Below are 115343 nucleotides of genomic sequence, written 5' to 3' on the forward strand. Positions count from 1 at the left end.
CCTCAAGCAGCCGACCAAACACTTCGGCAGCGGCTTCCGGCACCGCCGCCTCTACCGCAGCCAACGCGCCAGCCATGGCCACCCCCGCCGAAACCAGACCATTACGCCGCAACTCGTTAGGCACACAACTTGAGCGCACGCGCCGGCAGGAGATTGCTGCCGCTGGTAAAAAACCGCTGACCCAGGGCCAGACGCCCATCTCGCCAGCGAGCGACGAGGCTTCAACTTCCGGGAGTACAGGCAAAGCCTCGAAAGAATTGACCAAGCCTCTGCCAAAACTGATGAACCATGAAACTTTTGAACTGGTGATGTCGCAACCCTACCGCGCCAAACCCAAGCAACGGATGAAGGTCAAGATGGAGTCGGTTCCGGAAGACTCCTCCAACACCCCGTCCGTACCGTTCAGAAGCAAGTCAGACCTTGATAATGCGCTCGCCCGGAGTACTCCGGAACCGAAGAAGGTTGCACAGCAGGTACCAGAGCCAAAACCGGTCGATACCGACGGCGATAAACCCGACGACGCCGGCCCGCAACATCAGACAACCCAGGCCAGTACTTCAGGGACATCGGCCAGTGGCGTCAGCGAGATCGAAGAGATCGGCGAAGACACTGGGCTGCACGGTTTCAGCGAGGAAGATCACTCGCCAACCGGAAAAACCCCGGAGCAGGATGAACAGGCGATCAAATCAGCACTCAAGGAAAGTCGCCGGGAAGTTGGGCGGTTGCAGGGAGGTGACGATCTCGGCCGTTCGATCAACGATCAACTGGCGCAGACGACCCGTGCACCATCGCTGACAAATGAGCCGGGGCCAAAGCTGTCACGCAGCAATGCCGGGCGCTTCAACCATGGCACCGAGCTGCTGGAACGTCAGAACAACCCGAAACGGCCCCTGAGCCTGGACCGCGACGGCCAACTCCAGGTGGGACGCATGGACCCGCCGGCGCTCGCTGACATCGTCCAGTCGAAGCTCAAGACCGCCAACAATTCGTTCGTCGCCCTGCACAGCGAGTCCGGGGCCGATAGCCACGAACATGTGCTACTGGACAACAAGGGCAACCTGCTCCACCTCAAGCAATCCGATACCGCGACCACCTTGCTGCGCAGTAGCCAGACGACCGACGCCCGACAGTTCCTCAAAGACTTCAGCGATGCCGCCCCGCAGCTGCGCAATCAGAACGGCAGCCTGGGCCTGTACGGACAAAACACCCAGATCGGCAAGGAGATATTGAGCGCACCCGGCAAGGCCCAATTCAGCCATTTGACCGGCGTGCACGAAGACCACAACGGCCAGCAACTGCGGCTGCATGACGACAAACTCTATCGCTTCGACCCGGCCACCAAGGGCTGGCAAGCGCACCCGGAGCTTGCCGAGCAAACGTTCAGCGCGCTGAGCACCCAAGGCAATGGCAAGACCTATGGCCTGACCGATAATGCGGTGGTCGACCTGAGCTCGGAAGGTCCTCGGCAATACCCGGCCAGTAACATCAAGGCCTTTTCCGTCAGCCGCGAGGGTGAAGCCGCCTTGCTCAACGTCAAGGACGATAAGCAAAGCCTCGGGCTGATCGATCTGAGCGCCAATCCGGCCACGGCGCTCACCGCGAGCATCGACTTGAAGCTCGCCGATGACGCGGACATCACCAGCATCGCCCTGACCAAAGACGCCCTGCTGCTCAGCGATACTCAAGGACGGCTTTACAGCGTCGATCGCCAGCAACTGAGCGATGGCCGCACCGAACTGTCGCTGACGCCGGAGCAGGCGATCACGCACCCGGACGTGAACCTGGGGGTGACCCACCATGCCGAAGCGTTGATCGGTGACGACCAGGGCCAGGTCCATGCAATGATCAAGGATCCGGCCGGCCACACCCATGCCCTCCCGGTCGATACCGCCAGCGGTTCGCTCAAGGCCGGCTGGAACCTGACCGACGCCATGGTGCTGAACAACACGCGCGGCCTGCCCAGCGTCACACCGACCCAGAGCAACACCTTCGACCTCGGCCGCCACGGCAAAGTCGGCCTGGAGAACCAGCAAGTCCAGCGCTGGGACGCGGCCACTCGCGCTTGGGGGCATACCGAGATCAAGGATGTCAGCCATCTGAGTATCGGCCTCGATAGCCGGGCCTACATGATTCAGGACGGTACGCTGAAAAAGCTCGAGGTGAGCCAGGCCCCGGCACCGCAATCCTTCGGCCGAGACTATGCGCTGTCCCAGGCGACCCAAACCACCCAAGTAAGCGCCGGCAGTGATATCGCCGGGCTGGAGGGGCGCACCATCACCGGTTTTGCCATGATCAACCCGGAGCACTTCGTGGCCCTGGACGACACCGGCAAACTCACCGCCCACCACGAAAAAGGCGCGATGACCGAGCTGAGCACCGAGGGCTTGAACGGGTCGATCAAGTCCCTGGCCCTGGACCAGAATTCAGACTTGTACGCCCTGAACGATAAAGGTGAAGCCTTCCAGCTGGACAAGGAAGACTGGCAGGCCTCCGAGGCGAAACCGCGTCCCGAAGCGCAATGGAAAAAAATTGCCACGCCGGACGACGAGCCGCTGGGCTCGCTGCGCACCGGTGATGACCAGCAATTGAACGCCACCCTGTTGCATGGCGACGATAAACCGTTGGCCCGGCAAAACAACCATGACTGGAAAGCGGTAGCCCCCTCGCAAGGCAAGGATGTCCTGAGCGAACTGCATGGGCGCATCAGTGACGGCGAAGTGCGCAAACGCATTCCCGGTACCGGCCTGATCGCCAAGTTCAGCACCACCGTGCTGGGCCGGGGAGGCATGGAATCGAAGAACCGCACCAGCTCGGGTGAGTTCATCACCGCCCACGTGTTCAAACCCACGCTGGAAATGCCGCGCTGGATGAAAGCCACGGGCGACAGCCTGGTACATACCGCCAAGGGCCGGGACGGTCTGAATGATGTTTACCAGGCCGAAGGCAAGGTGTTCAAACGCCTGGAGGCCATCGCTGACGCCAACACCCCGGTGCCGGCCAAGGGCGAAGACCTCAAGTCACGGATCGCCAGGCTCGACCTGGGCCCGGAAGGCAAGGGCCTGGTCGAGCAACTCGAGGGGTTTCGCAGTGAGCTGGAAAACCATGCGTACAAGAGCACCGTGCATCTGGGCCAGGAATATGGCCAGCTCAAAGCGGTGCCGTTCCGCCAGTTCGAAGGGCTGCTCAATCAGCATGGGGAATTCAATCCGCCGTCCAAACGAACGGCTCTGAGCATGGGCCTGTCCGATGTCGCGCGTAAGCTCAACATCAACAGTTCCGACCATAACCTGATGCAGGAACTGCAAGGCGCCCTGAAGAAAATCGCCCCTTCGGATGAGAATCGCACCGGCGAACTGCTGGGCAAGCTTGAAGAAAAGGGCATGAATATCTCTCACCAGAAGGAAGAGATCCCCTTGGGCCGTCGGCGCAATCCGGGCGACGACCTGGCACTGACCAAGGCACGGCTGGCGCTGGATGTGGTAGCTCTCAAGGATTTGTCCGACCTGGTGGGCAAGATCGAGAACGAACAAAAGCAGGCACAGGAACCACTACCGCAACAGGCGCAACATGAGCCACCACGGATGCGCACCGCGCAACTCATGGAGTACCGCGACGGGTTGCTGCAACTGCGCGATGTGCAGTACGAAGAACACCCGGTCAAGCAGGTCACCGACATGGGCTTCCGTGGGCATGCCAGCCTGGAATCGACCTATGACGGCATCAAGGCCTTCATCAACGGTTTCAGCAAAACCGACCATGCCATCAGCACCAACCTGCGCGCCGCCACCGGCAGCACCACCCAGAAGGAACTGGCCGGCACGCTCACGTCCGCGTTGAAACAGCTCGATTCCGATGATGAAATCAGTATTCAGCGCAGCTATGGCGCCAATCTCAGCACGCCCTTCATCGCCCCCGTCGGCAAACCCATGGGCCCCTTCCCCAGCGGCGGTTTTGGCGCCTCGCGCAGCTACACCCTGAATGCCGAGCGTGATGCGGAAGGTGTGAAGGTTTATATGATTCGTGAGGGCTCGCTCACAGGTTCGGGGGGGCTGGGCGCGGGCAGAAACCTGTTGCTCGACATGACGGGCAAGGAATCCAACAATACAAAATTGCCGACGGACTCCGACCGCAGTTTCCTGCCGGCCTTTCGTCTGGATGGTGAACTGAGCGCGACAGGCACCGGACGCGAACGCAATGCCCTGGTGTTCAACATCGCCGATGAAGACCTCGGCAAATTCGTCGACGGCATGATCTCCGGCAAGACCACCCCCATGGAACTGATGAAAAGCGGTTATGCCCATGAAGTGGAAAAAGGCCGGAACTTCAACTTCGATGTCGTCCTGAGCGCTACCGCCGATGGCCGCGCCGGGATCGGCCTCAGCGAAGACGGCAGCACGCCGCTGTCTTCGGCAGCGCGGTTGACCGGTGGCGCCAGCGTCAGCGTCAACCTGATGAACTACAGCGACTACTCGCTGAAGTCGACCTCCGACGACACTCGCGTGCGCCGCGAAGGCGGCATGAACCGCCCACGTTTTCTCAACAGCCTGACCGCCGGCACCCATTTTCGCGGTCAACTGGTGGGCGGTCAGGATATTCCACCGCCCACAGGCAGCACCGCCGAGGCCGGTACATTGGGAATCAACCTGCCGGCCGCTTACAGCAAATCGGTCACCGTGGAATCGAAAACCACCAAGCGCATGAAGTTCCAGTTCAGCGAGGCGCTGCCGTTGAAAGACTCGGACGTCGGCAAAATTTCCGACGGTTTGAAAAGCGCCTTCAAGGACAAAGCCACCGAAAAAGTCTTGGCGCAGCTCGGCGAACAGGCGAAAGCGCCGGCGACGGATCCGGACAAGGCCATCGACGCACATCTGGAGGGGCTAGAGACCTTGTTCGCGGACAAGACGCCACACAACGATGAGCAACATGCGGCCAAGCGTGCGTTGACCCGAGCCGGCCATCAGCATGCTGCAGCCAAGAGCCATCACAGTATTCTCGACAGTGCCCGTTTCGAAAGCTCCTACACCAATCTGTCGCGCCTGGATGAGAAAAGCCTGCTGACCCAACTGACCATGGGTTTGAATCCAAACCATGTGCAGAGCAATGCCGAGCGAATCGCCGGGTTCATGGAGCAGGATCCCAAACTCAAGGCACTGATCGGGAACCTGAAATCCTCCATGGGCACCCTCGCCCGTGTCCGCCTGGAGCTCAAGGACGGGCCAAGCGACAGCGTGGATATCGGTTCGAGGAACGGCACCCTGACCCATGGCGACCTGACCAAAATGCTCGATAACCGCGACAACATGCGGCTCAAGTCGATCACCGTCTATCACTCCGCCACCCAGCCGGACAGCTTCACCACCCCCACCCCACTGCTCAGCGCCAGCAGTGGAGCGGCCCTGACCATCACCAAGACCGTAGGCCAGGTCAATTTCACCTATGGCGAAGACGAGAGCGTGCCGAAGGCTTACACCCTGGCCGGCGACATCGCCAAGACCGATGCCGGCACCAAAGCGCTTCTGACCGAGTTGAAAGACTCTGGTCTGCAGCTCAAGAGTTAAACCGTTCGCCAGGCGTGTATTCCCACGAATACACGCCTGAGGCGATCACTGACAATCGCACCTCTCTCATTACTCGATTATCTGGAGTACCTCGCCGTGCGCCCCTCCTTTTATCCGCTGGACTCGTTCAAACCGCTGCTCGAACTGAAAAACAACTGGCAGATCATTCGCGACGAACTATCACGTCTGCAGGCACCTCTGCTCGACATCGACCGGACCGACAAGAGCCATGCTCAGGTCTTCACCGAACTCAACCAACATTTGCTTCAGGGCGGTGACTACGGCTGGCTCAAAGGCTGGGGGCAAGCCGGCGGGAATCGTGATTGGGTGCAATTTGCCCTGCAAGTGCAGAACCAGCCGATCGAGGCCGCCCGGGCGTTTTTTCCCGAGACGCTCAAGCTGCTCGGCGCTCTTGATGGCCTCAAGGTGTGCTCCCTGGCACGCTTGGCTGCTCACAGTTTCCTGAGCTGCCATCGGCATCCGGAAGTGTTCAGCGAGGGGTTGCTGCAGATGCACATCACGCTGAGCGCAGCGGATGAGCGCAATTACGCCTACCTCAACGTCAATGGTGAATTTCATCAGCATCGCATGGGCGAAGCTGTGATCTTTGATGGTTCGCTCGATCACTTCGTGGTCAATGCCTCGGAGGTCGAGCGCACCATTCTTTACCTTGAGTTCGATAAAGCCAGAATGGCCAGCCGCTGAACGCCGCAGGCACCGCAAAAAAACGTCAAGGCACGAAACCTGTGCGAGCCTGCTCACGATGGCAGAGTGTCAGGCACCATCGATATTGAATGTAAGGGCCTCATCGCGAGCAGGCTCGCTCCCACAAGGGAATTGGCGACATACACCAAATTTTGCGAACAACACCGACCACTGTGGGAGCGGGCTTGCCCGCGATGAGGCCGTGTCAGTCGCCATGCATGTTGGATGACACACCGCCATCGCGGGCCCCGCTCCCACAGGGATCTAACTCGAACATCAAATTGGTGGTCAACCGGGAACAAATTGTGGGAGCGAGCCTGCTCGCGATGGCAGAGTGTCTGGCGACATCGATATTGAATGTAAGGACCTCATCGCGAGCAGGCTCGCTCCCACAAGGGAATTGGCGATGTACACCAAATTTTGCGAACAACACCGACCACTGTGGGAGCGGGCTTGCCCGCGATGAGGCCGTGTCAGTCGCCATGCATGTTGGATGACACACCGTCATCGCGGGCAAGCCCGCTCCCACAGGATCTTCATCGTTCACATTTTTTGACATGCCGGCATTGGGACTACTTGTGCCTTTCTCGCCACAGCTGTCACCTTTCTTCTGCCCCTCTTTTTCCGTCTTCGCGGGATGTGCCGTCCAAACGAAAAAGCCCGGTCAAATGACCGGGCCTGATTCCAGCGGTATATCAGTGCATGCTGGGTCTTGTGTCGCCAGCCCGCAGGATCCTGTCGGCAAATAGCCGAACGATCCAGAAGGCTGTCACTGCGGCATCGCTTTGCAGGTCTTGAGCATTCGCATCACGCAAGAACAAGGTCTCCAGACCGTCGACATAGCGGTCGAACTGAAAGCGTCCGCTGTCTTGAGTCGGTTGATCGAGTGTTGCATGCAAACGCTCGAGCACCAGCTCGATCGCATATTCGAACGCCTTGCGTTGCTCCGGCGAAAGGTAGCCGTCACCCTGCACCAGACTCTTCCAGCTCACAGGCGCTTGATCCATTGCGTGCCCGTCAGCCATCACACGTCCTCCCGTTTGGTCGATTCAGGCAGTTTGCTGTAGGCGTTCTCGACATTCTGCAGGTCGATGTTATGGGTCTTCAGCTTCAGGTCTTCGCTGTCGCTTTTGACGAACGAGAACTTGCCGTTCTCGGCACTGATGTTATTCAGGTCGAGATTCCAGTTACCTTGCTGGCCACCATTGGTGCGCATGAAGGTGCCGAAATCCTTGACCTTGAAGTTATCGACTTTCACGTTGGCATCGGCATTGAGCTGGAAGACTTTGTCATTCGCGCCCTGGGCCGTGCTGTTGGTAATGTTCAGGTTGGTGGTCTTGGCACCGCCGTCCTTCACGGTCAACGCATCTTCGCCAACATTGGTCCAGTGCACGTTATCGACGTTGACCGCCTTCTCGCTCCCGGCCTTGACGTGAACACCGTCCGCGCCGTTTTCACCGATCACGACGTTCTTCAGGGTGGCGCCCTCGGCCAGTTCGAACAGCGGTTTTTGCCCCTCGCCTTGACCGCCATCACCCAGGGCCGAGCCTGCGGTGAAGGTCTTGCCGCCACCATCAAAGGTTTCACCAGGACCGACCTTGATGGTCTCGTTGACCACGGTCGGATTGCTCGATGCGGTCGGGAAATCGATGTTCGAAGCCCCGCCCGTGCTTGAAGTCGCATTGGAGGACGGCGCCAGACCTTTCGAGTCAGTGCCCGTCGGCGCCAATGCACCGCCGCCACCACCTGCAGCTCCGGTGACCGTAGGCGCGACACCCTCGGAACCACCGGCCTCTGGAGCAGCACCGCCCCCTCCTCCGCCACCGGAAACTGGCGATGGGCTGCCGCCCGCCGAGACCGGCGAAGTGCCCCCGCCGGACGATGCATCACCGCCTTTCGCCGCGTCGCCGAAGGTTTCCGGGTGGCTGTCCATAAACTGACTGATCAACTCCAGCAGCTCTTTCAGGTTGCTATCCTGGTTGACCTGGCCACCGCCGTCGGCGGTCGGCGATACCGAGTTTTTCAAGGAGCCGTCGCCAAGACTCTTCATCAAGTTGTTAACCAGCTCTTCAGTGCTCTGGCTGTCACCTGAGCCACTGGTGCCACCCACGCCCGTGCCACCACCCAACTCGTTGGTGCCGCCCAGCGCGTTCAGTTTATTGCCGCCGGCACCCGCACCACCCAGGGCGTCGCTGCCCTTGCCCTGGTTCGAGCCTTCGGCATTATCGCCACCCAGGACCGTCTCGAAGAGTGCCAGCAGAACCTGCTTGAGCAGCTCTTTGTCCCCTGCTTCGTCACCGCCCTGAGTCGCGCCCTTATCGGACGTGCCACCCTGACCGCTGCCCTGGACATCGCTGTTGCCGCTCTTCAGCTTTTCCAGCAGATCGCTGATGGCATTCGAGCCATCGCCACTGCCCGCACTGCCTGTGCCCTGTTGCCCTGAAGACGAGTTGAGCAGCATCTCAGACAGCAGGCCTGCCAGGTCCTCCAGGGCTGAAGCACCGGACTGGCTGCCATTGGCGCCAGTCTGCCCCAGCCCGGTGTCACCCTGAGTGCCGATACCATTGGAACCGGAAGCACTTTGGCCAAGGTTTATTGTGATATTTAAGTCCGCCATATTTTTAGCCTCATTGATCAATAACAAGAAGTGACACTCGCCAACGCTTCCGCGTATTGCGGAGGCGCTTTAGACTTTCGGCGCGTCGCCCAAACCGGAAGTCCCGCCATTGCCCTGGCCTGGCGTGCCGAACGTTTCCGGATAGGTGTCCATGAGCTGGCCGACCATTCCCAACGTCTCCTGCGAGGTGCCGTCCTTGCTGACCTGACCACCCCCATCGGTAGTCGGCGCTACCGACTTCGACAACGAGCTGTCACCGAGGCTTTTCATCAAGGTGTTGAGCAACTCTTCAACGCCTTGGCCACCACCTGCTCCACCCGCCCCACCCGGGCTAGCGCCACCGGCACCACTTGCGCCGCCCGCGGCATCGACGCCCTTGCCCTGGCCGGTGCTGTCACCACTCTCACCGCCCTGCAATTGCTTCAGGAGCGCCTGGAGAAGCTGTTTGAGCAACTCCTGAGTTGATGCGTCTTCACCGCCCTTGGTTTGCGCATCCTTGTTGGACGCGTCGCTCTGACCGCTGTCCTGGGCGCCTTGAGTGCCGCTCTTCAACTGATCCAGCAATTTGCTGAGGGCATCCGAGCCCGCACCACTGCCGCTACCAGCGCCACCTGCGCCTTGTTGCCCCGAACCGTCGGACGACTTGAGCAGCAGTTCGGACAGTGCACCCGCCAGCTCCTCCAGCGATGAACCAGCGGATTGACCGCCTCCCAGGCCTGTCTGCCCAAGCCCCGTGTCGCCCGCGCCGCCAAGACCGCCCAGGCCGGAAGAGCCCAATGAACTTTGCGAAATACTTGAATCTGCCATGGTCTGTAGCCTCGCTTGAAAGTGAATGGGATAGTTACGGACTGTAACCATCCCTCGCTAAGTGGCGCGCAATAACAGCCAGTTCCCTGTTACTTGTATTACGCCAACAGTCGCCCAAGCGAAGTACGGGTTTCCCGGACCTGTGCAATAAAACCGGTCACCCAATGACAGAAGTGGTCTTCATTCAAATACTCGAGCTCGCGCTGAGTGCACAGACGCACCTCACCCTGATCCAGCGCGAGCCAGCAACCGCGCAAGGCCGAGACGTCGAAGTTAAAATCAAGCAAGCGCTGAAAATTATCAGCGCGTTTTTGAACACTTCCGAGCCGACAGTGAAGTACGATATTTTCACTGTGTTCCGGAAACTCAATAACAGCCACTTGATTATCGTCGTTATCATAAAGTGCACATACTCCCTGCTGTAAAGCCAAGGGGAGCCCCAACCGTTCACCCATTCGGTCGAGAAAGCGCTGGATAGTTTTATTGGAGTCCGCCATTTTTAATCCTCTCATGTGAGCATCTGCCAGGCACTCGCCTGGCTCACTTCATGAGTGGAAAAACAATGGCATGCGGTTCCTTGTGGAACCGAGCCTGACTCAGTGCTTCAGACCTGCCAGTTCCAGAACCTGAGTCAAAATCTGTTCCAGCGTATCGCTGGAGCGCAACTCGTCGGGCAGCGCATGCCAGATCACGAACGTATGCTGGCCATCAAGACAAATGTAATAACCGTCGAAGGATTCTATGTCCTCAAAACGACGCTTCAACGTATCGGAAAAAAGATTCGGTCGCTGCGCACTGCGCTGAATATTCAAGGCAATGCCCCAACCGACGCCCTCCTCGCGAAAGACCAGTTCAATACCCGGAGCCCATTGCCAGACACTGGCTCGTCCCTCACCGACATGGGTCATGAAGTCCTGTTGATCGGTACTGCGGATAATCACTTCATTCATGCAGCGGCACCCTACTGTAATCACTTTGTCCGTTGCGTAAAGCCGGTGACCACCAAACACTCAACTGCTGCTCATTAGACACAGGTCTTGCGCAATCAGATGAATTGCAGTTCGTTGTACCCGTGGCGGAACACCCACTCAAAAGCAACTGACTCCCAATCAATAAAAAAGAAAAATAATTAACGTTCATACTTATATCCCTTACCTTCATCGCTCCCTGCCGCCTGCAATAGTAAGACTAATGATTGAAGCCTCCATCAGACAGGCAGCAACAGAGAATCATGATTAATTAATTAACTCAATATTGTTCTCTGCTCAAAGCGGTAATAGTGACATTCTCGATGGTTTTGCCGGCACTCCAGTAATGGCAATGGGACGCAAGGCGATAAACACTTCAGCGGACTCGCCAGGCTGCAACAACGTATCCGGCCAGACCGTCACCGCAAGCGTCTGCGGGCCTGCACAGGATTGTTCTTCGAACTGCAGAGGCCGCTTGCCGGTGTTGCGCACCACACCCACTGCAACACTGTAGTCGATACCCGCGAACCACTGCCCCTTTTCGGGTCTGAACGCCAAAGGCTGGTCCCCGACCTTGCACAGATCCCGTACTGCCACGCCGGAAGATAGAGCGTTGACTCCGGCAGGAATACGCCCCTTGACCAACTCACCCATGGCAGTGCCCAGCACATCACGCAACATTGCGTCCTTGCCCGGCGATGTTGTGTGCGCCAGGGCCGCAGCCAACTGTGGCTTGTTCTCCGCCGCCAGGTAACGCGCCGGGTCCACTTGATCGCCAATCAGACGCGGGGTCAGGATGAACAGCCGCTCGCGTCGTGAATTTTCCCGGCGTTTGGACGAAAACAATGGCCCCACCAGCGGCAGATCGCTGAGAAGCGGAATCCGGTCTTCATGATCGCCGCTTTCATCGACATGGAACCCACCAATGACCAGCGAACGATTCTCGCTGATAACTGCCTGGGTACTGACACTGCTGCGTTTGATCCCTGGCGTAGTGCTGTCGGCGCTCTGTTCGATCTGGCCATCTTCGATATCGATGATCAACTGGAAACGGTTCTGCGCGCCATTGGGTATGGTTCGCGGGATCACCTGCAAACTGGTGCCGGCGGTGACGGGTTGAATGTTCGCCACCCGCTCGCCGGTGGCAGTGATGTACACGGTCCGACTGAAATCGATCACCGCCGGCTGGTTTTCCAGGGTCAGCACTGAAGGATTGGCAATCACCGACGCGACGCCCTGACCTTCCAGCGCCTGTATGTCGGCAAAGAAACGCTTGAAGTCACTGATAAACAGGGTCGACATACCGCCCGTCAGCAATGAACTGCCGAAACCGACTGACCCTGCCTGTGCGCTCCAGCGCGACTCCAGCTGCGATAACTGAGTGCGATCGATATCCAGAATGACCGCATCGATCTCCACCAGATTACGCGAAACATCCAGCTGCTCGATCAGCTTCTCATAGACATCGCGCTTCTGCGGATCGTCATAAATCAACAGCGCATTGTTGCGCGAGTCAGCCACCACTTTTTTGTTCGACTTACTCGCCGAAACGCCGACGGATCGCGGCTTGACCGGTTCCCGCTCGCCCGCCAGGCTCTGGATTTTCCCGCGGGCCATGTCTGCCAGGCCCTGGTAGGCCTGAATGCTGTCTTGAAAACCCACCGGCGAAACGGGTATTCGTCGACTGTCGAGCAAACCGTTCAGCATATTGGCCACGCCTGGAATCACCAGGCTCTGGTCGCGATAACGAACCTCCCGATCGTCCACCGAGGCATAACGCAAAGGGAACATCATGACCTGCTGCTTCTCTTCGGGCTTGACCTTCTCTTTGCTGAAGCCGCGGATAAACTCGATGTAACTCGAGGGGCCGCTGACCAGCACCACGCCTTCGTCGGGCAGCTCGCCCCAGCCGAAGCGTTTATCCAGCAAACCAATGTCCGTCAGGGCCTGTTTCAAGTCGGGCGCGGCATCGGCGGAAATTTCCAGGCGCTGAGAAACCTGTTCGGCCTGAGGGCTCACGTACAGTTTGCCGTTATACAGAAACCACTGGAACTGATGCTCCAGCGCCAACCGGTTGAGAAACTCTTCGGCGTTGGCTGAACGTATCTTCGCGTTCACCACACCGTTAACCCCATGCAGGCTCAACTTGACGCCGAACGACTCGGCGAAGTCGGCAAGCACCGTCGACAAGGGCGTTTCAATCGCTTCATAGGCGTAGGCCGACTGGCGCCAATCCTCCGGGACGCCAGCCAACGCCGGTAGTGCCAGGGCACCCAGCAGGGGTAACCAGCAAAGTCGCTTAAACATAAGGTCTCCCCATCAAGGTAGGTCGCTCGGGCCGTCGAGGGGTTGGCGCACTGGCTTCAGTGAGCAACGACTGCCAGACATCGCGCTGATTGGCCAGTGACTCCAGTGCACGGATGATTGCCGAACTGTCATCGCTCATCAGACGCAGTAAAAGGCAGAGACGACGTTCCTGCGGATCGAGCGCCAGTGCACCGGCAAAGCGTCCAAGGCTGGGGCCGCAAAGACGCAGCGCAGCTTCAAGCGAAGCATCGTCGCCACGCCAGACTGTGCTGAGCATCGCGCAACACAGCACCCCGCCCCCACGGCGCTGCAACGACATCCGGGCACCATCGACCGCCAGGCTCAGCTCATGCTCGCCACTGTCCAGCCAACGCTCGACCGTCAGCTTGAGCTCAGCGGATTTCATTGATAATGGCCTTGGCCAGGTTGTGCTTGACCACAACCTCCTGATTCGCCGCCCAGGAGGCGGTGGATGTCTGACGCATCGCGGTGTTGAAGGCGTGCCAGTCATCCGGGGAAAGGCCATCCATCTCTACGGCAGATTTGTCCAACTGTTGTTGCGTGCGCTCGAAATTGCTATCGAGACGGTGTCGGATTGCTTCCAAAGAAAACATGGTGATACTCCTGGTCCTTGACTCTCTGATGAGTGGTACGGCACGCACTTCGGTTCCGTCGAACGTTCGAGCAATCAGCCGAAACTCAAGCGCAGCTCTCGAGACGCTCTTGCTCCGGCAGAATCCAGCGCTGCAGGGCCTGCCAACTCAGATTGAAGTCACCGCTGCCGGTGCGCAGGCTCAAACCCTGCGCGGGCAGTTGCGAGTCGGCGCGCACTGTCCAGTTCGAATGGCCAAGCACACGCAAGCGCTCGGCAAGCACTTGCGCAAGGTCCGGATGACAATGCAGCACACTGGCTTCGTCAGCAGGCTGGGCAGCCTTCAGATGGCGCAGCAAGGAATCGATACGAGTCGGCTCCGGGACTTCGCCCAGTAACGTGCGCAATGCCTCGTCGAGCAACTGCCGAGCCGTTTCATTCAGCCCCTCCCACATCTGCTCGCGCTGCGTTTGCCAGTCGTCGAACAGCGCCTGAGCCTGCCCCCAGACTTGCGCCTGGGCTTGCTCGGCGGCATCGTCGCGCAACGCCTGCGCTTGTGTGAGCGCGGCGTCGAGAATGCTTTGCGCCTGTTCTCGGGCAACCTCCAGGACCTGCGCGGCGAGCAAACAGTCTTCTATCGTTTCGCGACGCAACAGTGGCTCGCCGATCAGTTGGCGATCACCGGCCAGTGTGAGTTTGCGAACGGCCAGCATGTCGAAATCCCCTTACTCCGTGACGTTAAAGACATGCCAACTGACCGCCTCCCACACGGCATCCAGCCTGGGCGACGGCATCGCTGGCAGCGTGATCCGCTCGACCGCCTCGACGGCAGGACGAGGAAATCCCAGGCGCAGTTTTCTCCAAGTGGGCTCTGCGACCCAGGCCTTGAGTAACAACAGCCCCGCCTCCTCGGGCGGGTACTGGCGCCACCCTTCGGGCATCCAATAGCCCGGCTGCAAAGCCTTGGCCATGCGTCGGCACCAAGTGTGCCCGGCTTCATCCAGGTCCGGGCCAGACGCTCCCCCGCTGCAGATGGCAATCGCCAGATCGAGGGCCCGTTGTCGGCTCTCTGGCGCAAGCTGGAGCAAGCGCAATAAAGCCGGACGCGGTTTCTGTGCCGGCAGCGCAATAACCTCCAGCCTGTGGCTCAGCCATGAATAGCGAATCTTGCCAACCGTCGCGGCCAGCTCGGGATCCAGCCCGATACGCGCTTGCAGTTGCCAGCTGGGATGGGCGCTCGACCATCCATAGGCCCACCAGCGCAACCAGTAGAGCGACTGCTCGGCACTTGTTGCGACGTTCATCGAGGGTCGCTCAAGGGTTCTTTGCCAGACTTGAGTCGAGCAACAATGGTTTGACGCCAGCCGGGGTTCAGCGCGAATAGCCCGATCAGAAACAGCAACAGCCCCACCGCGCTGAGCAGCGCAATCAATTGCCAGAATTCAAGCCGATCGCGTGCAATGACAAACGACCCGAAACTGACCATGTCCGGCTGCGCATGATAGGTTTCAGCAGGCACGAAAATGACCGAGAGTTTCTTTTCATCGGCTCCCGCCATACCCGGAATGCTGCTGGCGACCATGCTGCGAATGCGCGGTACAACACTGTCCGGATCAAAATCCTCGCGGTGTTTGATAAAGACCGCCGCCGAGGCAGGTTGTACCGGCTCTCCCGGCGCAATGCGCTCAGGCAACACGACATGCACCCGCGCGACCACCACGCCATCGATCTGTGAAAGCGTGCGCTCCAGCTCCTGCGACAGCGCATAGATGTAGCGTGCCCGTTCTTCCAGCGGCGAGGAGATAACCCCTTCCTTGCGAAAAATATCGCCCAGGCTCGAATGCGAGTCGCGCGGTAAACCCACGGCACTGAGCACCCGGACGGCGCGCGAGATATCTTGCGCAGAGACCAGAACCGCCACGCTGGTCTTGTCTACGCGCTTTTGTGCATCGATTTGCTTGTTCGACAACTCGGCGAGTACTTCATTGGCATCCTGTTCGGAAAGGCCACGATGCAATTCCATGCGGTCGCCACAGGCAGCCATAGACATCGACAACAGCAGGACGCTTGCCAGTCTCACTACTCTAAGACGCATATTCATGCCTATTGCAGACTGGTGAGTTTTTCCACGCTCTGTGCGGCTTTGCTAACGATTTTTGCGCTGAGCAAACTCTCCAGATAAAACGAGGACAACGAGCGGTTGGCCTTCATCGCGTCTTGCGGGTCAATGGACCTCGACGCCCGATCCAGATCCCGTGCGGCCCGATCGCTGAAACGCTGTAGCGACAGCGAGGCCTGCGAGGCCGGGATAGCCACCTGATCAGCGCTTGCCGGTTTCTCGACGGGCCGGTGCAAGGTGGCGTTGAACCAAGCGATGTCTGCCTTGGCAGGAGCATCGTCTGGCGTTAGTGCAGAACCGGATACATCTGCATGACTACCTGTTATGCGTGTAATCGCCATCACGCTCCTCCTGCCAAGGCATGGGTGTTGCCCTCAACCGCGGGCGTTGGTGGAAGACTGCTGGACCAGCACTGAAAGTACGTTGCCGGCCGCAATGCTGGCGTCGGTCTGCAATGTATTGCCAGCGCCACCGTTCAAGAAGTTCTGCCCGGCATTCGGCATGTCTGCCGCCAGGGAGTTACCTTGAGCGTTGTCTTTGACCTGCCCCTTGATCATGTCGATGGCCTTCTGGAATTGCTCGCCTTCGGCACGGGACATGTAGGTATCGCCCTCGGACAGCTCGCCCATCCAGTCCTTCGACTTGCCGTCCGGCTTGCCGAATTCTTCCGGGTGCATATCCATGAAACGGGCCACTTCCTTGAGCACATCCTTGTCCTCAGGGTTGAACGCCACCTCTCCACGCTTGTCGCGAGCAGGATCGCCAGTCGGCTTGAGCAGATTGTCGAGCGTCTCTTCACCCAGATCGCCGAGCAAGGCCGACAACAAGTCGTTGGTGTCCAACGAGCCTGAGGAGTTCTGCGTACCGTTGCTGCCGAAACCGCCGGAGTCGTTGCCCACGCCACCGCCGAGAATCTCTTGAATCAGACTCTCCAGCCCTTTGGTAAAGGCTTTCTTTTCGTCGCCACTGAGGTAATCATCCTCACCCAGCTCATCCTTCCAGCCGTTCACATTGCCATTGGCATCGTCGGGCTTTCCGAACTTTTCCGGGTTCTTGTCCATATGTTCCGCGACCATGGCGACCAGCGGATTTTTCTGATCGAACTTCGCGCCGCTGCCTTTCTTTTCAAGTAACACGTCACTCAGCAAAGAAGCGATGCTACTGGCCGTATCGCTACTCTTACTGTCGAACTCGGCAACATTATTGAAGCCACTGGGCGTGGTACCAAGCGAAGAAGAAATCATATGCTCTACTCCTTGAAAGTGATGACCCATACAGCCCTGCCCATTGACACGGGCAGGGCTGTCGTCAACTTAGTAGTTGATGGCCTTACCGGTTTGCTGCATCGCGTTCTGGGCTTTAGTTGCCGAGTCCTGATAGGCACTGGAAATGCCGTTCACGGTATCGGTCATCATTTTGTTGGATTGCGCTTCAGCATTCATTGTGGTGGTCGCAGCAGAAGTTGCGTCCATCTTAGTCATTGCAGCCATCGAAGCGCCAAGGGAAGCACCACCAGCCATAGTTATTACTCCTGATCATTGAAGGTTTTTTTGAACATCGACATGACATTCGCTTAATGAGTGGAGGTGCGTAGAAAATGGTTCCAAAGTTTCTCAGAGACAAAAATACCGATAATCCGCCAGGGCACTTTCCTCCCTCATCAGCCATCGAACAGGTCATCTGGTCGGGCCAACGATCAGTGCGTGCCAGGGTGATTCCCGTCTGCACGCCTTATTCATCCCGTCAGAAAAAGCATTTCTAACGATTGTCATATCCCATGGGGGGTTCCAGAACTCCTCTAATGGGAGTTTGATAAACACCAGGTTTTAGAACCAAAACAGTGCATGAACGATTTTCGATGCTGTGCCGGCAATCGCTCAGAAACCCACTACACCCCCATCCACTCGCTTGCAGAGGTGATGTCCAACGCTTTCATGCGGTGGTAAAGGGTACGCTTGGGAATCCCCAGTTCACTGACCACCGCCTCGATGCACTTGGCGTGGCGAAAAAGCGAGTCCTGAATGAGAGCTTTCTCGAACGAACGCAACTGAGGCCTCAGCAATACTGTGCTTTCACCGCTGGCATGATGCTCTCCCTGCAAGGGCGAAACCCCCAAAACGAAGCGTTCAGCAGCGCCCTTGAGCTCTCGGATATTACCCGGCCAATGATGGCTGAGCAGTTGCTTGCGCAAATCGGCCGGGGCTTCAAGCATGGGCTTGGTATGCTTGGATGCCGCATCCTCGGCAAAGCGTTCGAACAAGGGCAATATCAAGTCGGGTCGAGAGCGCAGAGTGGGAAGTTTGATAGTGATGACATTCAAGCGAAAATACAGGTCGCGACGGAATTTACCCTGCTCGACCAGCGTTTTCAGTGGCGTTTGCGTTGCTACAAGAACGCGCAGATCCAAGGGCACGAAACGCGTCGACCCTAATCGCTCTATACCCCGCATCTCCAACACCCTGAGCAGTTTTGCCTGTAATAGCGGCGGCATACTGTCGATTTCATCGAGAAACAATGTGCCCTTGTCAGACGCCTCGATGTAACCGGATCGAGATTTATGCGCCCCTGTAAAAGCCCCTGCCATCACCCCGAACAACTCGCTTTCCGCCAGTTGCTCGGGCACCGCGGCACAGTTCAGAGCGACAAACGGCCCTGATCGTCCGGAGAGTTGATGGGCACGGCGCGCCAACGTGTCTTTCCCGGTACCGGTTTCTCCTTCAAGAATCATATCCACTTTGAGTGGAGCGGCCGTTCGGATGAATGACTGTAACGCTCCCCAAATGTCTAGTACTTCATGCACCTGTTGTGGATGGTTATTTTCCATATCGCCCCCCGCCATCCTTTTCATTAACCATGACAAAAACTCCTATGCCGCCTGGGCTTTTTTTATACGATCGTGTGCTTTAACTGCCGCAAACCCAGTCCATTTATCTTTCTCGGGTGTGCAGCAGGGGAACATGATAAGCAAACTTCAATCTATACCCCAACCCTTCACGACAGATACAGTTACGTACGCTAACCTACCGCAACAATCGCCACCTCATTAATTCTCGTAAAATCAGCGTCGTACCCAACTCAACCCCCGGCTCGAATAAATACGTCAATAAATCAGATTCTCTTCCCGGCGTCTTGATATCCGCAAAAAAAGACAAACGTCTCAAGAAGTAAAATGGACGTCGCGCTTGAATGAGTGAATAAGCGTTAATTTTTGTCAGCATTTTTTTTAAATGACCATGCGTCTTCCCCCTCGCCGTCCATTCAGATCGAGCCACGTTTTTTTGACCTGACGAACAGCATTGTTCGTCAGGAACAAGCCAGGCACTTATAATCGATCACCCTACCGCCAAAATCATCGGCACTCATCATGAACATTACCTATTGAGTGGTTGTGTTTATTCAATAACCAGAACAGGCAAACTCTCTCTATGCTCGGGCATCGCGCGATGCGCACGAGGGGGATATGTTCCGAAACGGGAGTAAGTTGATATCTGATCGACCGGTCAGTTAATCCGTAATGCGAAGAGTACGGCGCGGCTGAAATTGCTTGACTGACCGACCCTATGAATCAGAACGCCGAAGCAAGGGCTGTGCCGATTTCCTTTGATGTGTGGTCTTTTAGAGGATGAAGGCTCTGGTGTGGAGGCTCAAGCGAAGCAACAACGTTTTGGCCAGCCATCTCTCTGACGGGCCGTTACAACGCCATCTGCTCAAATGATAACGTTATGTCCGATATCGGCTGCCAGGATTGATCATATCGATCAGTCACGGGCCCGTTGCAGGCCCGCAAAGTACCCGCCGCGCCAATCTGACGGGTGAGTTCTGATGGCGCTCAGCCGAACGCATTCAAGACAGGCATCCCTCCTCCTCTGGCTCCTGCAACCCCATGAACCGCCGCACTCTATGAGCCTCAGGCTCCTCGCGAATCGCCTGTGGCGAGGCATCCAGCTGTATGTGGCCGTTGTCCATGAAGATCACCCGGTCGCAAATCGACAGGGCAAAGTCCATCTCATGGGTGACGATTAGCAGGGTCATGCCTTCCCGGGCCAGATTGCTGATGACCGTAAGCACCTCGCCAACCAGCTCCGGATCCAGCGCCGAGGTGGGTTCGTCGAATAGCAGGATGTCCGGGTCCATGGCCATGGCCCGGGCAATAGCCACGCGCTGTTGCTGGCCCCCGGACAGTTGATGCGGATATTTGTGGACGTGTGCCAACAGGCCGACCTTGTCGAGTAGCTGGCAGGCGCGTTGTTCGCTCAGTGCGCGGCCGACGCCATGATAACGGGGAGCGAGGCTGATGTTGTCCAGCAGTGTCCGGTGCGGGAACAGGTTGAAGTTCTGGAACACCATACCGATGCGCCGTACGCCCTGACGAACCCGACGGCCATCCGGTTTGTCGCCGGCATTGATGAAGCTTTCCCCGAACAACAGGATTTCGCCTTGATCGATGTGCTCCAGGCCATTGATCGTACGAATCAGCGAGGTCTTGCCGGAGCCCGACGGGCCGATGATAGAAATCACCTGACCACTTTGTACCTTCAGGTCGATGCCCTTGAGCACATGATGATCGCCGTAGCGTTTGTGCACGCCCTGCAGCTGCAAGGCCGGGGCGGCGCCTTTGGCCGGGGGTTTGAACGTGCTCGTTGCGACAGGCGCCAGACTGTCACGCAGCACTTTTGCCGAGGCGCTATCGAGGGTTTGCGGTGTCCGCAGGTTGAGGTCCAGGTAGCGCTCCAGACGCTGCAGGGCGAAGCCGAACACTGTGACGATCAGCACGTAGTACACGCCCACGGCCGCCAGGGTTTCCATCACCAGGAAGTTCTGGGCATACAGGCGCTGACCCACCGTCAGCAGCTCAGTCAGTGAAATCACCGAGATCAACGAGGTCAGTTTGACCACCGTAATGTATTCATTGATCAACGTCGGCAGTGAGATGCGAAACGCCTGGGGAATCACAATCAACCGTTGCAGGCCGAACAGGCCGATACCCAGGGCACGGCCGGCTTCCTTCTGGCCTTTGGCGACCGAGATCAGTCCGCCACGATGAATTTCGGCCATGTAGGCGGCCTCAGTGACCACCAGCGCCAACAGGCCGGAATAGAACGGTACCGACAGGATCGGCCCGGCACCGGGCAGCAACTGCGGCAGGTTGTAGATGAAGACCACCAGCACCAGCAGCGGAATGCTGCGAAAGAACCAGATGTAGAGTGACGCCGGCATGCGCAGCCAGGGCAAGCTGGACAACTTGGCTGATGCCAGAACGAAGCCCAGCACCATCCCCAGGAACCAGGCCAGGGCACTCAGTTCGATGACGGTCAGGCTCGCCGCCCAGAAGTCAGTCTTGGAGAACAGCGAAATAAAGTAAGACCAGTCGAATTGCATAGACACCTCGTGCGAGCCGCGCCCTCGACCGAGGGCGCGGTTTCAGCCATTACTCGGAGATCGGTTCCAGATCATATTTTTTGAGAATGGCGGCGTACTCACCGTTGGCTTTACTGTCGGCCAGGGCTTTGACCAGCGCCTGATAGGTAGCGTCGGCGTCTTTCTTCACGTAGATGCCCAAGGTCTGCGGATACACCAGCTTCTGCGAACTGACCACGACCCGCCCGTTGGTGCGCTGGGCGATCATGTGCGCGGCACCGGCGATTTCCACCTGCGCCTGAATGTTCTTCGAGAGCAGCGCCTGCGTCACTTCGGGAGCCGAGGGGTACTCGTTGACGGTGATGGCGCCTTTGTTGTTCGGTACGCAGTAGTCGCTGGACAACTGGGTGAATTTGGCCACCCAGGTGGTGCCCTGCTCCAGACCGATCTTCAGGCCGCACAAGTCCTCGGGAACCTGCGGGGTCAACTCACTGCCCTTGGGCACCATGATCGCGGCGCCGGTGTTGGCATAGGCGATGGTGCGGGCCTGGAGCTGGCGTTCGGGAGTGATGTACATACCGGAAATGATCGCGTCGTAATGCCCGGCGTTGAGGCCGTTGATCAGATTGGGAAACTTGGTGTCGACGAAGTTGGCCTTGACGCTCATCGCCTTGGCCAGGGAGTGGGCCAACTCAGGGTCGGAGCCAACCACATTCTTGTCAGCGTCGTAGGACTCGAACGGCGGGTAGGTTATTTCCATACCGACCTTCAACACACCCGGGGTCGCGGTGCTGGCGAAGGTGGTACTGGCGCAGAACAGGCCGGCGGCGAGCAGACTCAGTTTGCTCAGGGCGTAGTGGCTTTTCATCGTGGGAAGCTCCGTTGGTTGTTTTTTTAGGAATGAGTGGTGGTGTTCTTCAGGCGGCCGAAGCTCGATGGCTTTCGAGCCCGGGACGGCAGCTCAAGCTCGCCGTTCGCTACGCGCTTGCGCAGGTACTGGTAGGTCTGCAGCGCTTGGCTCCACATGTGCTCGCCAATCGCCAGTGCCTCGTAATCCCCGGCATCCCTGGCGAAAGCCGGCAGCGGTTTGATCAGCGTGTGATAGTCGCAGGCGTAGAACAGCGGGAAGCTGTAGCGCTCCTGAGCAACCTTGCGCACCCGGTGGGCGGTGGCGACAAAGGCACCTGCGGTCATGACTTCCAGCATGTCGCCAATGTTCACCACGAACGCCCCGGGCATTGGCGGTGCATCGATCCACTGATCCTGATCGTTAAGCACCTCCAACCCCGGCTGATCGGCGTGCAGGATGGTGAAGCATTCGTAGTCGGTATGTGCGCCGATGCCCGGAGCGTCGACGACATCGGCGTCGAAGGGATAATGGATCAGCCGCAACTTGGAGGGCGGACGAGTCACCAGCGCATCGAAATAGCCCTCCTTCAGCCCCAGGGCCAACGCGAAGCCATCAAACAGCCGGCGGCCAAGGGCAAACACCGCCTGATAGTAGTTTTGTACCGCGCCCTGAAAGCCCGGCACGTCGGGCCAGTGATTCGGCCCCAGCAGCGGCGTACGGTTGAGGAACAGCGGGTCATCCACTGACACTTCGAAGCCGATATCGAAGGCCTCTTTATGATCCGGCTTGCCCTTGGAATACACCTCCTCACCTTCGGGCACGAAACCCTTATGGCTTTGCGAGGCGCCGATGTAGTGGCGCATCTTGGCTTCCAGCGGCTGTGCAAAATAATCCCTGGCCGCCTGGCGCAGGCCCTCGATCAGCGCCGGATCGATGCCATGCCCGGTGATGTACAGAAAACCCACATCGCTGGCGGCGCGGCCCAGTTGCTCGGCCACGGCCAGGCGGTGCTCCAGTTCGATACTGAAGAGTCCCGCGATGTTCACCATCGGGATGCTGTTGAAGTTGGCCTGGGTTGATGAGGTATTACTCATGGCGGGTTCCTTCACGGGTGAAACGGTCGAAGTGTTCGCGCTCGGTCCGGGCCATCCACTGGTTCAAGGTCCAGAGGTCGGCCACCGGCATATTGGTGAAGGGCAAGTGATGCAGATAACCGTCGGCACCGAACTCCGGCGTCAGGGTGCTGACCGAATAGCCGCGCTGAAGCTGAGAGGCCCAGACGGCCTCCCAGTGGCGCTGATGAAACGCCAGTTCACGGGCATATTCCGGGGCGGCGGGATGGGGGACTTGCGGGCCCTGGTCATAGCCGACCCGGGCCTGAAGGTGATGCACACGCTCGACGAAGGTCGAAAGATCGTCGGCCGGGTCGTCCAGCAATCGCTCACAGCAGACCACCCAATGACTGATGTCACTGGTGAAACGCAGTCCCGGCAGTTGGCGGATCAGTTCCAGGGTTACCCAAGGGCTGTATAGGGAACGGGCGCGGTGAGTCTCGAAACTGCAGAACACCCCATGCCTGGCGGCCAATTCCATCGCCTGGCCAAAGAACTCGACCTGCAATGCCTGCGGCCAGCGGTCGTTGCCGGCCAGCAGATTGACGAACCGTGGGGTCAGCTCCGAGGCCCAGCCCAGCTTGCGATCAATGTCGGCCAAGTGTTGGGCGGGTGTGGCGTTCTGGTCGGGCAATACATCGTAAGCACTGAACAGCGTGCAGATATAGGGAACCCGATTGCTACGCAGGAAAGCGCCGAACTCGCCACGCTCATTGGCCTGCAGCGGCAGGCGCGCTTCGATGCCATCGAAGCCGGCGGCGAGCAATTCATCCAGGGCCTGTGCCTTGCTGGCGGTATAGCCCCACAACGTGCGGAAAATCTCTAGCTTCATGCATTCCTCTCGGCTGCGTCGGGCCACTAGCGGATTGGGCTGGTGGCATTACTGGGCAGTCGAAAGGGGATGCTGCGGGCTGCTGCTCTGATGGCTGCGGTCCCGTGCGACGAATCCTAAGGCTACGGCGACAAACGATTGAATAGGCTGCAGCAAATAGTTAGTTCAGAAATTCATGAACTAACGCCGGCGGGTTTCCTCATGGGAACAGTGATCCGCAACACCTCGTCCCTTCACCGTAGATTCGCTACTATGTTTGCCCCCGCTTTCCTTGTCTGCGGTTTTTTTCATTCTGGAGCCCGAATGCCTAGTCAAAAGGACATCGCCGCCGAAAGCGGCGCACCGATGATCCCTGAACAGCGCCGTGAATTGATGCTGCGCCAGTTGCGCAAGCATCAGGTGCTGAGCGTTCATCAATTGATGGAAATGTTCGACTGTTCGCACATGACCATTCGCCGCGATATCGCGCTGCTGGAACAGGAAGGCCGTGCTTACTCGGTCACCGGTGGCGTGCGAATCGCCAGCCAGCTCCATAGCGAGCCCAGCCATCAGATCAAGGCGGTGGTCGAGTTGCCGCAGAAGCAGGCGATGGCCAAGCTGGCCGCGCGGCTACTGCATGCCGATATGACGGTTTATCTGGATGCGGGGACGAGTACGCTGGAGATCGTCCCGTACATCAAGGCGCTGTCGGGTATGACCGTGGTGACCAACGATTTCGGGATTGTCCAGGCGCTGATCGATGCGCCTCAGGTCACGGTGATTCACACTGGCGGGCAGCTGGATCATTCCAATCAATCGTGCGTGGGCGGTCTGGCGGTGGCCACCTTGCGCCAGGTCGTCACTGATGTCGCCTTCATCTCCACCAGCTCCTGGGACTTACGTCGCGGCCTCACCACGCCTTCGGCGCTGAAGGTGGAGGTCAAGCAAGTCGCGATGCAATCAGCCTCGCAAGTGGTGCTGGTGGCGAGCAGTTCGAAGTACGGCACGTTCAGCATGTACAGGATCGCCGGGCTCGAACAGTTCGACATCATCCTCAGCGACGACGCGCTGACCCCTGCCGCGGCCGATAGCATCCGCAAGCAGGGTGTCGAACTGCTGTTGCCCGGCGATAACAACGTGTAAGGCGTTAGCGCGCCTTCCAGTCCCGCAGCCACTGCAAGCCGGCCGACGTGTTACCACGCGGCCGGTATTCGCACCCTACCCAGCCGTCATAACCCAACTGGTCGATCAACTCGAACAGATAGGGATAATTGACTTCTCCCAGGTCCGGCTCATGTCGATCCGGCACGCCGGCGATCTGGATATGGCCGATGCCGTCGAAGTCCCGACGCAGTTTAGTGGCCAAGTCCCCTTCGACGATCTGGCAGTGGTAGCAGTCGAACTGAACCTTCAGGTTAGTGGCGCCCACTTCCTTGCAGATGGCTTGGGCCTGATCCTGGCGATTGAGGAAAAAGCCTGGCATGTCCCGCGTATTGATCGGTTCCAGCAGCACCGTGATGCCAGCCTTGGCGGCCTGCGCGGTGGCGTAAGCCAGGTTCCCCAGGTACACGCCGTGATGCCGTAGGCGATCAGTTTCCGACGGCAGCAGCCCGGCCATCACATGGATGCGCGAGTTGCCCAGCACCGCGGCGTATTCCAGCGCGCGATCGAAACCGCTACGAAATTCACTCTCCCGCCCCGGCAACGACACCGTGCCGCGCTCGCCCGCCGCCCAATCGCCGGGCGGTGCGTTGAACAGTGCCTGCACCAGGCCGTTGTCGCTCAAGCGCTGTTTGAGTTCCTGAGCGCTGTAGTCGTAGGGAAACAGGTATTCCACGGCTTCGAAACCATCGGCGGCAGCGGCGGCGAAGCGGTCCAGGAACTCATGTTCCGGATAGAGCATGCTGAGGTTTGCGGCAAAACGAGGCATGGTAGCTCCTATCTATGTTTTTGTAGGAGCCAGGCTTGCCGGCGAAGGCGATCTCAAGGACGCTTTCGCCGGCAAGCCGTGCTCCTGCAGGTGTTCGATCGGGTCGACAATTTTCGTTAGACAAACGGCCAGATCAACAAGGTAATACCGAAACCCAACGTACCGAGCAAGGTGGTCAACACCGTCCAGGTGCGCAAGCCATCGGCCACGTTCAGCCCGGACAGTTTGGTGAAGATCCAGTAACCGGCATCATTGATATGGGACATGGCCAACCCGCCACCGCCCATGGCCAGGCACAACAGTGCCATGTGATTCGCCGTGAGATCGAGGGTAGCGATCAGCGGGCTGATGATGCCGGCGGTGGTCACCAGCGCCACCGTGGTCGAACCCTGAACCGCACGCAACAGCATGGTCAGCAGAAAGCCCAGCGCGAGTACCGGCAGACCGGTGGTGCGCAGCATATCGGAGACCACGGCGCCGATTCCGGTATCCACCAACACCTTGCCGAACACACCGCCGGCACCGGCAATCAGGATCACCATGGCTACGCCAGGCAAGGCAGAACCGATCACGTCAGACACCTGAGTACGACTCCAGCCCCGACGCGAACCCAGCAACCAGGCACACAGCAAGGTATCGATCAGCAGCGCCACCAGTGGCGCGCCGAGCACGGTCATGATGCCGCGCAGGATCGAGTCGGCAGGCAGCAACGAGGTGGACAGCGTCCCCAGCAGGATCAGAATGATCGGCAACACAATCAGGCCGACGATCAGACCAAAACCCGGTGCGGGTGCCGGCGGCAACTTGGAAACGATGCTGCTGGTGGCTTCTTCCAGGCCCATGTGCGACACGGCAACCGCCGCTCGTTCAGGGCTCTTGTCATTGCCATTGGACCAGGCGGCCAGGTCCTCGTTGGTGACATGCGGGCCGTAGACCTCGGCACGAATATCGTCAGTCATCGGGTACACCCGACGGGTCATGCGCCCGGCCACGCGGTAGCCGACATAGCAAAGGAACGCAGTGATTGGCAGACCGAACATCAGCACGCGACCGAGGTCGGCGCCCAACTGGCTGGCGGCCGCTACCGCACCCGGATGGGGTGGCAGGAAAGCATGTACGGTCAGCAACGCAGCGCACATCGGCAGCGCGAACACCAACAACGGTTTACGCGCACTGCGAGCGACGCCATAGGCCAGCGGCATCAGGATGATCACGCCGACTTCGAAGAACACCGGCACCCCGACCATAAACCCGGCAATCGTCAGCGCCAGTGGCGTGCGGCGATTGCCGAATCGGGTAATCAATGTTTTGGCCAGCGCCTCGGCACCGCCGGAGAGTTCGATGATCCGCCCGATCATCGCGCCCAGGGCAATGATGATCGCGATATGGCCCAGGGTCTTGCCCATGCCGCCTTCAATGGTGGCGACCAGATCAGCCGGTTTAACCCCGGCCACCAGCGCGACCAGAATGCTCACCAGCATCAAGGCCACGAAAGGCTGGAACTTGTACTTGAGCACCAGAAACAACAACAGAGCGATCCCTAGCCCCGCGGTAACCATCAGGATTAACGGGCTCATTTCACAAGCCCTCCACGCCGGGTGAACGAAAGGGTTTTTCTGAAACTGCTGCAGTGAAGGTGAGTCATGCCTGGATGTCCTCTTGTTATTGTATTTTTCAGGCAAGCCGGGGTCGTGGGAAGTCGCTGCGCGTCTCCCGGACAGGGCCTGCTTTATCGGTCTATCGTGTTCTATCGTGTTAAAAAATCAGAGCACTACCAGTGCGCGCCGAAGGTCACTCGCAGTTCGTCCAGTGCTGCCTGATCGAGTGGCTCGGGCTTGGGATTGCTCATCAGCCACAGCCGTGCGGTTTCCTCAAGTTCTTCCAGGGCGTAGCTGGCCCTGGACACCGAACTTTCCCAAACTACCGGCCCCAGCCGTTCGAGCATCACGCCGCGAACGCTGTTGGCCAGTTGCGCAACCTGTTCGGCCACTTTCGGCGAGCCGGGACGCTGGTAGCTGATCAACGGGATAGGCCCGACTTTCATCACCTGATACGGCGTCAGTGGCGGCAGGATGTTGTCCGGCTGCCAGACACCCGCCAGCGTCAACGCCACCAGATGGGTGGAATGGGTATGCACCACGCCACCGACGCCCGGGTTGCGGTCGTAGACTTGGCGATGCAGCGCCAATGTTTTCGAAGGCTTGTCACCAGAGACCCATTCGCCCGCCAGATTGACCTTGGCGATGGTCGCCGGGTCGAGGCGGCCGAGGCAGACGTCAGTCGGTGTGATCAACCAACCGTCGTCCAACCGCGCGCTGATGTTGCCGGCGCTGCCGACGGTGTAACCGCGCTCATAAAGGCTGCGGCCAACCTGGCAGATTTCTTCGCGCAGGGCGTTTTCGTCGCTCATTGAGCACCCCCGGCCAGTTGCTTCAAGGCTTTGCTGAAAAAATCCCGACCACCGAAGTTGCCCGATTTGAGCGCCAGGGCCAGAGGCTCATCCGTGCTGCTGACCGTCGCTGGCACACCCGGATCGATCTGCGCGCCGATCTGCAGCAATTGCACACCCAGCGCCTGAACCACAGCGCCCGAGGTTTCACCGCCAGCGATCACGAAGCGTCGTACGCCGCTCTGGCGCAGGCCCTGAGCGATCTCACCCAACGCATTCTCCACCAAGGTGCCGGCCCGTTCGACGCCGAGTTGCTGTTGCACCGCCTTCACTTCGTCCGGGGTGCTGGTGGCGTAGATCAATACGGTCTGTTCGTTATCACGGGCGAAGGCCAAAGCCTGGGCAACCACCGGTTCCCCGGCAGCCAGGGCCAACGGATCAATCCGCAGCGCCGGCCGACCGGCTTCGAGCCAGGCCGCCACTTGCCCATTGGTAGCAATCGATGCGCTGCCAGCCAACACCACTTCACCGCCCGATACTGCCGGGAGTTTCGAGGCGTCGAGATCGCGCAATTTGCCGGCGCGACGGAAGTTTTCCGGCAAGCCCAAGGCCAGCCCCGAACCGCCGGTCAGCAGCGGCAAGTCGGCGCAGGCGGTACCGAGGGTGTACAGATCGTGATCTGACAAGGCATCGGCAATCGCCATGCCGACACCTTGAGCCCGTAGCTCTTTGATCCGCTCACGCACCTGCTCGGCCCCTTGGGCAATGGTGTCGTAGCGCAACAGGCCGACGTTCAGGCTGGTCTGCGATTGCAGCACCCGAACCAGGTTGGCGTCGGTCATCGGCGTCAACGGGTGATGTTGCATGCCCGACTCGCTGAGCAACTGATCCTGCACAAACAAGTGGCCACGAAAGATCGTCCGGCCATTTTCGGGGAACGCCGGGCACGCCAGGGTGAAGTCGCTACCCAGTGCCGCCAGCAACGCTTCGCTGACCTGACCGATATTGCCGGCAGCGGTGGAGTCGAACGTCGAGCAATACTTGAAAAAGATCTGCTCGCAGCCTTGCTCACGCAGCCAGGCCAGCGCGGCGAGGGACTGTTCGACCGCTTCGGCGACGGGAATGGTGCGCGACTTCAGCGCGATGACAATCGCATCGGCATCGAGCCCGGCAGCCACTTCACTGCTCGGAATGCCGATGCTTTGCACGGTGCGCATACCGCCGCGCACCAGCATGTTGGCAAGGTCCGTGGCACCGGTGAAATCGTCGGCGATGCAGCCCAGCAATGGGCGTGCGGTGGTTGTGTTCATTGGGCGTTCCTCAAACCGGCTCAGTCTTGGCAGTCGGCAACTCGATGCCGGGGAAAATCTTGATCACCGCCGAGTCGTCCTCACGACCGAAACCTGCACTGGAAGCCTGCATGAACATCTGGTGGGCGGTGGCCGACAACGGCAGCGGAAATTTGCTGGCCCGTGCGGTATCCAGCACCAGGCCCAGGTCCTTGACGAAAATATCCACCGCGGACAACGGCGTGTAATCGGCCTTGAGAATGTGCGGCACGCGGTTTTCGAACATCCAGGAATTACCGGCGCTGTGGGTGATCACTTCGTAAAGCGCATCGGCGTCGACCCCTTCACGCAGGCCCAGCGCCATCGCTTCGGCGGACGCAGCGATGTGCACCCCGGCGAGCAACTGGTTGATGATCTTGACCTTCGAGCCCAGGCCATGAGTGTCACCCAGGCGATAGACCTTGCCGGCCATGCCCGCGAGGACCGCTTCGGCCTTGGCATAAGCATCGGCCGGGCCAGAGGTCATCATGGTCATTTCACCGGCAGCCGCCTTGGCCGCGCCACCGGAAATCGGCGCATCCAGATACAGCAATCCCTGCGCGGTCAGGCGCTGGCCCAGATCGACGGCGTAGGTCGGCGCCACGGTGGCGCAACCGATCACCAAGCTGCCAGGGCGCAACGTAGCGACGGCACCACCCTCGCCAAACAACACGGTTTCGGTCTGCTCGGCATTCACCACCACGGTAATGATCACGTCGCACTCAGCGGCCATGTGCGCGGGTGAAGCACACGCCACACCGCCCTCGCCGGCAAACTGTTCAGTCACCGTGGCACGCACATCACAGGCATGCACATTGAAGCCGCTGCGCAACAGTGAGCGGGCAATGCCCAGGCCCATCGCGCCCAGACCGACAACACCGACATTCTTGTTATTCATGGGGTACTCCTGAGTTTCCGGCTTATGAGGAAAACAGCGGCCTATTCCACGCCGGCAAGGCGCAGGCGGCGGGCCGCGTTGTAGATATGGGCACGGGCGGCATGCCCGGCGGCGAGCGGATCGCGCAGCCGAATGGCCGCCACGATCGCTTGGTGTTCTTCGTGTACCTGACGGGAGAAATCCGCCCTGCCCGCTTCGTTGGTGCGGGTGATGCGGGTGGCGGCCTCCAGGTACTGACTGACGAATTCCAGGGTCTTGAGAAAGTAGGGATTGCCCGTGGCTTGAGCGATGGCACGGTGAAAAGCCACATCGGCGCGAACACCGTCCAGCCCCTCATCCACCTCTTCATCGATGTGTGCCAACGCCTCGTCAATCTGCACCAGATCGGCCTCGCTGCGATTGAGCGCCGCCTCGCAAGCGATTTCCGCCTCGATGGCACGTCGCAGCGCCAACAGGTGAAAAACACTGCCGGGCAGATTGGCTTCGGTGTAATCGATACGCAGCGGGCGGATATTGGCGTTGGCGGTGACGAAGATGCCGCGCCCTTGTTGAGGCTGCAGCACGCCTTCGTTCTTGAGACGGGAAATGGCTTCGCGGACCACGGTGCGACTGACACCGAAGGCTTCCGAGAGCATGGCTTCACTGGGCAGTTTGCTGCCGGTGGCGAACACACCGTTCTCAATCTTGTCCAGCAGCTGCTGAGCGACGCTGTCACTTAGCACGTGAGTCGGGACCTTGTCGAACATCGTAGCCATCCTGTTTTTGTCTTGTTATCAGGTTGTCATACAGGTTGAGCAGATAATCCTCCAATGAACGGATTATGTGAAGTCTTTTTTAAAATAACATTTTTTAACATCGGCGAGACGTTCAAGCCCGTAGCAGCTGCCGAGCCCGCGAGGCTGCGTTCGGCTGCGCAGCAGTCGTGAATCCGGCTGCTGCGGTCTGTCTGATGCGCCGCGAGTACTGATTTGACGACTGCTTCGCAGCCGAACGCAGCCTCGCAGGCTCGGCAGCTGCTACGGATCGTGGGGGGAAGTCAAATTGACATCAGGCGACCTTGCAAAAACACCATGACCGTCTAAGTTCAAAACTAGCTTCACAGGCGCAATCAACCGTCCATAAACCAGCCCCTCAGGCGAGAGAGTCTATTGACCTAGAACACACCAGACGCTGCTTTTGATAACTGACACGGAATCAGTCAAAAATAACAAGAGGGATGCTTGATGAAGCGCAGCCGTGGGTATCGTGCGTTCTCGCAAAGAGGGCCAGCCGGGCATTTTTGGCTGTCATTGTTTTGCTTCTCCGGCCTGGTGATCGCCAGCTTCCTGTTGTTCGAACAACAGCTCCAGGACTTCCTGGCTCATCTCAACCTGTACTTGCCGTCGACGCCCACCCAGAAACTTAACCTGGCGCTGTTGCTGATCGCCCTGCTGGCGCTGGACGTGGTGCTGCCGGTGCCTTCGAGCATGGTCGCGCTGCTGGCCGTGGCGATGCTCGGCAGTCTCGGCGGCTATCTGGTGATTTTCATTGGCCTGTGCCTGGGAGCCGGGCTGGGTTATGCGCTGGGCGCCGGCTATTTTCGTCTGTTGTCCGGCCGCCTGGGCCTGCATCAGCGCCAGCCGGGGCAGCTGGCGTATCGGTTGGGCACGCTGTCGTTGATCTGCCTGCGCGGTGTGCCGGTACTGGCGGAAACATCAGTGGTCGCCGCCGGCATGCAGCGTTATCCGCTGCGCGCGTTTCTACTGGTCACCACCCTGGCCAATGCCGGCCTGGCACTGGCCTACAGCGCCATCGGCACCTTCCTCGTCGAGCAAAACGCACTGCTGGTGACCCTCCTCGCCAGCATGGTGTTGCCCGCGCTGTTTATCGCCGGGTACAGCCTGTTCAAGACCTTGCGCAAACAAGTCGCGGAGCAACCGCTGCACGGGCGTTTCGAGGTCAGTTATGACTACCCGGTGGTGTTCACCGATCACCTGTTCGATCCGCTCAATGCCTGCCTGCACCGCCAGCTCACTGCACGACTCACCCCACAGCACCGGGGGCCAGTGACGGTGCTGGTATTCGCTGATGAGCAATTGTTGCAAAGCGCTCCACAACTGCTGGAACAAATCGATGCCTACTTTGCCGCCCATGCGGCGGATCTGCATTTGCTGGCCGCGCCGATTACGGTTCCGGCCGGCGAGCTGAGCAAGGATTCACAGGTGTTGCAGCAGCTGTACACCGACATGCTGCAACATGGGCTGGACCGGCATTGCTATGTTCTGGCCCTGGGGGGTGGCGCGGTGCTGGATGCGGTGGGCTACGCCAGCGCCACCTTCCATCGCGGCATTCGCCTGATTCGTATCCCAAGTACCGTGCTGGCCCAGAACGACGCCGGCATCGGTGTGAAAAACGGCATCAATGCCTTCGGCCAGAAAAACCTGCTGGGGGCCTTCTACCCCGCCACTGCGGTGATCAACGACTTCCAGCTGCTGACCAGCCTGACCCGTCGCGACCAGATCGCCGGGCTGGCCGAGGCGGTAAAGGTGGCGCTGATCAAGGACCAGGCGTTTTTCCAATGGATGGAGCAACAGGCCGACGCCCTCGCCCACTTCGATCACCCGGCCAGCCGCTATGCCATCCGCCGCTGCGCCGAACTGCACCTGGCGCACATCACCGATGCTGGCGACCCCTTCGAACGCGGTAATGGGCGGCCACTGGATTACGGGCACTGGGCCGCGCACAAACTGGAAAATCTCAGCCACCACCGGCTGCGCCATGGTGAAGCCGTGGCAGTGGGCATGGCCCTGGATGGACTCTATGCCAATGCCTTGGGACTGTTGAGCGATGCCGATACTGAACGTGTTCTGGGCCTGTTGCTCAAGCTCGGCTTCAACCTGTGCCCACCGGAACTGACCTTGAAAGATGCTCAGGGGCGCTCACAGGTTTTGCTCGGGCTGGAGGAGTTCCGCCAGCATTTGGGCGGGCAACTTTCCATCCCCATGCTCAGCCGGATCGGCGAGTCGGTGGACTTGCATGAAATCGATACCGCGCGGATGGAGCAGGCGCTGCAACGACTGTCCACCCGCAGCAGTCCGGCGCTCACCCTAAGCGAAGGCTGCGCGCAATGAGCCAGACACCGCTGAACCTGAAGACCTGGATGACCCTGGGCCGGGTATCCAACCTACCCACGGTGTGGACCAACACCCTGGCCGCCGCCCTGCTGGCCAGCAGCGCCGGTGCCCTGGCGCCGCCGTCGTCGCTGGTGTGGATTCTGCTGCTGGCCGCACTGTCGCTGTTGTATCTGGCCGGCATGTTGTTGAACGACCTGCTCGACGCCGACTGGGACCAACAACACGATAACCCCCGCCCCATCACCCTGGGTCTGGTCAGCCGCCAGCAAGTGGGCTTGGCCACTGCGCTGTTGCTGATATTGGCCGTCGCCTCGGTGCTGGGCCTGAGCCAGCTGATCGACCAGCCGCAGTGGCTGCTGGGCAGCGCCACTCTGCTGGTGGGCTGCATCCTCGGCTACAACCTGCTGCACAAGAAATACGCCCACAGCGTCTGGCTGATGGGTGCCTGTCGCTCAGCGCTCTACCTCACGGCGGCGGCCAGCCTGGCGGTGCCACCGGAGCCGATCTGGCTGTGCGCCATTTTGCTCGGCGTCTACATCAGTGGCCTGACTTACCTGGCCCGCCAGGAACACCGCAATCAATTGCTCAGCCGCTTCCCACTGATCCTGATGCTGAGCCCGCTGGCGTTGGCAATCTATTCCGACAACGTCTGGTTTTGGCCGGTGCTGCTGCTCTGGCTTGGCTGGCTGGGCTGGCACTACTGGCACCACCTGGCCAACCCGCAGCAACGGCAAGTCCGCGCCTTTATCGGCGCTGGCCTGGCGGCCCTGCCGCTGTTCGATGCCCTGGTGCTGGCTGTGGCCAACCAGCCACTGGGCAGTTTGTTATGTGTCCTGGTGTTTTTCCTGCTTCCACACTTCCAGCGCTGGATCAAACCGACATGAACATGGACGTCACAGCGCCGCCATTGGCGGCCCTCGACATGCGCCACGATTGCCTCGCCGAACAACGCCTGGCCTTCACCCGACAGCTCGATGACACCGAGCTGCAGTGGTGGCGCCAGGCACAGGCACTGCTTGACCAACGCCCGGACGCCAACACTGCTGCGCTCTTGAGCAGCCAGTGCAAACGCAGCCTCAAGGAGCCTGCATTGCCCAACAACTCTGGCTGGAGCAACGTCCAGCTCGCGCGAGCGTTGTTGCTGGCTCAAGTGCTGGAACAACAACCCCTCGCCGGACAACTGCCCTTGCTGCGTCAGTTGTTTCTGTGGGGCGACGATCAGGAAAAGATCGCCACCTTGAAGGCCCTCGACTGGCTCGATAGCCGTGGGCTGTGCGTGGAGCTGGCATTGCAGGCCGGGCGTACCAGCAACAGCCAGGTGTTTGCCGCCCTCGCCCTCGACACCCTCTACCCGTCGCGTCACTACAGCGAACGGGCATTCCACCAACTGGTGCTGAAGGCACTGGGCATGGGGCTCGACGTACGACGCCTGATCGGCCTGACGCAACGACACAGCGTCACCCTCAACCAGTTGGCCCTCGACCTGCTGGACGAACAGCTCGCCGCCGAACGAACGGTGTCCGCCGGGCTGCCCCGGGTGATTGCCTTCAACCTGCTCAGTCCGGCGCAACACCAGCGCCTGATGGGCCTGAATCAGCAGCAACGCCTGCCGCCGGAATGGTGTGACTACCTGGCCGGCACCTCACCGAACTGATGCTCAACCACCCCCTCCCCTTGACGAGGATTCACCATGCTCAAGTACTTCGACCCGCATATTCATATGGTCAGCCGCACCACCGATGACTACCAGAACATGGCCGCCGCCGGCATCACCGGGGTGATCGAACCGGCCTTCTGGCAGGGCCAGGCCAGGACCAGTGTCGGCAGTTTCATCGACTACTTCGACACCCTGTTGGGCTGGGAGCGCTTTCGCGCCAGCATGTTCGGCATCCATCACTTCTGCACCATCGGCCTCAACCCCAAGGAGGCCAATGACCTGTCAGTGGCCAACGAGGTGTTGGAAATTCTGCCGCGCTACCTGGTGAAAGACGGTGTGGTGGCGGTCGGCGAAATCGGCTACGACGACATCACTCCCGAGGAAGACCGCTTTCTCGCCGCGCAATTGGAGCTGGCCAAGCAATTCAATTTGCCGGTGCTGGTGCACACCCCGCACCGCGACAAGATCGGTGGCACCAAACGCACCCTGGCGGTGATCCGTGAAGTGGGGATTGCCGAGCATCTGGTGATCATCGACCACCTCAATGAACTGACCCTGCCGCTGGTGCTGGACAGCGACTGCTGGCGCGGCCATTCGATCTACCCCAACACCAAGATGTCGGAGCAGCGCATGGTCGCCCTGTTGAAGGAATACGGCACTGAGAAAATGGTGGTCAACAGCGCCGCCGACTGGGGCATCAGCGACCCGCTCAAGGTACCCAAAACCGGCCAGGCGATGCTGGCCGCCGGCTTCAGCGAGGCCCAGGTCGAACAGGTGCTGTTCCACAACCCGGTGGACTTTTTTGCCCAAAGCGGCCAACTGGACAAAGCCCTGGTCAGCACCCCGCTGCCGATTGATCAGCGTCGGCAGTGGCAGGACAATTCCGCGCTGCGCGGGCAGGAACCGGTGATCAAATGAGTGCCGGCACGGGTTGGGCTGCCGCGCAGGTCGGTTATTGCAGCAACGTGCACCCGACCCGTGACCTGGCTGGGCTACGGTCATCCATCGAACAACATTTTCAGGGCGTGCGAACCCTGCGTGGGCTGAACGAGCAGGACAGTGGACTGTGGATCAGCGCCCTCGCCGCGTCCGAATTACAGGAGGCATCGGCGCGCAAGGACTTCCTGAGCTTGCTACAACACAGCGGCCTACGCCTGACCTCGCTGAACGGCTTTCCCTACGGCCAGTTTCATCAGGGCGCGGTGAAAGCCGAGGTCTATCTGCCGAGTTGGGCCGATCCGGAACGGCTGGCATACAGCCTGAATCTGGCCAGGATCCTCGCGGATGCCTTGCCGGCGGACTGTGACCAGGGAGTGATTTCTACTGTGCCGCTGGGCTATGCCGCCAGCTGGAGTCCGCAGTTACAGCAGCGTGCCGAGCATCAGTTGCGCCAGCTCACTGCCTCACTGGCGAGGCTGCATCGGGAGACGGGCAAGAAGATCGTGTTCTGCCTGGAGATGGAGCCGGACTGCGTATTGGAAAATACCGACCAAGCCATCGCCTTCTTCCGCCACTGCCAAGCCATGGACCAACACCATGAATATTTGGCGCTGTGTTTTGATGTCTGCCACCAGGCCGTGATGTTTGAAGACTGTTATCAGTCGCTGCACAGGCTGCGCGAGGCCCGGGTGCCCGTGGGCAAGATTCAGCTGTCCAACGCGCTGATTTGTCGCCTGCCCCAAGACGATAACCGACGCGAACGCGTGCTCAAGACCTTGAGCGACTTTGCCGAAACCACCTACCTGCATCAAGTGAAAGCCCGTGATACGCAAGAGCGATTATTGAGCTGGGCGGACCTTCCCGCCGCCCTCGATGATTGCGCAAAGCGCCCGGGGCAATACCCCGAGTTGAGGATTCATTTCCACATTCCGCTGTTCAGCGAACACTTGCTGCTGCCCGAGCTCAGCGGCAGTCAGATCGCCCTGTCGCAGACCTTCGATTTTCTGGCAGACCATGCAGATTTTCGTCCCGTGCTGGAAGTGGAAACCTACAGTTGGGGCGTCTTGCCCGCCTCGCTTCGGCCCACTACCGAGCACGCCCAACTCGAGGGAATCGCCGCCGAACTGCACTGGGTCGAAAACCAATTGCGGCAGCGCCAATTGCTGCAACCCCAAGCACGGGAGGCGTACGCCGATGCCCTCTGATCAACCGCGTCAACCGCTGCTGCTGATCAACGTGGTGGGGCTGACGCCGTCCCTGCTGGGAGCGGCGACGCCCCACATCAATGCCCTGTTGAAGACGGCAAAAATGGCCAGCCTGCAACCGGTGTTTCCGGCCGTCACCTCTACGGTGCAGGCCTCGATCCTCACCGGTCTGCCGCCGTCGGAGCATGGCATCGTCGGCAATGGCTGGTACTTTCGCGATCAGGCCGAAGTACGCTTCTGGTTGCAACCCAATGCACTGATCCAGGGTGAAAAAGTCTGGCAGCAGCTCAAACGTGAGATCCCCGGGTTTCGCTGCAGCCAGTTGTTCTGGTGGTACAACATGTATGCGGACGTGGATGCCGCCATTACCCCACGCCCTCACTACCCGGCCGATGGCCGCAAAATGTTCGGCCTGTATTCGGCACCGGCAGCGTTGCACGAGCATATCGAGCAGCAGATCGGCGAATTCCCCTTTCCGAGCTTCTGGGGCCCCGCGGCCGGCATCGCGTCGAGCCGCTGGATCGTCGACTGCGCCATCGCCGAATTCCAGCTCGACCGACCCGACCTGCAATTGGTCTATCTGCCCCATCTCGACTACAGCCTGCAGCGTCTGGGCCCCGATCATCCGTCGATTGCCGACGAGGTGCGGGCCATCGACAGTGAGGTGGGTCGTCTGTTGGACTTTGCCCAGGAGCAAGGCGCGGCGGTGATGCTGCTGTCCGAATACGGGATCGAAGCCGTCCAGCAATCGGTGTCCATCAACCGCTTGTTGCGCTCGGAAGGCTTGTTGCAAGTGCGCCAATCGCTGACGTGGGAATTGCTCGACCCCGGCGCCAGCGCGGCCTTTGCCGTGGCCGATCATCAGATCGCGCATGTCTACGTGAAACAGGCGCAAGACATACCTCGGGTCAAAGCGCTGTTGCAGCGCCAACCCGGCATCGAGCAGGTGCTGGATAAAGCCGAACAACGGGCCTGGCAACTGGATCATCCCCGCAGTGGTGAGCTGGTGACTGTGGCAGCGCCGGGTTACTGGTTCGATTACTACTACTGGTTCGACGATCGCAAGGCACCCGACTTTGCCCGCACCGTGGACATCCATCGCAAGCCCGGCTACGACCCGCTGGAGCTGTTCATCGACCCGGCCATTCGCTTTCCCAAGTTGAAAGTGGCGCGCCGTCTGTTGCAGAAAAAACTCGGCTTTCGCTACTACATGGACCTGATTCCGCTGGACACCAGCCTGCTCCGTGGCAGCCATGGCCGCCTGCCCGACAGCGAGAAAACCGGGCCGCTGCTCATCACCAATTGCGATCTGCCGTTGCCGCAGCGTCTTGCGGCCACGGCGGTGAAGCAACTGCTCCTCGAACATTTCCTGGGGCACCCACACACCGACCCGGCCAATGCCAAGGAGCTTCCATGCGGCGAGCCATTTCTATAACAGTTCTGAGTGCCCTGGCCGGATTGGTTCAGGCACAGGACACTAACAACTTCAACTGCAACAACTTCCTGCGATTCGGAACGAGCGCCGACCAGACCCGGGCCGCGTTCGACAAGAGTCCCGAGACCATGGCCTGGAACTGGTTCGTTTGTTTGAACCAGTCCGACGCCCGGGGTTACAACCGTCAATGGGAGTCGTTCAAGCCTTCCGATCAGGTCTATCTGGCCAATGGTGCCAACCCTGGTTCATATGACAGCCGCATGAAACTACCGGGCGAGGTGATCAGGCAAGCCCAAGCCCTGGGGCTGAACTCGAATCGTCTGCTCCATAACCTCAACGCCACCCAGCAGGTCGACGGGCTGAGCCTGGAAATGGGCGGCACCGCCGTGCCTGACGCACAGCAAGGTCACGTCGTGCGCTTTCAACTGCTGATGTCCCAGGACACTTACGACTACATAGTGAAGAACAATGTCTATAACGTGAATGGTCAGGACGCCTTGTCGAGCAATCTGAACTTTCCGGCCTCCGCCTGGGAGTTGAAAGCCGCCTGGCTGTGGATCGGCGCGGACATGGCTTACAAGAAGAAGCTGGAAGGCGACGGCTACTACGTTGCCCAGGCCTATTACCCGCTGGGCACCGGATACAAGGTCGGTTACGCGGCGTTGAGCGGCTTGCATGTGGTCAACAAGCTGAACCCCAGTTGGGTCTGGACCACCTTCGAAAACGTCAACAACCCCAACTACACCGTGACCAAGGGCCATCCATCCAAACCGATGAAAAACCACACCGGGCCGACATCGGCTGCCATACCGGTCAATGCCCAGTTCCAGACCAATAACCCGTCGCTGTCGAAGTACGAGTTGATTGGCGTGGAATACAAACCCATTACCCAGGTCCTGGCGAACTCACAGTTGGAATCGGCGTTCCAGGACACTTCATCCTGCCTGGCCTGCCACAGCACCGCCGCCTACTCGAAGAGCGACGGTTACTTCAGTTTCGCCATCCCGACCCAAGGCGGTCTCACCTACCCCACTACACCACTGCCGGACAAGGCCTTCGACGGCTACAAAAAACTGGATTTTGTCTGGTCGCTGAAACATGCCCAGTGGCAACGCTAAGGAGAGCACGACATGAGCGTATTGAATTTCCCCCGCATCTACCTCAACGGCGAGATGTTCTGGAACCCGCCGACGGCCAATAACAACGACATGTTCCCGCTGTATGACGCGGTGAAGATGGACATCAACTGGCCGTTCATGAAGCACTTCGGCGTCGACCACCACAACGCCCCCGACAGACTCATGCCATGGATGCTCTCCACGCAGTACATGGCTCACATGCCGACCTACGTACAGCAGGTGCCGGGCAATATCAATCCAAAGCATGACCCGTACATGCCCGCCGAATGGGATCTGTTCGGCGACAACGGTTGCGGCCTGGTGAACTACGGGAAAACCACTTCGACTGTCATCGGCGGAGAACTGAAGGCCAATACTTACATCGACCAGGATCCGCTGGTCGGCATGCCATACCAGTTGCTCGGCAGCCCCCTGGGCAGCTCTACCCCGACCGCGGCGCGCTTCGTGGATATCAGCCCATGGCAGAACACGTTCACCGCATTGTATTTCGACAAACTGGTGCTGGGGGGTACGTCCTGCGGCCTGACCCTCAACCGCAAGTACCGGATGATGGACCGTTTCCTGAACTTCAGTTGGGGAGCCTTGGGTGGTCTGGTGAACGTCAGCACCACCTGGCAGACCTGCTTCCCCAAGGAGAACCTGGAATGGGTGATCGGCAGCTCGTCCCTGCTGACAAACCTGCAGCAGCAGATGGAGCAGCAAGGGGCGCAGGGCCTGATGTTCCGGTTTTCCGTCTACCTGACCTGCTACGACAAGAACGGTATATTCAACGATTACCCGCAGCGCCTCAACACCCGTTCCAACGACCCGAATGTCATGGCGAATGTGCGCGACCTGTACAGAAAAGGTTTGTACAACGTCAACGAAATTTTCTTCAACCCCGCCTACAGCTGCACCTCGGCAGTCCTGGGGCTGTGGTTCGCCAACGAATACCCCACCGCCCCCGCCGGGCTACGCCTGGTGCCCGACCAGGCGGTGTCGATGTTCCAGACAAACTTTCAGGATGAGAAAAAAGCCAAGTTGGGGGTGATCTCGGCACAGATTACCGGCGACACGTTGTCTCTGGACCTGGGCAACACGTTTCCGAGTTTTCCGATAGATGCCTCGGCCGATATCCCCGTTCCGGAAAAATTCCGCGCCGGCACCTTCCAGTTGGGCGCCGTGAAGGATGAACGATTCACCCCGGTGACCCTCTTGGACTTCTCGGACTACCGGCAAGCAGCCTTCAACCCACGCTCGGGTATCCTCGACATTCCCCTCGACACTTATAGCAAGGGGGTACTGCAATCCGGTCAGCTGGAATTGCGTCAGTTGGGCAAGAACGGCGCCTCCCCGACCGTTGCCGCCATCCAAGAGACATGGACCGCCGAGGTGATCGAGAGCGGCAGCTTCATCGACGTCGGTGAGCGCAAGACGCTGAACATCATGGTGCAGAACAATGGTCAGCCGGCAGCCAACACCACGCTGTATGTGGCGGAGTACGGCAATCCCTACATGGTGACCAGCAGCGACTATTACCTGGCGTTCAGTAACGCGGCCGACTTCACGCTGTTCTACGACAACCCGCCGGACCGTAGCAAGAACACGGCCTGGCTGCCGCAGTTTACCGACGCGCCTGCGGTCGCGCTCTATCGCAGCACCGGCAGCGGTCGCCGGCTGACCGACCTGGAGGACGTGCCCAAACCCGTGGGCAACCCAGTCCGTTATCAGGACTTTCTCAAGGTTTCCGGTACACCGGTGGCCGTCGACCTGCGCCCCTGTCTGGTCTTCGAGAAGCCCTTCACTGGTACCGGTACGCTGAAGGACAATAAGGCCATCATCCGTTACTCCTACGCCGTCATCACCACCAACGCCCAAGGCATCGCCCAGATAACCTGCCGGGCCGTGGCGCCGGGTTTCCCTACCTTGCGTTTCTTCGTGCAGGAGAATGACAACAAACCGGTCATCCCCTTCAGCTTCCCACTCTCCCAGGCCTTCGTCGACTTCCTCGCGCCAATACGGGTCCTGCCCCTGGACATGCAGTTGCAACAGGACTTCATCGACACCTGGAACGGCATATGCACCTCCACGCAAGCCCCGGAAGAAATATGGAACACGTTCATCTTTCCAAAGGTCCTGCAGTCGTTCTATTACCTCTACCCCATCATGAACAAGTACATGCCACTTGATTCGCGCACGCGCGTGCAGGGCGCCGTCGACCAGTTACTCATATTGATCAGCAAGCAGAACCAGGACGAAAGCACGCTCGCGATGCCCATCACCCGGGACATGTCCCAAAGCCGCCGCGCCGTACTGCAGCTGTGGGCCAAGCGCCTGGTGAAGCTCAACTTTCCACCCAAGAAGCTCTCCATGAGCGACTACGACAACCTTTGACGTTTCACGCAGGATTACCGGGTGGCGAGTCCGTCACCCGGCACTTCACAGGAGGTGTCCTATGAAAATCATCTTGAACCGGTTGTTGCTGTTGATCTTGCTGCTGAGCCCCCCGCTGTTCGCGCAACAGGACAGCGGCGCCGTCTACTTCACCATGGGGGTGCATAACACCGAGGGGTGCAACGAACAGAACGGCAACTGCATCGCCAAACGCGCACCGGGCGACCCTTCCGATCCGTTTTTTCCGGCGTTCTGGATCAGCGACTGGACCATGTACCGGGTGATGCACAACTACGAAAAAAACCCGCCGCCCTACAGCAATCCACCCACCACCCTCACCCCGGCGGACTACACCGTCTCCCGCGGTACCAGCTATTACGACACCGCCTATATCCCAGCGGATGGCGACGGCTTCGGCGCCATGATGGAGCACTACGAGAAGTACTGTCTGCCGATCTTCCCGATCAAGAACAACAACTACACCTGCTCCTTCGTGTCCCTGGGCAACAAGGCGTACTTCCTGACTTACCCGCAAGATCGCCCCAAGGACATGCCGGCCTGTTGCATGTTTTCGCCGATGAATCATCCGCCGCGCCAAGACTTCATCCAGCACCTGCCCTACAGCGCCGAGCGCAGCAAAAACCTCAATGGCAGCGTGCAGGCCTATGCACTGGACCTCGAATCACCGCAAGGTCCGATCCTGTTCGGCTACGCCTTTTTCAAACAACTGTCAGGACAACCGCCCTACCGGCATCCCCAGTCGTTCTTTTTCTCCGGTGACACCAGCGTCGCCAATGCGCCCATCGTCAGCCAGAACTACACCAACTTTCGCATCGCCAAACCGGACCCGGCCCAGACCTGGGCGCAGGTGGCCGCGATGTGCCCGGCGAATCCACCGCCCTGCCAATTGTTCGAGCCACCGGCCTCCCAGAGCAACGGCCAAAAGGCGCAGTGGAACAAGCTCATGCAGCGCAAACCCTGAACAATGACGAAGGATCGCCATGAAAACTTCACTCCGTCTCACCGTGATGCTAATGGGCCTGGCCAGCCTGCCGGGCCTGGCTCGGGAACAGCCCATGCCGTCGACGCTGGCCACCAGCCTCAGCTGCCAGCCTCCCAGCAGCGCACCGGCCGCCACGGCCAGTCAGGACCTGTTCGATCAATACAGCTGGCAGATGTTCATCGCCTTGAACTGGCCCGCACAGAACGGGCAACGAGGTGATCCCGACTGCAGCAAACAGCCTGGAGATCCCGGCTACACCGTCTGGCAGACCTACAAGACCGTGGAGGAAATCTTTTTGCCGAAAGGGGTCGATCCTGGCCCGTGGAATACCCAGCAAGCCGCCAAAAGCCTGGGCATCATCAACATTGCCGCGCTGAAGAACAGCTCTCAGGTGAATGCCGTCGACCAGGCCGTCGGCGGCTGGCTGATCGACCAGGCCGGTAACCCGACCTACTACGACATCTCGGCCAACGAGACCTCCTACAACTACATCGTCGCCAACAGTTTCTATAACGCTGATGTGGTTTCCAAAGCCAACAACATCAACTTCCCCTATGGGGTCATCGAGGTTAAATCGAGCTGGCGCATCCTCACCACCCGTGACAATGCCAGCCGCTACCTGACCATGCTCGCGCGCGTGGCCACGTTCGACGACCAAGGCCAGCGCACCGGTGTCACCGAGGCTTACCTGGGTTTGGTGGGCCTGCACATCATTACCAAGGCGAACGGTTACCCGCAGTGGATCTGGTCGACTTTCGAGCAGATCGACAACGTTCCGCCCAAGGTGCTGGTGAACGGCCAGTGGGTCGACCAGCCGACGTCCGGCACGGCCTATTCCTATTTCAACTCCACCGCCCCCGCCGCCACACTCAACCAGTCGCCCTGCGACTGGCAGACTCAGGGCGCGCATCTGGTCTGCGTGCCCAAACCCGGCACCACGTTCCAGACGCCGAACCCGTTGAACCGGTTCACCCCGATTGCCGAGGTCACCAATGGAGTCAACACCCAATACCGCACCGACCCGGACCTGCAAAGAAGCGTGTTGAAGTACTACCAGCTCATCACCACCCAGCGCCCGCTGATGCCGGACAACCCCAGTAATCCGCTGGGCCAGCCGACACCGGCGCTCTCGGCCAACGTGACCATGGAGAGCTACATCCAGCCCAACAGCAGTTGCATGAATTGCCACTCCATGGCGACACCGGTCAAGAGCCCCTACAAGTCCGATTACTCCTACCTGTTCAAATTCGCCAATGCGCCTGTCGGTAAAACCATCAAGGACGAGGAATAAATCATGAGCATCCTGAACGGACCACGACTGAATTTCTGGGGCGGCATCCGCACGGACGTCAGCCTGCCGAACAACTCCCCTACCATTCCCTACGACGGCAATGATGAATGGCCGCTCTTCGACCTGACCACCTCGACCCTGGCACCGGGTGCCCAGTCTTACACCGACGATCAACTGAACAACATGATCAACGCGCCTGACGGCGACTACTACACCGCTGGCGGCTGGAATCACTACGGGCAACATGTCGTCGACATGCAGAACGCCCTGATCAGTTCCCAGGGTAATCCGGGCGGCATCAGCACCACCGGTGACATGGTGGGCCAGCCGGTCTATCTGCTCGGCTCGGTGGACCCGGTGACCGGACAAGGGCCTGTGTCCGGTCCGATGATGGTGGACCTGGACCCCACCTCCTCAACGACCACCCAGATTTTCGTCGGCGGTCTGCAAATTGGCGGTAACAGCGACATCCAGTTGCTGATTCGCAGCAATACCGTGTGCAGCAGTTTCGACGTCGCGGGGCGTGTGCTGTTGCCCGCGAAAATGGACGCGCCGGGCTCCTTCCACGCCAGCGGCACGTTTCAACTGACCTTTCCCCTGAGCAGCATCGTCAGTTGGAACCAGAACAGCGCTGGCCTGCGATCGATCATCCAGGCACCCGGGGCGACAGGCATCGTGCTGCGTTTCGTCATGTTCGAAATGTGCCCCACGATGACCACCGAACAACTGGACGCCGATTACGCCGCCGGTCGATACACCCCCAATCCGAGCATCGGCCGGGTCATCGGTACGCTGGCCCCGGCTTTCGCCGACGAACCGCTGAACTGCCAGCCGGGCCGGCAACTGGTCAACCAGAGCACGGGGAATGCCGGCTATGCCGACCTCGGCAACAACAACGGTTACCTGAGCATCGACATGGTGAACGTCATTCCGAAGGAAACCTTCAGGGCTGTCAGGGACGACATCACCAGCCCTATCGGGCCCAACGCGAACTACGGCCCCGTCACCATCACCGCAGGCACCACCACACTGGCCACCCTGGAGCCGACCAACCGCTTTTTATTCGACTACTACGTGTATGGCGGCATCGTCGACCTGCCCCTGACCGCCAACCAGATACAGGCGGTGCGGACCGCCGCCCTGGCGATCAACGCGCCCGGCAAAGTCGCCGGGACCCCGTTGCAAGCCACCGAATCGACCTATCGGGTGTATGCCGACCAGCGCAACGTTTATCTGGAGGATTACCCCAATGGCCTGTCGCTCACCCTGCAGGTCAGGTATCTGGGCGGTCCGGTCCAAAGCACCACCGAAATCGACCTGCAGGCAGCGGCTCCTGCTGTGTACGATGAACCGCAATACTGGGACTTCCTCGATTTCCCAACCTCGCTGACCGTGAACGCCGGCCAGCTCGCCGTCAGTTTCCCCGTCACCGTCAAACCGGGCAGTGCCGCCCAGGCCGGTTTTGTCGCCCTGACCTGCACGGCCAATGGCCTTCCAAGCAGTGGCTACTTCACCAGCTTTCGCAAATACGCGCAGACCGACTTCGGCATCCCCGCGGGCACCACCATCACCTGGGAGCTGATGTACCCGAACGTCCTGCGTTTTCACTACCTGGCCTTCCCCGCCATGTCGCGCTACATCCCGCTCAATCAGCGCGACGCGATCATGGCCGCCAAGAACCCCATCCTCGCCCGAACCTCGGACGCCTACAAAGGCACCACGCTGTTCATGCCCGTGGTGCGCTCGATGTCGCCTTGCCAGCGGGCGCTGCTCCGGGCCTTTCTCACCGGTGAACCGTGGCAACCGCCGCAGTAGTCGTGCCCCTTGTCCATGGAGAGAAACCCTATGCCCGTTCCCGTTCATATCCCGGCGCAACCGACTGAAACGTTGCGCCCAAGCACGATCATCGCCGAGGGCCTGCTGAACCCTCGCGGCGTCTGTCTGCAAAGCGATGGCAGCCTGCTGCTGACCGAAGCCGGTTCGGGCCTGCCGGACCAGACCTTCAGCGGCCGTATCAGCCGACTGCGACCGGATCCGCACAGACCCGGCGCCTACCTGCCCCGCGAAACACTGGCGCAAGGTTTTCGCGCCATGAACATGCAGGCCCGCATGCTGCGCGATGAAATCATGGGGCTGTCGGACATCGCCTGCGGTGATGGACGCTGCCTGGTCAGCCAGACCGATTATGTCGAGGGTTCCAGACTGCTGGACCTGCAATACACCCCGCCCGAGCCGGTGTTTCACAGCCGTGGCAATCTGAATGCGCTGTGTTACCACCCGACTCGCCGCAGTTGGCTGGCGGTCAAACCCGATACCAATCAGTTGGTGGAGTTCACCAGCGGCCAGGACGAACGCGTGCTGGTTCAGCTACCCGAACTGGACCAGGGCCAGGAAGCCGTTCCCGTGACCCTGGTGTACGAACCGGCGACAGACGCCGTGCTGATCAGCCTGTTCTCCGGAGAACGACAAGGCGACCCGGCGCGCAAAGGCATCGACTTTGCCGATAAGGCAGGCCAGGTGATTCGGGCTTGGCCGGCCAGCGGGCAGATCGAAGTCCTGATTCGCGGCCTGCAACTGCCCACCGGACTGGCGCTGTGTCCGAAGGGCAACGTGTTGGTGCTGGAACTCTGCGACCGTCTGCAGCAACCCTTACCGCCGGATTGGAACGGCGAACCGCTCCATGGCGGCTTTACCCGTTTCACCGGTCGACTGCTGAGTTGCAACCTGCAAACAGCCCAGGTCGCCGTGCTCGCTCGCGGCCTGGATACCCCCTCCAACCTGTGCCTGTTGCAGGATGCGGTACTGGTGAGCGAAGGCATGGGATTGACCGGCCGGCCACTGCCCACGCCAGACAACAACGTCGTCCCGTTGAGCGGCAGACTGCGACGGGTGGAGCTCTGAAGAAGCTTAGGCGCAACCTGTGGGAGCGAGCCTGCTCGCGATGAGGCCTGCACCTTCAACATCCCGGTGACTGCCAGACCGCTATCGCGAGCAGGCTCGCTCCCACAAGGGATTAGTGTCGGGCACACATCCGTTGGTCAAAGCAGATACCTGTGGGAGCGGGCTTGCTCGCGATGAGGCCGGCACCTTCAACATCCCGGTAACTGCCAGACCGCTATCGCGAGCAGGCTCGCTCCCACAAGGGATTAGTGTCGGGCACACATCCGTTGGTCAAAGCAGATACCTGTGGGAGCGAGCCTGCTCGCGATGAGGCCGGCACCTTCAACATCCCGGTGACTGCCAGACCGCTATCGCGAACAGGCTCGCTCCTACAAGGGATTAGTGTCGGGCACACATCCGTTGGTCAAAGCAGATACCTGTGGGAGCGGGCTTGCTCGCGATGAGGCCGGCACCTTCAACATCCCGGTAACTGCCAGACCGCTATCGCGAGCAGGCTCGCTCCCACAAGGGATTAGTGTCGGGCACACATCCGTTGGTCAAAGCAGATACCTGTGGGAGCGGGCTTGCCCGCGATGAGGCCGGCACCTTCAACATCCCGGTGACTGCCAGACCGCTATCGCGAACAGGCTCGCTCCTACAAGGGATTAGTGTCGGGCACACATCCGTTGGTCAAAGCAGATACCTGTGGGAGCGGGCTTGCCCGCGATGGCGTCGGCCCACTGAACATTTCTGCATCTGATACTCCGCTATCGCGAGCAGGCTCGCTCCCACAATGGGTTGAGCTTGACTGACTGGCATCAGCATCCGCTCAGATCCGAAAACTGCCCACCAATTGCTTCAAGCGGGCCGCCTGCTGTTCCAGATCGGAGCAGGCCCGCAAGGTCGAATGGAGGTTTTCCACGCCGTCCCGGTTAAGGGTGTTGATCTCCCTGATGTCGGTATTGATCGACTCGACCACGGCAGTCTGTTGTTCCGTGGCGGTGGCGACCGATTGGTTCATGCCATCGATCTCACCGATGCGCAGTGTCACGCTATTCAAGCGCTCGCCGGCCAGGTTGGCGACCTCCACGCTTTCCAGGCTGTGGCGCTGGCTCTGACTCATGGTACTGACCGACTCGCGGGCGCCGACTTGCAGTTCCTCAATCATGGTCTGCACCTGTTGTGCCGATTCCTGGGTGCGATGGGCCAGGTTACGGACTTCATCGGCGACCACGGCAAAACCGCGCCCGGCCTCGCCGGCACGGGCAGCTTCGATGGCGGCGTTGAGTGCCAGCAGATTGGTCTGCTGGGAGATGCTGCTGATCACCTCAAGAATCTGCCCGATATTCACTGTTTTGCTATTGAGGGTTTCGATGTTGACGCTGGAGGTGCTGAGCATGTCGGACAACGTGTTCATCGCCTGGATAGTTCTTTCTGTATGGCAAGCAGGGTGATGAAGAAATTACCCAGACCGAGCTTGAGACCATCAACGGCGCGTTGTTGGCCGACCTCTATACGATCTGGGGTAATTCCAATCCCAAGGTGTTGAAGTCCAGGTAAGGATGGACGTGTAGGAGCTGACGAAGACTGCGATCTTTTGATTTTGGCGTCAGACGAATCGCTAAAGATCAAGAGATCGCAGCCTTCGGCAGCTCCTACGCGAGCAAGCTCCGATCAGGCGAAAATCAGAACCACGTTTCCATCTGTATGCCGTACTGCCATACGCCGCCGGCGTTGAAGTCCGACTTGCCGAAGTTATCTGTGGAACTGTATCTGTCCAGGTCCGAAGACCAGTTCATCAGGCTTGCAAACACGCGCAATTCGGGGCGTGTGAGCAGGTCTCCAACGTCGGGTTTGAAGGTTGGGGCAATGGTGAATTTCCAGAAGTTACCGTCGACCGCATTACGTTGCATGTAGCCCTTGGGGTCGAGGTCCATGGTTTGCCAGCTCATTTCGTAGGCCATCTCGAAATTGCTGTTGATTTCATTGGCCAATCGCACGTTCAGGGTCATCCAGCGGTAATCGTCACCCTTGACGTACCTGTCCTTGCTTTGTTCGGCCAACAAGCTGGGGCCGATGCGCCAGCCGGGTGCAATGGGTGTCTCGCCATAAAGCGCCAGACGCAGCGCCCGGGCGTCGTCGATCAGCTCGCCATCCGAACCGATGTTCTTGACCTCTGCCCCCAGACCTTGCCCGTAGAGCAGCGCCGTTTTGAAGAAGCCTTCCCTGCCGAAAAAGTTTTTCTGATGATTGGCGACCATGCTGTGCAAACCGGAATCCGCAGGCGTCAGGCCCGCTGCATTGCTGCGGGTGCCAAAGTCGTTTTTCTTTGAGCCAATGCCATTGAACATCCACTGCCACTGACCGTTATCGAAGAACTGGTTGGAGGTCAGGATGTAGCTTTCCACATCGGCATTGACACCGCCCTCACTGAAATCCCCGTAGTTGCGCCCGATCAAGGAGTAATTCGAGCGCCAGTCCTTGTTCATCTGCACATCGTAGATACCACCCCCGGTGCCCGCCAGAAAGACCACGTCCGAGTCCAGCCAGTGGATATCGAAATTGTCCCTGTCGAATCGCTTGCCTGCCCACAAAGTGGAGTTTTCGAACACTGAATTGCCCTTGAAGGCGGCGAGATGATCGAGTTCGGTAAATACCTGACGCACGTTCAGGTTGCTCTCTTCGGCCGTCCAGTCATTGGAGCTTTCCACACCGTCGGCGATGGACACGGTGAATTTGGATCGGGTGCCGTTCTGCGCATACATCTCTTTCGACAGGTCTATGCGCATGTAGGTGTCGTCTTCGTTACCGAGTCGCCCGACGGCACCACCGACTGAACCGGCCGGGGTTGTATAAGGGCCGCCACGACCACCACCCAACCCATCGTTGATCAGCAATCCGGAACGGGCGTAGCCCTTGAAGCTGAAACCGTCAGTCAGGTGTCCACTGCTGCCCTGCTTTTCCATGCTTTGCTGACGGGCTTCGAGTTTTGCCAGCCGGGTGTCCAGAGTGGGGGCTGCTGTGGCTGTCGCCGTGGATGCTGCCGGCTGCAAAGTGGGGGTGGCGAGTTTGATTTGCTGCAACTCCCTGGCGAGTGCCTGGGTTTGCTGTTCGGCTGCGGCGGCACGTTTTTCCGCCGCGCTGGCACGGGCTTCAAACGCAGCCATGCGCTCTTCCAGGGTCGCGGCCTGAGTGGTCGCCGCCGAGGTGCTGAGCACGCCTGCGAGTAGCCATCTTGATGCTTTCTGCATGTGGATTTCCTGTTTTGTTTTTATTTTTCTGTTCCCGTGACCGGCCTTTTTCCGTGAATTGTGAATTGTCAAAATTGACGAAAAAAAGGATGCCTCATCGCAAATACGCTGCTACATTTGGCGATGTTAACGTTAACTTTTCTAAAAACAAAAATAAAGAGGGCTTTATGAAACAGCTGAAATCTCTCCTTCCTGCCGCACTACTAACCCTCTGCGCCGGGCTTCCATCCCTCTCGAGCGCAGCCAATTTGACGATCTCGTGCGGTGCGGTGGGTGCGGAGTTACAACTCTGCAAGGAGGCTGTCGAGGCATGGTCGAAACAGACCGGCAACAACGTCGAGGTGGTTTCCACGCCTAACTCGGCGACCGAGCGGTTGTCGTTCTACCAACAGATCCTCAGTGCGCAGTCCGCCGACATCGACATCATTCAAATCGATATGGTGTGGCCGGGGATGCTGGCTAAACACCTGATGGATCTGCGCGAGGTACTTCCAGCCAACGCGACGCAAGGCTACTTCCAGGCACAGGTGGATAACGCCACGGTGAACGGGCGGCTGGTGACGATGCCTTGGTTCACCGACTCGGGCCTGTTGTATTACCGCAAGGACTTGCTCGAGAAGTACAACCAGCAGGTTCCCCAGACCTGGGAGGAAATGACCGCTACCGCCAGGAACATTCAACAGGCCGAGCGCACTGCCGGGAATCCCAATGCGTGGGGTTACATCTTTCAAGGGCGCGCCTACGAGGGCCTGACGTGCAATGCGCTGGAGTGGATCAGCAGCCAACCGGAAGGCGGACTGGTCAATTCACGAGGCGACATCGTGGTCAACAGTCAGGCTTCAAGAACGGCGTTGACCCTGGCCAAAAGCTGGGTCGGCGACATCTCCCCGCGTGGCGTACTCAATTACACCGAGGAGGAAGGCCGTGGCGTGTTCCAATCGGGCAATGCGCTGTTCATGCGTAACTGGCCGTATGTCTGGGCCCTGGTCCAAAGCCAGGACAGTGCCGTAAAAGACAAGGTCGGGGTTGCTCCCCTGCCCCGCGGCGGCGAGACCGGCAGCCATGCATCCACCCTCGGTGGCTGGGGTCTGGCGGTATCGCGTTACAGCGCCCATCCAAAACTTGCCGCCGAGCTGGTGAGCTACCTGACCAGTGCCCAAGAGCAAAAACATCGTGCCCTGATAGGCGCCTATAACCCGGTTATCGAGTCGCTGTATCAAGACCCCGAATTGCTCGCTGCAATGCCTTATTACGCTCAGCTGCACAGCATTCTCAACGATGGGGTGATGCGCCCCGCCTCCATCACTGCCGATCGCTATCCACGGGTCTCCAATGCGTTCTTCGATCGAGTGCATGGCGTGCTCGCGGGCGAGTTGCCTGTCGATCAGGCGCTGGCCGAACTGGAAAGCGAACTCACGCGCATCAAACGCCGGAACTGGTAAGCCACAAGGAAGGAAATCACCATGTCTGTCTCTTCTACCCATGTCCCCTGTGACGAGCTCTTGCTCACCAGGGAAACGCCCGTACAACGTCGCCGAGTGCGCGCTGCCTGGCTGTTTCTGACGCCGATGTTGCTGTGTCTGGCCCTGGTGGCGGCTTGGCCGTTATTGCGCACATTCTGGTTCAGCCTGACCGACGCCAACCTGGCGGACACCGGTGGCGGAACCTTCATAGGCTTTGGCAATTATCTGTTCCACAACGGTTCCACCTGGTCAGGCATCCTGGTCGATCCACAATGGTGGAACGCGGTGCGCAACACCTTGCATTTCACCGTGGTGTCGGTGGGCCTGGAAGTCGTACTGGGACTGCTGGTGGCGTTGCTGCTGAACATCAAGTTCACCGGCCGCTCGCTGGTGCGTGCGTTGATTCTGATTCCGTGGGCGATTCCGACCATTGTCTCGGCGAAGATCTGGTCATGGATGCTTAACGACCAGTTCGGCATCATCAATCACCTGATGCTGAGCCTCGGCCTGATTGACGCGCCCCTGGCCTGGACGGCAGATGCGGATTTGTCGATGTGGGCGGTGATCATCGTCGACGTCTGGAAGACCGTGCCTTTTGTCACGCTGCTGATGCTGGCGGCCTTGCAGATGTTGCCGAGCGATTGCTACGAAGCCGCCAGGGTCGATGGCATTCATCCGCTGAAGGTGTTCTGGCATGTCACGCTGCCCCTGCTGATGCCCGCACTGCTGGTGGCGGCGATCTTCCGCATCCTCGACTCGCTGCGGGTATTCGACGTCATCTATGTGCTGACCTCTAACTCATCGAGCACCATGAGTATGTCGGTGTATGCCCGCCAGCACCTGGTGGAGTTCCAGGACGTCGGTTACGGCAGCGCAGCCTCGACGCTGTTGTTTCTGGTGGTTGCGGTCATTGCCATGCTTTATCTCTACCTCGGACGCCGTCAACTGGAGGTCCGGTCATGAGCCTGCGCCTACTGAAAAAATCGCTGTTGCGTCTCGGATTCTGGTGCCTGATCGGGGTTCTGCTGCTGTATGCGGTCTTCCCTTTCTACTACGCCATTGTGACGTCGCTGAAGCCGTCCAGCGCCCTGTTCGAGGTGAGCTACTGGATCGATAACCCCGACTTCTCCAATTACGCGGCAGTACTCCATCAAGCCTCATTCCTGCGGGCTATTGGCAACTCGCTGGTGGTTGCGCTGTGCGTGGTGACACTGGCGCTGTTCCTCAGCCTGACCGCCGCCTATGCCTTGGGCCGGGTGAAGTTCCGTGGGCGTGGCACGGTCTTGATGATGGTCCTTGGCGTGTCGATGTTTCCCCAGGTCGCGGTGCTGTCGGGGCTGTTCGAGGTGATCCGCGCCCTCGGTCTGTACAACACCTCCTGGGCATTGATCCTGAGCTACACGATTTTCACCCTGCCCTTCACCGTCTGGGTGCTGACCACGTTCATGGGGCAGCTGCCCCATGAACTGGAAGAAGCGGCAATCATGGATGGCGCGTCGCCCTGGGTCACGCTGACCCGAGTGCTGTTGCCGCTGCTCTGGCCCGCACTGGTCACCACTGGCTTATTGGCCTTTATCGCCGCGTGGAACGAGTTCCTGTTTGCCCTGACCTTCACCCTCACCGACACCCAACGCACGGTGCCGGTCGCCATCGCCTTGATTTCCGGCGGCAGCCCTCATGAGTTGCCTTGGGGGTTGTTGATGGCCGCCTCGGTGCTGGTCACCGTCCCACTGGTGATTCTGGTGCTGATCTTCCAGCGCCGAATCGTTTCCGGTCTCACTGCCGGCGCGTTAAAGGGTTGATGCCCAACAAAGACAAGGAACAGCATCGTGATCAAATTGAAACTGGACAACGTGAACAAACAATTGGGCGGCGCGCGGATTCTTCGCGACGTCAGCCTGGAAATCGCGGCGGGTGAATTCGTGGTGTTCGTCGGCCCTTCGGGCTGCGGAAAGTCGACACTGCTACGACTGATCGCCGGACTGGATTCGATTTGCGGCGGCGACCTGCTGATCGACGGGCGTCGGGTCAACGACCTGGAGCCGCGCGAGCGTGGCGTCGGCATGGTGTTTCAGTCTTATGCGCTGTACCCGCACATGAGCGTCTACGACAACATCAGTTTTGGCCTCAAACTGGCCAAGACGGAAAAGACCAGCCTGCGCGAGCGCGTGCTGAAAACCGCGCAAATCCTGCAGTTGGACAAACTGCTGCAACGCAAGCCAAAGGAACTGTCCGGCGGGCAGCGCCAGCGTGTGGCCATGGGCAGAGCCATGGCGCGGGAACCGGACATTCTGTTGTTCGATGAGCCGCTGTCCAACCTGGATGCGTCCTTGCGGGTGCAGATGCGCAATGAAATCGCCCGGCTGCATGATCGGCTGGGCTCGACCATGATCTATGTCACCCACGATCAGGTTGAAGCGATGACCCTGGCCGACAAAATTGTCGTGCTCAATGGCGGTCGCGTCGAGCAGGTCGGCTCACCGCGCGAACTCTATGAACGCCCGGCCAGTCACTTTGTCGCCGGTTTTCTCGGTTCGCCCAGAATGAACTTTCTGGCGGCGCGCCTGCATGCGCCAGGTAAAACCAGCCTGGTTCATACCCCCGTATTGGGGATGAGTTCCCTGCCCTTCGACAGCTCGAACCTGGCGGCGGACGCTCAGTTGAGCCTGGGAATTCGCCCGGAACACGTATCGCTCAAGGCAGCGGATGGAACCGCCGGCGTCGTCGTCACCGGGGTCGAGTATCTGGGCAGCGAAACCTATGTGCACCTCGATACCGGTCAGGACGAACCACTGATCTGTCGTTGTGAAGTCAACGCCGGATGGCGAGTGGGCGATCAAGTCGAGTTGCAGCTGGACCCCGGCAACCTGCACCTGTTCGACGCCGACGGCACAGCCTTGAAACGCTACCCGCACGGCGTCCTGCTGCACTCGGTACGAGAAGCAGCCCTATGACCTTGGCTTTGAATTCCATGAACGATCCGATGTCCGCTACCCTTGAGCTTGCGCAGCAAGCGCTGAATGATGGCCTGTCTCGCGTCATCCGCGATTACCAACCCGGTTATCATCTTGCCCCTGCGGCGGGCTGGATGAACGACCCAAACGGGGTGGTGTACTTTCGTGGCGAATACCACGTTTTCTATCAGCACTACCCTTTCGAAGCGAAATGGGGCCCGATGTATTGGGGGCATGCCAAGAGTGCCGATCTGGTCCATTGGCAGCATCTGCCCATTGCGCTGGCGCCCGGCGATGACTTCGACCGTGACGGTTGTTTTTCCGGTAGCGCGGTGGTGTGTGGCGATACCCTGGCGCTGATCTATACCGGGCACACCTGGCTGGGGGAAGTGGGTGACGAACGCTCGATCCGTCAAGTCCAGTGCCTGGCCACCAGTACCGACGGCATCCGGTTCGTCAAGCATGGCGCCGTCATCGAGACCGCGCCGCAAGACACGATCATGCACTTTCGCGACCCCAAGGTCTGGCAGGAGGATGACTGTTGGTATCTGATTGCCGGCGCACGCCTGGGCGATAAACCGCTGCTGCCGCTGTACCGTTCCACCGATCTGCACACTTGGGAGTTCCTCGATTATGTGGCCAGCGGCAGCGAGGGCGATGGCTATATGTGGGAGTGCCCGGATCTGTTCCGGCTGAATGGGCGCGATGTGCTGCTGTACTCCCCTCAAGGCATGCAACCCCAGGGTTACGAGCGGCTCAACAAATACCAGACCGGTTATCGAGTGGGCCGCCTCGACAGCGAATGGCACTTCACCGGCGGGCCTTTTATCGAGCTGGATAACGGCCACGATTTCTATGCCGCGCAAACGCTACTGGCCGCTGATGGCCGGCGTCTTGTGTGGGCGTGGCTCGACATGTGGGAAAGCCCGATGCCGAGCCAGGCCCATCACTGGTGCGGCATGCTCGGTTTGCCACGCGAACTTGAACTGTGCGCCGATCGCCTTAGCGTGTATCCGGCACGGGAGCTCACCGCTCTGCGCCAGGCGCCATTGCCGGGCACGCTCTGGTGGGGTGAGTCGGGAACCCGGTGGGAGCCGGAAGTGAATGGCGATATGCTCGAAATCCATGTGCATCTGGATCTGCTCGGCTGCACCGACGGCCGCCTCGGAATCGCCTTGCGTTGCAGCGATGATGGTCATGAAGAAACCCTGCTTTACTACGATGCTGCGCTACAGCGCCTGGTGCTTGACCGCAGCCGCTCGGGTGCGCAAGTCAGCGGTCAGCGCAGCGTGGCGATAGACCCGACACAAGGGCAACTGGAACTGCGGGTGTTTCTCGATCGCTCGTCCATCGAGGTGTTCGACGAAAACGGGCGCTTCAGCCTCAGCAGTCGCCTCTATCCGCGGCCCGACAGCCTGGGCGTGAAGCTGCTGGCCAGCGGAAGTGGCGGACGTGTGTGCATTCCCAAGGCATGGCCTCTGGCCTCGGGATGGCTATGAGCAGCGTCATTCGAGTCGCGAGAAGCCCGGGCCCTGTGTCATGATTCTGCGTCAACCTGACCGGCCTCGCCTCGCATGACTTCAGTGAAAGACGTTGCACAACTGGCCGGCGTGTCCCTGATGACGGTTTCTCGAGCGCTCAACAACCCGGAAAAACTGAGCCCCGAGACCCTTCTGCGGGTGCGTCGCGCCATTGATGAACTGCAATTCGTACCGAGCCTGTCGGCGCGCAAGATGCGCGGCGACAACCTTCAGTCGCGAACCATCGGTGTGTTCGCGCTGGACACCGCGACCACACCGTTCGCGGTCGAGTTGCTGCTGTCCATCGAACAGACCGCGCAGCAGGCGGGCTGGAATGTGTTCATCCTCAACCTGTTGAGCAACCCGCCCACCGACCAGAACATCGACCTGATGTTGTCGCACCGTCCCGACGGGTTGATCTTCAGCGCCATGGGGTTTCGCCAGGTGTGCATTCCCGAGCGTTTGAAGAGCAAACCCCTGGTACTCGCCAATTGCCTGGCGGATGACAGTCGCCTGGTGAGTTATGTGCCAGACGACGAAACCGGGCAGTATCGAGCCGTACATCACGCGTTGAGCCAAGGCTATCGGCGCCCTCTGTGCATCAATCTGCCCAAACAGAGTCTGGCCTGGGAGCTGCGGCAAAAAGGCCTGCAGCGAGCCTGTCAGGCATTTGGCCTTGCGCCTGACGCACTCCTGCAATACGACCTTTCCGATCATGACGCCTATGGTGAAACCGCAGCCATCCTCGACCGGCACATTATTGAAGGTCGCCCGGAATTCGACATTCTGATTTGTGGCAACGACCGCATTGCCTTTTGTGCTTATCAGTTGTTGTTGGGCCGTGGCCTGAAAATTCCCGGCGACGTTGCGGTGCTCGGCTACGACAACATGATCGGTATCGCTGAACTGTTCATCCCGCCGCTGACCACCGTGCAATTGCCGTACTACGAGATCGGTCGCAATGCGGCCCGGCACTTGATCGAAGCCCTTGAGGTAGAGGGAGCCCAGCCGGTTGATTGCCCGTTGGTGGTCAGGGCGTCGCTATGAAGGCTTTGCTCAGATCCAGCGCGGATCGATCTCCCCGGTCCAGGCCAGCAGCGCCGCCAACAGAAAGAAGCTGCCGCAGGCCGATTCGACCTTCTGCTCCAGCGTCGCCGTGGTGCGATAGCAATGGCCGATAAAGCGCCCATCTTCGAAGTCGGCGCTGCGCACGATCGTAGCCAGACATGCACATTCACACCCTGAGCCTGCTCTCCGAACAGCTGAAATTGCTGAGCCCTGCGACCAGTCCTGAAAGCCTGCAGTTCAGCACCGTCGACATCGAGAAACTCGACCGCGCCCGGGACATCATGATCGAGCAGATGGACCAGCCGCTGACCATCCCCTACCTGTGCGCAGCAGTCGGGCTCAATGAGTTCAAACTCAAGGAAGGCCTGCATTACCGCTTCAACTCCACCCCGCACCGCATGCTTCACGAGATCCGCATGCGCAAGGCCTACGCCCTGCTCGAGAGCGGTTGCCAGGTGGCCCAGGCGGCTTATCAGGTGGGCTACAAATTCCCCAACAACTTCAGCGCGGCCTTTACCCGGTTTTTCGGCAAGCCACCCAAATCGGTCTTCGGCAAACGTCGCTGAGTAATCAGCGGCGTTCTTCGCTCGACGCGGCAAAAGCAAGCGGCCCCAGAACAGAGCACTGCGGCTCGGCAATTCCCGCGACTGGTGCGTTGATCGCCTTTTCTACCTTCGCAGCCCTATAGCCATCGAATGGAAAACCTCCCATTGCGTGAGCGACAGGCTGACAGGTGGTCGATGGCACGGCTGGCAAACAACTTGCTTAGGCCTGATCAGGCTTGAGCCATCAACGACGATGGCTTCGCAAACATCACGGACAACGGCGTCCGCTCCCCTGCGCATTGCGACAGGTGGGCGTGCGCCGTTTTTGCTTTCACCCCGGCATAAAAGGAAATCCTCATGCCTGCTCAAGGAATGCTCCCCCCGGGTCATGCCCTCGCGCCTGCGCACATCGGTCTCGGCACGTCACGCCCTGCCGGCATTGCACTGCGGTCATTGTTCGCCCCTGGCATGACCCTGCTCGAACGCAGCAGGATCGGCCTCTGGTTACCACTCGGGTTGGCCCTCGGCGCCTGCGGCCTTGCACTGGCCGAACAGCCAGCAAGCGCACTGACCCTGATACCTGGCGTCCTCTATCTGGGGTGCGCGTGGCATCTTCGTGAGCGTCATCAACGCCATCTACAGATATTCTGGGACACTGAACTTGCACACCTGCTGCGCAGCTCCCGGGATGCCGACCCAGCGACGCTATTGGTGGCCGCCAGCATGCAACTGCGCAACAACGAACGCTTGCGCAGCGAAGTACAGTTCGCCAGTCGTGCGCTGGAGCAAATGTCTCAACAGGCCCGCGACCAAGGTGAGGAACAGAGCCAACGAATCGCCATGATCGCCGCCGCCAGCGAGCAAATCGATCAGACCTTACACAGCATTGATGCCTTGGCCCAGGGCGCGCTGGCAGCCTTCGCCAACGCCCATACCATGAGCGAATCCGGTTGTCTGGAGGCGCGTTCAGTGGGTGACAGCATGCGCGCCATTCAGCACAGCCTGGGCAATACCGCACACGCCGTGGAAGCATTGCTGCAGCGCACTACCGCAGTAGAAAGCACCGTCAATAGCATTCAGGCACTGGCCAAACAGACCCAGTTGTTGGCACTCAATGCCTCCATCGAAGCGGCCCGCGCCGGCGAGCACGGTCGCGGTTTCGCAGTGGTCGCCGATGAGGTCCGCAGCCTGGCCCAAGCCACCGACCGGGCTACCCACGAAATCACCACAGCCGCGACGGCGATTGCCATGGCCGTGCGCCAGGTGGATGGCGAGGTCAAGGAACACCGTGACCTGCTGGCAGCCGGTAGCCAACAGAGCGAGCAACTCGCCGCCAACCTCGACGACCTGGCTCAACATAGTCAGATCAATTTGCAACACCTCGGCGCCATGCAGCATGCACTCAGCGAGCACCAGCAAGCCAATCATGCCCTCAGCGAACAGTTGCAACAGGTCAATGCCGCGGTGCAAGAGCAGAGCACGCAAACCCATGCGCTGCACGACCTGACCCATTATCTCAACCAGCTCACCGTCGGAAACCGCCCATGAACCTACAATTCGCCGCAGCATTCGATGGTGGGCAATCCCGACGAACCCGTCTGCCACAAAACGACGCGGGACTCAGACAGATGCTTTTGCTGGGGCTCGACCTGCTGCAAGGCCTGCAGCAGCATCGCGGTCTCGGCGGACAGACCACCCGCGAGGCACAACAGCGTTGCCAGGCACTGGGGCATTCGCTCGACCAACGCTGGAAAGAATGGCCGTATAGCGCACAGTGCCAGGCCTGGAACGCGTTACGCCGCGAGCCAGCGGATTTCGAGGGCCATTGCCGGTTGCTGCAAGACCTGCTCGGCGCCATCCAGAACCTCGAACTGCGGCGCTGCGCGCTTAATCTGCAGCCCCCGAGCATCGCCGAGCGCTGTTGGGAGCTGGAAGACCTGGGGCGGCTGCGCGGCCTGTCGGTGCGCGCCGCCGCCCATCAGAGTTGCCCACTGCAAATGCTTGTTCAATTGCAGTACCTGCACGAGCGCTTGCTCAGGCATGCCCCCCGCTCGCTGCACAACGCTCTCGAACGACTGCAACGCTGTCTTATCGGCACAACGACAGTGTCCATCTCCCCGGCGGAGTGCTACGCCCTGCTCACCCCATTGCTCGACGAACGCCTCGACGCCATCCGCCGGGATCTGGGCTGAGGCTTACCTCCATTCGACTTCGCGGCGTGAACTGCAACGCAACCCAAGGTGCACAGATTGTTATGTATTGGTTTTCAACTTGGTCCACAGACGAGTACTCAGCCGCGCGATGGCGGCGGGCAGATCCTCTACGGTAAACAATTTGTCCATCACATGGTTTGGCGGGTAAATCGCCAGGTCCTGCTTCACGGCCGGAACAACATACTCATCCGCCGCGATGTTGGGGTTCGCGTAGTGGACGCTGTTGCTGACTTTATCCGGCGACCCCGCTCAGCAAACAGTCGCCATCGGGCTGCATACGGGTGCCGGTCAAACGTTTCGCCGCTACAATGCGCACCTTGACCGTGACAAGCCAGACTAAAAAAATGTCCCTACCCAAACATCACCTGGAACTGCTCAGCCCCGCCCGCGACGTGGCCATTGCCCGCGAGGCCATCCTGCATGGCGCCGACGCCGTGTACATCGGCGGCCCGAGCTTCGGCGCCCGCCACAACGCCTGTAACGAGGTGAGCGATATCGCCCAATTGGTGGAATTTGCCCGTCGCTATCACGCCCGGGTCTTCACCACCATCAACACAATCCTGCACGACAACGAGCTGGAGCCGGCCCGCAAGCTGATCCACCAGTTGTACGACGCCGGCGTCGATGCGCTGATCGTCCAGGACCTGGGCGTGATGGAGCTGGATATCCCACCGATCGAGCTGCATGCCAGCACCCAGACCGACATCCGCACCCTGGCGCGGGCGCAGTTCCTCGACCAGGCTGGCTTCTCCCAACTGGTACTGGCCCGCGAGCTGAACCTCAAAGAGATCCGCGCCATCGCTGACGAAACCGATGCGGCGATCGAGTTCTTCATCCATGGCGCGCTGTGCGTGGCGTTCTCCGGCCAGTGCAACATCTCCCACGCGCAGACCGGCCGAAGCGCCAACCGTGGCGACTGCTCCCAGGCTTGCCGCCTGCCGTACACCCTCAAGGACGAAAAAGGCGGTGTTATCGCTTACGAAAAACACTTGCTGTCGATGAAGGACAACAACCAGAGCGCCAACATCCGCGCGCTGGTGGAAGCCGGCGTGCGCTCGTTCAAGATCGAGGGTCGCTACAAAGACATGGGCTATGTGAAGAACATCACCGCCTACTATCGCCAGCGCCTGGACGACGTCCTCGAAGACCGCCCGGACCTGGCCCGCGCGTCCAGCGGCCGCACCGCGCACTTTTTCCTGCCCGACCCGGAAAAGACCTTCCACCGTGGCAGCACCGACTACTTCGTCAGCGACCGCAAGATCGACATCGGCGCCTTCGACACACCGACCTTCACCGGCCTGCCGGTGGGCGTGGTGGAGAAAGTCGGCAAGCGCGATCTGCTGGTGGTCACCCACGAACCGCTGTCCAACGGCGACGGCCTCAATGTGCTGGTCAAGCGCGAGGTGGTGGGCTGGCGTACCAACATCGCCGAGCCGAAAGGCGAGTTCGAAGAGGACGGGGAAAAGCGCTACCGCTATCGTGTGGAGCCCAATGAGATGCCGAAGGGGTTGCACCAGTTGCGACCGAATCACCCACTGAGCCGCAACCTCGACCACAACTGGCAGCAGGCCCTGCTCAAGACTTCCGCCGAGCGCCGGGTGGGTCTTGCCTGGGTCGCTCGCCTGCGTGAGGATTGCCTGGAGCTGACGGCCACCAGCGAGGAAGGTGTCAGCGCCAGTGTCGCCCTGGACGGTCCATTCGGTCTGGCCAACAAGCCGGAACAGGCCCTGGAGCAACTGCACGACCTGCTCGGCCAACTGGGCACCACTCAGTACCACGCCACAGCGATTGAGCTGGATGCACCGCAGGCGTATTTCATCCCCAACTCGCAGCTCAAGGCCTTGCGCCGCGAAGTCATCGAAACGCTGACCGCTGCCCGCATCAAGGCCCACCCACGGGGTGGTCGCAAGGCCGAGACCGATCCGCCACCGGTGTACCCGGAATCGCACCTGTCGTTCCTGGCCAACGTCTACAACCAGAAAGCCCGCGACTTCTATCACCGTCACGGCGTCAAGCTGATCGACGCGGCCTATGAAGCTCACGAAGAGACCGGCGAGGTGCCGGTGATGATCACCAAGCACTGCCTGCGCTTCTCTTTCAACCTCTGCCCCAAACAGGCCAAGGGCGTCACCGGCGTGCGCACCAAGGTCGCGCCGATGCAGTTGGTGCACGGTGACGAGGTGTTGACGCTGAAGTTCGACTGCAAGCCCTGCGAGATGCATGTGATCGGCAAGATGAAGGGACACATCCTTGACCTGCCACAACCGGGCAGCGTGGTGCAGCAAGTCGTCGGCCACATCAGCCCTGAAGACCTGCTCAAGACCATCCCTCGCGCGCCCCACTGAGTGACTTGCGAGCGCGGCGCTACGGCGCTGCGTTCGCAAGACGGCTGAATGTCAAAGGCGTCACCAAGAAGAATTTGCAGGCATAAAAAAACGCCGGATCGGCGTTGGCGTTTTCTGTAAAGACAACTCTCCGGGACTCCTGCGATATCTGCCGGCGGAGCCATACTTGGACGAGTATAAGGAAAATGGCAGGGGCGGCTGGATTCGAACCAACGCATGGCAGGATCAAAACCTGCTGCCTTACCGCTTGGCGACGCCCCTGTATCTGTTGCGGCGAGTGCCCGGCACTGAGTTTTCAGACGGGCAACATCGAGATGCTGCGTCCTTGCGCTGCAACCCTGTGAGGGCCTCTGCAAGAACGGGCGGAAATTTATCAACTTTCGCTTCGCCTGGGAAGGCCAAAACAAAAATATATTTGTTTTAAAACAGACGCTTACTCTTGATCCTGGAGGGTGCCATGGCAGCTGTTACTGATTCACTGAGGCTGTTTCTCGCCGGCGATGTCATGACCGCCCGTGGCATCGACTCAATACTGCCGCATCCTGGCGATCCGCGGCTTTACGAAGACTACGTCAAGAATGCCGGCGTTTACGTCCGGCTGGCAGAAAGACTCAATGGCCCGATTCCCCTCCCCGTCGATTTCACCTATGTCTGGGGCGCTGCGCTGGATGAGTTTGAACTTCGCCAGCCACACGCACGCATCATCAATCTGGAAACGGCGGTGTCCCGCCGTGGACGACCGGAGCAAAAGGGCATCAATTACCGCATGACCCCGGAGAACTTCCCGGTCATCAGCGCAGCCGGCATCGACTGCTGCGTGCTGGCCAACAACCATGTGCTGGACTGGGGAGCCGCCGGCCTGGCCGATACACTGGATACCTTGTCGAGCAACGGCATGTGCAGCGCCGGCGCCGGGCACAACCGGCAATCGGCTGAAGCGCCCGCCGTGCTGCCACAGCCTGGCGGGCGGCGCTTGCTGGTGTTTGGCCTCGGCGCCCCCGACAGCGGCATTGGGCAGGACTGGGCCGTCACGGATGGTCGCGCGGGTGTCGCGCGGCTGGAAGATCTGACGATGCAAAGCCTGCGCCCTGTGGCCAAACGGATTCTCGAGAGCAAAAAACCGGGGGATCTGGTGGTCGCTTCCATTCACTGGGGCGGCAACTGGGGGTTCGATATCCCGCGAGAGCAGGTCCGGTTCGCCCATGCCTTGATCGACGAGGCCGGAGTTGACGTGGTGCACGGGCATTCCTCGCACCACATCAAGGGCATCGAGGTGTACCGCGAACGCCTGATTCTCTATGGCTGCGGTGATTTGCTGAACGACTACGAAGGCATCGAGGGCCACACAGCCTTTCGCGGCGACCTGAGCCTTCTGTACTTTGCCTCGCTGGCCTCGGGCGGGCACCTGCAGTCGCTGGACCTGATACCCACCCGCCTCTGTCGCTTTCGCATCTGTCACGCCGAAGGGGATGACCGCCAATGGCTGCACGACACCCTTTCTCGCGAGTGCGCACGCTTGGGCAGCAGCATCCAGCCGGGCGCGACAAATGCCTTCGAGTTGCGTTGGTAAGAGCCTCTGGACATGTGAAAGCTTCCCCAATGCTTTGTAGGAGCCAGGCTTGCCTCTGTGGTGAGGGGGCTTGCCCCCGTTCGGCTGCGAAGCAGTCGCAAAGCTTTTAGGGCCGCTTCGCGACCCAACGGGGGCAAGCCCCCTCACCACAGAAGGCAAGCCTGGCTCCTACAAAAAGCGCTTTGCTCACTTCCCGGTTTTTTTCGTTTCTGCGTCGTTTTTGCATTTCTGTGCGACAGATCCCGCTTCAGGGACTCCCGTACCACTTCCTCATGGTGTTAGCTTGGACAAGTTCCTGTCTGATCGATCAGATACTTCTCACCAACCGCCTGCAAAGGAATGCCCCTGCAATGGATTTTTCACTCAAGCACCTGGCCGCGACAACCCTGATGCTGGCCAGCCTTTCGTCGTTCACCACGTCAGCGCACGCCAACATCACCCCGCAACAGAGCGCGACCATCCTCAAGACTTTCAGTGACGCATCGGTAACGGATTTCAGGCAGTTCCTGGGACGCCTGGCCCAGAGCGACCTTGCCAAAACCAACGACCTCGGCCCGGCAATCAGTGCCTTCCAGGGCAACAAGCCCCTTTCCCCTGAACAGCAGAATGAAATCCATCGCCTGCTTGGCCTCTATGCACGGGTGAAATACGGCAGTGCTGCCACCGAGACCCTGCGTGAACTGGTGGCAATCCCGACCTTCCGCGTGGACGGCGTTGCCCAGCACGATAATCCCGAATTCATCAAGATCGCCGACAAGCTCAAGGGTCTTGCCCAGGCCTTCAACCTGAACTTTCGCAACGTCGACAACCGCGTCTATGAAATTTCCCTCGCAGGCAACGGCGACGAAGTCGTGGGCATTCACGCGCATGCCGACGTGGTGCCCGTGACACCAGAGAACTGGGTCCTGAAAGACGGCACCCGACTCGATCCGTTCAAGGTCACCCTGGTCGGCGATCGCCTGTATGGCCGGGGCACCGAGGATGACAAGAACGGCATCGTGGTGGCGCTCTATGCCATGAAGATCATCAAGGAAGAGAAGCTGCCACTGGCGAGGAATTTCAAGCTGCTGGTAGACACCACCGAAGAAACCACCGGCGACGCCATCCCCTACTACTTCGAACACAACCCGACACCCAACTACAACCTGGCGCTGGATGGCGGCTATCCGGTGGTGATTGCCGAGAAAGGCTACGGCACCGTCATGGCGAGCTTTGCCCGGCGTGAGGCAGAAGGCAAAGGCGCCGAGATCATCTCAATGACCGGCGGCCTGGCAACCAACCAGATCCCATCGACTTCAGTCGCCACCCTGGTGACTGACAAGCCCGCCGAATTGGCCGCCAGCCTGCAGAAAGCCGGTAGCGATTATGCCAAGCGCAATGGCGGTAACTTCGAGGTGAGCGCCAAGGTCGTCGGCAAGGACGTCATGCTGACGGTCACCGGCGTTTCCGCCCACTCCTCCGAGCCCGAATCAGGCGTCAACCCGGTGGCAAGGATGCTGGACTTCATCAACAGCCTCGACGGGAAGGTCGCGCTCAAGCACAACCACATTACCGACGCCGCACGCTATGCCGCAGAGAACTGGGGGCTGGACTACCTGGGTGGCAAATTGGGGGTCGGCTTTTCCGATGACTTCATGGGACCGCTGACCACATCCCTGACCTATGTCGGAATGGATGAAAAAGCCTTCAAGCTTGCGGTCAACCTGCGCGTGCCGAAGGGCAAATCCCCGGAAGTGCTCAAGACCGAAATTGCCGACAAGCTTGGCGCCTGGAGCAAGAAGACCCATATCGCGACTTCCTTTGACTACTCGATCGCCGAGCCGATGCACCGCAACCCTGAGGGTGAATGGGTCAAGGCTCTGCTGGCCGTGTCCAGCGAAAACCTTGGTATGGAACACAAGTTCGGCACCTCCGCCGGCGCCACTTCGGTCCATGAGTTGCCCAATGGCGTGCAGTTCGGCCTGGCCAGGCCCGAGTTCAAGTACACCGGCCACAACGACAACGAGTTCAAGACCGTCGACCAGTTCCTGCTGGACCTGCAGATCGTGACCGAAATGCTCGGGCGCATCGGGCAGTTGCCGAAACTCTGATCCCCCCTTTCGGACCCGCTACTCTGGCGGGTCCACTTCTATGCGAATGGGGTAGATTGCCTTTAAATATCAACTCACCCCATGTCTCGCCCCCAGGATCAATTTATGCCGCTGAGCTTTCATAAAATGCACGCCAATGGCGATGACTTCGTTGTTGTCGACTCGCGAAATTCGGCCAATCCAATCACAAATGCCATGGCTCGGCGAATGGGTGATCGGCACCGAGGCATCGGATTCAATCAACTCGCGGTGGTGCTCGATTGCGATGATGCAGTTGCGCGCTTGATGTTCTGGAATGCCGATGGCTCCACGCTGGATGCTTGTGGCAGCGCAACGCGGGGGGCCGCGGATATGCTGATGCGCGAATCAAATGTTACTTCGATAGCGCTGCGAACCAACCGTGGTCTACTCACTTGCGAACGAACTTCAACCGGTGCGATTTCCGTCAACATGGGGGAGCCGCTTTTCGGCTGGTCGGAAATCCCCCTGACCCGGGAACTGGACTCTGCCGTTTTGCCGCTTGCGGGTGGCCCGGCAGCGTGCAGTATGGGGAATCCGCACTGCACCTATTTTGTCGATGATCTTACAGCCGTTGATATAGCAACCCTCGGACCAACCATTGAGACCAACGCGCTATTTCCCCTCAGGACGAACGTGCATTTCGTCCAGATCATTGACCGAAAACACATTCGGTTGCGCATTTGGGAGCGCGGCGGTGGTATTCCGCTCGGTTCAGGCTCCTGCTCTTGTGGCGCCGCTGTTAATGGCATTCGTCGTGGCTTGTTAGACCATTGCGTCGAGGTTGAATGTGATGGCGGAACCGTAACGGTTCAATGGGATGGCGTGGGACCTGTCTTTCTCACCGGGCCGGTAGAGACAACTTTTTCGGGAACTGTTCACGACAGCCTCTCCTTGAGCCTGTGAACCGGCGGCTATCGCATAACTGACCTATTCTGAGTCAACCGACAAGCAATCAATTCTGAGGTACCCGAACTCGTTACAGCAATGGAGGCTGAATGATGAAGGAGCATTCGATTGAATTTCGCGCCGGAGATGGGCACACGCCCCACTCTGCGCCTCTGGTCATGACCCACGCCACTGAATCTTCCACGACCAATAGCCGCATCGAGCTTTACACCCAGGAGCCGATGGTCAACTGGCTAGGTCCGTTTCAGCTAATGCGCACGGGCTTGCAATCGGCTGCGGCCACCACGATGGGTGCCTTCGCTGACCCACGCGATGTGTCGGCCATGCTCAACCCTCGGGACGCTAACCCGCCCATCCCGGTGCCTGCCGACGGTGACCTGTGGATCGACTATCTGGCCGATACCGGCGATGGCTGGGACTCCACCTATTCCATGGCCCTGTGTGTCAGCCAGGAGGTCAAGTTGCCGCAGTACCCGCTCACCCTGCCGCGCGGCGACGTGCTGCTGCTCGGCGGCGATCAGGTCTATCCCACACCCGCCCAATCCGGCTACCGCACCCGTTTCCTGGATCCCTTCCGCGCCGCCTTTCCCGCGCCGGTACCCAAGGTGCGCCCTAATGATCAGGATCAGCCCGTGTCGCAGCCCGGGGCGCCGTGGATAGTGGCGACGCCCGGCAACCACGATTGGTATGACGGTCTGCGCGGCTTCTCCCAACTGTTTTGCGAGCAAAAGCCCATTGGCGGCTGGGAAACCCGCCAGCGCACCAGTTACTACGTGCTGCAACTGCCCAATGGCTGGTGGGTCTGGGGCCTGGACCTGCAATTGGAGTCCATGATCGATCGAGAGCAGAAACGATACTTCAAAGAGATGCGCGCCAAACTGCAGCCAGGCGATCGCGTGATCCTCTGTGCGCCCGAGCCGAGCTGGGTGGACGAGGCCGAACGACTGGCACGCGAAGAGAGCAAGGCCTTGCCCTCGATCGAAACCCAGACGCCGCGTTTCCGCAGCCTGCGCGAGATCGAAGAGCTCTTGGGTAACCACTTGGCGGTCGTCTTGGCCGGAGACTCGCACCACTACGCGCGCTACCAGCCAAAAGCGGGCACCCAGGCGCCGCAGCGCATCACCTGCGGAGGCGGTGGCGCCTTCTTGAATGGCACGCATCAGTTGCCAGATCCGCCCAAGCCGATCAACGTCGGCGGGACCCGGCAGCACTATGACCTGGCCGCCGTCTACCCTGACAAAAAGACCTCCGAGCAACTGCGTAATAGGGCATGGCGGCTACCCACCCGCAACCTCTCGTTCTGCGGCATGTTGGCCATCTTGTACCTGCTGTTCGACTGGATGGTACAAAGTGCCAGTAAAGTCCCCCACCCGGCGCGAGATAACCGCAGCCTGATGGAGGAATTGTCTCGCCTCGAAGCAACTATTCCCAACCTCCTCGAAGCGTGGCGACAGCTATTTCTGGTCATGGCTTACAGTCCTTCGTCGGTCATGCTCGCCGTGATCATTGTGCTGGGTTGCGCAGTGTTCTCAGCCGCCGGGGTCAAGCGCACCCGAAAGCTCGCCTATGCCGTCGGAGCCGCTCACGGGTTACTTCACCTGGGGCTGGCGATCGGCCTGCTGTGGCTCATGGGCCGTGTCAACATCTACTACTTTCAATTGAAGGTAGACGACCTACAACAAGTCTTGTTGTTTCTGTCGGGGACGCTGCTGTTCGGCGGCGTTTTGGGAGGCCTGCTGTTCGGTGCCTGGATGGTAATGGGCAACACCTTATGGGGACTGCATAGCGAGGTGGTTTTTTCCTCGCAATGCATCGCCGACCACAAATGCTTCCTGCGCATGCACTTCAAAGGCGACAAACTCACCATTTACCCGCTCAAGCTGGAGAAGGTCTGCCGGCGCTGGTCCGTGGCATCAGGAGTCGCCAAACTGGCGAAGGTGCAGCGCACCTGGAGGCTGCGGGCAACGCCTGAAAGCACTGGCCCGCGCTTCGTGCCAACCTCGGGTGCGCTCGAACTGCAACTGATCGAGCCACCCATCGAGATTCTGCGTGAGTAAACCGCTTTTCGCAGGCGCCAGGCTTGCCGGCGAAGACGCTCTCAAGGACGCCTTCGTCGGCACGCCTGGCGCCTGCATGGGTTGGGATTTATCTCAGGCCTGAACAATTTACAAACGGAATATGACACTCCCTCCTTCGCGCCGTTCCATCTCCCCCTCCCCAGTAGTCCGAAACTCCCACCCCGCTTGGGAGTATCGGTCGATGCGCAATACCCGGCGTTTATCCATAGTGCGACCAAAGGTCAACGGTCAGGCCTAGATGACCGCAACTGCCCAGGAAAAAGTCATGACTATTGAGCAAAATTCATTGATTACGGCCAGCGCTTTGAGCGTCGTGGCGACCGGCGCGGACGTTACGCTGGACGAAACGACCGGGTTGCAGAACGCCACCGCCACTCCAACCCCTGCGGAAGACGCTAACGACAACGACACGGCGACATCCCTGCCCTCGGCCTTCTCTACCCGTTTGACCGCCCTTGGGGCAGGTACTGCAACGGGTGCGGCCTTGAGTGGCTATACCGGTGCCGTGGGTAACGCGGGCAGCGATGCGTTCACCATCAGCGGCGGAACAAGCGGTACCGATATCAGCTTCGTCGACAGCACTGGCGCACCGCTCAATGGTCTGGACAGCGGACTGGATACCCTCGATGGCACTAGCATCCTTCTCTATACGGATACGAACAACAACATCGTTCTGGGCCGAGCCGGGGGCGCAACCGGCGCGATCGTGTTCGCTGCCTATATTGAAGAAACGGTCACAGGCGGCAAGATCTGGACCGTGGAGTACCAACCACTCAAGCATCCAGGTATGACGAACCCCGATGACTCGGTCGATCTGACGGACAAGATTTTTATCGGAGCCAGTCAGAACCTCGAATTCAGTCTGGCCGGTGCGCCCTCCGGTCAGAACCTTTTCCTGATGTTCACGAAATTGAACCCGGCAACTGAAACGGTCAATGGTGTCGTGCGGATCACCGATCCCGCCATCATCGCCACCGGCAAGTTACCGGCGAATCAGTCCGGGCTTGACCCCAACAGCACGGCCGACGACATCAATATAACGACCGGCGACACGATCAATACCAGCCAGGCGGGTGGGCCGACCACCTTCGGCACCAACAACCAGATGATTACGGAACAGGAAGGCATCCGTTTTTCGTTCGTCACGGGTGCCAGGCAGAATGTGACCATTCCCAACCTGGATCAGAACGAAGCCGATCTTGAATCCAACATCGACTACACCGGCGTGGTCAATGTGAAGACGGTCAGTTTCGACGTCGTGCAGTTGCAAAGCGGCAAGAGCGCTGTCGTAAAAATCAGCGCATTCAGCACCGCTGTTGAATCTGGCACGCAATTCATCGACGGCTATGCGAATGATACGAAGGTTGACATCGTCAGTGTTCGCGTCCTCAACAGCACCGGAACGGTGCTTGAGAATTCAGCCGGACCGGAGAATGATCTGACCATTGGCATCACCTTTGTTAATGGGGTTGCAACCATCACCGGCATTAAAGCCGGCTACGCGATCGAATACACCACAACGGCGGATCACAACCGCGTGCTCATCGAGAACGGGGCGGCCCTCACCGCCAAGGGCAATGAGCACGCCGATTTTGATATCGATGGCCTCCACCTGTTCCAAGCCTCTATTACGAAAGCCGAAATCGGTTCCCGGATGAACTTCGAAGACGACGGGCCGGCGGCAGCCGGGACCGCCGTGGCGGGAACCGTCGACGAGGACGGCCTGGCCAATGGCATCGCCGGTGGTGTGGGCGACGTGGCTGGCGTGGCGACCACCGCCGGCGGCAGCGTGACCGGCATCTTCCAGTCCGGCGTCGACACGCCGCTGAGCTATGCCTTGTCGAGTGACACCAGCGGCTTGCCGGCGCTGAGTTCGGGCGGGGTGGCGCTGGTGTACAGCGTCTTGGGCAACACGCTCACCGCCAAGGCCGGCGCGACCGACGTGTTCACCTTCAGCCTCACCACAGCGGGTGTGTACAGCTTCACGCTGCTCAAGCCGCTGGATCACGCCGCAGGCAACGACGAGAACGACATCACCATCAACCTGGGCTCGCTGCTGCAAGCCACCGACAAGGACGGTGACACGGTGACGGCCGCGGCCGAGAAGCTGGTCATCACCGTCGACGACGACACGCCGACGGCGACCGGGACCGCTGTGACGGGAATCGTCGACGAGGACGGTCTGGCCAATGGCATTGCCGGTGGTACGGGCGACGTGGCTGGCGTGGCGACCACCGCCGGCGGCAGCGTGACCGGTATCTTCCAGTCCGGCGCCGACACGCCGCTGAGCTATGCCTTGTCGAGTGACACCAGCGGCTTGCAGGCGCTGAGCTCGGGCGGGGTGGCGCTGGTGTACAGCGTCGCGGGCGATACGCTCACCGCCAAGGCCGGCGTAGGCGGTGCCGACGTATTCACGTTCAGCCTCACCGCAGCGGGTGTGTACAGCTTCACGCTACTCAAGCCGCTGGATCACCCGGCAGGCAACGACGAGAACGACATCACCATCAACCTGGGCTCGCTACTGCGAGCCACCGACAAGGACGGCGACACGGTGACGGCCGCGGCTGAGAAACTGGTCATCACCGTCGACGACGACACGCCGACGGCGACCGGGACCGCCGTAACGGGAACCGTCGACGAGGACGGCCTGACCAATGGCATTGCCGGTGGTACGGGCGACGTGGCTGGCGTGGCGACCACGGCCGGCGGCAACGTGACTGGCATCTTCCAGTCGGGCGCCGACACACCGCTGAGCTATGCCTTGTCGAGTGTCACCAGCGGCTTGCCGGCGCTGAGCTCGGCCGGGGTGGCGCTGGTGTACAGCGTCGTGGGCAACACGCTCACCGCCAAGGCCGGCGTAGCCGGTGCCGACGTGTTCACGTTCAGCCTCACCGCAGCGGGTGTGTACAGCTTCACGCTGCTCAAGCAGCTGGATCACGCGGCTGGCAACGACGAGAACGACATCACCATCAACCTGGGCACGCTGCTGCAGGCTACCGACAAGGACGGCGACACGGTGACGGCCGCGGCCGACAAACTGGTCATCACCGTCGACGACGATACGCCCGTTATAGGGACAGCCCCTGTGCAGGATGCCGATCCCACTTTGGGTGCGACGTCATGGACCTTTTCGGGTGACTTCGCCTACTCGATAGGTGCGGACCAGCGCGGGCCGACCTACTCTTCGGCTGCGGACAGTGATTTTGCCCAACTCGCCCTCTCTGGTTCGGCGAACGATGTTGCGATCGTTAATCCAACGGTCACCTGGGATTCAGAGAATCTCAACGCTGCCACGTTTAACGTGTCGTTCGAATACGATCACGATCGGAATGCTGCCACCACGCCTGAACTGGTGGAAGGCACGCTGGTGTTTGACAAAGTCAATGACACCTATACCTTCGAGATGGATGCGCTGCAAACGACGCAAGACGTCACGCTGGGCGAAGGCACTGGATACAAAACGTATGACGTGGGTGGTACGAGCCCTTCCAGTGGCCCATCACCTGTGGCCACTGGGAAGCTTGGAGAAGGTTTCTACATCCAGATCACGGGCTTCGAGGCACCACTTAGTGCCGGGGGCAATACTGTTGTGACGGCGGGTGAGCTTGTGAGCGGCACGCAGGCCCCGGTAACCTTGTCCAGCACTGCTCTGGGCGTCTCCGGAAATACGATCCAGGCAGGTGAAGCGGCCAACATCAATTTCTTCCAGACTGATCCGAAAGGAGATCTGGGCGCGAACAATTTTAGTTACGCGACTGATTTCTTTATCAAGTTCGACGGATACGAGACTGAAAGCGATGATCTTTTGCTTATCGTCAGTCTTGCTGATGCAATTGATCCTTCCATCACTACAACACGTGCCATCTACGTCGACCAGGGCGATGTGTACGAGAACGATACGGTCAATACAGATCTTGTTGGAACCAAGTACGAGGCCCTTATCGTCAACGACCCAGCCGATCCGAACGACCCGTTCCTGGATAATAATGATGCTCTATTGATTGTTGAAAGTAATGATTTCAACATTCAGACCGGTGATAATTGGCTCATCAAGGGTATTCAGATTCTTTCGAATGATGCTGGCCTTACGGGCAGCGCGATAAATCTGAATCGTAATGTCGGTGCCGATGGCGCAAGCAGCACTTCCGCACAACCGGTCAGTGGTCTCGTCGGGCCTGGAAACACGATTGCGGAGGATACGAGTACGAATCCGCTGAAGATCATCGATGCTGGTTTCTCCACCACCACGACTACACCAGCTACCCTTGATCTAACTCTGGATTTCAAGGTCGTCGATAGCGATAGCGATTTCACCGCTGTCCAGACGATTGATATCGAAAATCCTGTCGTGGTCGAACTGGTGGGAGTAAATAACTTGGCACCGACAGATCTCGTGCTTTGATCCGCTAAGGAAGCGGGGAGGGGTTTTCAGCCCTGTCGAAAAGGTACGGGGTGACCGACATCGCAAGCACTGACATTGTCTGAAAACCGCTGCAGGTACACGGCCTGGCTCCCGCAAGGGGCCAGGCCGTTTTTTATTGGGCCACTGCGGTCCCTGAGCCAAGGCCAGACGAGCCTTGCGGCATGTCCTCATTCACAAACGGAATAGGCGGCACCGTTCCTTCACGCCCTCGTGCTGTTCCCCCATCCAAGTAGTCTGAAACTCCCATTCCGCTTGGGAGTATCGGCCGATGCGCGATCCCCGGCGCTTATCCATAGTTGCAGCGATAGGTCAACGGTCAGGCCTCGATGACCGCAATTGCTCGGGAGAAAAACCATGGCTATTGGAATCACCGGCGTGGACGTTGCGCTGGACGAAACGGCCGGGTTACAGAACGCCACCGTCACTCCAACCCCTCCGGGAGACGCTGACGACAACGACATTCTGGTGGCGTCCCTGCCCTCGCCCTTCTCTACCCGTTTGACCGCACTTGGCGCAGGTACCGCCACGGATGCGGCCTTGAGTGGCTATACCGGTGTCGTGGGCAACACAGGCAGCGATGCGTTCACCGTCACCGGTGGAGCCAGCATTACCGACATCAGCTTCGTCGACAGCGCTGGCGCACCGCTTAATGGCGTGGACAGCGGACTGTTTACCCTCGATGGCACCAGCATCCTTCTCTACACGGATACGAACAACAACATCCTTCTGGGCCGAGCCGGGAGCGCTACCGGCGCAATCGTGTTCGCCGCCTATATCGAAGAAACCGGATCGCCGGTCTCGGGCGGCAAGATCTGGACCGTGGAATACCAACCGCTCAAGCATCCAGATGCTACGAATCCCGATGACTCGCTCAATCTGCTGGATAAGGTATTCGTCGGAACCAGTCAGGACCTGGAATTCAGCCTGGCCGGTGTGCCCTCCGGTTCGAACCTCTTCCTGATGTTCACGAAGACGAACCCGACAGTTGTCGACGACGGTGGTGTCTTGCGGATCACGGATCCCACCATCATCGCCACCGGTAAGGACCCCGCAGACGAGTCAAGCGGTGCCAATATCAACACTGGCGACACGATCATTACCAGCCAGGCGGCTAACCCGACCACCTTCGGCACCAACAGTCAGATGATTACGGAACAGGATGGCATCCGCTTTTCGTTCGTCACCGGTGCCAGGCAGGATGTGACCATTCCCAACCTGAGTCCGACCGAAGCAGATGTTGAGTCCAACATCGACTTTACCGGCGTCTTCAACGCGAAGATGGCCAGCTTCGACGTCGTGCAGTTGCAAAGCGGCAAGAGTGCAGTGGTAAAAATCAGCGCATTCACCACCGCTGCTGAACCTGGCGTGAACTTCATCAACGGTTATGTGGGTGACACGTCAATTGCTATCACCAATGTTCGCGTCTTCAACAGCGCCGGGGTGGTGATCGAGAATTCAAATGGATCGGTGAATGATCCGGCCATTGGCATCACCTTTTCCGGTGGGGTTGCTACCATCACCGGCGTTTTGGCCGGCTACCAGATTGAATACACCACAGCGGCGGATCACAACCGCGTGCTCGTCGAGAACGGGGCGGCCCTCGACGCCAGGGGCAATACCCACGCCGATTTTGATATCGGTGGTTTCACGCTGCTCCAAACCGCTGTTACGACCGCCGAAATCGGCTCCAAGATGATCTTCGAAGATGACGGCCCAGCACTCGCCTTTGGCAACCTGATCGGCACCGGTAGCGTCCTGCCGCAAACCGGGTACTGGAGTCATTCGGCCGGCGCCGACGGACTGGATGCGAACGGTCTGGATATCTCGTTGGTGAATGACCAGTTCACCCTCGTCAGGCCAGACAACACGACCACGACCGGGACCGGCACACTCACCGAGCAGTCACCCTCACCGGACGGCAATGGCGCGTACCATTTCGCAGGAACGTTGACCGGCGATTTCGACAACAACGCCGCCACGGCGGATACCGACGTCGACTACACGCTGACCGCCTATGCCAATGGCAGCTATACACTGGATCTGGTGCAAGGCTTCAGTTCGACGGTCGTGCTCAGCACTGCCGATGGCTCGCTCAGTGCCGGCGGCCCGGATCCAGTGCGCACATTGTTAATTCCGAAGACGAATGACCCGACTATTCCTTCGGCATCCGAGGAGGTTGTGTTCTTTTCCGCGAAAGCGCTTGCGTCGACTTCGGACATCCTGACCGGTATCGGGCTTGGAGCACCCGACCCCACCGAAGCCCAGATACAGACCACCCCCCTGCCCTCGTACATCGACCCCAGGGCCATGAACGTCAGCACGTCCGGCATCGGCGTCGCCAATAACGTCCTCCAGGGAGACAACCTGGTGGCAATCGGCGCTACCGATGAAAGCTTCGTCGTCAATCCGGAGAGCCTGGTGACGGCCATGAAGGTCTTCATCGACAACTCTGTAGCGGGTTACAACACCGCGACCGAGGACCTGTACTACAGGATCTACTACGAGGATGGCACGACTTCGGACCTCATCGAGGTGAATACCCTGACCCCAGAGCCCCGTGGACAGGTGTCCTTCCTCATTGAGCAGGAAGGCACGGCGCTGATCGACGCTGTTCAGCTCACGATGGGCCGAGGCGACATCAAGATCCCGGTGATCCAGTTCATTCAGGAGACCGCGAGTCTGGCCAGCGATATCCAGCTGTCGTTCAACGCGACGGTGACGGACAGGGATGGGGACTCGGCATCCAGTACGTTTGACGCCAACCTGTTCGCCAACGACTTGGTCGGCGCCTTCGACTACACGCTGGTGGGTACGGGCGGTGAGCGGGATGCCTTCAACGTCGATTTGTCATTCACCGAGAACCAGTACCAGGTCACCGGCTTCGATGCGGGCGCAGACCTGCGAGACACCCTGGTGCTCAACGGCGACCAGAACGCCAGTGTCCAGATCGACACAAGCGGCGCAGACAGCATCGTGACGGTTACCGAAACGGGCGGACAAGTCACGACCATCACCTTGGTCGGGGTCGATCTTCTGACTAGCGACATTGTTTACGGCAGCGTCTGAGAAACGCGCGTGAAAGGATGCGAGGGTGGCACAAACCACCCTCGCATTTTTGCAGTTCCAATAGGACATTCTCACGCTCGCATCAGCCTGGGCATCTTGCGTCGGACCACCAACGAGGACGACTAGGCCGAAACTCCTATCTCGCTTGGGAGTATCGGCCGATGCGCAATGTCCGGCGCTTGGTCATAGTTGTAGAGGTCAATGGTCGGACCTCAATGACTGTAATTGCTCAGGAGTAAGTCATGGCTATTCGCGAGCAAACCTCATCCCTAACGAACGATCCCCCAACGTCGGTTATGGCCAGCGCTCTTAGCGCCGTGGTCGCCGGCGAGAACGTTACGCTGGACGAAACGGTCGGTTTACAAAACGCCACCGCCACTCCAACCCCTGCAGGAGACGCTGACGACAACGACATTCTAGTGGCATCCCTGCCCTCGACCTTCTCTACTCGTTTGACTGCACTTGGAGCAGGTACCGCAACGGGTGCAGCCTTGAGTGGCTATACCGGTGCCGCGGGCAACACGGGCAGCAATGCGTTCACCCTCACCGGCGGAGGAAGCATTACCGATATCCGCTTCGTCGACAGCGCTGGCGCCCCCCTCAATGGCGTGGACAGCGGACTGGACACCCTAGATGGCACCAGCATCCTTCTCTATACGGACACGAACAACAACATCCTTCTGGGCCGAGCCGGGGGCGCAAATGGCGCGATCGTGTTCGCTGCCTATATCGAAGAAACCGGATCCCCAGTCACCGGCGGCAAGATCTGGACCGTGGAGTACCAACCGCTCAAGCATCCAGATGCTACGAACCCCGATGATTCGCTCAATCTGCTGAACAAGGTTTTCATCGGTGCCACTCAGGACCTGGATTTCAGTCTGGCCAATGCCCCCTCCGGTCAGAACCTGTTCCTGATGTTCACGAAATTGAACCCGGCAACTGAAACTGTCGGTGGTGTCGTGCGGATCACGGATCCCACCATCATCGCCACCGGGAAAGACCCCGCAGACCAGTCAAGCGGTGCCAATATAAACACTGGCGACACGATCAATACCAGCCAGGGGGGTGGCCCGACCACCATCGGCACCAACAACCAGATGATTGTGGAACAGGAAGGCATCCGCTTTTCGTTCGTCACGGGCGCCAGGCAGGATGTGACCGTTCCCAACCTTAGTCAGACCGAAGCAGATGTTGAGTCCAACATCGATTTCACCAGCGTCTACAATACGACCTCGGCCAATTTCGACGTCGTGCAGTTGCAAGGCGGCAAGAGTGCGGTGGTAAAAATCAGCGCATTCAGCACCGCTGCTGAACCTGGCGTGAATTTCATCAACGGCTATGCAAACGATACGTCGGTTGCCATCACCAATGTTCGCGTCATCAACAACAGCACCGGGCTGGTGATCGAGAATTCAGACGGCTCGGTGAATGATCCGGCCATTACCATCACCTTTACGGGTGGGGTTGCAACCGTCACCGGCGTTTTGGCCGGCTACCAGATTGAATACACCACAACGTCGAACCACAACCGCGTGCTCATCCAGAACGGGGCGGCCGTCGACGCCAGGGGCAATGACCACGCCGATTTTGATATTGGCGGCTTCACGCTGCGCCAAGCCTCTAATACGATCGCCGAAATCGGCTCCAAGATGATCTTCGAGGACGACGGACCAAGCGTCAGCGCCGCCGGCACGGAGCCCATACTGACGGTAGACGAAACGGTGCTGACAACCGACGCCACCCAGAGCTTTACCGCCAACTTCAGCTCGGCATTTGGCGCTGATGGCGCCGGCACATTGACCTATGCGCTGGGCGTCACAGCGGGGGCTTCCGGGCTGACCGATACGGCCACCGGCGAGGCAGTGAACCTGTCGCTTAACGGCGCCGTGGTTGAAGGCCGCACGGCCACCACCAACCTGCTGGTGTTCACGGTCAGCGTCGCCGCTAATGGTGACGTCACCCTCGATCAGCTGCGCGCCGTGGTGCATCCCGATGCCACCAACCCCGATGACGCGACGACGCTGTCGGCGGACACACTGGTAACCCTGACGGCAACCATCACCGACAAGGACGGTGACAGTGCCCAGGCAACCCTCAACATCGGCCAGAACCTGGTGTTTGAGGACGATGGACCGAGCATCAGCACCACCGGCACCGAGCCCATCCTGACGGTAGACGAAACGGTACTGGCGACCGACGCCACCCAGAGCTTTACCGCCAACTTCAGCTCGGCGTTTGGCGCTGATGGCGCGGGTACGCTGACCTATGCGCTGGGCGTCACGGCCGGTGCTTCCGGGCTGACCGATACGGCCACCGGCGAGGCAGTGAACCTGTCGCTCAACGGGGGTGTAGTCGAAGGCCGCACGGCCACTACCAACCTGCTGGTGTTCACGGTCAGCGTCGCCGCCAATGGTGACGTCACCCTCGATCAAATTCGGGCGGTGGTGCATCCCGATGCGACCAATCCCGATGACGCGACGAGCCTGAGCTCGGACGATCTGGTCACCCTGACGGCAACCATCACCGACAAGGACGGTGACAGTGCCCAGGCAACCCTCAACATCGGCCAGAACCTGGTGTTCGAGGACGATGGACCAAGCATCAGCACCACTGGCACCGAGCCCATCCTGACGGTAGACGAAACGGTACTGGCGACCGACGCCACCCAGAGCTTTACCGCCAACTTCAGCTCGGCGTTTGGCGCTGATGGTGCCGGCACATTGACCTATGCACTGGGCATGACGGCCGGTGCTTCGGGGCTGACCGACACGGCCACCGGCGAGGCGGTCAACCTGTCGCTCAACGGCGGTGTAGTCGAAGGCCGTACGGCCACCACCAACCTGCTGGTGTTCACGGTCAGCGTGGCCGCCAACGGTGACGTCACCCTCGACCAACTGCGCGCCGTGGTGCATCCCGATGCGACCAATCCCGATGATGCGACGAGCCTGAGTTCGGACACTCTGGTAACCCTGACCGCAACCATCACCGACAAGGACGGCGACAGTGCCCAGGCAACCCTCAACATCGGCCAGAACCTGGTGTTTGAGGACGATGGACCGAGCATCAGCACCACCGGCACCGAGCCCATCCTGACGGTAGACGAAACGGTACTGGCGACCGACGCCACCCAGAGCTTTACCGCCAACTTCAGCTCCGCGTTTGGCGCTGATGGCGCGGGTACATTGACCTATGCACTGGGCATGACGGCCGGTGCTTCGGGGCTGACCGACACGGCCACCGGCGAAGCGGTGAACCTGTCGCTTAACGGCGCCGTGGTTGAAGGCCGCACGGCCACCACCAACCTGCTGGTGTTCACGGTCAGCGTCGCCGCCAATGGTGACGTCACCCTCGATCAGCTGCGCGCCGTGGTGCATCCCGATGCGACCAATCCCGATGATGCGACGACGCTGTCGGCGGACAACCTGGTCACCCTGACGGCAACCATCACCGACAAGGACGGTGACAGTGCCCAGGCGACCCTCAACATCGGGCAAAACCTGGTGTTTGAGGACGATGGACCAAGCATCCACACCACCGGCACCGAGCCAATACTGACGGTAGACGAAACGGTACTGGCGACCGATGCCACCCAGAGCTTTACCGCCAACTTCAGCTCGGCGTTTGGCGCTGACGGCGCGGGTACATTGACCTATGCGCTGGGCGTCACGGCCGGGGCTTCCGGGCTGACCGATACGGCCACCGGCGAGGCAGTCAACCTGTCGCTCAACGGCGCTGTGGTCGAAGGCCGCACAGCCACCACCAACCTGCTGGTGTTCACGGTCAGCGTCGCCGCCAACGGTGACGTCACCCTCGACCAGCTGCGCGCCGTGGTGCATCCCGACGCGACCAACCCCGATGACGCGACGAGCCTGAGCTCGGACGATCTGGTCACCCTGACGGCGACTATCACCGACAAGGACGGTGACAGTGCCCAGGCGACCCTCAACATCGGCCAGAACCTGGTGTTCGAGGACGACGGGCCGAGCATCAGCACCACTGGCACGGAGCCAATACTGACGGTAGACGAAACGGTACTGGCGACCGACGCCACCCAGAGCTTTACCGCCAACTTCAGCTCGGCGTTTGGCGCTGATGGCGCGGGTACGTTGACCTATGCCTTGGGCATGACGGCCGGTGCTTCCGGGCTGACTGATACGGCCACCGGCGAAGCGGTCAACCTGTCGCTCAACGGCACCGTGGTTGAAGGCCGCACGGCCACCACCAACCTGCTGGTATTCACGGTCAGCGTCGCCGCCAACGGTGACGTCACCCTTGATCAGCTGCGCGCCGTGGTGCATCCCGATGCGACCAATCCCGATGATGCGACGAGCCTGAGTTCGGACAATCTGGTCACCCTGACCGCAACCATCACCGACAAGGACGGTGACAGTGCCCAGGCGACCCTCAACATCGGGCAAAACCTGGTGTTTGAGGACGATGGACCGAGCATCCACACCACCGGCACCGAGCCAATATTGACGGTAGACGAAACGGTACTGGCGACCGACGCCACCCAGAGCTTTACCGCCAACTTCAGCTCGGCGTTTGGCGCTGATGGTGCCGGCACGCTGACCTATGCACTGGGCATGACGGCCGGTGCTTCCGGGCTGACCGACACGGCCACCGGCGAAGCGGTCAACCTGTCGCTTAACGGCACCGTGGTTGAAGGCCGCACGGCCACCACCAACCTGCTGGTGTTCACGGTCAGCGTCGCCGCCAACGGTGACGTCACCCTCGACCAGTTGCGCGCCGTGGTGCATCCCGATGCGACCAATCCCGATGATGCGACGACGCTGTCGGCGGACACTCTGGTGACGCTGATAGGGACCGCAACCGACAAGGACGGCGACAGAGCCCAGGCGACCCTCAACATCGGCCAGAACCTGGTGTTCGAGGACGACGGCCCATCACTTGCATTCGGCAACCTGATCGGCACCGGTAGCGTCCTGCCGCAATTCGGCTTCTGGGACCATTCGGCGGGCGCCGACGGGCTGGGTGCGGCCGGTCTGGATATTTCGGTGAATAGCTCGTTCACCCTCGTCAGGCCAGACAACACGACCACCACCGGGACCGCCACGCTCACCGAGCAGTCGCCCTCACCGGACGGCAATGGCGCGTACCAATTCGCAGGGACGTTGACTGGTGATTTCGACAACAACGCCGCAACGGCGGACACCAGCGTCGACTACACGCTGACCGCCTATGCCGATGGCCGCTATGCACTGGATCTGGTGCAAGGCTTCAGTTCAGAGATCGTGCTCAGCACTGCCGACGGCGCGCTCGGTGCCGGCGGTCCGGATCCAGTGCGCACATTGTTAATTCCAGAGCAAGATCCACCGACTATTCCTTCGCCATCTGAGGAGGTTGTGTTCTTTACCGCGAAGGCGCTTGCGTCGACTTCGGACATCCTGACCGGTATCGGGCTTGGAGCACCCGACCCCACCGAAGCCACGCTACAAACCAACCCCCTGCCCTCGTACATCGACCCGAGGGCCATGAACGTCAGCACGGCCGGCATCGGCGTCGCCAATAACCTGTTCCAGGGAGACAACCTGGCGGCAATCGGCGCTGCCGATGAAAGTTTCGTCGTCAATCCGGAGAGCTTGCTGACGGGCGTGAGGGTCTTCATCGACAACTCCGTGGGAGGTTACAACACGGCGACCGAGGACCTGTACTACAGGGCCTTCTACGAGGATGGCACGTTCTCGAACCTCATCGAAGTCAACACCCTGACTCCGGAGGCAGGCGGACAGGTATCCTTCCTCATTGAGAGCGATGGCACGAATCTGATCGACGCTGTTCAGCTCACGATGGCCCGAGGCGAGATCAAGATCCCGACGATCCAGTTCATCCATGAGACCGAGAGCCTGGCCAGCGATGTCCAGCTGACGTTCAACGCGACGCTGACGGACAAGGATGGGGACTCGGCGACGAGTACGTTCGACGCCAATCTGTTCGCCAACGACTTGGCCGGCGCACAGTTCGACTTCACCCTGATTGGCACGGGCGGTGAGCGTGATGCCTTCAACGTCGATTTGTCAGTCGATGAGAACCTGTACCAGGTCACCGGCTTCGATGCGAACGCAAACCTGCGAGACGCCCTGGTGCTCAACGGCGACCAGAGTGCGGTTGTCCAATCGATCGACAACACCGGCGCAGACAGCATCGTGACGGTTGCCGAAACGGGCGGACAAGTCACGACCATCACCTTGGTCGGGGTCGATCTTCTGACTAGCGACATTGTCTTTGGCAGCGTCTGAGAAACGCGCGTAAAGAAATGCGAGGGTGGCGCAAGCTACCCTCGCATTGTCTTTTTTCAGTTCCAACATTGGATCCTCACGTTCATATCAACCCCGACACCCTGCGGCAGACGCGCCCAAGGGTGTCAAAACGTCTTTTTTTGACGTGAAACCAAATCCAGTTCCACCCAAGTGGACTCGGGTGGCTTTTCGTTGTTGGTAAGCCCGTGCTTCAGCGCATACATCAGCAAATCGATACGGTTGATCAGATTAAGCTTTTGATAAATGTTGCTGAGGTGGTTGTGCACGGTGTGTTCACTAATGCCCAGGCGCCCGGCGATGCACATGTATTTGGCGGACGGATCCCCCACGATGGCACGAATCAGTTCCCTCTCGCGCAGCGTCAGCCGCGCCTGTTTCGCCTGCTCCAGATTGCATTTCAAGTGAATATTCCCGGTCGCGGCATAGCCGGACAGCCCACCGGCCCAGGCTCTATCCAGTCCGATGTCGCGGTGGTGAACCGTGATGATGGCCTGGATGATCGATTCCGTCGGGTCTTCCGCTAGCACGATACCCCGTGCACCCGCCTCTATTGCCTGGGCAACGGGAACGGTTTCGTACAGGCCCTTGAGCACCAGCACTTTCATTTCGGCGTTGCGGGAGAGCTCCGCGACGACCTCCAGCGGGTTCAACGCATCTGGAAAGAAACTGAAGAAAATCACATTGGGACGCAACTGATCGGCAAGATCCAGCGCATTGGTATAGGTGGTGGCCTGGCCGCTCACTTCCATCTGAGGCTTCCTGGCATTGATCAAGTCGTGAAGCCCCATGAGAACGAGGGGACGACAATCGATCAGCATCACGCGTATTGTTTTTTTGTGGGTCGTCATACTTTCCTGACTCCCTTGAAGAATTAACTATGACCTCCCTCCCGTGGCCTTCCTGAATCAGCAGCTTGCTCACCTGGCCATCGTGATCGAAGGACAGATGCGAGCGCCGACAGGCCTTGACGGTGCCCACCCGGGCATTCATCCCTGGGGGCACGTCTACTGGCTTCACCTATAAGGATTACGGACGTTTCCAAAAGCCTGGCAAAGCCATCGAGGCAACTAAATAGGAATAATCATCAATAGCTTGCGCATGATTGATGTGCTCCCTCGATCTGTTCAACTGAGTCTAGGCCAGACCAGCACTCTGCCAGCACGCCCATCCGCCAGTCGTCGACTCAAGCCTCATACGGGTAGTCCGGCTGACGTTACCAAGGGCTTCACATCCCTATAAAATCAAGGTCTTAGGCTCACGTGAGCGACCTGCGACCACAGTCTGACCCCGTTCAAAATCGTCAATTAACCGACGAGTGGCGTGCGCACAAGTGCAACCGTAACACTGACGTCAATTTGTCGGCGAAAATGCCTCGCCCGAGCCATGGGAATGGATTGCGCTGCTCGAGTTTTTGCGACGCAGCAACCACCTGAACTGCTGGAGGTTGGTGGCTCAAGTGAGGACGGGGGATCCGCGGTCGATAGTGCGGCAGAATCAGGGGGTTGTAAGGTTTTGGCTGGAGCGGCTGGGGCTCAACCAGGCATTAACGCTTTCGACACCCTCGGCAGGCGGCTTTCCCGCCCAGCGATTGAGAGTAAGGACATTAGTGACGAACTCGTATTGCGTCTTGAGCAAGTCACGACGCGCCCGGAATTCGTTGCGTACGCTGGTCAGTACATCGACGGCATTGACCATTCCGTAATCGAGGCCTTTCTCTGCCGCCACTCTCGACAGCTGTGCCGAGGCCAGGGCGTTGCGGCTCGCATTGATTTTTTCTCCGCTCGAATTGGCGGTCAGGTAAGCGCTAGTGATCTCCTTGACCACCCGGCGCCGGATCGCTTCCAGTTCCTGCTCGGCGGTAATCTGATCCTGGTAAAGCCCACGGACCCGTGCCGAGGTCGAACCGCCGCTGTACAGCGGCACCTGAACGCCTATACCGGCGACATAGCTGTCGGTGCGCGGCGCCAGGGTATTGTTGTAGCCCTCGTTGGTCTGCTGCGCGCTCAGCGTAAGGCTCAGGGTCGGATAGTGCCCGCCCTTGCCGCTGCGCAACGCAGCGCCCGCGGCTTCCACACCGCTTTCGTTGGCCTTGAGCGCCGGGTTTAGCGCTATACCCTCGCGCACCCAGGATTCCAGGCTCTGCGCTGAAACCCGCAGTTGCACGTCATCGCGAATCCGGTTGAGCTTCTCCTTGACCGGCCGGCCGACGATCTCTGCCAGTGCCTCACGACTGATACTGGCCTGGTTCTGGGCATCCAGCTCCTGCGCCGCCAGCAAGTCTACCCGGGCCTTGAGGTCGAGCTGATCAGTAATCATTGCCAGCTGCTTTTCGTACAACGCATTGACTCGGTCCAGACTCTTTTGCGTGGTTCGACGCTCCGCCTTCACCAACTCCAGTTCATCTTCGGCCGCCAACGCGGTGAAGTAACGCTGCGCCAAGTCCACTGTGGCCTCGGCCTGGGCGTCCAGCGCTTGCGATTCGGACTGCTTGGCCAGACTTTTGAATTTTTGGTAGTTCTCCCACGCGGTCTTGTTGTAAAGGTACTGACGCAGCACCAGGCTGTAGTTTTCGCTATCGTAACTGCGCTGCACCAGGTCGTTCTCCTGATGAATCCGATTCGTCCCGGCGTTGAGCGATACCTGCGGGAACAGCGCCCCCATAGCCTCGCGCTGATGTTCCTTGCCCGCCTGCGCTTGCGCATAGGAGGCCAATACCCGCGGATCCTCAAGCCGTGACTCACGATACAACTGCATGAGGTCGGTGGAAAACGTCGAGGCGCTGACCCCGGTCGGCGTGGCTGCAGTGGTTTGCGCCAGGGCGGTTCCCGCTACAAGCATAAACGCACCGCCCAGCAGAACTGCCGACGCGCTCATGGTCATTCCTCGATCAACGATTGAGACATGGCATCGCGGGCCGGCTGCATCAAGTACTGCAACAACGTGCGTTGCCCGGTGATGATCAATACGTCCGCCGGCATCCCCGGCAACAACTTGCGCTCACCCAAGGTACGCGCGCCGTTCTCGGTTACCCGGACCCGCGCCAGGTAATAGGCCGTCCCGGTCTTTTCGTTGGTCAGGCGGTCAGCCGATACGCTGCTGACCTCGCCTTCGATCACCGGCGTGGTCGAGCTTTTGAACGCGCCGAAACGGATATCGGCCCGCTTGCCGATGCCGATACGATCAATATCCACAGGCGCCACCTGGGCCTCTATGACCAGCTCGGAAACCGATGGAACGATATCCAGCAGCGGCGTTGCCGGGCTCACGACACCACCAATGGTGTGCACGGTCATGCCAATCACCATGCCCGCCTCGGGTGCGCGGATGACGATACGGCTGAGCCGGTCTTCCAGGGACGAGGTTTTCTCTTGCAGGTCGTACATCCGGGTCTGAACCTCGGCCAGCTCCTTGACCACCTCGGTATTGAAATCCTTGTCGATTTGCAGAATCTGCAGCTGTGTTTCGTTGATCTGCAGACGAGTCTTGTTAATAGCGGAACGGTGATCAGCCACCTCCGACCTGAGCATCCCCAGCTTGCGTTCCTGCTCGAGCAGACGTTGTTTATCAACGAACCCTTGTTTGAGCAGGTCGGTCAATTCTACGATTTCACCGCTGTAGGATTTCTCCAGTTGAACCTTGGCAGCAATCATCGACTCCAGTCCCTTGATCTGTTGACTCAACTGGCCAACGCGCTCGCGCAACACCGAAATCTGACCCAGCCGCGAGCCCTGCCGGGCGTTGAATACCTGAGTCTCGCCCTGACGTGCCTCCACTCCGCGCAGACTGTCCGGGTCGGCTATCTCCCCAAAGCTGATCGCCGACTGTGTGTCGCGCTCAGCCCTGAGTCTTGCCTCCATGGCTCTGGTCGCGGCCAATTGGCCTCGGGTCATCTCGTATTCGAAGCGCAACTGGGCATCATCAAGAATGATCAGCGGATCACCACGCTTGACGATGTCACCGTCATGGACCAGTACCGTTTTGACGATGCCCCCTTCAGGATGCTGGACCGTTTTGCGGTAAGTCTGCACGGTGACTACCCCCGGCGCGTAAGCGGCACCGTCAAGGGGCGCGAGCGCCGCCCAAGTGCCGAACAGGCCGAAGGTCACCCCTACAATACCAATGCCCAGGCGGCGTGCTTTACGATCAGATATCGGCAGGCCGGCGAAGCTTTCAATTTGACGACTGGGCATCGTAGGGTTCATCGGCATCGCCCTTGCTGGTTTTGACCGAAGCCATGGTGGCGCCTGCCGACATGGCGTGCTTTTGTGCCTGCTGTTTCTGCGCAAGTTCGGCGAGCACTTGCTCGCGTGGCCCATAGAGACTGATAACCCCTGCGTTCATCACCATGAGTCGGTCAAGTTGCGACACGATGTTGGTTCGGTGGGTAATGACAAACAGGGTCGCGCCGGTCTGCTTGAGCTGCTGGATGGCTGCCACCAGGGCGCGATCACCGACTTCGTCAAGATTGGAATTGGGCTCGTCGAGAATAATCAGCCGCGGGTTGCCATACAGGGCACGGGCCAGTCCGATGCGCTGGCGCTGCCCTCCCGACAGCATGAGGCCCTCGCTGCCAATGACGGTGTCGTAGCCATCGGGCAACTGCAAAATCATTTCGTGAACGCCAGCGGTCCTGGCAGCCTGAATGACTTTCTCGGAGTCGACCTCGGCGAAGCGAGCAATGTTCTCGCTGATACTGCCTTCGAACAGTTCAATGTCCTGGGGCAAGTAACCTATATGCGGCCCAAGTTCTTGTTTGTCCCACGCGCTGATGTCCGCGCCATCGAGCCGGACCACGCCATGCTGCGGCCCCCATACCCCCATCAGTGCCCTGGCCAGGGTGGACTTGCCCGCGGCACTGGGACCGATGATGCCGACAACGCAGCCGGCAGGTACGCTGAAACTTATGTTGTTGATGATCGGCGTTTTCGAGCCAGGTGCCGCAACGACCAGACTCTCTACCTGTACATGTCCCTGAGGCGCAGGTAATGACATACGCTCGGGCTGAGCCTGTTGCTTGTCGAGGATGTCGTTGAGACGGCGGTATTGCGAGCGGGCCGCAATAAACCCCCTCCAACTGCCGATGATCAGATCGATGGGAGCCAATGCGCGCCCTAGCAGCACGGACCCGGCAAACACCAAGCCTGCCCCCACCTGATGATCCACGGCCAAGTACGCCCCCAGACCAAGGATCAGTGACTGCACCAGGATCCGGAAAGTCCTGGAAAGCGTGCTGATCACGGCACCTCTATCGCTCGCCTGGGCCTGCAGCAACAGGACATTTCTTTGACGATGTCCCCAACGGTCCATGAGGGTTTCAAGCATGCCCATGGACTCGATGACTTCAGCGTTGCGCAGATTTTTCGTGGTATAGAGCGTCGCGCCTATATGTTCCTTGTTAGCCTGGGCCAGTGTCGGCCCCGTCAGCCTCTCATTGATAAACGCGAGCAATAACAGCAACAGCGCACTGCCCGTCGCTACCCAACCAAACCAGGGATGGAACATGAACATCACAGCGATATAGATAGGCAACCAGGGCGCATCGAAAAAGGCAAACAATCCAGGACCGGAGAGAAACTGCCTCAAGCCCGTCAAGTCGTTGAGCGACTGGGCCGAAGCATCCATGCCGCCACTGTCCAGAGCCCGTTTGAAGCTGGCCTTATAGACTTGGCGACTCAGCAACACATCCAGCCGGGTACTGACCCGAACCATGATGCGCGAACGAACCCATTCCAGGGAGCCGAGCGTGACCACCAAGCCGGTCATGATCAGCGTCAGCATTGCCAGGGTCGTCAGACTTCCGCTGGTTATAACTCGCCCATACACCTGAAGCATATAGAAGGTAGGCACGAGCATGAGCGCGTTGATGAAAAGGCTGAAGAAACCAACAGAAATAAAGCTGTCTCTACAGGCTTTCAACGCAATCTTCAGGCTGTTTTCAGGTGTGCTTCGCATTGAAACCCCTGCTCGCAAAAACCATCCTTTGCAGCTTAGATCATGCCGAACGACTGCGTGTAGCAATCGGCCGGAGCGCCTCGAACACGTCTGTTCCATCGCAATGCCCGAGTAAACCGCTTTTCGTAGGAGCCAGGCTTGCCGGCGAAGGCGCTCTCAAGGACGCCTTCGCCGGCAAGCCTGGCTCCTACAGGACCTGCATGGCCCCGTTGGCGCGTTTTTTCAGTCCGGATTTTTCATCCTTGGCAAGTCAGGTAATGATGATGCCCGGGCTGATGGTGTTGACCCGTGCGATCCCTGTCAGGAGCTCATTCAGAACCATCCTGAAACCGCACCCGATACCGCCCCGGGCTCTCCCCCGTCCACTTCTTGAACGCCCGATGAAATGCACTCGGCTCCTGAAATCCCAACTGTTCGGCAATATCACTGATGCTCGCCTTGCTCTGGCGCAACCGTTCAAACGCCACCGCGCGCCGCACTTCATCCTTGATTTCCTGATACGAACAGCCTTCACGTCCCAGTTTGCGGCGAAAGGTACTGGGGCTCAGGTGCTGCTCCAGGGCGAAGGCCTGCAAGGTCGGCCACTCGCTGTAATGGCTGTGGCGCAGGCGCTGATGAACCTGCGACGCCAGCCCATGCTGGTTGCGGAAGCGGATCACCAGCCATTGCGGCGCGGTGCGCAAAAACACTTTCAACGAGGCAAGGTCTTGAACCACCGGCAGCCGCAGGTAGTGACTGGCGAACTCGATTTCGGTGCGTTCGGTGCCAAAGGTCAGGTTGGGGCCCCAGAGCAAGGCATCATCACGCAGCGACAAACGCTGATGGCGAAAGTCCGCACGATCGATAGGAATGCGCCGCCCGGCCAGCCAGCACAGGAGACTGATCATCAACACCAGAAACGTTTCTTCGCCCAACCGGCTGACCTCGCTGTTCTGCGAACGGGTTTGCAAGCTGATAACCGCACGCTTGCCACGCACACTCAACGTGCCACGAAAATCGCGCAGGAACAGGGCGAAATTGGCCAGGCACTGACGCATGGCTTTTTCCAGCGTCGGCTCCTGAATCAATGCCCGACAGATCAAGGCAAAACTGCCCGGTAGCATACCGTGGGAGTCCAACTGGAAAAATTCGTCGTTCAACTCACGAATCTGCACCAGCCACAACGCGGCGAAAGCCGTGGCCGGCACCCGTGCCGTCGGCTGATCCATCAATGCCGGATCAATTCCCGCCTGTTCAAGCACTGACCGCAGACGCTGCGGTTCCTCACGTAGCGCATGGATCATGGGGTACATGAAGTAAACCGCCACCGAATCCGTTTCCCGCATTTGAATGCCTCTCTCGTTACATCTGAATATGGCAAAAAACGCCATCACCCTTGAACAGTTTTGGCATAGGCCAGCGGCGCTGCTGATTCTAGACTCGTACCCAACAAAAAAGACCTATTCAGAGAGCCGACATGAACCATTCCGATATTTTTGTAGTGAGCGCCGTCCGTTCTGCCATCGGCGGCTTTGGCGGTTCACTCAAGGATGTGCCGCCTATTCAGTTGGCAACCGACGTTTGCCGCGCCGCTATCGAACGATCAGGTCTGGCGCCCGAGCACATCGGCCATGCGGTGATGGGACATGTGATCCCGACGGAGGCACGCGATGCCTACATCTCCCGGGTGGTCGCGATGAATGCCGGCCTGACGAAAGAGACGCCCGCCTTCAACGTCAACCGCCTTTGCGGCTCGGGTTTGCAAGCGATTGTCAGTGCCGCGCAAAGTTTGATGCTGGGGGATGCGGGCGCTGCGCTGGCAGGCGGCGTCGAGTCCATGAGCCGAGGCGCGTACTTGTTGCCGCAGGCGCGCTGGGGCGCACGCATGGGCGACATGCAGGCCGTCGACTACATGCTTGGGGCACTGCAAGACCCGTTTGCCGGCTTCCACATGGGTATCACCGCTGAAAACATCGCCGAGCACTATGGCATCACGCGTCAGGCCCAGGATGAATTGGCGCTGCTCAGCCAGCAGCGTGCTGCCCGGGCGATTGCCGAAGGGCGTTTTGCCGGGCAGATCGTGCCGATCGAAGTAGCGACCCGCAAAGGGACGGTGTCGTTTGCGACGGATGAGCATGTTCGGGCTGAGGTCAACGCCGAGCAATTGAGCCGCATGAAACCTGCCTTCAAAAAAGACGGTAGCGTCACCGCCGGCAACGCCTCTGGCCTCAATGATGGTGCCGGCGCACTGATTATGGCCACCGGGCAAGTCGTCCAGGAACAAGGCCTCAAGCCTATGGCCCGACTGGTGGGTTATGCCCACGCAGGCGTTGAACCTTCGATGATGGGGCTGGGACCGATTCCCGCCACCCGCCTGGTGCTCAAGCGCGCCGGTCTGACCGTTGCCGACCTTGATGTGATCGAGTCCAACGAAGCCTTTGCCGCCCAGGCCTGTGCCGTAGCGCAAGAGCTGGGCTTCGATCCGCAGAAGGTCAACCCCAACGGTTCGGGCATCTCGCTGGGCCATCCAGTGGGCGCCACTGGCGCGATCATCGCCACCAAAGCGATTCACGAACTGCATCGCTGCCAAGGCCGTTATGCCCTGGCGACCATGTGCATCGGCGGCGGCCAAGGCATCGCCGTGTTGTTCGAGCGGGTTTGATAAGGACATGCGCATGAATCTTCAGAACATTGGCGTCATCGGCGCCGGCACCATGGGCAATGGCATCGCGCAAGTCTGCGCCCTGGCCGGCTTCAACGTGACCTTGATCGACATCTGCGAGAGTGCCTTGCAAAAGGCAATCGCGACCGTCGATAAAAACCTCGATCGGCAGGTCGCCAAAAACACGCTGACGCACGAGCAAAAGCTCGCTGCCCTCGACAAGATTCGCACCAGTACCGATTACAACAGCCTGCAAAACGTGCAAATGGTGATCGAAGCCGCCACCGAAAACCTCGACCTGAAACTGCGCGTGCTGCAACAAATCGCCGCGCAGGTCAGCGCTGAATGCGTGATTGCTTCCAACACGTCCTCGCTGTCCATTACCCAACTCGCCGCCAGCGTCAGCCAGCCTGAGCGCTTCATCGGCCTGCACTTTTTCAATCCGGTGCCGGTGATGGGCCTGATCGAAGTGATTCGTGGCCTGCAAACCAGCGATGCCACCCACGCCCTGGCGCTGGACATGGCGACCACCCTCGGCAAAACCGCAATCACCGCCGGCAACCGTCCGGGATTCGTGGTCAACCGGATTCTGGTGCCGATGATCAATGAAGCGATCCTGGTGTTTCAGGAAGGCCTGGCCAGCGCCGACGACATCGACGCCGGCATGCGCCTGGGCTGCAACCAGCCGATCGGCCCGCTGGCGTTGGCGGACCTGATCGGCCTGGACACCGTGCTGGCAATCCTTGAAGCCTTCTACGACGGCTTCAACGACAGCAAATACCGCCCCGCTCCACTGCTCAAGGAAATGGTCGCCGCCGGCTACCTGGGACGCAAAACGGGGCGCGGCTTCCATGCCTATGCCTGAGCGTTGCTCACGCTTCGCCGAACACCGGGACAAGGTGCTGGAGCTCTTTGCCAGCAAGGGTTTCGGTCAGGTCGGCATGCGTGAGCTCGCGAGCTCCCTTGGGCTCGCCACGGGCTCGCTGTATCACCATTACCCCAGCAAGCAGCACTTGCTGCTCGACCTGATCGAGGAGTTCTATGAAGAGCTGCTGGCCACCTTGGGGCGCATCGAACAAACGGCCCCGGCAAAACGCGACAGACTCAACCAATTGATCAGCGCGCACCTGAATCTGCATCAGGAAATGCCCTGGCATTTTCGTCTGGTGGAGCGTGACAGCGGTTGCCTCAATGAAGAGCAGCAGGAACGGGTCCGGCAACTGCGTGAGCAATACGAACGAAAGTTGCTGCTGATGCTTGGCGTCCAACCCCGACTCAGTGAACCGGGTCGGATGGCCGTCGGTCATGCCATTGCCGCCTTGCTCAACAGCGCGCCCAGTTGGTTGACGCACTATTCGCTGGATGAACGAGAGCGCGATAATCTGCTGGAAAACATGGTGAGTGGCGCCATCGAGCGGTTGCTGGCGCCAAAACGCACACATGAGACGATAAGCCTCGCCCCGAACTGATCCGTCCCAAATGAATCAGCAGCTCATAACCACTGGGCATGCCTAAGCGGGTTCGTTAACGGGCGCGAAACGTTGTGCGTACTCCTTTGGACTCACCCCCATGCGTCGCACGAAGGCTTTTCTGAGCACGTCGACGCTGTGGTAACCGCATCGGCGTGCCACCTCCTCCATCGACCGCCTTCCCAGCTCTATTTGCCGACAGGCCGCTTCGACCCGGACGTCCTCGACGTACTTCGCAGGCGTTGTCTTGAACTCCCTCTGAAACATGCGAATCAAGGTCCTCACACTGGTGGCGAGCCTGTCTGCAAGTATCTCGACCGTAAGTTCCGACTGTAGATGTTCACTGATCCATACGCATAACTCATCCAGGTTCGAACCTGTCGCATGCTGCGACTGAAGTGCGACGCTGAACTGTGCCTGGCCGCCTGGACGTCGCAGAAACAGAACCAGATTTTTCGCGACCTCCAAAGCGATGTCGTCACCCAGGTCTTCGCTGACCAATGCGAGCGCAAGATCGATTCCCGCCGAGATGCCTGCCGAGGTGTACAGGTTGCCGTCTTTGACCCAAATCGGGTTGGGATCCACCTGCACGTTGGGATAGCGATCGGCCAGGCTGCGTGCCATCCGCCAGTGGGTGGTTGCCTTTCGACCATCCAGAAGCCCTGTTTCGGCCAAGGCGAAGGCCCCGACACAGATCGAGCACACACGCCTGACGCTCTCGGCTCGCGTGCGGATCCACTCGATGGCCGTCTGATCCAGCTGATCCATGGCTTTCCAGCCCGACGTCACGATCAACGTGTCGATCGCCTTGTTTTCAAGACGCTCCTGTTCAAGCGTCTTGTGCGCCATGAGTGCGATGCCGGTGCTGCTCTCCAGGTGTTCATTGGCGCCCGCGCAAACAAGTTCAAGGACGTAGGGCGCAGAGTCGCCACGGTGCAGGTTGTTCGCATAGGCAAACACCTCTGCCGGGCCGATCACATCAAGCGAGTCCACGGGCGGCAAACCCAAAATCACCACTCGTTTCTGCGCTATGCCGACAAAGGAATGGTTTGATTTCGTCGTTATTTTCACAGCGTTCTCCCGCATTGACCTGACACGAATATTGGCATAAATCATCTGAAAATAGTCAATTTGGCCAACTGCAACTATTTAGAATCGACAGCGAACCAACTTCATCCCCCGGGAGCAAACATGAGTACACCTGTGATCATCGGCGGCTTCAGCGCTCCAGACTCTGAACTCGCTCGCAAGGCCTCCTTCCTCGTCGAACGCGTTCACTCGACAGCGCTCTTGCACCATGTGCATCGCACGTGGTGGTTTGCCGAATTCCTCGGCCAGCAGCGAGGTCTGAAATACGACCGCGAGGCCGTCTATCTCGCCGCACTGCTGCACGACCTGGGCCTGACGTACGAGTTTGCAGCCGACCAACGCTTTGAGGTCGACGGTGCCGACGCCGCCAGCCGTTTCCTGTTGGAAAACGGTTACCCGCAATCGAAAGCCGAACTCGTTTGGGATGCGATCGCACTTCACTCCAGCGCCGGCATCGCCGACCGCAAACAGCCAGAGATCGCCCTGATCTACATGGGCGCCCATGTCGACGTGATGGGATTACGGCTGGAGGAAATCACGCCATCGCTGGTCGAGGATACGCTGGCCCTCTACCCCCGCATTGGAATGAAAGCCGCGTTTACCCAAGCGCTCGCGGAAGTGGTCAAGAATAAACCTCACACTGCGATTGGCACTGGGCTCGCTGATGTCGGACGTCGTCACGTGCACGGGTTCGATTGCCCGAATGTGTGCGACCTGATTGATCACGCTCCTTTCGACAGCTGACTGCTCTGCGCAACATTCGTGAATGGGTAACGCCTGATACGTGATATCGGCGCGAGCAATGTGTGTTCCTTTACTGCCTCAAACGGTGGGTGACTTCGTACGCGCAAACCGGCAAGCGTTCGAAGTGTGATCTCTATGGGCGTATGCGCCTGGTCTTGAAGACATGCGCATACGCCACTTTTCACTTAGCATCCAATGATTATCCATTCATTTCCAAGGAGTGCCTGATGCCCCCAAAAATAGAGCTGTATGGCGCTCAAACCGGCAACAGTCTGAGGGCTGCAATAGCCTTGGAAGAAGCAGGTATCCCCTACACCGCACGAAGACTGAATTTGCAAGCGAATGAGCATCACGACTTGTCGTACCTTGCGCTTAATCCGGCAGGAAAAGTTCCAACTCTGGTCGACCATACATCGACACCCCCGCTGATCATTAACCAATCAAACGCAATCATTCAGTTCGCTGATGCAAAAGTTCCCGGTCGGCTCGCACCAGCACATAGTGGAGCAAAGCGCGACCGGGTATTTGATCGTTACTTCTTTTTCGTAACGGACGTAATCGGGCCCAGCCATGCCGCATTTTTCCTGCGCCAGGCGGGATTAATTGATGCGGCTACAGTCATCGAACTGCGCGTGATTGAACAACTTGTCTATGCGGAACGGTTTCTTACCGACGACTTCATGGCCGGAGATCAGTTTTCCATGGCGGACATCTCTGCTTTTACCATTGCGGCATCAATGCGTGACCGGCTGGATTGGGCCGTGCTTTCACGCTTATCGCGCTGGTTCAACGCGATTGAATCCAGGCCCGCCGTACAGCGAGGCTTGAAAGCGTTCCAAAATCACTAAGCGCTACTGCGCAGATCTTATTTTTTACACCCGCATTTGTCCTATCCTTTCATCCACCCAACAACTCCGGACATCGAAATGCCCGCACCCGAATCCACCCTCCTCCAGAGCTGGCACCACAACGCCCAATCCTGGATCGAGGCTATCCGCACCGGCACCATCGAAAGCCGCCTCAAGGTCACCGACCAGGCAATTCTGCTGGCGGTACTGGGCCGCCAACCCGAGCGTGTGCTCGATCTGGGCTGTGGCGAGGGCTGGCTGTTGCGGGCGCTGGCTGAGCGGGCCATCGAGGCGGTCGGTGTGGATGGCGATGCGACGCTGGTGGAAGCAGCGCGGGCGGCGGGCTCTTCGCGGGTGCATTTGGCGAGCTATGAAGAGCTGGTGGAAGCGAAGGTGGACATCGGCAACAACTACGACCTGATCTGCGCCAACTTCGCCCTGTTGCACCAGGACATCATCCCCCTGCTCGCCGCCATGAACGCCCTGCTCGCCCCTGGCGGCGCGCTGGTGATCCAGACGCTGCATCCGTGGACCGCGGCGGCGGGCGACTATCAGGATGGTTGGCGGGAAGAGACCTTCAATGGGTTCAAGGGGCAGTGGCAACCCATGCCGTGGTACTTCCGAACGTTGTCCAGTTGGCTCAATGCGCTGGACATGGCCGGGTTTCGGCTGGCTGGCCTGCAGGAACCGCAGCACCCGCAAAGTCCTGTGCCGCAGTCGTTGTTGTTGGTGGCTGAGCAACGGGGTGATTGCGATTAACCCGGGGTAAGCCCGACAAATGACGCCACAAACAAAAACGCCGCTCAAAGAGCGGCGTTTTTGCGTTTAGCGCGGAATACGAGATTCACCTGTATTTGGCGCGCCTCAGTTCCAGGGACGGTCTCCATTCTCGTCCTTGATGCGGGTCGGCAGGCCCATCACATCCAGCGCCTTGAGGAACGGCTCGGCTGGCAGCTCCTCGACGTTGGCCATGCGCTGCACATCCCACTCCCCGCGTGCGACCAGCAGGGCTGCCGCCACAGGTGGCACGCCAGCGGTATAGGAAATGCCCTGGCTGTCGGTTTCCGCAAAGGCTTCTTCGTGGTCGGCGACGTTGTAGATGAACACTTCGCGCGGCTGGCCATCCTTGGTGCCTTTTACCAGGTCGCCGATGCAGGTCTTGCCGGTGTAGCCAGGCGCCAGCGAGCTCGGATCAGGGAGCACGGCCTTGACCACTTTGAGCGGCACGACTTCCAGGCCTTCAGCGGTTTTGACCGGTTGCTCGGAGAGCAGGCCGAGGTTCTTGAGTACGGTGAACACATTGATGTAGTGCTCGCCGAAGCTCATCCAGAAACGCACGTTGGGCACGCCGAGGTTCTTCGACAGGGAGTGCACTTCATCGTGCCCGGTCAGGTACAGGTTCTGCGCCCCTACGACCGGCAGGTCGTCGGTACGTTTGACTTCGAACATTGTGTTGCTGGTCCACTGACTGTTCTGCCAGCTCCACACTTGTCCGGTGAATTCGCGGAAGTTGATTTCCGGATCGAAATTGGTGGCGAAATACTTGCCATGGGAACCGGCATTGACGTCGAGAATGTCGATCGAATCAATACGGTCGAAATACTGTTGTTGTGCCAACGCTGCATAGGCGTTGACCACACCCGGGTCGAAGCCCACACCGAGGATCGCCGTGATGTTCTTCTCTTTGCACTCCTCGAGGTGCTTCCACTCGTAGTTGCCGTACCAGGGCGGCGTCTCGCAGATTTTGCCCGGTTCTTCGTGAATCGCGGTGTCCAGGTAGGCCACGCCGGTATCGATGCAGGCACGCAGCACCGACATGTTGAGGAAGGCAGAACCGACGTTGATGACGATCTGCGATCCGGTTTCGCGGATCAGCGTCTTGGTCGCCTCGACGTCCATAGCGTTCAGCGAGAAGGCTTTGATGTCAGCGGGCTCTTTGAGGCTGCCCTTGGCCTTGACACTGTCGATGATGGCCTGGCATTTGGAGATGTTGCGCGACGCGATAGCAATACGACCGAGTTCATCGTTGTGCTGCGCGCACTTGTGGGCCACCACCTTGGCGACACCTCCTGCACCAATGATAAGCACGTTCTTCTTCAATTTTTCTCTCTCTCCTTCTCTGCCAGCTTACGAAAGGCTGGACATGTAGTCGTTGTAACCGAACTCACGAACCACCTCGACTGTACCGTCGAGTTGTTTCACTACGATGGACGGCATTTTCAGGCCGTTGAACCAGTTCTTCTTGACCATGGTGTAACCCGCTGCGTCGATGAACGACAGCCGATCGCCGATAGCCAAGGGACGATCAAATTGATACTCACCGAAAATGTCGCCGGCCAGGCAGGATTTGCCGCACACCATGTAGGTGTGTTCGCCCTCGCTGGGCGCCAGCTTGGCATTCAGGCGATAGATCAGCAGATCGAGCATGTGCGCCTCGATGGAGCTGTCCACTACGGCCAGGTGCTTGCCGTTGTAGAGGGTGTCGAGCACGGTGACTTCCAGCGACGCGCTCTGGGTGATGGCGGCTTCGCCCGGTTCCAGGTAGACCTGCACGCCGTATTTCTGCGAGAAGGCCTTGAGCCGCGCGCAGAACTCGTCGATCGCATAGCCTTCACCGGTGAAGTGAATGCCGCCGCCCAGGCTGACCCACTCAACCTTGTGCAGCAGATGGCCGAACCGTTCTTCGATGGTGCACAGCATCTGGTCGAACAGGCCGAAGTCGGCGTTCTCGCAGTTGTTGTGGAACATGAAGCCCGAGATCTGCTCGATGACCTGCTCGATTTTCACCGGATCCCACTCGCCCAGACGGCTGAATGGCCGCGCCGGATCGGCTAGCAGGTAATCCGAGCTGCTTACCTGCGGATTGACCCGCAGACCGCGCACCTTGCCTGCTGAAGCCTCAGTGTAGCGCTGCAACTGACCGATGGAGTTGAAGATGATCTTGTCGCAGTTGTCGAGCATCTCCTCGATCTCGTCGTCGGCCCAGGCCACGCTGTAGGCGTGGGTCTCGCCAGCGAATTTCTGCCGACCGAGCTTGAGCTCGTAGAGCGACGACGACGTGGTGCCGTCCATGTATTGCTGCATCAGGTCGAACACCGACCAGGTGGCGAAGCACTTGAGTGCCAGCAGGGCCTTCGCCCCGGACTGTTCGCGCACATAAGCGATCTTCTGCATGTTCGCCAGCAGCTTTTGTTTGTCGATGAGGTAGTACGGCGTCTTGATCATTTCGAGGCCTCCGGCAAGGCCAGCCAAAAAAAGGATGCGCATTGTGCCTTCACTGGCTACATATCGAAAGAGCAGAAAGCCCAGATCGCTGAGTGTCCTGTCCAGAATGATGTATAGCGGGGCGCCGCGCCACTTGATACTGCCTGGTCGTGGTCGTGAATTTCCTGGAGGGTATGACCAAAGGTTCATGCGGGATTTGTAGGCGCCAGGCTTGCCGGCGAAGGCGCTCTCAAGGACGCCTTCGCCGGCAAGCCTGGCTCCTGCAAGTCCGGTTTTTTCTCAGAGAGGAACTTCGACACCAGGTACGTGATCTGGACATTGTTCTTCAAATACGTCAGTCAACTTCTTTAATACATAACCCAACATCAAATGCTCAAAGACAATCAATATTCACACTTCATCGCATCGGAAGTTATTTCTCTCGACAAGCACACCCCTTACACATCATCAACAGTCATTATTAGACGCATTCTAACATTCACACTTCCCGCAAATAACATAACATCTTAATAACACTCAAATTAACATTAACAAGCCTCGCTGACTTTTTATAACAATCGTTGACACCCAGACGCGAGCACCCTAGATTAATGGCACTCTGCCAACGCCCAGACGATGCATCAACTTTGCAAGTTAATGGAATGCTGAGTTTCTGAGTTATTTCATTCCTGGTACAACGCATGAAATATGTAGACGATATTACGAAACTCTTTACACGTTTTGGCGCCAACGCAGAGACTTACCAGGAAATACAACCCAATTATAAAGATTTCAAAGACGACCCGGTTATACCTGCGCTGGTTGAGCCGGAACCGTCGGCGGTATTGTCTCCCCCAACACCAACGCCCCCCGTGTTTCTACTGGACGAGCCACAACCTTCTTTATTGATTGGCGCGCCAGTCGAGCCGGTGAAGAATGTTGTCCTCTCGCCACCTTCGCCCAAATCCCCTCCCCTGACCGAGCCACCTGCGAGTTCTGCTACGGGTGACCGTCAGCGATTGAGCGACCTGTTGCGTGAACTCAATCAGGTTCGTCGAGACGGTCTGCCAGAAACGACTCGCAAGCGGACCAAGGCGAAGGTCATTGCTATTGTTTCGGCGAACGGTGGGGTGGGTAAAAGCACCGTCGCCGCTGGCCTCGCGAAAACACTTCGGCACCCCGGCGGGCGCACCATCGCGATTGATCTGGACCCTCAGAACGCGCTGTCCAGCCACTTGGGTATCACCCGGCAGGTTCCCGGGCTGATCCAGCTCAAAGAGCAAGGCGCAAACTGGGGCGCTCATCGCCTGCCGGGCTTTAGCGAGAGTGAGTGCCTGCCCTTCGGCACTGGCGAGATGAATGATCGGCGCTTGCTCAGGCAGTTGATGCTTGAAGATTCTGACTGGTTGAATCAGCACCTTGCGTCAATGGACCTCAGCGAAAACGATACCGTGATCCTGGACACGCCTTCGGGGGCGACCGTCTACTCGCAACAGGCACTCGACGCCGCCGATCTGGTGCTGGTGATGACGGTCGCCGACGCGGCCTCCTACCTGGCACTGGACACCATGACCCAGTGGCTGGAAACCACCCGACGACGCGCGCAGCGGCACCGGTATGTGCTCAACCAACGGGATGACTCGCGTTCGTTCAGCAGGGACATGGGTGTGCTGTTTGTGCGGCGGCTCGGCGCTGACCTGATCGGGACGATTCGTCTCGATCACCAGTTCAACGAGTCGCTGGCCTATGGTCGGGACCTCTTCCAGTACGCGCCTGAGAGCATTGGCTGTCAGGACATTCTTTCGCTGTCAGGCGCGGTCCATGCCCTGCTTTTCGCGGATGCTACCAGCCAGCAGGGCACGCCATGACCGCCCAGCTGAATCAGCTACCTCCAAAGACGTGGCGGTTGCAGGGGCTACTGGATACTTTCCAGGATCGCGTCAGTCGATGGCCCGTGCGTTGGCGCCAAAGCCTGAAGATCTCAGCCGGGCTGATCGCGGCATTGTTGATGCTGGGTATCCTCACTGCGCCGCTGAATCTGTATTCCCAGGCCGCGTTTGCCGCCGTCTGTTTTGCCGCCAGCCTGGTCATCCGCAAACAAGCCGGGCGCCTGGCGATCCTGACCCTGATCACCCTCTCGCTGATCGCTTCGTTGCGTTACATGTACTGGCGCCTGTCCGACACCCTGAACTTCGAGAATTGGCAGGATGCCGTATTTGGCTACGGGCTGGTGCTGGCCGAACTGTATGCCTTGCTTGTCCTGGTCTTCGGTTATGTACAGACCGCCTGGCCGCTGCACCGCAAGCCGCAGTTTCTGCAACAGCCGCCCGCAGAATGGCCGACGGTAGACGTCTTCATTCCTACCTATAACGAATCATTGGGTATCGTCAAACTGGTGGTGCTCGCCGCTCAAGCCATTGACTGGCCCGAGGGCAAACTGCGGGTGCACATGCTCGATGACGGACGCCGGGAGGAGTTCAAGGTTTTCTGTCAGCAGATTGGTGTCAACTACATCACCCGCGACAACAATCAACATGCCAAGGCCGGCAACCTCAACGAGGCACTCAAAGTCACCGATGGCGAGTTCATTGCCATATTCGACGCCGACCACGTGCCCACCCGCTCCTTCCTGCAGATCACCATGGGCTGGTTTTTAAAGGACCCGAACCTGGCGTTGCTGCAAACGCCGCACTTTTTCTACTCACCCGATCCGTTCGAAAAAAACCTCGATACCTTTCGCTCGGTACCCAATGAAGGTGAGCTGTTCTATGGCCTGGTGCAGGACGGCAACGACCTGTGGAACGCGGCCTTCTTCTGTGGCTCGTGCGCGGTCATGCGTCGGACTCATTTGCTGGAAGTCGGCGGCATCGCCACCGAAACCGTGACGGAGGATGCGCACACAGCACTCAAGCTCAATCGCCGTGGTTTCAATACCGCGTACCTCGCCGTTCCACAAGCGGCGGGACTGGCCACCGAAAGCCTTTCCCGACACATCAGCCAGCGCATACGCTGGGCGCGGGGCATGGCGCAGATTTTTCGGACTGACAATCCGTTGTTTGGCAAAGGACTGAACCTGGGGCAGCGCATCTGCTACCTCAACGCCATGATGCACTTTTTCTACAGCCTGCCCCGCCTGGTGTTCTTGACCGCACCCTTGGCCTATCTGTTTTTCGACGCGCAGATTTTCCATGCCTCGGCATTGATGGTCACGGTCTATGTACTGCCGCATATTTTCCATTCCAGCCTGACCAACTCCAGCATCCAGGGGCGCTTCCGCCATTCCTTCTGGAACGAGGTGTATGAGTCGGTATTGGCCTGGTACATCATGCGACCGGTGCTGTTGGCCCTGATCAGCCCTTCGCTGGGCAAATTCAACGTGACCGACAAGGGCGGCACCATTGAAAAGGACTATTTCAACTGGAAGCTCGCGCGGCCCTATATCGTCCTGCTGACCTTGAACATGATCGGTCTGGCGATCGGCGTGGTGAAACTGATCGGGAGTGATTCTGCCGAGGCCACTACCCTGCTGATCAACCTGGCCTGGACCGTGTACAACATCGTCATCGTCAGCACCGCCGTGGCGGTGGCCACTGAGTCCTCTCAGGTGCGCAACGAACCCAGGGTGCCCGCGGATCTGCCCGTGCGCGTCTATCGCGAAGACGGCACCTGGTTCGATTGCGTAACCCGGGACTTCTCACAAAACGGCGTGGGTCTGGCACTGCCACCGCAGGTTCTGCTCAGCGTCAATGAGAAGCTGCGACTGTGCATTCTGCGCACACCGCCCTCAAGCCTCTTTCCCGCAAAAACAGTCTTCAGCAACGACAACGTGGCGGGCGTGCAATTCGAGGCGTTGACCCTGCGCCAGCAAAGCGAGCTGGTGCGACTGACCTTTTCACGGGCCGACACCTGGGCCAACACGTGGGGTAACGGCCGCCTCGACGCGCCCATGTCGGCGTTGCGCGAGGTCAGCAGCATTGGCTTTCGCGCCATCCTGCGCTTGTTCGTAGCAACCCTAAAGGACAGCCAGGCGCTGCTGCGCAAACGCCCGGACACTCCATCCCCCATCGACTCCACCGCGGACACGCAACGATCTTGAAGCCTTCCATTCGCCGGACCTTTCTTCCTCGTCGCTCACTCATGCTGATCACCTGCTCGCTAGTGGGCTGGAGCGGCTGGGCATTGAGTGCTACCGCCCAAATCAGCGCCACAGAGCCGGCGATGATGCCGGTCGCCGCGTTGCCCGGCACCGATGTCCCAGGCAACAGCTATACCCGCACCCTCAAGGAGCTGGGCAAAAGCTATTCGATGACCCTTAAAGGCGTGGAGGCTACCGACAGTGTGAACTTCGATGTGCGCGCCGATGAAGTCGTCACGGCTGCGCAGGTCACGCTGCAGTACAGCTACTCACCGGCGCTGCTGGCCGACCTTTCGCAGATCAATGTGCTGGTCAACGATCAAGTAGCCGCCAGCCTGCCCCTCCCGAAGGAAGAGGCCGGTAAATTGCAGACCCGGACCGTACAGATTCCGCCGCAGGCCATCACCGAATTCAACCGACTCAGCCTGCAGTTCATCGGTCACTACACAATGCAATGTGAAGACCCTTTGCACTCCAGCCTGTGGGCCAGGATCGGCAACGAGAGTCAGCTGAGCCTCCAGGTGTCCTCGATTAAACAGCCCAACGACCTGGCCGCCCTGCCGCTGCCCTTGTTCGATCGTCGAGACGCCTCGCCCCTGAAGTTGCCCTTCGTGTTCACCGGGCGCCCGGGCGGCCCTGAGCTTGAGGCCGCCGGTATTCTGTCATCCTGGTTTGGCGCCCTGGCCAGCTACCGCGGCGCCACCTTCCCCGCCAGCCTCACCAGCCTGCCGGCCAAAGGCAACGCCGTGGTGTTTGTCAGCGGCAGCGAATCAACGGCCTTGAGTGGCTTACCGATCAAAGAGGCCACGGGGCCGACATTGACGCTCGTGAGCAACCCGAATGATGCTCAGGGCAAACTGCTGATCGTCTCCGGGCGCGATGGTGCCGATCTCAAGGTCGCCGCGACAGCGCTGGCCCTCGGTGGCTCGGCCTTTTCCGGGCAGAGCGTAGTGATCGACCGGATCGACTCGCTCAAGCCACGCCGACCGTACGACGCGCCTAACTGGCTGCCCTCCGATCGCCCGGTTCGCCTGGGTGAACTGGCGAAGCCCGCAGAGCTCAATGTGTCGGGATATAACCCGGGGCAAATGACGGTTGCGCTGCGCTTGCCACCCGACCTGTTCAACTGGCGTGAGCCCGGCGCGCAACTTGACCTGAAATACCGCTATACGCCGCAACCGGTCTCCACCAATTCCTCGTTACTGGTCAACTTCAACGACACCTTCATCAAGTCGATCGATCTGCCTTCTATCGAGAAACTCGGCAACAGCGACAGCCTGCTGGCGATGCTCAAAACCGACGACAGCCTGGCCCGCACCTCGCGCATGCTGTTGCCGCTCAATTCCGTAGCGCTGCAATCACGCCTGCAATTTCGCTTCATGTATGACTACGTCAAACAGGGCGAATGCCGCGACATCATCATCGACAACATGCGCGGTGTGATCGACCCGGACTCGACCCTGGACCTCAGCCAATACGAACATTTCATGGCCATGCCCAACCTCGGGGTGTTCAAGGACAGTGGCTTCCCGTTCACTCGCATGGCCGACCTTTCTGAAACTTCGGTGATCCTGCCCAACGAGCCAGGCCCGGCCGATCTGAGCGCCTACCTGACTCTGCTGGGCCGCTTCGGCGACTCCACCGGTTATCCGGCCACCGGCGTGAAGGTGGTCCACGCCGACCAGGTGGCCGAGCAAAGCGACCGGGATTTGCTGGTACTCGCCTCGGGCAACAATCAGCCGCTGCTTGCGCAATGGCAAAGCCTTCTGCCGGCCAAGGGCGAAGAGGCTGCGCAGTACTTTGAACTGTCTGACCTGCCCTTGCGTGTGCGCAACTGGATCAGCCCGGATACGAAAACCAATCTGCGTGAAGCGCGCAGCAGCTTCAGGTTTACCGCTGACGACGGCAGTGCCTATTTGACTGGATTCGAATCGCCGCTCAAGAGTGGGCGCAGTGTGGTGTTTATCGCCAGCGCAAGGCCCAACGGTTTGGCCGACGTGACCAACGCCCTGCTCAGCAGCGAAGAAAACGCCCGCGAGTTGCAAGGCAGTCTGGTGGTGGTCAGGGGCAAGCATGTCGAATCGCTGGTCGCCGAGCAGGATTACTACGTCGGGAGCCTGAGCCCATTGCGCTATCTGCAGTGGTACCTCTCGCAAAACGTAGTGGCGCTCATGCTGTTCACCCTCCTGGGGATCCTGTTGCTTGCTTCGATGGCCTACCTGGCCCTGCGCTTACGGGCCAAACGTCGTCTTGGTCAATGAGCCGCGCATGCCTGTGTCGTCCATGAGCCGCCGGGGTGTTTCACTTCGCCAGTGCCTGCGCGGTAACACGCGCAGGTTGGGCGCCGTGCTTGCGCTTGCACTGCTGGCGCCTGCGATAGCGGTCGGGAAATCCTGTGAGTCGCCAGCCTGGCCACTGTGGCAAACCTATGCAGCGCGCTTCGTCCAGACCGACGGCCGGGTTCTGGAGTCGAGCCAGGAGAACAATCACAGCACCTCTGAAGGTCAGTCCTACGGCATGCTCTTCGCGCTGATCGGCAACGATCAGCCACGCTTTGACAAACTCTGGCGCTGGACCTCAGCCAACCTCGCAGGCTCCGCCACCGCCACACGCCTGCCGGGTTGGTTATGGGGGCAAGGCACGGACGGTCAGTGGCGCCTGCAAGACGCCAATTCGGCCGCCGACGCCGACCTGTGGATCGCCTACGCCTTGCTCGAAGCCGCACGCCTGTGGCATCGGCCGGACTATCACCAGGACGCCCTGCACCTGATGGCGACGATTGAAACGCAATTGGTCGTCACGCTGCCCGGGCTGGGCCCGATGGTGTTGCCTGGACCAAAAGGCTTCGTCCAGCCGGACGCTCTCTGGCGCCTGAACCCCAGCTACCTGCCACTGCCACTGTTACGGCGGCTGGCCAAGGAAGCACCCTCCGGGCCCTGGCAAGCGATTGCCAACAACACCGCGACGATGATTGCCCAATCCAGCCGCCACGGTTTCGTCGCTGACTGGGTCGGTTATCAAGGCACTTCAGCGCAATCGGGTGCCTTCACAAGCGACCCGATCCACGGCGACGCGGGCAGCTACGATGCCATTCGCGTGTACCTCTGGCTGGGCATGAGCGATACCTCCGAACCGCTGTCAGCTCGCCTGCTCAAACGGCTGGACGGCATGGCTCGCAGCACTGTCGCGACGGGTTCCCCCCCGGAAACAGTCCAGGTTCTCCACGGCAGTGTTCAGGGTCAGAGCCCGTTCGGATTCTGGGCTGCACTGATTCCCTACCTAGAGGCCAAGGGGTTCCCCGGGTTGGCCGATCAGCAGCGACGCCGCGTGGAGCTCGCCTTGCACGAGGCACTGGCCAGGCCTGATGCCGACGCCGGTCCGCCGCGTTACTACAACTTCATGCTCAGCCTGTTCGCCCTCGGATGGGCAGATAAACATTACCGATTCCGGGAAGACGGAACGCTGAAACTCTCCTGGGAGACCGCATGCACGCGCACCACCGCACGCTAGCCATCGCCGTCATGAGCGCATGGACGGCCGCTGCACACGCTCAAAGTCCGACACCACAAGCATTACTCGTCGAGCAAGGGCAATACTGGCAGTTGCACAACAACCCTCAACGCGCTGCGGAAGTCTGGCTCAAAGTCCTGCTGCTGGACCCGACCCAGGTTGACGCACTGTATGGCCTGGGCTTGATCGGCGTGCAACAGGGCAAGCCACAACAGGCGCAGCAATACCTCGCCCGCTTGCAGGCCATCCAGCCAGCGCCTCGGCAAGCACTGCAATTGGCGCAGGACATCGGTGTGGCCCAACCGCAGAACCAGCAGCGTCTGGAGGAGGCTCGGCGCCTCGTCGATGCCGGTGAGCGTGACAAGGCGAGCGCCGTGTTTCGTTCGCTGTTCGATGGCCGTCCACCTCAAGGTACGATCGGCCGTGAGTATTACAACAACCTTGCCTTCAATCAGGCTGACTGGGTTGAGGCACGCAGCGGATTTCAGCGCCTGCAACGCGAGATGCCCAACGACTCGATCATCGCGCTGTTTTACGCCAAGCATCTGGTGCGCCGCGAAGACAGCCGTGCCGAGGGCATCCGCGCCCTGGCCGCACTGACCCAGCGTGCCGACATTGCCGGTGATGCCGACGAAAGCTGGCGCCTGGCGCTGACCTGGATCGGTTCGCCCACTCCGGCACAAGTGCCGTTGTTCGAGGCGTACCTCAAGTCGCATCCGGATGACGTGGAAATCCGGGCGCAGATGAACAAGGGCAAGCAACAGGTAGCAACGACGGCCAGCAAGGAATGGCAACCGCCCGCCGAAGTCGCGCGCGGCCTGAAGGCGCTCAAAGAAGGCGATCAGGCCACCGCCGAACAGGCTTTTCAAGCACGCTTGAAAACCCGGCCCGATGATGCTGATGCGCTGGGTGGCCTTGGGGTTATTCGCCAGCAGCAACACCGCCTGGCCGAAGCGGAAAAGCTCTTGAGTCAGGCCACACGACAAAACGACGGCAGCCGCTGGCAAGTTGCGCTGAACGAAGTGCGCTACTGGTCTGCGTTGCAGCAGGCCCGCGACGCCCAGGCCAAAGGCCAGACAGCCCAGGCACAGGCCTTGGTCAACCAGGCGCTGCGGCTGAATCCAAACGGGGTGGATGCTCGCCTCGCCCTGGCGGATATTCAGGCCGGCGCGGGCCAGTTCGATGACGCTCAGCGCAACTATCGGCAGATTTTGAACCAGCGCCGCGACGACCCTCAGGCACAGGAAGGGCTGGTCAATGTGCTGCTCAAGAGCGGCAAGAACGATGAAGCCCTGCAACTGATCAACAGCCTGCCCGCCACCGGACAGGCCAGGATCGGCCAGTCCGCACGCCTGCAAGCCTTGCGCGCGACGCAACTGGCCGCACTCGCCGAACAACGCAATGACCTGCCCGCTGCGCGCAGCGCCTTGCAAGACGCACTGCGCGTTGAGCCGGACAACATCTGGACACGTTTCGCCCTGGCCCGCCTGAATCTGGCGATGGGCGAACCGCAAAAGGCTCGGGACCTGATCAACGCCATGCTCCAGGCCCGCCCCGACAATGCCGATGCGCTTTACGTCAGCGCCTTGCTGTCGGTGCAGATGGGTGAGTGGAAAGCCGCCCAGACCACGTTGGGACGCTTGCGCCCCGACCAGCGCACCCCGGACATGGACGCGCTGGCCGCTGATGTCAGCCTCAACCTGCAACTGCGCCAAGCGATCGAGTTGGGCAAGCGCGGCCAGCGCCAGGAAGCCCTGACCTTGCTCGATCGTATTCAGCCAATGGCCAACAACAGTCCCGATCGCATGGCGAGCCTGGCCTCGGCGTATGTCGACATCGGCGAGCCGACCCGAGCGCTGGCCCTCATGCGCGGCCAGTTGCAAAACACCACGGCGCCCTCGGCGGATTTCATCCTGCAATATGCCGCTGTCCTGCTTAAAACCGGAGAAGACGCACAGGTCAACGAGATTCTGCGCGACCTTCAGAACAGGCCCTTGAACGCGCCGGCTCGCAAGCGTTTCGACGACCTGCTCTATCTCTATCGCATTCGCCAGGCTGACCAGTTACGTGAACGAGGCAATCTGGCCAGCGCTTATGACACGCTAGCGCCCGCACTGGCGCAACGTCCCGGTGACAGTGCGGCCGTCGCGGCCCTGGCGCGGATGTACTCGGCCAACGGCGACACGGCAAAGGCCCTCGAACTCTACAAACCGCTGTTACAACGCCAGCCAAACGACCCGCAACTGCTGTTGGGTGCCGCCGACGCGGCGGTGTTGGCACAGGACACGGCCTTTGCCGAACAGGCACTGCAACAGCTGCTCAAGACTGAATCCGGCAACCCTCAAACCCTGACAGAGGCCGCCCGCCGCTACCAGAACATGGGCCAGACCGGCACGGCGACCGATCTGCTGCGCAAAGCGGTGGCCATTGAACAGAGCGAGAAACGCAGGAGCCAGAGCGGCCAACTGGCCGGTTCGACGGTGGCGCCCAACCCTTTTGCTGGGATTTCGGGTCCACGTAGCGAGGTCAGTCGCGACACCTTGCTGGCAGCGATACCGCCACCGGTCCAAGAGATGCCGGGCAGCGTGAAGTCTTACACCCCTTTTGGCATCGACGCCCCGCCAAGGTCGCAGCAGGCGAGCAATCGATTCGAGTCGCAGCTGCCGCCCGCAGCACTGGTGAGCGAGGACATCAGCCCCGCGCAACTGGCACTGAATAAAATCCTCCAAGAGCGCAGTGCCTACGTCACCCAGGGCGTGAGCATTCGCAGCAACAACAGTGAGTCGGGGTTGAGCAAACTGACCGATGTTGAAACACCGCTGGAAATCAATATCCCGCTGGATGAAAGCCGCGTCGCCCTGCGCGTGACGCCGGTCTCGCTGAACGCCGGCAGTGCCAGCGGCGAGGCGCTGTCGCGTTTCGGTAGCGGTGCGCAGAGCGACGGTGTCGGCTCGCAAAAAGCCGAGGGTGTCGGCCTTTCCGTCGCTATTCAACGACCCGCGGATGGCTTCAAAGCCGATCTCGGCACCACCCCGCTCGGCTTCAAATACACCACCGCCACTGGCGGCATCAGCATTGATCGCCCGGTAAGCGACTCCTCGAATGTCCGTTACGGCGTGAGCGTTTCCCGACGTCCGGTGACTGACAGCGTCACCTCGTTTGCCGGCACCACGGACAAACGCAGCGGGCAGTCCTGGGGCGGCGTGACCGCCAATGGCGGGCGTGGCCAGTTGAGCTTTGACGACAACGAAGTCGGCGTCTATGGCTACGCCTCCTGGCATCAGCTATTGGGCAACCATGTCAAGTCCAACAACCGCAGTGAACTGGGCAGCGGTGTCTACTGGTACCTGCAAAATGCAACAGACAGCAAGCTGACCGTCGGCCTGAGCATGACCGGCATCAGCTACACCAACAATCAGGACTATTTCACTTATGGCCACGGTGGCTATTTCAGCCCGCAGACGTTCTTCGCCCTGGGCGTGCCAGTGACCTGGGCACAACGCACCGGACGCTTGACGTATCAAGTCAAGGGCTCGGTCGGCGTGCAGCATTTCGAGCAGGACAGCGCCGACTATTTCCCCAACGACAAAGCCATGCAAGCGGCCTCGGGCCTGCGCTACGAAGGGCAAAACAAAACCGGGATCGGCTACAGCGTCGCCGCGGCGGCCGAATACAAGGTCGCTTCGAACTTCCTGCTGGGCGCCAATCTGGGCCTGGACAACGCCCACGACTACCAACAACTCAGCGGTGCCCTGTCTTTGCGCTACCAGTTCGAGGACATCAGCGGCCCCATGAGCCTGCCGGTCAGCCCGTACACCTCGCCTTATTCCAACTGATCATTCTGGAGCTTTCGATGCCCACTTCTGCCCTTGCCGGCCTGACTCTCCTTGTTCTTGGGGAGAGCCATATGAGCCTCGCGGACCATTTGCTGGAGCCGCTGCACGACAACCTGACTCGCCAAGGCGCCCAGGTTCATTCCATCGGTGCCTGCGGTGCCAGCGCCGGCGATTGGCTGATCAGCAAAAAGGTCGACTGCGGCGCCGAGCGCAAAGGTAACGGCAAGATCGTGATCAAAGGGCGCGAGGCAACCACCACACCGATCCAGGACCTGATCGCCGCCGACAAACCCGACCTGGTGGTGCTGGTCATCGGCGACACCATGGCGTCCTATGACAAGCCAGTGTTTCCAAAGGCCTGGGCATGGCAAAGCGTCACCGGCCTGGCCAAGGCCATTGCGGCCACCGGGACCCGTTGCGCCTGGGTGGGCCCGGCCTGGGGCAAAGCCGGTGGCATGTACCAGAAGAATGATGCCCGCACCCAGTTGATGTCGCAGTTTTTGGCCGCGAACGTGGCGCCTTGCACCTACATCGATTCGCTGACGCTCTCCAAACCCGGGCAGTGGATCACCACCGATGGGCAACACTTCACCGTCGCCGGTTATCAAGCATGGGGCACTGCGATTGGCGGTGCGTTGGCCAAACTGCCCGCCAACACCGTCAGCAGCACAGGAGCCGGTAAATGACCCGATCCGCATGTGGCTGGGCGCTGTTCGCGCCCTTGATGCTGAGCCTGCACGCCCAAGCCGCCGACATTGCCCTGTACCCGACGGGCCCGGATCAGGACTCGGCCTTCCTGCGCTTTATCAACGCCGCCGACCGCCCCTTGCAGCTGCTGGCCGAAGGCTCGCGGGCCAGCCTCAGACTCGAGGGTTCGAATGCGGTGTCCGACTACCTGCCTGTGCCCGCCAACCAGCCGATCAAGGGCACCTTGGAACGCAACGGCAAAAGCCAGCCGCTGGACATCCAGGTGGCAGCAGGTGAATTCGCCAGCGTGATCGCTTTGCCAGACAGCGCTCAAGGTATCCGCCAGGTCGTCATCCGTGAGCAACCCGACGACTTCAATAGCCTGAGAGCCTCGCTGGCGTTTATCAGCGCCGATCCAGCGTGCACCCAGGCCGGTTTGCGCGCTGCGGGGAAGAACGCCGACCTGTTCAAGGAGGTGGCTGACGGCAGCGTGCAACGTCGCGCGATCAACCCGGTCAGCCTGTCGGTTCAATTGGTCTGTGCCCAAACCAACGTCGGTGCCCCGCTTGACCTGGGCCAGCTCAAGGCCGGCGAGCGCTACAGCGTTGTGCTGCTACCAGGCGCAAAGGGTCCGCACCTGTTGCTCGCGACTGACGTCCTGGCCCACTGATCGGATCGCGCCACCACCATGGTTTTTGCCTCTCTCGAGTTTCTGACGTTGTTCCTGCCGCTGTTCTTGTGCACTTATGCAGTGTGCCCAGCCGCCTGGCGCAACGTCACGCTACTGATCGGCAGCTGGCTGTTCTATGGCTGGTTGAGCCCCCGGTTCCTCGCAGTGCATGTGATGCTGACGATCACGGCGTGGGCCGGCGGCTTGCTGATTGACGCCTTGCGGGAAAAAGACAAGGGCCGCGTGCGGCTACTGGTGATGCTGATCGTGCTCAACACGGCGGTGTTGTGCTGGTACAAGTACGCCAACATCGTCGCCGGCACGTTGATCGATGCCGTCACCTGGTATGGCGCCATGCCGCTGGACTGGCAGCGGGTCATCATGCCGGCCGGGCTATCGTTTATCGTATTGCAGGCGATTTCCTATCTGGTGGATGTACACCGCCGCACCGTGCCGGTCGAACGCAGCTTCATCAATTACGCCACCTATATCTCGATGTTCGGCCACTCGGTCGCCGGCCCCATCATTCGCTATGACTGGGTTCGGCGTGAGCTGAATCAGCGTCACTTCAACCTGCAGAATTTCTCCCTGGGCGCACGCCGGTTCATGGTCGGGATGAGCATGAAGGTGCTGGTGGCCGACACCCTGTCGCCGGTGGTCGATGTAGCGTTCAGTTTGCCAAACCCCAGCTTCTCCGACGCCTGGGTTGGCTGCCTTGCCTATTCCCTGCAACTGTTCTTCGACTTCGCCGGCTACAGCGCCATGGCGATTGGGCTTGGGCTGATGCTGGGTTTTCACTTTCCCGAGAATTTCGACCGTCCGTATCTGGCCAACAGCATCCAGGACTTCTGGCGTCGTTGGCACCTGTCGCTGTCCAGCTGGTTACGTGACTACTTGTATATTTCGTTGGGTGGCAATCGCAACGGCACCTGGAAAACCTATCGCAACCTGTTCCTGATCATGGCCATCGCCGGCCTCTGGCACGGGGGCGATAGCTGGAATTATCTGCTGTGGGGCAGCGCCCATGGCATTGCGTTGTGTGTGAATCGTGCCTGGAACAGCGCTACCCTGCCCCCGTTACCGCCGGTGCTTTCCCATGGGCTGACACTGCTGTTCGTCTGCCTCGCCTGGACACTGTTCCGCGCCCCCGACTTTCACAGCGCGCTGAGCCTGTATGCCGGGCAGTTCGGCCTGCAGGGCATCGCCCTCGGTGATGAACTGTCCGCGACCCTGCGCCCGGTACACGGCCTTGCGGGCTTGCTGGGTGTGTTCGGAATCGTCGCACCGCTGCTGCGCCCTTACTATGAGAAACAACTGGCCGGCATTGCGTTTTACACCGCCGCCCTTTGGCCCATCGCCGGTTTAATGCTGTCGTTCGCACTGATCGCCAGTCGCGAAACCGTACCCTTCCTGTACTTCCAATTCTGATGACGAACCTAAAGCACACCCCGCCCCCCACTCCGCCAGATGATCTGGCGACACGCAGCAGTCGGTTGGCAGGCGTGGCGCTGCTGATATTCCTGTTCGTCGGGCTGCTGTCCTCTGGCCGCCTGATCGTTTCAGGGCAGATCTCGCTGTTACCCGATAAAGTGCTGACCCCGCAGATTCTTGACGGCGATATCACTCATCGGATCGCCAAGGAACTGTCGAACGCTCAACTCCCCACGACCTTCGCCGAGCTGGAGCGCGGTGCCAGTTGGCTGCTCCTCGGTGACACCGGGCCGAGGGTTCGTTCGGGTTGTCCTGACTGGTTGTTTTTGGCCGATGAGCTCAAGGTCAATGATCAAGCGCAGCGCAATGCCGATGCCAAAGTCCAGGCAGTGATTGATCTGAAGCAGCAGCTCTCCCAACGTGACATCAGCCTGCTGGTGGTCATCGTTCCAGACAAGAGCCGCATCGCTTCCGGGCAGCGTTGCGCACTGCACCGCCCAACCGCTCTCGAAGGGCGCATCCAGGCCTGGACCGCGAAGCTGGAGGTGGGTGGCGTGTCGAATCTGGACCTCACCGGTGCGCTGACGCCACTGGGGGCCAGTGCCTGGTTGCGCACCGATACGCACTGGAGCGAATCCGGCGCGAAGGCGGCGGCCGATGCCATCACCCAGCGCCTGAAGACCCTGGGCATCAGCGCAACGCCACGCAGGTCGTTCAACGAAAGTCATGCCCCGCTCGCGGTGCGACCCGGCGATCTGGTCCATCTGGCGGGCATCGACTGGCTGCCGCTCAAATGGCAACCCGCACCCGAAATGGTCGCCCAAACCAACACCCACGAACGTCCCGTTGCGTCAGCCGACAGCCCTGATACTGAGGCAGACCTCTTTGGCGATGCCGATCTCCCCAACACCGCGCTCATCGGCACCTCATTCTCGCGCAACTCCAACTTCGCAGGGTTTCTGCAGCAGGCACTGGGCGCCCCCGTGGGTAACTTCGCCAAAGACGGCGGAGCGTTCTCTGGCGCTGCAAACAGCTACCTCAACAACCCGGCCTTCAAGGACACGCCACCCAGGCAAATCATTTGGGAGATCCCGGAGCGGGACCTGCAGTCGGCTTACATCGACCCCATTGCCTATCGCTCGTGTACGGTTTCGGGTGGAGCTGACCGCACGAAAAAAACGATCTGCCAAGCACCCGATTGATGTACTGGAAAATGTACCCATTGGGCCTCAAGGGGGTCTCGTTATGAAATCTGGCCCTGCCCTCGCAACGCCGCTATGTCTCGCTTGGGAGGTACGCCAAACAGACGGCTGTATTCGCGACTGAACTGGGACGGGCTTTCATATCCAACCTTGTAAGCCGCACTGGATACGTCCTGGTGTTCATTGAGCATCAATCGCCTCGCCTCGTTCAGTCGCAGCCATTTCTGGTACTGCAAGGGGCTCATTGCGGTGAGTTGGCGGAAGTGGTGGTGAAAGGTCGGAGTGCTCATCTGCACTCGGGCCGCAAGTTCATCGACGCGAAGCGCCGAGGTGTAATTCAACTTCAACCAATCGATGGCTTTGGCGATCCGATAACCTTGGCCATCGACAGAAGTTATTTGTCGAAGCCGGCTCGCCTGATCACTCTGCAAGAGGCGGTAGTGAATCTCGCGCTGGATCAAGGGGGCGAGAACAGGAATGGATTCCGGCTCATCGAGCAGTGCCAACAAGCGCTCGAATGACGCCAGCATTGCCGGGGTCACTGAACCAATTCCTACCCCCTTCGCAACTGAACGATCGCGGGTTGGCGGCAGGCCACTTTGCGCTATCAGCTCAGCCAGCATGCGCAGATCGAGTTTCAAAGTCAGCCCCAGGCATGGCCGTTCCGGGCTTGCCGCTAGCACCTCTGAATTGGCAGGCAAGTCCAATGAGGTGATCAGAAAACGCGACGTGTCATACGGATAACCC

Annotated in this window: 82 protein-coding genes, 1 tRNA gene and 6 pseudogenes (2 of these 89 running past the window's edge); 48 read left to right on the top strand and 41 right to left on the bottom strand. The window is 59.7% G+C overall.

Translation table 11 applies throughout. The features are described 5' to 3' along the window. Positions 1 to 5558: the 3' portion of an AvrE-family type 3 secretion system effector gene (locus AB7M22_RS13075; protein WP_454186600.1), read on the top strand. 184 nt of this gene lie to the left of the window's left edge; 5558 of the gene's 5742 nt are visible here — the last part of the coding sequence; the start codon falls outside the window, past its left edge; its stop codon occupies positions 5556 to 5558. A 96-nt stretch (positions 5559 to 5654) separates the two neighbouring features. Continuing rightward, entirely contained in the window at positions 5655 to 6263 is a 609-nt protein-coding gene (locus AB7M22_RS13080; protein ID WP_454186601.1) for an aspartyl/asparaginyl beta-hydroxylase domain-containing protein, read from the top strand. A gap of 695 nt (positions 6264 to 6958) precedes the next feature. Here the strand turns inward: AB7M22_RS13080 and AB7M22_RS13085 are convergent. The 21 genes and pseudogenes from AB7M22_RS13085 to AB7M22_RS13185 all read right to left on the bottom strand — a co-directional run bounded on the left by AB7M22_RS13085 (position 6959) and on the right by AB7M22_RS13185 (position 23825). After that, the gene (locus AB7M22_RS13085; protein WP_454186602.1) at positions 6959 to 7288 is read right to left on the bottom strand and encodes an HrpW-specific chaperone; all 330 of its coding nucleotides are present in this window, start codon (positions 7286 to 7288) and stop codon (positions 6959 to 6961) included. After that, a complete protein-coding gene (locus tag AB7M22_RS13090) occupies positions 7288 to 8880 on the bottom strand; it encodes a pectate lyase (protein WP_454186603.1) in 1593 nt (530 codons plus the stop codon). The genes AB7M22_RS13085 and AB7M22_RS13090 overlap by 1 nt, the downstream gene beginning before the upstream one ends. Before the next feature lie 69 nt (positions 8881 to 8949). Next, positions 8950 to 9687 carry a hypothetical protein gene (locus AB7M22_RS13095; protein ID WP_454186604.1) on the bottom strand — a complete coding sequence of 246 codons (738 nt, stop codon included), beginning with the start codon at positions 9685 to 9687 and terminating at the stop codon, positions 8950 to 8952. A 98-nt stretch (positions 9688 to 9785) separates the two neighbouring features. Continuing rightward, complete coding sequence (locus AB7M22_RS13100; protein ID WP_454186605.1) at positions 9786 to 10184, bottom strand: type III secretion system chaperone; 399 nt, start codon at positions 10182 to 10184, stop codon at positions 9786 to 9788. Between the two features lie 99 nt (positions 10185 to 10283). After that, positions 10284 to 10637 carry a negative regulator of hrp expression HrpV gene (locus AB7M22_RS13105; protein WP_454186606.1) on the bottom strand — a complete coding sequence of 118 codons (354 nt, stop codon included), beginning with the start codon at positions 10635 to 10637 and terminating at the stop codon, positions 10284 to 10286. Next, positions 10630 to 10848 (bottom strand): HrpT family type III secretion system protein, encoded by a 219-nt coding sequence (gene hrpT / locus AB7M22_RS13110; protein ID WP_338009755.1) that lies wholly within the window; start codon positions 10846 to 10848, stop codon positions 10630 to 10632. The genes AB7M22_RS13105 and hrpT overlap by 8 nt, the downstream gene beginning before the upstream one ends. A gap of 104 nt (positions 10849 to 10952) precedes the next feature. After that, positions 10953 to 12962, bottom strand: coding sequence for a type III secretion system outer membrane ring subunit SctC (gene sctC, locus AB7M22_RS13115; protein ID WP_454186607.1), 2010 nt, complete (start codon positions 12960 to 12962; stop codon positions 10953 to 10955). Beyond that, a complete protein-coding gene (locus tag AB7M22_RS13120; RefSeq protein WP_008008856.1) occupies positions 12955 to 13368 on the bottom strand; it encodes a type III secretion system chaperone in 414 nt (137 codons plus the stop codon). Before AB7M22_RS13120 ends, sctC begins: the two co-directional genes overlap by 8 nt. Continuing rightward, positions 13355 to 13576 (bottom strand): HPr kinase, encoded by a 222-nt coding sequence (locus tag AB7M22_RS13125; protein WP_007906128.1) that lies wholly within the window; start codon positions 13574 to 13576, stop codon positions 13355 to 13357. The genes AB7M22_RS13120 and AB7M22_RS13125 overlap by 14 nt, the downstream gene beginning before the upstream one ends. 85 nt (positions 13577 to 13661) lie before the next feature. Beyond that, positions 13662 to 14267, bottom strand: a complete 606-nt coding sequence (gene sctL, locus AB7M22_RS13130; RefSeq protein ID WP_454186608.1) for a type III secretion system stator protein SctL — start codon at positions 14265 to 14267, stop codon at positions 13662 to 13664. Positions 14268 to 14279: 12 nt separating this feature from the next. Next, on the bottom strand, positions 14280 to 14858 hold the full coding sequence (locus tag AB7M22_RS13135) for a hypothetical protein (protein WP_454186609.1): 579 nt from the start codon (positions 14856 to 14858) through the stop codon (positions 14280 to 14282). Further along, positions 14855 to 15649, bottom strand: coding sequence for a type III secretion system inner membrane ring lipoprotein SctJ (gene sctJ, locus AB7M22_RS13140; protein ID WP_454188800.1), 795 nt, complete (start codon positions 15647 to 15649; stop codon positions 14855 to 14857). The genes AB7M22_RS13135 and sctJ overlap by 4 nt, the downstream gene beginning before the upstream one ends. Positions 15650 to 15657: 8 nt before the next feature. After that, positions 15658 to 16014 carry a type III secretion system inner rod subunit SctI gene (sctI, locus tag AB7M22_RS13145; protein WP_454186610.1) on the bottom strand — a complete coding sequence of 119 codons (357 nt, stop codon included), beginning with the start codon at positions 16012 to 16014 and terminating at the stop codon, positions 15658 to 15660. Between the two features lie 33 nt (positions 16015 to 16047). After that, positions 16048 to 16917, bottom strand: a complete 870-nt coding sequence (locus AB7M22_RS13150; RefSeq protein ID WP_454186611.1) for a DNA-binding protein — start codon at positions 16915 to 16917, stop codon at positions 16048 to 16050. A 69-nt stretch (positions 16918 to 16986) separates the two neighbouring features. Continuing rightward, on the bottom strand, positions 16987 to 17193 hold the full coding sequence (locus AB7M22_RS13155; RefSeq protein WP_007906141.1) for a hypothetical protein: 207 nt from the start codon (positions 17191 to 17193) through the stop codon (positions 16987 to 16989). A gap of 368 nt (positions 17194 to 17561) precedes the next feature. Continuing rightward, positions 17562 to 18497 carry a sigma 54-interacting transcriptional regulator gene (locus AB7M22_RS13160; protein WP_454186612.1) on the bottom strand — a complete coding sequence of 312 codons (936 nt, stop codon included), beginning with the start codon at positions 18495 to 18497 and terminating at the stop codon, positions 17562 to 17564. A gap of 1019 nt (positions 18498 to 19516) precedes the next feature. After that, the gene (locus AB7M22_RS13165) at positions 19517 to 20479 is read right to left on the bottom strand and encodes an amino acid ABC transporter ATP-binding protein (protein WP_454188801.1); all 963 of its coding nucleotides are present in this window, start codon (positions 20477 to 20479) and stop codon (positions 19517 to 19519) included. Continuing rightward, positions 20459 to 21052, bottom strand: a pseudogene (locus AB7M22_RS13170) (amino acid ABC transporter permease); the annotation flags it as partial. The gene AB7M22_RS13165 and the pseudogene AB7M22_RS13170, both read right to left, overlap by 21 nt. A gap of 49 nt (positions 21053 to 21101) precedes the next feature. Beyond that, positions 21102 to 21899: a transporter substrate-binding domain-containing protein gene (locus AB7M22_RS13175; RefSeq protein ID WP_454186613.1), complete on the bottom strand. Its 798-nt coding sequence runs from the start codon at positions 21897 to 21899 to the stop codon at positions 21102 to 21104. A gap of 26 nt (positions 21900 to 21925) precedes the next feature. Further along, positions 21926 to 22975: an isopenicillin N synthase family dioxygenase gene (locus AB7M22_RS13180; RefSeq protein ID WP_454186614.1), complete on the bottom strand. Its 1050-nt coding sequence runs from the start codon at positions 22973 to 22975 to the stop codon at positions 21926 to 21928. Beyond that, positions 22968 to 23825: a sugar phosphate isomerase/epimerase family protein gene (locus tag AB7M22_RS13185; protein ID WP_454186615.1), complete on the bottom strand. Its 858-nt coding sequence runs from the start codon at positions 23823 to 23825 to the stop codon at positions 22968 to 22970. Before AB7M22_RS13185 ends, AB7M22_RS13180 begins: the two co-directional genes overlap by 8 nt. Positions 23826 to 24128: 303 nt before the next feature. On the opposite strand from AB7M22_RS13185, the gene AB7M22_RS13190 reads away from it, so the two are divergent. Beyond that, positions 24129 to 24947, top strand: coding sequence for a DeoR/GlpR family DNA-binding transcription regulator (locus tag AB7M22_RS13190; RefSeq protein WP_008008835.1), 819 nt, complete (start codon positions 24129 to 24131; stop codon positions 24945 to 24947). Positions 24948 to 24951: 4 nt separating this feature from the next. On the opposite strand, the gene otnI is transcribed toward AB7M22_RS13190, so the two are convergent. From otnI to AB7M22_RS13220, 6 genes are all read right to left on the bottom strand, one after another. Continuing rightward, a complete protein-coding gene (gene otnI / locus AB7M22_RS13195; protein ID WP_454186616.1) occupies positions 24952 to 25734 on the bottom strand; it encodes a 2-oxo-tetronate isomerase in 783 nt (260 codons plus the stop codon). A gap of 116 nt (positions 25735 to 25850) precedes the next feature. Continuing rightward, on the bottom strand, positions 25851 to 27311 hold the full coding sequence (locus AB7M22_RS13200; RefSeq protein ID WP_454186617.1) for a GntT/GntP/DsdX family permease: 1461 nt from the start codon (positions 27309 to 27311) through the stop codon (positions 25851 to 25853). 194 nt (positions 27312 to 27505) lie between these two features. Continuing rightward, positions 27506 to 28144, bottom strand: coding sequence for a 3-oxo-tetronate 4-phosphate decarboxylase (otnC, locus tag AB7M22_RS13205; protein ID WP_454186618.1), 639 nt, complete (start codon positions 28142 to 28144; stop codon positions 27506 to 27508). Beyond that, on the bottom strand, positions 28141 to 29433 hold the full coding sequence (gene otnK, locus AB7M22_RS13210; protein WP_454186619.1) for a 3-oxo-tetronate kinase: 1293 nt from the start codon (positions 29431 to 29433) through the stop codon (positions 28141 to 28143). The genes otnC and otnK overlap by 4 nt, the downstream gene beginning before the upstream one ends. Before the next feature lie 10 nt (positions 29434 to 29443). Next, a complete protein-coding gene (gene ltnD, locus AB7M22_RS13215) occupies positions 29444 to 30394 on the bottom strand; it encodes an L-threonate dehydrogenase (RefSeq protein ID WP_454188802.1) in 951 nt (316 codons plus the stop codon). Further along, complete coding sequence (locus AB7M22_RS13220; RefSeq protein ID WP_454186620.1) at positions 30391 to 31095, bottom strand: FadR/GntR family transcriptional regulator; 705 nt, start codon at positions 31093 to 31095, stop codon at positions 30391 to 30393. The genes ltnD and AB7M22_RS13220 overlap by 4 nt, the downstream gene beginning before the upstream one ends. Before the next feature lie 477 nt (positions 31096 to 31572). Between AB7M22_RS13220 and AB7M22_RS13225 the strand changes: the two genes are divergently transcribed. The 12 genes from AB7M22_RS13225 (at position 31573) to AB7M22_RS13280 (ending at position 47405) form a co-directional block, all read left to right on the top strand. After that, the gene (locus AB7M22_RS13225) at positions 31573 to 33459 is read left to right on the top strand and encodes a 3-dehydroquinate synthase (RefSeq protein ID WP_454186621.1); all 1887 of its coding nucleotides are present in this window, start codon (positions 31573 to 31575) and stop codon (positions 33457 to 33459) included. Beyond that, positions 33456 to 34346: a UbiA family prenyltransferase gene (locus AB7M22_RS13230; protein ID WP_454186622.1), complete on the top strand. Its 891-nt coding sequence runs from the start codon at positions 33456 to 33458 to the stop codon at positions 34344 to 34346. The genes AB7M22_RS13225 and AB7M22_RS13230 overlap by 4 nt, the downstream gene beginning before the upstream one ends. Next, entirely contained in the window at positions 34343 to 35116 is a 774-nt protein-coding gene (locus tag AB7M22_RS13235; RefSeq protein WP_454186623.1) for an EboA domain-containing protein, read from the top strand. Before AB7M22_RS13230 ends, AB7M22_RS13235 begins: the two co-directional genes overlap by 4 nt. 36 nt (positions 35117 to 35152) lie before the next feature. Further along, positions 35153 to 36037: a TatD family hydrolase gene (locus tag AB7M22_RS13240; RefSeq protein WP_454186624.1), complete on the top strand. Its 885-nt coding sequence runs from the start codon at positions 35153 to 35155 to the stop codon at positions 36035 to 36037. Further along, on the top strand, positions 36034 to 37263 hold the full coding sequence (gene eboE / locus AB7M22_RS13245; protein ID WP_454186625.1) for a metabolite traffic protein EboE: 1230 nt from the start codon (positions 36034 to 36036) through the stop codon (positions 37261 to 37263). Before AB7M22_RS13240 ends, eboE begins: the two co-directional genes overlap by 4 nt. Then, positions 37253 to 38698 carry an alkaline phosphatase family protein gene (locus AB7M22_RS13250; RefSeq protein ID WP_454186626.1) on the top strand — a complete coding sequence of 482 codons (1446 nt, stop codon included), beginning with the start codon at positions 37253 to 37255 and terminating at the stop codon, positions 38696 to 38698. The genes eboE and AB7M22_RS13250 overlap by 11 nt, the downstream gene beginning before the upstream one ends. After that, positions 38677 to 39816, top strand: a complete 1140-nt coding sequence (locus AB7M22_RS13255; RefSeq protein ID WP_454186627.1) for a hypothetical protein — start codon at positions 38677 to 38679, stop codon at positions 39814 to 39816. The genes AB7M22_RS13250 and AB7M22_RS13255 overlap by 22 nt, the downstream gene beginning before the upstream one ends. A gap of 12 nt (positions 39817 to 39828) precedes the next feature. Beyond that, positions 39829 to 42210, top strand: coding sequence for a hypothetical protein (locus tag AB7M22_RS13260; protein ID WP_454186628.1), 2382 nt, complete (start codon positions 39829 to 39831; stop codon positions 42208 to 42210). Between the two features lie 61 nt (positions 42211 to 42271). After that, on the top strand, positions 42272 to 43192 hold the full coding sequence (locus AB7M22_RS13265) for a hypothetical protein (RefSeq protein WP_454186629.1): 921 nt from the start codon (positions 42272 to 42274) through the stop codon (positions 43190 to 43192). 19 nt (positions 43193 to 43211) lie between these two features. Next, the gene (locus tag AB7M22_RS13270) at positions 43212 to 44504 is read left to right on the top strand and encodes a hypothetical protein (protein ID WP_454186630.1); all 1293 of its coding nucleotides are present in this window, start codon (positions 43212 to 43214) and stop codon (positions 44502 to 44504) included. A 3-nt stretch (positions 44505 to 44507) separates the two neighbouring features. Beyond that, the gene (locus tag AB7M22_RS13275; RefSeq protein ID WP_454186631.1) at positions 44508 to 46319 is read left to right on the top strand and encodes a hypothetical protein; all 1812 of its coding nucleotides are present in this window, start codon (positions 44508 to 44510) and stop codon (positions 46317 to 46319) included. Between the two features lie 30 nt (positions 46320 to 46349). Next, positions 46350 to 47405 (top strand): hypothetical protein, encoded by a 1056-nt coding sequence (locus tag AB7M22_RS13280; RefSeq protein ID WP_454186632.1) that lies wholly within the window; start codon positions 46350 to 46352, stop codon positions 47403 to 47405. Positions 47406 to 48213: 808 nt separating this feature from the next. On the opposite strand, the pseudogene AB7M22_RS13285 reads toward AB7M22_RS13280, so the two are convergent. Continuing rightward, positions 48214 to 48819, bottom strand: a pseudogene (locus AB7M22_RS13285) (methyl-accepting chemotaxis protein); the annotation flags it as partial. Here AB7M22_RS13285 and AB7M22_RS13290 point away from each other — a divergent pair. Beyond that, a pseudogene (locus AB7M22_RS13290) lies at positions 48819 to 48944 on the top strand (alanine racemase); the annotation flags it as partial. The pseudogenes AB7M22_RS13285 and AB7M22_RS13290 sit on opposite strands and share 1 nt — an antisense overlap. A gap of 125 nt (positions 48945 to 49069) precedes the next feature. Here AB7M22_RS13290 and AB7M22_RS13295 read toward each other — a convergent pair. Further along, entirely contained in the window at positions 49070 to 50635 is a 1566-nt protein-coding gene (locus AB7M22_RS13295) for a carbohydrate porin (RefSeq protein WP_454186633.1), read from the bottom strand. 167 nt (positions 50636 to 50802) lie between these two features. Between AB7M22_RS13295 and AB7M22_RS13300 the strand changes: the two genes are divergently transcribed. From AB7M22_RS13300 to AB7M22_RS13325, 6 genes are all read left to right on the top strand, one after another. After that, positions 50803 to 52077 (top strand): ABC transporter substrate-binding protein, encoded by a 1275-nt coding sequence (locus tag AB7M22_RS13300; protein WP_454186634.1) that lies wholly within the window; start codon positions 50803 to 50805, stop codon positions 52075 to 52077. A 21-nt stretch (positions 52078 to 52098) separates the two neighbouring features. Next, positions 52099 to 53061, top strand: a complete 963-nt coding sequence (locus AB7M22_RS13305) for a carbohydrate ABC transporter permease (protein WP_454186635.1) — start codon at positions 52099 to 52101, stop codon at positions 53059 to 53061. Beyond that, complete coding sequence (locus AB7M22_RS13310) at positions 53058 to 53900, top strand: carbohydrate ABC transporter permease (RefSeq protein WP_454186636.1); 843 nt, start codon at positions 53058 to 53060, stop codon at positions 53898 to 53900. The genes AB7M22_RS13305 and AB7M22_RS13310 overlap by 4 nt, the downstream gene beginning before the upstream one ends. 27 nt (positions 53901 to 53927) lie before the next feature. Next, positions 53928 to 55052 carry an ABC transporter ATP-binding protein gene (locus tag AB7M22_RS13315; protein WP_454186637.1) on the top strand — a complete coding sequence of 375 codons (1125 nt, stop codon included), beginning with the start codon at positions 53928 to 53930 and terminating at the stop codon, positions 55050 to 55052. Beyond that, positions 55049 to 56551, top strand: a complete 1503-nt coding sequence (locus AB7M22_RS13320; protein ID WP_454186638.1) for a glycoside hydrolase family 32 protein — start codon at positions 55049 to 55051, stop codon at positions 56549 to 56551. Before AB7M22_RS13315 ends, AB7M22_RS13320 begins: the two co-directional genes overlap by 4 nt. Before the next feature lie 75 nt (positions 56552 to 56626). Continuing rightward, positions 56627 to 57619 (top strand): LacI family DNA-binding transcriptional regulator, encoded by a 993-nt coding sequence (locus AB7M22_RS13325; protein WP_454186639.1) that lies wholly within the window; start codon positions 56627 to 56629, stop codon positions 57617 to 57619. A 9-nt stretch (positions 57620 to 57628) separates the two neighbouring features. On the opposite strand, the gene AB7M22_RS13330 is transcribed toward AB7M22_RS13325, so the two are convergent. Further along, entirely contained in the window at positions 57629 to 57784 is a 156-nt protein-coding gene (locus AB7M22_RS13330; protein ID WP_454186640.1) for a hypothetical protein, read from the bottom strand. An 11-nt stretch (positions 57785 to 57795) separates the two neighbouring features. Here AB7M22_RS13330 and AB7M22_RS13335 point away from each other — a divergent pair. The 3 genes and pseudogenes from AB7M22_RS13335 to AB7M22_RS13345 form a co-directional block, all read left to right on the top strand. Next, positions 57796 to 58206 (top strand): annotated as a pseudogene (locus tag AB7M22_RS13335) (helix-turn-helix domain-containing protein); the annotation flags it as partial. A 1011-nt stretch (positions 58207 to 59217) separates the two neighbouring features. Continuing rightward, positions 59218 to 59733: pseudogene (locus tag AB7M22_RS13340) on the top strand (methyl-accepting chemotaxis protein); the annotation flags it as partial. Next, positions 59730 to 60377 carry a hypothetical protein gene (locus AB7M22_RS13345; RefSeq protein WP_454186641.1) on the top strand — a complete coding sequence of 216 codons (648 nt, stop codon included), beginning with the start codon at positions 59730 to 59732 and terminating at the stop codon, positions 60375 to 60377. The pseudogene AB7M22_RS13340 and the gene AB7M22_RS13345, both read left to right, overlap by 4 nt. A gap of 60 nt (positions 60378 to 60437) precedes the next feature. On the opposite strand, the pseudogene AB7M22_RS13350 reads toward AB7M22_RS13345, so the two are convergent. Next, positions 60438 to 60629 (bottom strand): annotated as a pseudogene (locus AB7M22_RS13350) (spermidine/putrescine ABC transporter substrate-binding protein PotF); the annotation flags it as partial. Positions 60630 to 60742: 113 nt separating this feature from the next. On the opposite strand from AB7M22_RS13350, the gene AB7M22_RS13355 reads away from it, so the two are divergent. Next, positions 60743 to 62743, top strand: coding sequence for a peptidase U32 family protein (locus AB7M22_RS13355; RefSeq protein ID WP_454186642.1), 2001 nt, complete (start codon positions 60743 to 60745; stop codon positions 62741 to 62743). Between the two features lie 186 nt (positions 62744 to 62929). Here AB7M22_RS13355 and AB7M22_RS13360 read toward each other — a convergent pair. Then, positions 62930 to 63004, bottom strand: a tRNA-Gln gene (locus AB7M22_RS13360). A gap of 196 nt (positions 63005 to 63200) precedes the next feature. Between AB7M22_RS13360 and AB7M22_RS13365 the strand changes: the two genes are divergently transcribed. The 7 genes from AB7M22_RS13365 (at position 63201) to AB7M22_RS13395 (ending at position 83157) form a co-directional block, all read left to right on the top strand. Then, positions 63201 to 64313: a CapA family protein gene (locus AB7M22_RS13365; RefSeq protein WP_454186643.1), complete on the top strand. Its 1113-nt coding sequence runs from the start codon at positions 63201 to 63203 to the stop codon at positions 64311 to 64313. Positions 64314 to 64663: 350 nt separating this feature from the next. Continuing rightward, positions 64664 to 66403 carry a dipeptidase gene (locus AB7M22_RS13370; RefSeq protein WP_454186644.1) on the top strand — a complete coding sequence of 580 codons (1740 nt, stop codon included), beginning with the start codon at positions 64664 to 64666 and terminating at the stop codon, positions 66401 to 66403. Positions 66404 to 66508: 105 nt separating this feature from the next. Next, the gene (dapF, locus tag AB7M22_RS13375; RefSeq protein ID WP_454186645.1) at positions 66509 to 67327 is read left to right on the top strand and encodes a diaminopimelate epimerase; all 819 of its coding nucleotides are present in this window, start codon (positions 66509 to 66511) and stop codon (positions 67325 to 67327) included. Positions 67328 to 67422: 95 nt separating this feature from the next. Next, the gene (locus AB7M22_RS13380) at positions 67423 to 69387 is read left to right on the top strand and encodes a preprotein translocase subunit YajC (RefSeq protein ID WP_454188803.1); all 1965 of its coding nucleotides are present in this window, start codon (positions 67423 to 67425) and stop codon (positions 69385 to 69387) included. Between the two features lie 286 nt (positions 69388 to 69673). After that, positions 69674 to 73810, top strand: coding sequence for a T1SS-143 repeat domain-containing protein (locus AB7M22_RS13385; protein WP_454186646.1), 4137 nt, complete (start codon positions 69674 to 69676; stop codon positions 73808 to 73810). 375 nt (positions 73811 to 74185) lie between these two features. After that, entirely contained in the window at positions 74186 to 76897 is a 2712-nt protein-coding gene (locus AB7M22_RS13390) for a DUF5801 repeats-in-toxin domain-containing protein (protein ID WP_454186647.1), read from the top strand. 242 nt (positions 76898 to 77139) lie between these two features. Then, positions 77140 to 83157: a DUF5801 repeats-in-toxin domain-containing protein gene (locus AB7M22_RS13395; protein WP_454186648.1), complete on the top strand. Its 6018-nt coding sequence runs from the start codon at positions 77140 to 77142 to the stop codon at positions 83155 to 83157. 125 nt (positions 83158 to 83282) lie between these two features. On the opposite strand, the gene AB7M22_RS13400 is transcribed toward AB7M22_RS13395, so the two are convergent. From AB7M22_RS13400 to AB7M22_RS13420, 5 genes are all read right to left on the bottom strand, one after another. Then, on the bottom strand, positions 83283 to 84026 hold the full coding sequence (locus AB7M22_RS13400) for a response regulator transcription factor (RefSeq protein WP_454186649.1): 744 nt from the start codon (positions 84024 to 84026) through the stop codon (positions 83283 to 83285). A 646-nt stretch (positions 84027 to 84672) separates the two neighbouring features. Beyond that, complete coding sequence (locus AB7M22_RS13405) at positions 84673 to 86052, bottom strand: TolC family outer membrane protein (protein ID WP_454186650.1); 1380 nt, start codon at positions 86050 to 86052, stop codon at positions 84673 to 84675. Positions 86053 to 86054: 2 nt separating this feature from the next. Continuing rightward, entirely contained in the window at positions 86055 to 87368 is a 1314-nt protein-coding gene (locus AB7M22_RS13410) for an HlyD family type I secretion periplasmic adaptor subunit (RefSeq protein ID WP_454186651.1), read from the bottom strand. After that, positions 87349 to 89130, bottom strand: a complete 1782-nt coding sequence (locus AB7M22_RS13415) for a type I secretion system permease/ATPase (protein WP_454186652.1) — start codon at positions 89128 to 89130, stop codon at positions 87349 to 87351. The genes AB7M22_RS13410 and AB7M22_RS13415 overlap by 20 nt, the downstream gene beginning before the upstream one ends. A 308-nt stretch (positions 89131 to 89438) precedes the next feature. Beyond that, complete coding sequence (locus tag AB7M22_RS13420) at positions 89439 to 90455, bottom strand: AraC family transcriptional regulator (protein ID WP_454186653.1); 1017 nt, start codon at positions 90453 to 90455, stop codon at positions 89439 to 89441. Positions 90456 to 90586: 131 nt separating this feature from the next. Here AB7M22_RS13420 and AB7M22_RS13425 point away from each other — a divergent pair, with 131 nt between their 5' ends. Genes AB7M22_RS13425 through AB7M22_RS13435 form a run of 3 tightly spaced genes read left to right on the top strand, consistent with a single transcriptional unit; the run spans position 90587 to position 93240 of the window. Beyond that, the gene (locus AB7M22_RS13425; protein WP_454186654.1) at positions 90587 to 91771 is read left to right on the top strand and encodes an acetyl-CoA C-acyltransferase family protein; all 1185 of its coding nucleotides are present in this window, start codon (positions 90587 to 90589) and stop codon (positions 91769 to 91771) included. Between the two features lie 13 nt (positions 91772 to 91784). Then, a complete protein-coding gene (locus AB7M22_RS13430) occupies positions 91785 to 92636 on the top strand; it encodes a 3-hydroxybutyryl-CoA dehydrogenase (protein ID WP_454186655.1) in 852 nt (283 codons plus the stop codon). Beyond that, a complete protein-coding gene (locus AB7M22_RS13435) occupies positions 92623 to 93240 on the top strand; it encodes a TetR/AcrR family transcriptional regulator (RefSeq protein ID WP_454186656.1) in 618 nt (205 codons plus the stop codon). The genes AB7M22_RS13430 and AB7M22_RS13435 overlap by 14 nt, the downstream gene beginning before the upstream one ends. Positions 93241 to 93282: 42 nt before the next feature. On the opposite strand, the gene AB7M22_RS13440 is transcribed toward AB7M22_RS13435, so the two are convergent. After that, complete coding sequence (locus AB7M22_RS13440) at positions 93283 to 94326, bottom strand: GlxA family transcriptional regulator (RefSeq protein WP_454188804.1); 1044 nt, start codon at positions 94324 to 94326, stop codon at positions 93283 to 93285. A gap of 105 nt (positions 94327 to 94431) precedes the next feature. Between AB7M22_RS13440 and AB7M22_RS13445 the strand changes: the two genes are divergently transcribed. From AB7M22_RS13445 to AB7M22_RS13455, 3 genes are all read left to right on the top strand, one after another. Continuing rightward, positions 94432 to 95073 carry an HD domain-containing protein gene (locus AB7M22_RS13445; protein ID WP_454186657.1) on the top strand — a complete coding sequence of 214 codons (642 nt, stop codon included), beginning with the start codon at positions 94432 to 94434 and terminating at the stop codon, positions 95071 to 95073. Positions 95074 to 95300: 227 nt separating this feature from the next. Next, the gene (locus AB7M22_RS13450; protein WP_454186658.1) at positions 95301 to 95921 is read left to right on the top strand and encodes a glutathione S-transferase family protein; all 621 of its coding nucleotides are present in this window, start codon (positions 95301 to 95303) and stop codon (positions 95919 to 95921) included. A 78-nt stretch (positions 95922 to 95999) separates the two neighbouring features. Beyond that, positions 96000 to 96680, top strand: a complete 681-nt coding sequence (locus AB7M22_RS13455) for a class I SAM-dependent methyltransferase (protein WP_454186659.1) — start codon at positions 96000 to 96002, stop codon at positions 96678 to 96680. Positions 96681 to 96785: 105 nt separating this feature from the next. Here the strand turns inward: AB7M22_RS13455 and AB7M22_RS13460 are convergent, their stop codons facing one another. Continuing rightward, the gene (locus AB7M22_RS13460; RefSeq protein WP_454186660.1) at positions 96786 to 98021 is read right to left on the bottom strand and encodes a saccharopine dehydrogenase family protein; all 1236 of its coding nucleotides are present in this window, start codon (positions 98019 to 98021) and stop codon (positions 96786 to 96788) included. A 27-nt stretch (positions 98022 to 98048) separates the two neighbouring features. Then, a complete protein-coding gene (gene nspC, locus AB7M22_RS13465) occupies positions 98049 to 99146 on the bottom strand; it encodes a carboxynorspermidine decarboxylase (protein ID WP_008010364.1) in 1098 nt (365 codons plus the stop codon). 680 nt (positions 99147 to 99826) lie between these two features. On the opposite strand from nspC, the gene bcsQ reads away from it, so the two are divergent. From bcsQ to AB7M22_RS13510, 9 genes are read left to right on the top strand one after another with little or no spacing between them, the layout of a single operon-like run. Next, positions 99827 to 100993, top strand: a complete 1167-nt coding sequence (bcsQ, locus tag AB7M22_RS13470; RefSeq protein ID WP_454186661.1) for a cellulose biosynthesis protein BcsQ — start codon at positions 99827 to 99829, stop codon at positions 100991 to 100993. Beyond that, the gene (bcsA, locus tag AB7M22_RS13475; protein WP_454186662.1) at positions 100990 to 103221 is read left to right on the top strand and encodes a UDP-forming cellulose synthase catalytic subunit; all 2232 of its coding nucleotides are present in this window, start codon (positions 100990 to 100992) and stop codon (positions 103219 to 103221) included. Before bcsQ ends, bcsA begins: the two co-directional genes overlap by 4 nt. A gap of 41 nt (positions 103222 to 103262) precedes the next feature. Next, a complete protein-coding gene (bcsB, locus tag AB7M22_RS13480; protein ID WP_454186663.1) occupies positions 103263 to 105521 on the top strand; it encodes a cellulose biosynthesis cyclic di-GMP-binding regulatory protein BcsB in 2259 nt (752 codons plus the stop codon). A 7-nt stretch (positions 105522 to 105528) separates the two neighbouring features. Beyond that, positions 105529 to 106770, top strand: a complete 1242-nt coding sequence (bcsZ, locus tag AB7M22_RS13485; protein ID WP_454186664.1) for a cellulose synthase complex periplasmic endoglucanase BcsZ — start codon at positions 105529 to 105531, stop codon at positions 106768 to 106770. Next, entirely contained in the window at positions 106746 to 110606 is a 3861-nt protein-coding gene (locus AB7M22_RS13490) for a cellulose synthase subunit BcsC-related outer membrane protein (RefSeq protein WP_454186665.1), read from the top strand. Before bcsZ ends, AB7M22_RS13490 begins: the two co-directional genes overlap by 25 nt. Positions 110607 to 110623: 17 nt before the next feature. After that, on the top strand, positions 110624 to 111292 hold the full coding sequence (locus tag AB7M22_RS13495) for an SGNH/GDSL hydrolase family protein (RefSeq protein WP_454186666.1): 669 nt from the start codon (positions 110624 to 110626) through the stop codon (positions 111290 to 111292). Further along, positions 111289 to 111963 carry an alginate O-acetyltransferase AlgF gene (locus AB7M22_RS13500; protein ID WP_454186667.1) on the top strand — a complete coding sequence of 225 codons (675 nt, stop codon included), beginning with the start codon at positions 111289 to 111291 and terminating at the stop codon, positions 111961 to 111963. The genes AB7M22_RS13495 and AB7M22_RS13500 overlap by 4 nt, the downstream gene beginning before the upstream one ends. An 18-nt stretch (positions 111964 to 111981) precedes the next feature. Beyond that, positions 111982 to 113391 (top strand): MBOAT family O-acyltransferase, encoded by a 1410-nt coding sequence (locus tag AB7M22_RS13505; protein ID WP_454186668.1) that lies wholly within the window; start codon positions 111982 to 111984, stop codon positions 113389 to 113391. Then, positions 113391 to 114596 (top strand): alginate O-acetyltransferase AlgX-related protein, encoded by a 1206-nt coding sequence (locus AB7M22_RS13510; RefSeq protein WP_454186669.1) that lies wholly within the window; start codon positions 113391 to 113393, stop codon positions 114594 to 114596. The genes AB7M22_RS13505 and AB7M22_RS13510 overlap by 1 nt, the downstream gene beginning before the upstream one ends. A 41-nt stretch (positions 114597 to 114637) precedes the next feature. On the opposite strand, the gene AB7M22_RS13515 is transcribed toward AB7M22_RS13510, so the two are convergent. Further along, a protein-coding gene (locus AB7M22_RS13515) for an AraC family transcriptional regulator (protein ID WP_454186670.1) crosses the window boundary here: on the bottom strand, positions 114638 to 115343 show its 3' portion. The gene runs 221 nt beyond the window's last position; 706 of the gene's 927 nt are visible here — the last part of the coding sequence; the start codon falls outside the window, past its right edge — the gene reads right to left on this strand; its stop codon occupies positions 114638 to 114640.

This window comes from Pseudomonas sp. ADAK2 TE3594 (assembly GCF_053628675.1).

Coding starts and splice junctions, on each gene's coding strand:
- AB7M22_RS13085 (WP_454186602.1), bottom strand. CDS start 7,288: ATGGCTGACGGGCACGCAATGGATCAAGCGCCTGTGAGCTGGAAGAGT.
- AB7M22_RS13090 (WP_454186603.1), bottom strand. CDS start 8,880: ATGGCGGACTTAAATATCACAATAAACCTTGGCCAAAGTGCTTCCGGT.
- AB7M22_RS13095 (WP_454186604.1), bottom strand. CDS start 9,687: ATGGCAGATTCAAGTATTTCGCAAAGTTCATTGGGCTCTTCCGGCCTG.
- AB7M22_RS13100 (WP_454186605.1), bottom strand. CDS start 10,184: ATGGCGGACTCCAATAAAACTATCCAGCGCTTTCTCGACCGAATGGGT.
- AB7M22_RS13105 (WP_454186606.1), bottom strand. CDS start 10,637: ATGAATGAAGTGATTATCCGCAGTACCGATCAACAGGACTTCATGACC.
- hrpT (WP_338009755.1), bottom strand. CDS start 10,848: ATGAAGGTAAGGGATATAAGTATGAACGTTAATTATTTTTCTTTTTTA.
- sctC (WP_454186607.1), bottom strand. CDS start 12,962: ATGTTTAAGCGACTTTGCTGGTTACCCCTGCTGGGTGCCCTGGCACTA.
- AB7M22_RS13120 (WP_008008856.1), bottom strand. CDS start 13,368: ATGAAATCCGCTGAGCTCAAGCTGACGGTCGAGCGTTGGCTGGACAGT.
- AB7M22_RS13125 (WP_007906128.1), bottom strand. CDS start 13,576: ATGTTTTCTTTGGAAGCAATCCGACACCGTCTCGATAGCAATTTCGAG.
- sctL (WP_454186608.1), bottom strand. CDS start 14,267: ATGCTGGCCGTTCGCAAACTCACACTGGCCGGTGATCGCCAACTGATC.
- AB7M22_RS13135 (WP_454186609.1), bottom strand. CDS start 14,858: ATGAACGTCGCAACAAGTGCCGAGCAGTCGCTCTACTGGTTGCGCTGG.
- sctJ (WP_454188800.1), bottom strand. CDS start 15,649: ATGCGTCTTAGAGTAGTGAGACTGGCAAGCGTCCTGCTGTTGTCGATG.
- sctI (WP_454186610.1), bottom strand. CDS start 16,014: ATGGCGATTACACGCATAACAGGTAGTCATGCAGATGTATCCGGTTCT.
- AB7M22_RS13150 (WP_454186611.1), bottom strand. CDS start 16,917: ATGATTTCTTCTTCGCTTGGTACCACGCCCAGTGGCTTCAATAATGTT.
- AB7M22_RS13155 (WP_007906141.1), bottom strand. CDS start 17,193: ATGGCTGGTGGTGCTTCCCTTGGCGCTTCGATGGCTGCAATGACTAAG.
- AB7M22_RS13160 (WP_454186612.1), bottom strand. CDS start 18,497: ATGGAAAATAACCATCCACAACAGGTGCATGAAGTACTAGACATTTGG.
- AB7M22_RS13165 (WP_454188801.1), bottom strand. CDS start 20,479: ATGGAAACCCTGGCGGCCGTGGGCGTGTACTACGTGCTGATCGTCACA.
- AB7M22_RS13175 (WP_454186613.1), bottom strand. CDS start 21,899: ATGAAAAGCCACTACGCCCTGAGCAAACTGAGTCTGCTCGCCGCCGGC.
- AB7M22_RS13180 (WP_454186614.1), bottom strand. CDS start 22,975: ATGAGTAATACCTCATCAACCCAGGCCAACTTCAACAGCATCCCGATG.
- AB7M22_RS13185 (WP_454186615.1), bottom strand. CDS start 23,825: ATGAAGCTAGAGATTTTCCGCACGTTGTGGGGCTATACCGCCAGCAAG.
- AB7M22_RS13190 (WP_008008835.1), top strand. CDS start 24,129: ATGCCTAGTCAAAAGGACATCGCCGCCGAAAGCGGCGCACCGATGATC.
- otnI (WP_454186616.1), bottom strand. CDS start 25,734: ATGCCTCGTTTTGCCGCAAACCTCAGCATGCTCTATCCGGAACATGAG.
- AB7M22_RS13200 (WP_454186617.1), bottom strand. CDS start 27,311: ATGAGCCCGTTAATCCTGATGGTTACCGCGGGGCTAGGGATCGCTCTG.
- otnC (WP_454186618.1), bottom strand. CDS start 28,144: ATGAGCGACGAAAACGCCCTGCGCGAAGAAATCTGCCAGGTTGGCCGC.
- otnK (WP_454186619.1), bottom strand. CDS start 29,433: ATGAACACAACCACCGCACGCCCATTGCTGGGCTGCATCGCCGACGAT.
- AB7M22_RS13220 (WP_454186620.1), bottom strand. CDS start 31,095: ATGTTCGACAAGGTCCCGACTCACGTGCTAAGTGACAGCGTCGCTCAG.
- AB7M22_RS13225 (WP_454186621.1), top strand. CDS start 31,573: ATGAAGCGCAGCCGTGGGTATCGTGCGTTCTCGCAAAGAGGGCCAGCC.
- AB7M22_RS13230 (WP_454186622.1), top strand. CDS start 33,456: ATGAGCCAGACACCGCTGAACCTGAAGACCTGGATGACCCTGGGCCGG.
- AB7M22_RS13235 (WP_454186623.1), top strand. CDS start 34,343: ATGAACATGGACGTCACAGCGCCGCCATTGGCGGCCCTCGACATGCGC.
- AB7M22_RS13240 (WP_454186624.1), top strand. CDS start 35,153: ATGCTCAAGTACTTCGACCCGCATATTCATATGGTCAGCCGCACCACC.
- eboE (WP_454186625.1), top strand. CDS start 36,034: ATGAGTGCCGGCACGGGTTGGGCTGCCGCGCAGGTCGGTTATTGCAGC.
- AB7M22_RS13250 (WP_454186626.1), top strand. CDS start 37,253: ATGCCCTCTGATCAACCGCGTCAACCGCTGCTGCTGATCAACGTGGTG.
- AB7M22_RS13255 (WP_454186627.1), top strand. CDS start 38,677: ATGCGGCGAGCCATTTCTATAACAGTTCTGAGTGCCCTGGCCGGATTG.
- AB7M22_RS13260 (WP_454186628.1), top strand. CDS start 39,829: ATGAGCGTATTGAATTTCCCCCGCATCTACCTCAACGGCGAGATGTTC.
- AB7M22_RS13265 (WP_454186629.1), top strand. CDS start 42,272: ATGAAAATCATCTTGAACCGGTTGTTGCTGTTGATCTTGCTGCTGAGC.
- AB7M22_RS13270 (WP_454186630.1), top strand. CDS start 43,212: ATGAAAACTTCACTCCGTCTCACCGTGATGCTAATGGGCCTGGCCAGC.
- AB7M22_RS13275 (WP_454186631.1), top strand. CDS start 44,508: ATGAGCATCCTGAACGGACCACGACTGAATTTCTGGGGCGGCATCCGC.
- AB7M22_RS13280 (WP_454186632.1), top strand. CDS start 46,350: ATGCCCGTTCCCGTTCATATCCCGGCGCAACCGACTGAAACGTTGCGC.
- AB7M22_RS13295 (WP_454186633.1), bottom strand. CDS start 50,635: ATGCAGAAAGCATCAAGATGGCTACTCGCAGGCGTGCTCAGCACCTCG.
- AB7M22_RS13300 (WP_454186634.1), top strand. CDS start 50,803: ATGAAACAGCTGAAATCTCTCCTTCCTGCCGCACTACTAACCCTCTGC.
- AB7M22_RS13305 (WP_454186635.1), top strand. CDS start 52,099: ATGTCTGTCTCTTCTACCCATGTCCCCTGTGACGAGCTCTTGCTCACC.
- AB7M22_RS13310 (WP_454186636.1), top strand. CDS start 53,058: ATGAGCCTGCGCCTACTGAAAAAATCGCTGTTGCGTCTCGGATTCTGG.
- AB7M22_RS13320 (WP_454186638.1), top strand. CDS start 55,049: ATGACCTTGGCTTTGAATTCCATGAACGATCCGATGTCCGCTACCCTT.
- AB7M22_RS13325 (WP_454186639.1), top strand. CDS start 56,627: ATGACTTCAGTGAAAGACGTTGCACAACTGGCCGGCGTGTCCCTGATG.
- AB7M22_RS13345 (WP_454186641.1), top strand. CDS start 59,730: ATGAACCTACAATTCGCCGCAGCATTCGATGGTGGGCAATCCCGACGA.
- AB7M22_RS13355 (WP_454186642.1), top strand. CDS start 60,743: ATGTCCCTACCCAAACATCACCTGGAACTGCTCAGCCCCGCCCGCGAC.
- AB7M22_RS13365 (WP_454186643.1), top strand. CDS start 63,201: ATGGCAGCTGTTACTGATTCACTGAGGCTGTTTCTCGCCGGCGATGTC.
- AB7M22_RS13370 (WP_454186644.1), top strand. CDS start 64,664: ATGGATTTTTCACTCAAGCACCTGGCCGCGACAACCCTGATGCTGGCC.
- dapF (WP_454186645.1), top strand. CDS start 66,509: ATGCCGCTGAGCTTTCATAAAATGCACGCCAATGGCGATGACTTCGTT.
- AB7M22_RS13380 (WP_454188803.1), top strand. CDS start 67,423: ATGAAGGAGCATTCGATTGAATTTCGCGCCGGAGATGGGCACACGCCC.
- AB7M22_RS13385 (WP_454186646.1), top strand. CDS start 69,674: ATGACTATTGAGCAAAATTCATTGATTACGGCCAGCGCTTTGAGCGTC.
- AB7M22_RS13390 (WP_454186647.1), top strand. CDS start 74,186: ATGGCTATTGGAATCACCGGCGTGGACGTTGCGCTGGACGAAACGGCC.
- AB7M22_RS13395 (WP_454186648.1), top strand. CDS start 77,140: ATGGCTATTCGCGAGCAAACCTCATCCCTAACGAACGATCCCCCAACG.
- AB7M22_RS13400 (WP_454186649.1), bottom strand. CDS start 84,026: ATGACGACCCACAAAAAAACAATACGCGTGATGCTGATCGATTGTCGT.
- AB7M22_RS13405 (WP_454186650.1), bottom strand. CDS start 86,052: ATGAGCGCGTCGGCAGTTCTGCTGGGCGGTGCGTTTATGCTTGTAGCG.
- AB7M22_RS13410 (WP_454186651.1), bottom strand. CDS start 87,368: ATGCCCAGTCGTCAAATTGAAAGCTTCGCCGGCCTGCCGATATCTGAT.
- AB7M22_RS13415 (WP_454186652.1), bottom strand. CDS start 89,130: ATGCGAAGCACACCTGAAAACAGCCTGAAGATTGCGTTGAAAGCCTGT.
- AB7M22_RS13420 (WP_454186653.1), bottom strand. CDS start 90,455: ATGCGGGAAACGGATTCGGTGGCGGTTTACTTCATGTACCCCATGATC.
- AB7M22_RS13425 (WP_454186654.1), top strand. CDS start 90,587: ATGAACCATTCCGATATTTTTGTAGTGAGCGCCGTCCGTTCTGCCATC.
- AB7M22_RS13430 (WP_454186655.1), top strand. CDS start 91,785: ATGAATCTTCAGAACATTGGCGTCATCGGCGCCGGCACCATGGGCAAT.
- AB7M22_RS13435 (WP_454186656.1), top strand. CDS start 92,623: ATGCCTATGCCTGAGCGTTGCTCACGCTTCGCCGAACACCGGGACAAG.
- AB7M22_RS13440 (WP_454188804.1), bottom strand. CDS start 94,326: ATGCGGGAGAACGCTGTGAAAATAACGACGAAATCAAACCATTCCTTT.
- AB7M22_RS13445 (WP_454186657.1), top strand. CDS start 94,432: ATGAGTACACCTGTGATCATCGGCGGCTTCAGCGCTCCAGACTCTGAA.
- AB7M22_RS13450 (WP_454186658.1), top strand. CDS start 95,301: ATGCCCCCAAAAATAGAGCTGTATGGCGCTCAAACCGGCAACAGTCTG.
- AB7M22_RS13455 (WP_454186659.1), top strand. CDS start 96,000: ATGCCCGCACCCGAATCCACCCTCCTCCAGAGCTGGCACCACAACGCC.
- nspC (WP_008010364.1), bottom strand. CDS start 99,146: ATGATCAAGACGCCGTACTACCTCATCGACAAACAAAAGCTGCTGGCG.
- bcsQ (WP_454186661.1), top strand. CDS start 99,827: ATGAAATATGTAGACGATATTACGAAACTCTTTACACGTTTTGGCGCC.
- bcsA (WP_454186662.1), top strand. CDS start 100,990: ATGACCGCCCAGCTGAATCAGCTACCTCCAAAGACGTGGCGGTTGCAG.
- bcsB (WP_454186663.1), top strand. CDS start 103,263: ATGCTGATCACCTGCTCGCTAGTGGGCTGGAGCGGCTGGGCATTGAGT.
- bcsZ (WP_454186664.1), top strand. CDS start 105,529: ATGCCTGTGTCGTCCATGAGCCGCCGGGGTGTTTCACTTCGCCAGTGC.
- AB7M22_RS13490 (WP_454186665.1), top strand. CDS start 106,746: ATGCACGCGCACCACCGCACGCTAGCCATCGCCGTCATGAGCGCATGG.
- AB7M22_RS13495 (WP_454186666.1), top strand. CDS start 110,624: ATGCCCACTTCTGCCCTTGCCGGCCTGACTCTCCTTGTTCTTGGGGAG.
- AB7M22_RS13500 (WP_454186667.1), top strand. CDS start 111,289: ATGACCCGATCCGCATGTGGCTGGGCGCTGTTCGCGCCCTTGATGCTG.
- AB7M22_RS13505 (WP_454186668.1), top strand. CDS start 111,982: ATGGTTTTTGCCTCTCTCGAGTTTCTGACGTTGTTCCTGCCGCTGTTC.
- AB7M22_RS13510 (WP_454186669.1), top strand. CDS start 113,391: ATGACGAACCTAAAGCACACCCCGCCCCCCACTCCGCCAGATGATCTG.